This window comes from Amycolatopsis nivea, assembly GCF_004522235.1.
GTDB lineage: Bacteria > Actinomycetota > Actinomycetes > Mycobacteriales > Pseudonocardiaceae > Amycolatopsis > Amycolatopsis nivea.
In genome coordinates this window covers 23,477-138,819 of sequence record NZ_SDLT01000019.1, presented here as the reverse complement: position 1 = coordinate 138,819, position 115,343 = coordinate 23,477, and the positions used below count along the sequence as shown (strand labels likewise).

At 70.5% G+C, this 115,343-nt stretch carries 71 protein-coding genes (1 of these 71 cut by a window edge); 43 read left to right on the top strand and 28 right to left on the bottom strand.

Annotation, left to right across the window (positions count from 1 at the left end; translation table 11 throughout):
• Positions 1-1,388 carry the 3' portion of a CocE/NonD family hydrolase gene (locus tag EIZ44_RS22760; protein ID WP_134731089.1) on the top strand. It extends 643 nt beyond the left edge of the window, so 1,388 of the gene's 2,031 nt are visible here — the last part of the coding sequence; the start codon falls outside the window, past its left edge; the stop codon is at positions 1,386-1,388.
• 4 nt (positions 1,389-1,392) lie between these two features.
• Here EIZ44_RS22760 and EIZ44_RS22755 read toward each other — a convergent pair whose 3' ends face one another.
• On the bottom strand, positions 1,393-3,777 hold the full coding sequence (locus tag EIZ44_RS22755; RefSeq protein ID WP_134731087.1) for a molybdopterin oxidoreductase family protein: 2,385 nt from the start codon (positions 3,775-3,777) through the stop codon (positions 1,393-1,395).
• 107 nt (positions 3,778-3,884) lie between these two features.
• On the opposite strand from EIZ44_RS22755, the gene EIZ44_RS22750 reads away from it, so the two are divergent.
• The 4 genes from EIZ44_RS22750 (at position 3,885) to EIZ44_RS22740 (ending at position 6,796) form a co-directional block, all read left to right on the top strand.
• Complete coding sequence (locus EIZ44_RS22750) at positions 3,885-4,334, top strand: hypothetical protein (RefSeq protein WP_134731086.1); 450 nt, start codon at positions 3,885-3,887, stop codon at positions 4,332-4,334.
• An 82-nt stretch (positions 4,335-4,416) separates the two neighbouring features.
• The gene (locus EIZ44_RS44820; protein ID WP_167754245.1) at positions 4,417-4,593 is read left to right on the top strand and encodes a hypothetical protein; all 177 of its coding nucleotides are present in this window, start codon (positions 4,417-4,419) and stop codon (positions 4,591-4,593) included.
• 59 nt (positions 4,594-4,652) lie between these two features.
• Positions 4,653-5,585: a glycosyltransferase gene (locus EIZ44_RS22745; RefSeq protein ID WP_134731084.1), complete on the top strand. Its 933-nt coding sequence runs from the start codon at positions 4,653-4,655 to the stop codon at positions 5,583-5,585.
• Positions 5,585-6,796, top strand: coding sequence for a glycosyltransferase (locus EIZ44_RS22740; protein ID WP_134731082.1), 1,212 nt, complete (start codon positions 5,585-5,587; stop codon positions 6,794-6,796). The genes EIZ44_RS22745 and EIZ44_RS22740 overlap by 1 nt, the downstream gene beginning before the upstream one ends.
• A 62-nt stretch (positions 6,797-6,858) precedes the next feature.
• On the opposite strand, the gene EIZ44_RS22735 is transcribed toward EIZ44_RS22740, so the two are convergent.
• The 3 genes from EIZ44_RS22735 to EIZ44_RS22725 are packed head-to-tail and all read right to left on the bottom strand — an operon-like array spanning position 6,859 to position 9,472.
• On the bottom strand, positions 6,859-7,749 hold the full coding sequence (locus EIZ44_RS22735; protein ID WP_134731080.1) for a glycosyltransferase family 2 protein: 891 nt from the start codon (positions 7,747-7,749) through the stop codon (positions 6,859-6,861).
• A 2-nt stretch (positions 7,750-7,751) separates the two neighbouring features.
• Positions 7,752-8,606, bottom strand: coding sequence for a glycosyltransferase family 2 protein (locus tag EIZ44_RS22730; RefSeq protein ID WP_134731078.1), 855 nt, complete (start codon positions 8,604-8,606; stop codon positions 7,752-7,754).
• The gene (locus EIZ44_RS22725) at positions 8,603-9,472 is read right to left on the bottom strand and encodes a polysaccharide pyruvyl transferase family protein (RefSeq protein ID WP_134731076.1); all 870 of its coding nucleotides are present in this window, start codon (positions 9,470-9,472) and stop codon (positions 8,603-8,605) included. Before EIZ44_RS22725 ends, EIZ44_RS22730 begins: the two co-directional genes overlap by 4 nt.
• A gap of 62 nt (positions 9,473-9,534) precedes the next feature.
• On the opposite strand from EIZ44_RS22725, the gene EIZ44_RS22720 reads away from it, so the two are divergent.
• The 8 genes from EIZ44_RS22720 to EIZ44_RS22685 all read left to right on the top strand — a co-directional run bounded on the left by EIZ44_RS22720 (position 9,535) and on the right by EIZ44_RS22685 (position 17,722).
• Entirely contained in the window at positions 9,535-10,479 is a 945-nt protein-coding gene (locus tag EIZ44_RS22720) for an NAD-dependent epimerase/dehydratase family protein (RefSeq protein ID WP_134731074.1), read from the top strand.
• Between the two features lie 132 nt (positions 10,480-10,611).
• Complete coding sequence (locus EIZ44_RS22715; RefSeq protein ID WP_134731072.1) at positions 10,612-12,246, top strand: carbamoyltransferase family protein; 1,635 nt, start codon at positions 10,612-10,614, stop codon at positions 12,244-12,246.
• Between the two features lie 20 nt (positions 12,247-12,266).
• Complete coding sequence (locus EIZ44_RS22710) at positions 12,267-12,827, top strand: D-sedoheptulose-7-phosphate isomerase (protein ID WP_134662331.1); 561 nt, start codon at positions 12,267-12,269, stop codon at positions 12,825-12,827.
• On the top strand, positions 12,824-14,191 hold the full coding sequence (locus EIZ44_RS22705) for a PfkB family carbohydrate kinase (RefSeq protein WP_134731070.1): 1,368 nt from the start codon (positions 12,824-12,826) through the stop codon (positions 14,189-14,191). Before EIZ44_RS22710 ends, EIZ44_RS22705 begins: the two co-directional genes overlap by 4 nt.
• A gap of 17 nt (positions 14,192-14,208) precedes the next feature.
• Positions 14,209-14,895 carry an SDR family oxidoreductase gene (locus EIZ44_RS22700; protein WP_134731068.1) on the top strand — a complete coding sequence of 229 codons (687 nt, stop codon included), beginning with the start codon at positions 14,209-14,211 and terminating at the stop codon, positions 14,893-14,895.
• Complete coding sequence (locus tag EIZ44_RS22695; protein ID WP_134731066.1) at positions 14,892-15,830, top strand: glycosyltransferase family 9 protein; 939 nt, start codon at positions 14,892-14,894, stop codon at positions 15,828-15,830. The genes EIZ44_RS22700 and EIZ44_RS22695 overlap by 4 nt, the downstream gene beginning before the upstream one ends.
• Positions 15,823-17,259, top strand: a complete 1,437-nt coding sequence (locus tag EIZ44_RS22690; RefSeq protein WP_134731064.1) for a UDP-glucose dehydrogenase family protein — start codon at positions 15,823-15,825, stop codon at positions 17,257-17,259. The genes EIZ44_RS22695 and EIZ44_RS22690 overlap by 8 nt, the downstream gene beginning before the upstream one ends.
• Positions 17,183-17,722 (top strand): flavodoxin family protein, encoded by a 540-nt coding sequence (locus EIZ44_RS22685; protein WP_240691381.1) that lies wholly within the window; start codon positions 17,183-17,185, stop codon positions 17,720-17,722. The genes EIZ44_RS22690 and EIZ44_RS22685 overlap by 77 nt, the downstream gene beginning before the upstream one ends.
• 76 nt (positions 17,723-17,798) lie before the next feature.
• Here EIZ44_RS22685 and EIZ44_RS22680 read toward each other — a convergent pair whose 3' ends face one another.
• From EIZ44_RS22680 to EIZ44_RS22670, 3 genes are all read right to left on the bottom strand, one after another.
• Entirely contained in the window at positions 17,799-18,848 is a 1,050-nt protein-coding gene (locus tag EIZ44_RS22680; protein WP_134731060.1) for an NAD-dependent epimerase/dehydratase family protein, read from the bottom strand.
• 202 nt (positions 18,849-19,050) lie between these two features.
• Positions 19,051-20,127, bottom strand: coding sequence for an FUSC family protein (locus EIZ44_RS22675; protein WP_134731058.1), 1,077 nt, complete (start codon positions 20,125-20,127; stop codon positions 19,051-19,053).
• Positions 20,124-21,494, bottom strand: a complete 1,371-nt coding sequence (locus tag EIZ44_RS22670; protein ID WP_134731056.1) for an aldehyde dehydrogenase family protein — start codon at positions 21,492-21,494, stop codon at positions 20,124-20,126. The genes EIZ44_RS22675 and EIZ44_RS22670 overlap by 4 nt, the downstream gene beginning before the upstream one ends.
• 96 nt (positions 21,495-21,590) lie before the next feature.
• Here EIZ44_RS22670 and EIZ44_RS22665 point away from each other — a divergent pair, with 96 nt between their 5' ends.
• The 3 genes from EIZ44_RS22665 to EIZ44_RS22655 are packed head-to-tail and all read left to right on the top strand — an operon-like array spanning position 21,591 to position 24,895.
• A complete protein-coding gene (locus tag EIZ44_RS22665) occupies positions 21,591-23,051 on the top strand; it encodes an HAD-IIIA family hydrolase (protein WP_134731054.1) in 1,461 nt (486 codons plus the stop codon).
• Positions 23,048-24,049, top strand: a complete 1,002-nt coding sequence (locus EIZ44_RS22660) for a glycosyltransferase family 9 protein (protein WP_134731052.1) — start codon at positions 23,048-23,050, stop codon at positions 24,047-24,049. Before EIZ44_RS22665 ends, EIZ44_RS22660 begins: the two co-directional genes overlap by 4 nt.
• A 21-nt stretch (positions 24,050-24,070) precedes the next feature.
• Positions 24,071-24,895 carry an SDR family oxidoreductase gene (locus tag EIZ44_RS22655; RefSeq protein WP_134731050.1) on the top strand — a complete coding sequence of 275 codons (825 nt, stop codon included), beginning with the start codon at positions 24,071-24,073 and terminating at the stop codon, positions 24,893-24,895.
• Here EIZ44_RS22655 and EIZ44_RS22650 read toward each other — a convergent pair.
• The 3 genes from EIZ44_RS22650 to EIZ44_RS22640 form a co-directional block, all read right to left on the bottom strand.
• Positions 24,892-25,302, bottom strand: a complete 411-nt coding sequence (locus tag EIZ44_RS22650) for a DUF4383 domain-containing protein (protein ID WP_134731048.1) — start codon at positions 25,300-25,302, stop codon at positions 24,892-24,894. The genes EIZ44_RS22655 and EIZ44_RS22650 overlap by 4 nt on opposite strands.
• 32 nt (positions 25,303-25,334) lie before the next feature.
• Entirely contained in the window at positions 25,335-25,706 is a 372-nt protein-coding gene (locus tag EIZ44_RS22645; RefSeq protein ID WP_338081087.1) for a hypothetical protein, read from the bottom strand.
• Between the two features lie 61 nt (positions 25,707-25,767).
• Positions 25,768-26,124: a hypothetical protein gene (locus EIZ44_RS22640; RefSeq protein WP_134731046.1), complete on the bottom strand. Its 357-nt coding sequence runs from the start codon at positions 26,122-26,124 to the stop codon at positions 25,768-25,770.
• A gap of 72 nt (positions 26,125-26,196) precedes the next feature.
• Between EIZ44_RS22640 and EIZ44_RS22635 the strand changes: the two genes are divergently transcribed.
• Entirely contained in the window at positions 26,197-26,673 is a 477-nt protein-coding gene (locus tag EIZ44_RS22635; RefSeq protein ID WP_167754243.1) for a DUF2267 domain-containing protein, read from the top strand.
• Positions 26,674-26,750: 77 nt separating this feature from the next.
• Here EIZ44_RS22635 and EIZ44_RS22630 read toward each other — a convergent pair whose 3' ends face one another.
• Positions 26,751-27,122, bottom strand: a complete 372-nt coding sequence (locus EIZ44_RS22630) for an ArsR/SmtB family transcription factor (RefSeq protein ID WP_037813111.1) — start codon at positions 27,120-27,122, stop codon at positions 26,751-26,753.
• 113 nt (positions 27,123-27,235) lie between these two features.
• On the opposite strand from EIZ44_RS22630, the gene EIZ44_RS22625 reads away from it, so the two are divergent.
• From EIZ44_RS22625 to EIZ44_RS22605, 5 genes are all read left to right on the top strand, one after another.
• A complete protein-coding gene (locus EIZ44_RS22625; protein WP_240691379.1) occupies positions 27,236-28,444 on the top strand; it encodes a cation diffusion facilitator family transporter in 1,209 nt (402 codons plus the stop codon).
• Positions 28,445-28,549: 105 nt separating this feature from the next.
• A complete protein-coding gene (locus tag EIZ44_RS22620; RefSeq protein WP_134731042.1) occupies positions 28,550-29,452 on the top strand; it encodes an ABC transporter ATP-binding protein in 903 nt (300 codons plus the stop codon).
• A gap of 10 nt (positions 29,453-29,462) precedes the next feature.
• Entirely contained in the window at positions 29,463-30,197 is a 735-nt protein-coding gene (locus tag EIZ44_RS22615; RefSeq protein ID WP_134662319.1) for an ABC transporter permease, read from the top strand.
• 3 nt (positions 30,198-30,200) lie between these two features.
• Complete coding sequence (locus tag EIZ44_RS22610) at positions 30,201-31,457, top strand: sensor histidine kinase (protein ID WP_134731040.1); 1,257 nt, start codon at positions 30,201-30,203, stop codon at positions 31,455-31,457.
• Entirely contained in the window at positions 31,454-32,077 is a 624-nt protein-coding gene (locus EIZ44_RS22605) for a response regulator (protein WP_134731038.1), read from the top strand. Before EIZ44_RS22610 ends, EIZ44_RS22605 begins: the two co-directional genes overlap by 4 nt.
• A 2-nt stretch (positions 32,078-32,079) precedes the next feature.
• On the opposite strand, the gene EIZ44_RS22600 is transcribed toward EIZ44_RS22605, so the two are convergent.
• The gene (locus EIZ44_RS22600; protein WP_037813099.1) at positions 32,080-32,553 is read right to left on the bottom strand and encodes a GNAT family N-acetyltransferase; all 474 of its coding nucleotides are present in this window, start codon (positions 32,551-32,553) and stop codon (positions 32,080-32,082) included.
• A 57-nt stretch (positions 32,554-32,610) separates the two neighbouring features.
• Positions 32,611-34,221, bottom strand: a complete 1,611-nt coding sequence (locus EIZ44_RS22595) for an amidohydrolase (RefSeq protein WP_205673270.1) — start codon at positions 34,219-34,221, stop codon at positions 32,611-32,613.
• Between the two features lie 247 nt (positions 34,222-34,468).
• Between EIZ44_RS22595 and EIZ44_RS22590 the strand changes: the two genes are divergently transcribed.
• The 3 genes from EIZ44_RS22590 (at position 34,469) to EIZ44_RS22580 (ending at position 37,273) form a co-directional block, all read left to right on the top strand.
• Positions 34,469-35,377 (top strand): hypothetical protein, encoded by a 909-nt coding sequence (locus EIZ44_RS22590; RefSeq protein ID WP_134731034.1) that lies wholly within the window; start codon positions 34,469-34,471, stop codon positions 35,375-35,377.
• 114 nt (positions 35,378-35,491) lie between these two features.
• The gene (locus tag EIZ44_RS22585) at positions 35,492-36,391 is read left to right on the top strand and encodes an MBL fold metallo-hydrolase (RefSeq protein ID WP_037813090.1); all 900 of its coding nucleotides are present in this window, start codon (positions 35,492-35,494) and stop codon (positions 36,389-36,391) included.
• A 75-nt stretch (positions 36,392-36,466) separates the two neighbouring features.
• Positions 36,467-37,273: a M15 family metallopeptidase gene (locus EIZ44_RS22580; RefSeq protein ID WP_134731032.1), complete on the top strand. Its 807-nt coding sequence runs from the start codon at positions 36,467-36,469 to the stop codon at positions 37,271-37,273.
• Here EIZ44_RS22580 and EIZ44_RS22575 read toward each other — a convergent pair.
• From EIZ44_RS22575 to EIZ44_RS22560, 4 genes are all read right to left on the bottom strand, one after another.
• A complete protein-coding gene (locus EIZ44_RS22575; RefSeq protein ID WP_134731030.1) occupies positions 37,270-39,054 on the bottom strand; it encodes a serine/threonine-protein kinase in 1,785 nt (594 codons plus the stop codon). The genes EIZ44_RS22580 and EIZ44_RS22575 overlap by 4 nt on opposite strands.
• Before the next feature lie 53 nt (positions 39,055-39,107).
• Positions 39,108-41,033, bottom strand: a complete 1,926-nt coding sequence (locus tag EIZ44_RS22570; protein WP_439098615.1) for an amino acid permease — start codon at positions 41,031-41,033, stop codon at positions 39,108-39,110.
• Positions 41,034-41,266: 233 nt separating this feature from the next.
• Positions 41,267-42,166, bottom strand: coding sequence for an aminoglycoside phosphotransferase family protein (locus tag EIZ44_RS22565; protein WP_134731028.1), 900 nt, complete (start codon positions 42,164-42,166; stop codon positions 41,267-41,269).
• A gap of 171 nt (positions 42,167-42,337) precedes the next feature.
• Positions 42,338-43,249: a LysR family transcriptional regulator gene (locus EIZ44_RS22560; protein WP_134731026.1), complete on the bottom strand. Its 912-nt coding sequence runs from the start codon at positions 43,247-43,249 to the stop codon at positions 42,338-42,340.
• A 106-nt stretch (positions 43,250-43,355) separates the two neighbouring features.
• Between EIZ44_RS22560 and EIZ44_RS22555 the strand changes: the two genes are divergently transcribed.
• Complete coding sequence (locus EIZ44_RS22555; protein ID WP_134731024.1) at positions 43,356-44,351, top strand: amidohydrolase family protein; 996 nt, start codon at positions 43,356-43,358, stop codon at positions 44,349-44,351.
• A 19-nt stretch (positions 44,352-44,370) separates the two neighbouring features.
• On the opposite strand, the gene EIZ44_RS22550 is transcribed toward EIZ44_RS22555, so the two are convergent.
• The 3 genes from EIZ44_RS22550 to EIZ44_RS22540 all read right to left on the bottom strand — a co-directional run bounded on the left by EIZ44_RS22550 (position 44,371) and on the right by EIZ44_RS22540 (position 49,781).
• On the bottom strand, positions 44,371-46,635 hold the full coding sequence (locus EIZ44_RS22550; protein ID WP_134731022.1) for a protein kinase domain-containing protein: 2,265 nt from the start codon (positions 46,633-46,635) through the stop codon (positions 44,371-44,373).
• Between the two features lie 81 nt (positions 46,636-46,716).
• On the bottom strand, positions 46,717-47,757 hold the full coding sequence (locus EIZ44_RS22545; protein WP_134731020.1) for an ArsR/SmtB family transcription factor: 1,041 nt from the start codon (positions 47,755-47,757) through the stop codon (positions 46,717-46,719).
• Between the two features lie 611 nt (positions 47,758-48,368).
• Positions 48,369-49,781, bottom strand: coding sequence for an FAD-dependent monooxygenase (locus EIZ44_RS22540; protein ID WP_134731018.1), 1,413 nt, complete (start codon positions 49,779-49,781; stop codon positions 48,369-48,371).
• 526 nt (positions 49,782-50,307) lie between these two features.
• On the opposite strand from EIZ44_RS22540, the gene EIZ44_RS22535 reads away from it, so the two are divergent.
• The 6 genes from EIZ44_RS22535 (at position 50,308) to EIZ44_RS22510 (ending at position 88,574) form a co-directional block, all read left to right on the top strand.
• Positions 50,308-51,528 (top strand): MFS transporter, encoded by a 1,221-nt coding sequence (locus tag EIZ44_RS22535; protein ID WP_134731016.1) that lies wholly within the window; start codon positions 50,308-50,310, stop codon positions 51,526-51,528.
• A gap of 979 nt (positions 51,529-52,507) precedes the next feature.
• A complete protein-coding gene (locus EIZ44_RS22530) occupies positions 52,508-53,752 on the top strand; it encodes a serine hydrolase domain-containing protein (RefSeq protein ID WP_240691378.1) in 1,245 nt (414 codons plus the stop codon).
• A gap of 77 nt (positions 53,753-53,829) precedes the next feature.
• Entirely contained in the window at positions 53,830-71,373 is a 17,544-nt protein-coding gene (locus EIZ44_RS22525) for a non-ribosomal peptide synthetase (protein WP_134731012.1), read from the top strand.
• 9 nt (positions 71,374-71,382) lie between these two features.
• Complete coding sequence (locus tag EIZ44_RS22520; RefSeq protein WP_134731010.1) at positions 71,383-86,181, top strand: non-ribosomal peptide synthase/polyketide synthase; 14,799 nt, start codon at positions 71,383-71,385, stop codon at positions 86,179-86,181.
• A 932-nt stretch (positions 86,182-87,113) separates the two neighbouring features.
• Positions 87,114-88,355: an MFS transporter gene (locus tag EIZ44_RS22515; protein WP_037813069.1), complete on the top strand. Its 1,242-nt coding sequence runs from the start codon at positions 87,114-87,116 to the stop codon at positions 88,353-88,355.
• 21 nt (positions 88,356-88,376) lie between these two features.
• Positions 88,377-88,574 (top strand): MbtH family protein, encoded by a 198-nt coding sequence (locus EIZ44_RS22510; RefSeq protein ID WP_037813453.1) that lies wholly within the window; start codon positions 88,377-88,379, stop codon positions 88,572-88,574.
• Positions 88,575-88,785: 211 nt separating this feature from the next.
• Here the strand turns inward: EIZ44_RS22510 and EIZ44_RS22505 are convergent, their stop codons facing one another.
• On the bottom strand, positions 88,786-89,856 hold the full coding sequence (locus tag EIZ44_RS22505) for a S1 family peptidase (RefSeq protein ID WP_037813067.1): 1,071 nt from the start codon (positions 89,854-89,856) through the stop codon (positions 88,786-88,788).
• A 443-nt stretch (positions 89,857-90,299) separates the two neighbouring features.
• Here EIZ44_RS22505 and EIZ44_RS22500 point away from each other — a divergent pair, with 443 nt between their 5' ends.
• A complete protein-coding gene (locus EIZ44_RS22500; protein WP_037813451.1) occupies positions 90,300-90,995 on the top strand; it encodes a S1 family peptidase in 696 nt (231 codons plus the stop codon).
• 38 nt (positions 90,996-91,033) lie between these two features.
• Complete coding sequence (locus EIZ44_RS22495) at positions 91,034-91,570, top strand: snapalysin family zinc-dependent metalloprotease (RefSeq protein WP_037813066.1); 537 nt, start codon at positions 91,034-91,036, stop codon at positions 91,568-91,570.
• 140 nt (positions 91,571-91,710) lie between these two features.
• On the opposite strand, the gene EIZ44_RS22490 is transcribed toward EIZ44_RS22495, so the two are convergent.
• The 6 genes from EIZ44_RS22490 to EIZ44_RS22465 all read right to left on the bottom strand — a co-directional run bounded on the left by EIZ44_RS22490 (position 91,711) and on the right by EIZ44_RS22465 (position 98,085).
• A complete protein-coding gene (locus EIZ44_RS22490; protein ID WP_037813064.1) occupies positions 91,711-93,105 on the bottom strand; it encodes a family 2B encapsulin nanocompartment shell protein in 1,395 nt (464 codons plus the stop codon).
• A gap of 5 nt (positions 93,106-93,110) precedes the next feature.
• Positions 93,111-94,526: a family 2B encapsulin nanocompartment shell protein gene (locus tag EIZ44_RS22485; RefSeq protein ID WP_037813062.1), complete on the bottom strand. Its 1,416-nt coding sequence runs from the start codon at positions 94,524-94,526 to the stop codon at positions 93,111-93,113.
• 49 nt (positions 94,527-94,575) lie between these two features.
• Positions 94,576-95,673, bottom strand: a complete 1,098-nt coding sequence (locus EIZ44_RS22480) for a family 2 encapsulin nanocompartment cargo protein terpene cyclase (protein WP_051728961.1) — start codon at positions 95,671-95,673, stop codon at positions 94,576-94,578.
• Positions 95,674-95,683: 10 nt separating this feature from the next.
• A complete protein-coding gene (locus tag EIZ44_RS22475; protein ID WP_037813061.1) occupies positions 95,684-96,535 on the bottom strand; it encodes a geranyl diphosphate 2-C-methyltransferase in 852 nt (283 codons plus the stop codon).
• Positions 96,536-96,925: 390 nt separating this feature from the next.
• Positions 96,926-97,255, bottom strand: coding sequence for a DMT family transporter (locus tag EIZ44_RS22470; protein ID WP_308196555.1), 330 nt, complete (start codon positions 97,253-97,255; stop codon positions 96,926-96,928).
• Positions 97,252-98,085, bottom strand: a complete 834-nt coding sequence (locus tag EIZ44_RS22465; RefSeq protein ID WP_134731008.1) for an aldo/keto reductase — start codon at positions 98,083-98,085, stop codon at positions 97,252-97,254. Before EIZ44_RS22465 ends, EIZ44_RS22470 begins: the two co-directional genes overlap by 4 nt.
• 41 nt (positions 98,086-98,126) lie before the next feature.
• Here EIZ44_RS22465 and EIZ44_RS22460 point away from each other — a divergent pair, with 41 nt between their 5' ends.
• The 5 genes from EIZ44_RS22460 to EIZ44_RS22440 all read left to right on the top strand — a co-directional run bounded on the left by EIZ44_RS22460 (position 98,127) and on the right by EIZ44_RS22440 (position 101,867).
• On the top strand, positions 98,127-98,747 hold the full coding sequence (locus EIZ44_RS22460) for a TetR/AcrR family transcriptional regulator (protein ID WP_134731006.1): 621 nt from the start codon (positions 98,127-98,129) through the stop codon (positions 98,745-98,747).
• Positions 98,748-98,929: 182 nt separating this feature from the next.
• Positions 98,930-99,313: a hypothetical protein gene (locus EIZ44_RS22455; protein ID WP_134731004.1), complete on the top strand. Its 384-nt coding sequence runs from the start codon at positions 98,930-98,932 to the stop codon at positions 99,311-99,313.
• Between the two features lie 47 nt (positions 99,314-99,360).
• Positions 99,361-99,585, top strand: coding sequence for a hypothetical protein (locus tag EIZ44_RS22450; protein WP_134731002.1), 225 nt, complete (start codon positions 99,361-99,363; stop codon positions 99,583-99,585).
• A 14-nt stretch (positions 99,586-99,599) separates the two neighbouring features.
• Positions 99,600-99,929 carry a hypothetical protein gene (locus EIZ44_RS22445; protein ID WP_134731000.1) on the top strand — a complete coding sequence of 110 codons (330 nt, stop codon included), beginning with the start codon at positions 99,600-99,602 and terminating at the stop codon, positions 99,927-99,929.
• A 123-nt stretch (positions 99,930-100,052) separates the two neighbouring features.
• On the top strand, positions 100,053-101,867 hold the full coding sequence (locus tag EIZ44_RS22440; protein ID WP_134730998.1) for a non-ribosomal peptide synthetase: 1,815 nt from the start codon (positions 100,053-100,055) through the stop codon (positions 101,865-101,867).
• A 348-nt stretch (positions 101,868-102,215) separates the two neighbouring features.
• Here EIZ44_RS22440 and EIZ44_RS22435 read toward each other — a convergent pair whose 3' ends face one another.
• On the bottom strand, positions 102,216-105,320 hold the full coding sequence (locus EIZ44_RS22435) for a non-ribosomal peptide synthetase (protein ID WP_134730996.1): 3,105 nt from the start codon (positions 105,318-105,320) through the stop codon (positions 102,216-102,218).
• 152 nt (positions 105,321-105,472) lie between these two features.
• Here EIZ44_RS22435 and EIZ44_RS22430 point away from each other — a divergent pair, with 152 nt between their 5' ends.
• The 4 genes from EIZ44_RS22430 to EIZ44_RS45615 all read left to right on the top strand — a co-directional run bounded on the left by EIZ44_RS22430 (position 105,473) and on the right by EIZ44_RS45615 (position 115,234).
• Positions 105,473-105,682, top strand: a complete 210-nt coding sequence (locus tag EIZ44_RS22430) for an MbtH family protein (protein ID WP_134730994.1) — start codon at positions 105,473-105,475, stop codon at positions 105,680-105,682.
• A gap of 49 nt (positions 105,683-105,731) precedes the next feature.
• Entirely contained in the window at positions 105,732-111,998 is a 6,267-nt protein-coding gene (locus EIZ44_RS22425; RefSeq protein WP_134730992.1) for a non-ribosomal peptide synthetase, read from the top strand.
• A 103-nt stretch (positions 111,999-112,101) separates the two neighbouring features.
• Positions 112,102-114,996 (top strand): non-ribosomal peptide synthetase, encoded by a 2,895-nt coding sequence (locus tag EIZ44_RS45170; protein WP_134730990.1) that lies wholly within the window; start codon positions 112,102-112,104, stop codon positions 114,994-114,996.
• 22 nt (positions 114,997-115,018) lie between these two features.
• Positions 115,019-115,234: a response regulator transcription factor gene (locus EIZ44_RS45615; protein ID WP_009077456.1), complete on the top strand. Its 216-nt coding sequence runs from the start codon at positions 115,019-115,021 to the stop codon at positions 115,232-115,234.
• The last annotated feature ends 109 nt before the right edge of the window (positions 115,235-115,343 follow it).

Here is a 115,343-nt window from a genome sequence, read left to right as displayed (position 1 = left end):
TGCGGCATCAGCGCCGCGACAGCTACTGGCGGCACGCTTCGGTTTCCGAGGACTACTCCGGGGTGCAGTGCCCGGTGCTCGCGTCCAGCGGCTGGGCCGACGGCTATTCCAACGCGGTCACCCGGCTGCTGGCGCATCTCGACGTGCCGTGCCGCGGGCTGATCGGGCCGTGGTCGCACAAGTACCCGCACCTCGGCGAACCCGGCCCCGCGATCGGTTACCTGCAGGAAGTCCTGCGCTGGTGGGACCACTGGCTGAAGGACGTCGACAACGGCGTCATGGACGGCCCGGTCCTGCGCACGTGGATGCAGGAGAGCGTGCCGCCGTCGACGTCCTATGAGGACCGTCCCGGACGCTGGGTCGGGGAGGCGGAATGGCCTTCGCCGCACGTCCGGCCGACGGAGTACGCCCTCGCGCCGCATCGGCTCGCTCAACCCGGCGAGTCGGTGGCCGAGGAGTCGCTGAGTGTCGCGTCGCCGTTGTCGGTGGGGCAGTTCGCCGGGAAATGGGCGTCGTACAGCGCGCCGCCGGATCTGCCGTACGACCAGCGCGAGGAGGACGGCGGTTCGCTCGTGTTCGACACGGACGTGCTTGTCGAGCGGTGCGAAATCCTTGGTGCGCCTCGGGTACGGCTGCGGGTCTCGGCGGACCAGCCCGTGGCGATGGTGGCCGCGCGGCTGTCGGACGTCGCGCCGGACGGCCGGGCGACGCGGGTGACGTACGGCCTGCTGAACCTCACGCACCGGGACGGCCACGAGGAACCGGAACCGCTTGCGCCGGGCGAAGAGTACACAGTGGACTTTGAACTGAACGGGGTGGCGCAAGCGTTTCCGGCCGGGCACCGGATCCGGCTCGCACTGTCCACTTCGTACTGGCCGCTCGCGTGGCCGCCGCCGAAACCGGTGACGCTCACCGTGCGGACCGGCGCGAGCGCGCTGACCCTGCCGGTGCGGCCGACCGGCGAACCGGACGAGGTCGCCCCGGACGAGTTCGGCGAGCCGGAAGGAACGCCGCCGTTGCCGACCACGCAGGTGAGCCGTCCGGAGCAGAAGTGGACGGTGTCGCGGGACCTGGTCGACTACCGCTCCGCGCTGGACGTGGTGAAGAACTCCGGCACGATCCGGTACGACGACATCGATCTGGAGATCACCCGTGATGTGCATGAGTGTTACTCGTGGGTGGCGGACGATTTCTGTTCTCCGGTGGCGGAGACGTCGTGGACGGTGACGTTCGAGCGGGGGGAGTGGCTGGTGCGGACGGAGACGTATACGCGGGTGAGTTGCACGCCGGAGGAGTTCGTGATCGACGCGCAGCTGGACGGGTACGAGGGGGATCGGCGGTTGGTGTCGCGGAATTGGCATCGCCGGGTGCCGCGGGATCTGCTGTGAGCGGCTAGTCGACGAGCTGTTCGGACACCGCCCGGTTGCCGAGCGCGATGGTTTCCCTCGGGGTCTCGTCGGAGATCTTGCGCAGCGCCGCGGCGGCTGTCTTGAACAGCGGCTGCTTCGACACCGGATCCCACGCCGTGATGGTCAGTTCGTTGGCCGCACGGACGCCGTCCGCGCCGGTCGGGTCGGCGGTGTCCCAGTAGCCGTAGTGGAAGGGCAGGAACAGCACTCCGCCGCGGATCCCGCACGGGCGCGCTTTGGCACGGACGCGGCCGCGCGGGGTGCGGATCTCGAGCAGGTCGCCCTCGGTGATTCCGGCGCGTTCGGCGTCCTGGCGGGACAGTTCGGCCCAGACTTCCGGGGCGGCGGTCTCCAGTTGCGGTGCGCGGCCGGTCTTCGTGCGCGTGTGGAAGTGGTACAGCGTCCGCCCGGTGATCAGCGCGAACGGGTAGTCGGTGCTCGGCGGTTCCTCCGGTACCAGGTACTCGGCGGGCTTGAGCATGGCTTTGCCGTCCGGGTTGTACTCCCGGTATTCCTCCGGGCTGATCGGCTCGCCGGTGTGCAGGTCTTTGCCGTATTCCTCGCAGTAGTCGGGATCGGCGAAGAATTTGCCGTCCGCGTAAAGGCGTTCGGTGCCGTCCGGATGGGCTTCGTCGACCGGCCACTGGACGCCGCTGACCAAGCGGAGCTTCTCGTAGGACAGTCCACTGTAGTCACAGGGTCGCCCGGCGGACGCCTTTTGCCAAGCCGCGTAGGCAGATTCCGAGTCGTGCCAGGGCGGGAAGACCGCGCCGTCGCGGTCGCGCAGGTTCATCCGGCGGGCGTAGTCGAGGAAGACGTCGAGGTCTGGGCGTGCTTGTCCGGGCGGGTTGACTGCTTTTTCGGACAGATGCACGGTGCGGTCGGCGTTCGTGAAGGTCCCGGTTTTCTCGCCCCATATCGCCGCGGGCAGCACCACGTCGGCGAATTCCGTGGTTTCCGTGCGGAACGCGTCCTGCACGACGAGGAAAAGGCTGTCCTGGCCCAGGATCTTCCGGACCCGCGCGAGTTCGGGCAGCGACACTGCGGGGTTGGTCGCGGAGATCCACCAGAACCGCAGGTCGCCGCTCTCGGCGAGGTCGAGCATCTTCATCAGGTGGGTCGGCGGGCCGTCGTGCGGGATCTGCTCCATCGGCACGTTCCACAGTTCGGCCAGCTGAGCGATGTGCGCGTCGTTGTTCCAGTTCCGGAACCCGGTGAGATCGCCGTTGGCGCCGCATTCGCGGGTGTTCTCCGCGCTCGGCTGGCCGTTCATCTGCAAGACGCCGCAGCCTGGTTTGCCCAGCATTCCGCGCAGCAGCACCAGGTTGTTCACCTGCACCGCGGCAGCGGTCGCCTGGTTCGATTGGTAAAACCCTTGCAGCACAGTGCACAGCAACCGGTCAGTCGTCCCGACCAGTCTCGCCGCGGAACGGATTTCATCGGCAGGCACCCCGCAGATCGACGCGGCGCGCTCGGGCGGATAGTCGCGGACGACCTTGAGGAGATCGTCGTAACCGACGGTGTGCTTGCCGATCCACGCCTCGTCGCACCAGCCGTGCAGGATGACCTCGTGCAGGATTCCGTTCATCAGCGCGACATTCGTCCCGGGCAGCGGAGCCAGATGCAGCTCGGCGGCTTCCGCGACCGGCGTCTGCCGCGGGTCGACGCACAGCAGCCGCGGTGGTCGCGGACCGGCGAGCCGGTCGAGGATGCGGGACCACAGCACCGGTTGCGTCGCGGCGACGTTGTGTCCGAACAGGGCGATGACATCGGCGTGGTCGATGTCGGTGTAGGAGGACGGCTGGCCATCGCAGCCGAAGCTTTCCTTCAGCGATTCGCCCGCGGTCGCGGTGCACAACCGGGTGTTGCCATCGAGGTGGTTCGTGCCGAGCGCGCCGCGGGCGATCGCGGCCAGCGTGTAGTACTCCTCGGCGAAAAGCTGTCCGCTGGTGTAGAAGCCGAGCGAGGTGGGGCCTTCGGTGTCGAGCAGTGCGCGGCTGCGCTGGACGATCCGGTCCATCGCTTCGTCCCACGTGGATTCGCGGAGCACCCCGTTGTCGCGCACCAGCGGAGTAAGCAGCCGGTCCGGTGCGTTGTTGGCCTGCCAGCCGAAGAGGTCCTTGGGGTCGAGCCGGCCGTGGTTGACGCGGTCGTCGGCCCGGCCGCGGACGCCGGCGATCCGGCCGTCCTTCACCGCGATGTCGAGACCGTCGCCGTTGGAATGCAGGACCGCGGCGGTGCGGACCCAGCGGTCGACGTCGCCCGGCTCGAGCCCGTCGGCGAGGTGGCAGTCGACCCGCACCGGCCAGTCCTCGCCCGGACCGTACGGCGTGCGCGTGCCCCATGGTTCGGCGATTCCGTCCCGCACCCTGTCTCCCTCTCTCGCCCGACCCGCGCGGGTACCCCGGAAGGCGGCGGCCAAACCCCCGGGTTTCGCGCGCGTCCCCTCGGGTACGCGACCGGGAGGAGGCGCTGATGACTGAACGGATGCTCGTAGTCCTGGACGAAGCCGCGAAGGCCGAGGTCCCGCCCGGCTGGGGGCAGGCGGCACCCGACCACCGGATTGTGCCCTGTCCTCCGGGCCGGGCTTCCGTGCTGCTCAGAGAGGCCGCTGGCGCCAAACCGCTGGCCGATGTGCTGGCGGGCGGCCAGCTAGTGCCGGTCGCGTTGCGGCTGGCGGAACGGTACCCGGAGGCGGTGCGGTCGGTCCTGCTTGTCGGGCCGGACCCGGAGGGCGACGGCCGCGAGTCCCGCGACTGGTTCGCCGCGCACGGCACGCACGTCGCCTCGGCCCGCGAGGCCGGGGTCGAGGTCGAGGTGCTCCCGCACGGCCCGGCCGGCGCTCCGCTGACCGAACCGCGGGTGGCCGCGGCGGTGACGGCGACGCTGGACCGGCTCCCCGCGGTGCGCCGCCCGGACTGGTGACCTGTGGGTGCCCGGCGACGCGCCGAGCCAGGCCTGGCGCGGCAACCACGGACGGCTGGTTCAAGACAGTGCTGGAGGCGGCATGACTGACGAACGTCACCGGGAACCGGAACAAGAGGCGGCGAACCCGCGCCGCACCGAGGTCGACGAGGAGAAGGTGCCCCGGCGGCCGGAGCCGGAGAGCCCGCTGGAGGACGAGGAGGGCCGCTCGAAGCGCGGCCATCCCCAGCTGGGCGACAATTTCCGCGGCGAGAGCTGACCGGGGTACCCCGCGCATCCCTCGTTTAACGTCGAATCCGCGCGGATAAGCCAGGGCGCATGAGGATCTTGCTCTGGCACGTCCACGGGTCGTGGACCGACGCGTTCGTCCGCGGGCGGCACGAGTACTTCGTCCCCGCGAGCCCCGAGGGCGCGCCGTGGGGGCTGGGCCTGGCGGGGCGGGACTGGCCGCAGGTGACCGAGGTCCCGGTCGACCGGCTCGCGGACGCCCGGCCGGACGTGGTCGTGCTCCAGCGGCCGGAGGAAGCCGCGTTCGTCCGGCCGCAGCTGGGCTCGCGGGTGCCGATGGTGTACGTCGAGCACAACGCGCCACGGCACGGCGCGGCGGTGTCCCGGCATCCGATGGCGGGTCAGGACGAGGTACCGATCGTGCACGTCACCTCGTACAACGCGCTCATGTGGGACAACGGGATCGCGCCGGTGGTCGTCATCCCGCACGGCATCCCGGACCCGGGCGAGCGCTACACCGGCGAGCTGCCCGCGGGCGCGGCGATGATCAACGAACCGCGCCGCCGCGCCCGGGTGACCGGGGCCGATCTGCTGCCCGCGTTCCGCGAAATCGCGCCGGTGAACGTGTTCGGCATGGGCACCGACGGGCTGCCCGGCGGACAGGGCGACGTGCGTCCGCCGCGGCTGCACGACGAGCTCGCCCGGCACCGCGTGTATCTGCACACGGCGCGCTGGACGTCGCTCGGCCTGTCGATGCTGGAAGCGATGCACCTGGGCATGCCGATCGTCGCGGTCGCCTCCACCGAAGCCCCGGCGGCGGTGCCCCCGGACGCCGGGGTGTGTTCCGCCGACATCGAGGTGCTCGCGCGGAGGTTCCGCGAACTCGTGCACGAACCCGATTTCGCCGTGCTGGCCGGGAAAGCGGCCCGCGAGCACGCGCTGGCGCACTTCGGTCTCGACGCGTTCCTGGCGCGCTGGGACCGCCTGCTCACCGAAACCGCCCCCGCTGCGGAAGGAGTCTGATGAGGATCTCGATGGTGTCCGAACACGCCAGTCCGCTCGCCGCGCTGGGGGAGGCGGACGCGGGCGGGCAGAACGTCCATGTGGCGGGGCTTTCCGCGGCGCTCGTGCGCGGCGGTCACGAGGTGACTGTCTACACGCGACGCGACGACCCGGACGCGCCCGCCGCGGTGGAGACCCCGGCCGGTTACCGCGTGGTGCACGTACCGGCCGGTCCGGCGCGCCGGTTGCCGAAAGACGAACTTTTGCCGCACATGGGGGAATTCGGCAGCTGGCTGCGCGATCGGTGGACGGAGGAGCCGCCGGACGTGGCACACGCGCACTTCTGGATGTCCGGGGTGGCCACGGTGCTCGCCGCGCGCGAGGCCAAGGTGCCGACAGTGCAGACGTTTCACGCGCTGGGCGTGGTGAAGCGGCGGCACCAGGGCGACGCCGACACGAGCCCGCCGGACCGGATGCGGCTGGAGCGGATGGTCGGCAAACAGGTCGACCGGATCGTCGCGACCTGCTCGGACGAGGTGTTCGAACTGGCGCGGCAAGGGGTTCCGCGGCAGCGGATTTCGGTGGTGCCGTGCGGGGTCGACCTGGACCGGTTCGGGGTCGGCGGCCCGGTGGTGCCGCGGACCGCGCCGAAGCGGCTGGTCTCGGTCGGGAGGCTGGTGCCGCGCAAGGGGTTCGACCTGGCGATCGCCGCGTTGCCGCGGGTGCCGGAGACCGAGCTGGTGATCGCGGGCGGACCGGCGTCCGGGGCGCTTGCCCGCGACCCGGAGGCACGGCGGCTGCGGCGGCTGGCGGAGCGGCTCGGGGTGGCTGACCGGGTGCAGCTGGCAGGTCAGGTGAGCCGCGCTGAGATGCCAGCCCTGCTGCGTTCGGCGGACGCGGTGCTGTGCACGCCTTGGTACGAGCCGTTCGGGATCGTCCCGCTGGAAGCGATGGCGTGCGGGGTGCCGGTGGTGGCCGCCGCGGTCGGCGGTCTGACGGACACCGTGGTGGACGGGATCACCGGACGCTTGGTGCCGCCGCGCGACCCGACCCGGCTGGCGGCTCGGTTGCGGGCGTTGCTGGACGAGCCCGCAGAACTGGAGGCGCTGGGCACCGCGGGACAGGAGCGGGTCCGGGCGCGGTATTCGTGGGACCGGATCGCCGCGGAAACCGTGCGCGCGTACGAAAAAGCCATGCCGGTCAGCGAGTCCGACTGGGCCGCCGTGCGTTGACCACTGTCCGTGAAGGACTCCTTGAGGGAACCTGATTCCCTCAAGGAGCCCTTCACGGACGGTTAACCGGTGTATCGGCGCGCGGCTGAGTTGCGTTGTGGCGCTTCCAGCAATCGCAAGCCGTGCTCGACTTCGGCCGGGACCACGGCGCGCTCGCGGAGCACCCAGGGGAGGCCGCGCAGGCACTCCGCCACCGCGGCGACCGTCGTCCGGTCCCGGGGCGCGGAAGCCAGCACCGCGGCTCCCCGGCGGAACACCGAACGCCACGGGCGGCGCAACAGCAACGTCCACAAGGTGTTCCGGATCCCCAGCCCCCGCCGCCGGCGCGGATCGCGCAGCTTCGACGGGGCGTGGTGGATCACGACGTCCTCCCGCCAGCACATCCGCCAGCCGAGCGCGGCGAGGTCGAGCGCGAGCAGTTCCTCCTCGCCGCCGAGCCACAGCCGCGGCGAGAAGCCGCCGACGTCGCGGAAGGCGCGCACCCGGAACATCGTCAGCCCGGCCATCACCCCGAGCAGCGCCGGGCCGGGCAGCCACTCCGGGCCGGGCACCAGCGAAAACCGCAGTTCCGGCGTGATCGGGTCCTCCCGCAGATCCGGTTCGACCAGGCAGCGCCCGGTCACCGAACCGAGCCCGGGATGCGCGTCCAGCACCTCGGCGGCGCGGGCGAGCGAGCCGGGCTGCCAGGTGGTGTCGTCGTCGCAGAACGCCACGTACGGCGTCGTCACCTCGCGGACGGCGATGTTGCGGCCGACCGCGCCGAGATTCCGGTCGAGCTTGATCAGGCGCAGTTCGGGGAAGTCGCGAGTGACAAGGTCGGCGGTGCCGTCGGTCGACGCGTTGTCCACGACCAGGATCGGTGGCCGCTCCGGCAGCGTGACCAGGTGCTGGAGGGTTTCGCGCAGTTGTTCGCGGCGGTTGTGGGTGATCACGACGACGGACGTGCGGTTCATGGTTATCCTTCCGTCAGCCGGGCTTGGTGTTCGATGGCGGCGGGCAGGACGCGGCGGCGGGCCAGTGCGGGCGGGAGCCGGAGCGCCGCGGCGGCGAGTGCGGAGAGCAGTCCCGGTTCTCGCCGCGCGCGGGCGAGCAACCGCCGGAGTTGGGTGGCGCAGACGTGGGCCGGTCGTCGTTGCCAGCCGATGAGCAGTTGGTTTCGGGCCTCGGCACGCTGTCGCCAGCCCGGAGACGGGCGTGCTGGCGACGGATGATGGTGCGCCACCACGTCTTCCGCGTAGCAGAGCTGCCAACCGGCCGCGGCGAGGTCATAGGACAGCAACTGTTCCTCCGCGCCGAAATGCAGCATCGGGCTGAACCCGCCGACCTGCAGGAAAGCTGACCGCCGGACGATCGCGGAGCAGGCCAGGAACCCGAGCACGAGCGGGCCGGGTGCGTCCGCCGGAGTTCCCAGCGGGCTGTGCGCGAGGGCCGGGGTGATGGGGTCCTCGCGTTCTTCCGGGCCGACCAAGGTGCGTCCGGTGAGGAGGCCGAGCCGGGGATGGGTGGCGAAGAGCTTTTCGGCCCGGAGGAGTGCGTCGGGAGCCCACCAGGAGTCGTCGTCGCTGAAGGCGACATACGGCGTCCGGGCGGCGATGACGCCCTGGTTGCGCGCCGCGGCTCCGTGATTGTGCGGGCTTCGGATCACCCGCACCTGCTCGAAGGAAGCGGCGACGTCAGCCGTGTGATCCGTCGAGCCGTTGTCCAGGACGATCACCGGCGGCGGTGGGTCCAATGTGGACAGCTGGGCGAGGGTGCGCGTCAGTTCTTCGGCGCGGTTGCGGGTGGCCACGACGACGGTCGTCCGGCTCACGGTATTTCCTTGAGCTCGCCGACGAGTTCGGCCAGCGGTCCGGGAAACGGGTGTTCCGCGGCGGCGCGGGCGCGTGCTTCGGCGGAGCAGCACCACTCGAACCACTCGTCGAGGTCGGCGCGGGTGGCGTCCGCGGGCAGGACGGCGGGCCAGCGCAGCGCGTGTGCTTGGGCGGTCACTTTGCCGCCGTGCGCGACGGGATCGACGGCGAGCACCGGGACACCGGCCTTCAAACCGAGGGCGAGGCCGTGCAGCCGGGTGCTGACCAGGACGTCCAATCGGGACACTGTGCTCACGAACTGGTCCGGCGTCGCGCAGTGCCGCCAGTTGTCAGTGGCGAGGCGGGTGTCGAGCGGGACGCGGCCGCAGTCGAGGTCGCGCAGCCATTCGGCGAGGATCGCGTGCACTGCGTCGTGCCGCCGGTCCGCGCCGTATTCGGGCTGGTCCGGTGCGAGCACCACGCCGACCACCGGCGGTGAGTCGAGCCGGGCGGCCAGCGAGAGGTCGGCGGCGCAGGCGTCGCCGTCGTCGCGGGCGAGGACCACGTCGAACCCGGCGACCGCGGGGTCCGCCGGATCGGGCACGGACACGCCGATCGCCAGCCGACGGCACCGCGGGTAACGGCGGTGGAGGTCCTGGAGTTGCGTGCCGCGCAACGGGCCGCAGGCGAAGACGACGTGGGTGAACGCGTCCGGCGCGGCGTCGGCCAGGTGCGGGCCCTCGGGGCGGAACGCGGGGCTCCACACGGTCAGGTGGTCGACCCCTGCTCGGGTCAGGACGTCGCTCACCGCCCGTAAGCTCAGCACGTCTCCCGCGGTGGCCTCGCCGTGCCGGAAACTCGCCCAGCCGGTCAGGAGTACTCGCATGCCCGGCGGTTACCCGTGAGTCGCCAGGGTTAACGCGGCGCTGCACGGGTATCCGGCGCGGCATGGTTTTCTCCCACGCGGTAGTCACCGGCGGAGCCGGATTCGTAGGCGCGCGGCTGTGCGCGAAACTGCTCGAAGAAGGCGCGAGAGTGACCGCGGTGGACAATCTCGCCACGGCCCGTCCCGGCGCGCTCGACGCGGTCGCCCGACATCCGCGGTTCCGGCTGCTGGAGCACGACGTGACCAGGCCGATCCCGGTTCCCGGGGCCGTCGACGTCGTGTTCCACCTGGCCTCCCCGGCGTCGCCCCGGGACTACCTGCGACTGCCGCTCGAGACGTTGCGCGCGGGTTCGGCAGGCACCGAGAACGCCCTCGCCGCGGCGCGCGGGGCGCGGTTCGTTCTCGCGTCGACCAGCGAGGTGTACGGCGATCCGCTGGAGCATCCGCAGTGCGAAACCTATTGGGGCAACGTGAATCCGATCGGCCCGCGCAGCGTCTACGACGAAGCCAAGCGTTATGCCGAAGCGCTGACCAGTGCGATGCGGCGCACTGCCGACGCGAACACGGGGATCGCGCGCATCTTCAACACCTACGGCCCCGGCATGCGCGCGGACGACGGGCGGATGGTGCCGTCGTTCATCACCAAGGCGCTCGCGGGCGAACCGCTCACCGTCGAAGGCAGCGGACGGCAGACGCGGTCGTTGTGCTTTGTGGACGATACCGTCGACGGGCTGCTCGCGCTGGCGCGGTCGGATCATTCCGGACCGGTGAACATCGGCAACCCGCACGAGCTTTCGGTACGGGAGATCGCGGAGCGGGTCCTTGCGATCACCCGGTCGTCTTCGCGGATCGTGCACGTCGACGCGGCGGTGGACGATCCGCGGCGGCGGTGCCCGGACATTTCGCTCGCGCGCCGGGTGCTCGGCTGGGAACCGCGAGTCGTTGCGGGGGAAGGGTTGCGGCGAACCTTCGAATGGTTCTCCCGGAGGCAAGCCGCCGCCGCGTAACCGGGTGCGTCGCTTCGCGGAGTAGCGACGTCCTGGGCTTTTCCGGCTGATTCGTTTATCCCCGACTTCGCCGGGTAGTGCTCCCGGGACGGCGGGCCACCGGGTCCGCCCCGCCGGAGAAGGGGTGAACGGGTGCGCTTCCTGGGAATCAACGCGGTGTTCCACGATCCCGCCGCCGCGCTCGTCGTCGACGGCCGGATCGTCGCGGCGGCCGAGGAGGAGCGGTTCAGCCGGCGCAAGCACGGCAAGCAGGCGGTGCCGTTCTCGGCGTGGGAACAGCCGGGCCAGGCTGCCCGCTGGTGCCTGGAACGGGCCGGGCTCACCGCGGCGGACCTCGACGCGGTCGGGTTCTCCTACGATCCGGACCTGGTCGAACCCGGTCTCGCCGGACACGACCCCAGCGGCGAGGAACTGCGTACCGAATTCGCCCGCCGCGCCCCGAAATTCCTTGCCAGCGAACTTCCCGGACTCGACCAGAAGAAGGTCCGGTTCGTCCGGCACCACGTCGCGCACGCCGCTTCGGCGGCACTCGCCGGACCGCCGGGCGATTCGGCGGTTTTGGTCGCGGACGGACGCGGCGAAAGCACGTCATATCTGGCTGGCGAGTATCGCGACGGACGGTTCAAAGAGCTTGCCGCGCAAAAGCTTCCGCATTCGCTCGGCCTGTTCTACGAAGACCTCACCGAGCACTTGGGATTCGCGCGGTCGAGCGACGAATACAAAGTGATGGCACTGGCGTCCTATGGTGGACCGGTCCATCTTGACTATCTCCGCGAGTGCGTTTACGTAACCGGGGACGGGGGATTTCGCACGGAATTGATCGACTGGTCCGCCCTCGCGCCGCGCTGTTCTCCTGGCGACGAACTGACGCGTCGGCACGCGGATCTCGCGTCCAGCGTCCAGCAGGTGCTGGAGGAAGTGCTGCTCGACCTCGCTCGCTGGCTGCACGACCGGACCGGGCAGCGGACCTTGACCCTGGCCGGTGGCATCGCGCTCAACTGCGTGGCCAACACCCGCCTGCACGCGGAAAGCCCCTTCGAGTCGATCTGGATCCAGCCCGCCGCCGGGGACGCGGGAACCGCGCTCGGCGCGGCACTTCAGCTGGCGGCCGACGCGGGGGAGCGGATCGAACCGATGTCCGGCGCCGCGCTCGGTCGCGAATGGACGGACGACGAGCTGGAAGCCATTCTGCAGAAGGCGAAACTGGATTACGAACGTCCGGACGACGTCTCGGACGCGGTGGCGGAGGCATTGGCGGACGACCAGATCGTGGCCTGGTTCCAAGGCCGCGCCGAATTCGGCCCGCGTGCGCTCGGGCGCCGGTCGCTGCTCGCGCACCCCGGCCGCGCCGGGAATCTGGAGCGGCTCAACGACGTGAAGGGCCGCGAGCAGTTCCGTCCGGTCGCCCCGATGGTGCTCGCCGACCGCGCGGAGGAGATCTTCTCGCGCGGCCCGTTCCCCAGTCCCTACATGCTTTTCGTGCACGACGTTGCCGAAGCGTGGCGCGAACGGCTGCCCGCGGTGACCCATGTGGACGGTACCGCCCGGGTGCAGACCGTCGACCCGGCCGACGATCCGCGCACCGCGCGAATGCTTTCCGGATTCGCGGACCGGACCGGTCTTCCGGTCGTCGTCAATACGAGCCTGAACACCGCGGGGCGGCCGATGGTCGATTCCCCGCGCGACGCGTTGGAGTGTTTCGGTTCGGCTCCGGTGGATGTTCTGGCGTTGGGACCGTTCCTGGTCCGGCGTCACCGGAGCCGCTGACTTTTCGAGGAGACGCCGTCATGGCAGACCACTTCGCCGACTTGTGTTCGGCCGCGCAACGATTGCGCTTCGCGACCCCGCGCATTGCCGAGTGGGGCGCATATCTGGCCAGTGTTTTCGAGAACGGCGGGCGGTTGCTCGCGTGCGGCAACGGCGGGAGCGCCGCCGAAGCCCAGCACTTGACCGGCGAGCTGGTGGGCCGGTTTCGACGCGAGCGCCGTCCGCTGTCGGCGATCGCGCTGCACGCCGACACCTCGGCGCTGACCGCGATCGGCAACGATTACGACGAGGCCGAACTGTTCGCCCGCCAGGTCCGCGCACACGGACGGCCCGGCGACGTGCTCGTCTGCCTGTCGACCAGCGGCAGCAGCCAAAACGTCGTCGCGGCGGCGAAGGCGGCGCACGAGCTGGGTGTGACCACCTGGGCGTTCACCGGACCGGCTCCGAATCCGCTCGCCGCGCTGTGCGACGACGCGGTGGCGGTCGACGCGCCGAGCGTGGCCACCGTGCAGGAACTGCATCTGGCGTTGGTGCACGCGCTGTGCGAAGCCCTGGACGACGCGCTCGGGGTGCCCGCGTGAAGCCGCTGGTGGTGGTCGGCGACGTGTTCCTCGACGTCGATGCCGAGGGCGTCGCCGAGCGGCTGTGCCCGGACGCGCCGGTCCCGGTCGTCGACGTGACCAGCCGGTGGCTGCGCGCCGGCGGAGCGGGTCTCGCCGCGCTGCTGGCGGCCCGGTCGGCTGCCGAGGTGGTCCTCGTGACCGCGCTCGGCGACGATCGTTCCGCCCGCACGCTCGCCGGTCTGCTCGAACCGGAGGTGACGTTGGTGCCGGTCCCGCTAGAGGGCAGCACCGTGTCGAAGACCCGGATCCGCGCGGCCGGACAATCGTTGGTGCGCTTGGATTCCGGCGAAGGAACCGCGTCCGCCGACGTTCTGCCGGATCGGGCGGAGCGCGCGTTGCGCAGTGCCGGGGCGATCCTGGTGGCCGACTACGGCCGGGGCATCACGCGGAACCCGCGGCTGCGAGAGGTGCTGACCGAACTGGCGGCCGAAATTCCGGTGGTGTGGGACCCGCATCCGCGCGGTGCCGAGCCGGTGCCGGGAACACGACTGGTCACGCCGAACGCCAGCGAGGCCACCACGGTGGTGCCGGACGCGCTCGAGTTGCCGGGTCTGCTGCGGGAACGCTGGCACGCCGACGCGGTCGCGGTGACGATCGGTTCGCGGGGCGCGTTGGTGGACGACGGCAGGTCGGTGCGGCGGATTTCGGTGCCGGACGGTGCGAAGGTCAGCGGCAGCGCGACGGATACCTGCGGCGCGGGCGACCGGTTCGCCGCGGCTGTGGCGGCCGGATTGCTCGACGGTGCTTCGGTTACGGAGGCAGTGCGCGTCGCGGTCGAGGCGGCAGCTCGGTTTGTCGCCGCGGGCGGGGCCAGCGCACTGTCCGTCGAGGAAGGCCGGATGTCCATTGAGGACGCTCCGGATTTCTCGGCGGGAAATGCCTCTGCGGTAGCGGAACGAGTCCGCGCGGGTGGCGGGCGGCTCGTCGCGACCGGCGGCTGTTTCGATCTCCTGCACCCCGGGCACGTCAGCCTGCTCCGTCAGGCGCGCGCTCTCGGCGACGCACTCGTGGTGTGCGTGAATTCGGACAGTTCCGTGCGCCGGCTGAAAGGCCCGGGCCGTCCGCTGCTGTCCGCGCAGGACCGGGCCCGCCTGCTGACCGCACTGTCCGTTGTGGACGCGGTGGCGGTCTTCGACGAATCGTCCCCGGTGGCGATCCTGGAACGGCTGCGGCCGGACGTGTGGGTGAAGGGCGGCGATTACGCCGAGGCGGAGCTGCCCGAACGGGCGGTGGTCGAGCGGTACGGCGGCGAGGTCGCGCTGGTGCCGACCCTGCCCGGCTATTCGACGACGAGGCTGGTCGCCGCCGCGGCCGGCCGGTGAATCTTCGAGGGAGTCTGATGCGTTCTCTTGGCAATGTCCTGATCACCGGCGGCGCGTCCGGCCTCGGTGCCGCGACGGTCGAAGCGGTCCGCGCGGAAGGCGGCACCCCGTGGGTGCTCGACCGCGCCCGGCCCGCCGACGGGGTGGACTACGTGCAGGTCGATCTCGCGGACTCCGCGGCGGCCGAGGAAGCCGTGCGCGAGGTCGCCGAACGGGCGGGCGGACTCGACGGGGTGGTGACCGCCGCGGGGATCGACGCGTGCGGTCCGCTCGGCGAGGTCCCGGCGAAGGACTGGGAGCGGGTCGTGCACGTGAACCTCCTCGGCACGGTCGCCGTGGTGCGGGCCGCGCTGCCGTATTTGGAGCAGTCCCACGGCCGGATCGTCACCGTGTCCTCGACGCTCGGCATCAAGGCAGTCAGCGACGCGACCGCTTACTGCGCCTCGAAATTCGGCGTCGTCGGTTTCACTCGGGCGCTGGCCGCGGAGCTGGCGGGCCGGGTCGGCGTGACGCTGCTCGTGCCGGGCGGGATGTGGACCCGCTTCTTCGACGACCGGACGGAGCAGTACCGGCCGCCCGCGGACGCGAAGCTGAACCGGCCGGGACACGTCGCCGGGACGGTGGTGTTCGCCCTCGGCCAGCCGCCGGACGCGGAGGTGCGGGAGCTGGTCGTGTGCGCTTCCGAGGAAGGTTCCTGGCCATGAGCGTGCTGGCTCTGCGCGCCCTCGGCATCGGCGACCTGCTCACCGCGGTACCGGCACTGCGCGGGCTGCGGCAGGCGTACCCGGAAGACCGCCTCGTGCTGGCCGCGCCGGAATGGCTGCGCGACCTGGTCGCACTCGTCGACGCCGTGGACGAACTGCTCCCCACGCCCGGCCTCGGCGCCCTGCGCTGGCCGGGCCCGCCGCCGCGGCTGGCGGTGAACCTGCACGGCAACGGCCCGGAGAGCATCCGCGACCTGATGGCCGTGCTGCCGGACGCGCTGCTCACCCACCGGCACCCGGCGGTCCCGGAGATCCCGGGCCTGGACTGGACGCCGGGCATCCACGAGGTCGACCGCTGGTGCCGGCTGATCGAGTACGGCCAATGCCCGGCCGACCGCCGGGACCTGCGGATTTCCCCGCCGCCCGGGCCGAGTCCCGCGCCGGGGGCGGTCGTCGTGCACCCGGGCGCGGCGTTTCCCGCCCGGCGCTGGCCGCCGGAGAGGTTCGCCGAGGTGGCGCGCGACCTGGCCGGGGCCGGGCACCGCGTGGTGCTCACCGGCGCGGCGGCCGAACGCGAGCTGGCGGAGGAAGTCGCCGCCCGAGCCGGACTGGGTCCGGAAGCGGTGCTCGCCGGAGCGACCGGGCTGGCCGAGCTGGCCGCGCTCGTGGCGGAAGCGGCGCTGGTGGTGTGCGGGGACACCGGCGTCGGCCACCTCGCGACCGCTTTCGGCACGCCGTCCGTCCTGCTCTTCGGCCCGACGCCGCCGCGGTGCTGGGGCCCGCCGCCGGACGCGCCGCAGCACGTCGTGCTGTGGGTGGGCGACGTCGGCGACCCGCACGGCACCGAACCGGACGCCGGATTGCTGCTGCTGAGCACGGATCGCGTGCTGGCGGCCGCTCAGTCGGTGCTGCGCCAAGGGGTGTCGCATGGCTGAGCGGATCGGCGTCCTCGGCGCGGGCTACGTCGGGCTGACGACGGAGGCCTGCTTCGCCGCGATGGGGCATCAAGTGTCCGCTGTGGACATTGACGAGACGAAGGTTTCCCGGCTGCGGGCCGGAGAAGTCGACCTCGCCGAACCGGGGCTGACCGAGCTGGTCGCCGAAGGACTGAGGGAAGGCACGCTCGTCTTCTCCGGAGATTTCGCCGCGGTCGCCGGGTCGACGGTGGTGTTCCTGTGCCTGCCGACCCCGCCTGGCGATGACGGCACCCCGGATTTGCGTGCGCTCCGCAGTGCGCTCGGCGACCTCGGGCGAGTGCTCGCGCCGGGCACGATCGTGGTGACGAAATCGACCGTGCCGGTCGGGACCGCGCAGCTCGTCCCGGAGTATCTCGGCCGCGCCGACCTTCCCGTGGTCAGCAATCCCGAGTTCCTGCGCGAAGGCCATGTGGTGCACGACTTCCGGTGCCCGGACCGGGTGGTCGTCGGTGCCGACCCGCCGGATTCGCCTGTCGCGGAACGGGTTGCGCAGTTGTACGCGCCGACCGAAGCCAGGGTCGTGCGGACGAGCAGCGCGAGCGCCGAGCTGGCCAAGTACGCCAGCAACGGATTCCTCGCGGTGAAGGCGTCGTACGCGAACACGCTGGCCGAACTGTGCGAACAGTGCGGCGCGGACGTCCGTGACGTGGCCGCGGTGATGGGCCTCGACCCGCGGATCGGCCCGCATTTCCTGGCCCCCGGCCCCGGCTGGGGCGGATCGTGCCTGCCGAAGGACGCCAGCGCGCTGTTGCGGGCGGCGGATTCGGCAGGTGTCGAGTTCGGGCTGCTTCGCGACGCGGTGCGGGTGAACACCCGGCAGCGCACGCGCATGGTCCGCGCGATCCGGACGGCGGCGACCGGGCGTCCGGACGGTTCACTGGACGGCGTCCGGATCGGCGTGCTGGGGCTGGCGTTCAAGGCGGGCACCGGCGACGTGCGCGATTCCCCGGCGGTCGCGGTCGCGGCCGAACTGGTCCGGCAAGGCGCCGAGGTCACCGCGTACGACCCGGCTGTCCAGTCCGAAATGGACGGAGGGACCGTCGTGGACGATCCCTATCTGGTCGCGAAAGACGCGGCCGCGCTGGCCGTTCTCACCGAATGGCCGGAGTTCCGCGACCTCGACTGGCCCCGGCTCGCCGAAGCGGCCGACCGGCCGGTCGTGGTCGACACCCGCAATGTGCTCGATCCCGACGTGCTCGCCGAGGCCGGGTTCGCCCGGATCGGCGTCGGCACCCCAGTGGAGGTTCCTGATGCGTGTTCTCGCCCTAGGCTGCACCCTCAAGCGCTCGCCGGACCGCTCCAGCAGCGACCTGATCGCCCGGCAGCTGCTCGACCTGTTCGCGGAACGGGGAGTGACCGGCGAACTGGTCCGGGTGGCCGACCATGACATGCGCCCCGGCATCGAGGCGGACATGGGCGACGGCGACGAATGGCCGGAAATCCGGCGCAAGGTCGCGGCCGCGGACATCGTGCTGATCTCGACGCCGACCTGGGTCGGGCACATGTCCAGCATCGCGCAGCGCGTGGTGGAACGGCTGAACGCCGAACAGTCCGAGACCGACGACGAGGGCCGGCCGGGGATGTTCGGCAAGGTCGGGGTCGTCGCGGTGGTCGGCAACGAGGACGGGGCGCACAAGATCACCGCGGATCTTTTCCAGTCGCTCAACGACATCGGCTTCACCATCCCTGCCCAGGGCGGCACGTACTGGAACGGGGAGGCGATGAAGGGCGGCGATTACCAGGACCTGGACGAGACGCCGGAAGCGGTCGCCTCGACGAACGCGACGCTGGTCCGCAACGCGGTGCATTTGGCTGAGTTGCTGGGGAAGCAGCAGTACCCAGCTTCGTGACGCTGGAGGTACGTGAGGGGAACCCTGACGGAATCAGATTCCGTGAGGGTTCCCCTCACGTACGGGCGCCCGCGACTCAGGGCCGCTGCCCGACGCCCGTTGCGATCTCGTGCCCCCGATGCTCGTCCGGAGCCAGCGGCGGAGTACCCCCGCCCTGCCCGCGGCGTAACCCGTGCAGGAACTCGCTTACGGTCTCCTCGGCCGACCACTCCGGCTGCCATTCCAGTTCGGACCGCGCCCGCGACGTGTCCATCACCGGCAGCCGCAGCACCGTGTCGAAGAGGCCGGGCGTCGCGGGCACCAGATGCATCCGCCAAGCCGCCGCGAGCGCGGGCTTGACCAGCCCGGCCGGGACCGGTACCCGCCGCGCGCGCAGCAGCCCGGCCAGCAGCCGCGGGTCGACCACCGGATCGGTCGCGATGTTGAACGCACCCGACACCGGCCGCAGCACACAGCGCCGGATGGCGTCGGCGAGGTCGTCCGCGTGCACGACCTGGAACCGCAGCCCCGGGATGTCCGGCACGATCGGCACCAGACCGGGCCGGAGCAGGCTGCCGGGCACGAACGGCCCGGCGAACAACCGCCGCTGCTCGGTCGACGCGGTGCGCTGAAAGACGAACCCGGGCCGGACGCGGACCACCCGGATCTCCGGATGGGCGCGTTCGAAGGAGTCCAGAAGCCTTTCCACGTACGCCTTTTCGCGCGGATAGGCCGCGCCCGGCCAGCCGTGCGTCGGGTAGTCCTCGCTGACCGGGCGATCGTCGGCGGCGGGGGAGTAGGCCCCGACCGAGGACGCCACGACCAGCGTCGACACCCCGGCTGCCGCGGCGGCCTCGAACAGCCGGAGCGAGCCGCGGACGTTCGTCTCCCAGGTGAGGTCCGGGCGGTGGGTCGGCTGGAAGAGCCATGCCAGGTGGACGACTGTGTCGGCGTCGCGGAGCACGGGTGCCAGGTCGTCGTGCGCCACGTCGACGCCGACGTACTCCGTCTTGGGCGGCGGAATGCCCGCCGGACGCCGTTCGAGGCCGGTGATCGCCTCGACATCCGGGTCGGCTGCCAGGGCGCGCACTGTCGCGGTGCCGATGTTGCCGGTCGCGCCGGTCACTGCGATCCGCCGGGAGGTCATCGGGGCCGGGTACCCGCAGCGGGCCGGGTCAATCAATGCTGGTCCAGCTGCCGCAAGCGCTTCAGATCCGTCTTGCGCCCAGGGACCGCGGTGTCCCGCACCGCCGCGGCGAGTTCCAGCAGCAAATCGGCGAGCGCGTCGCGGGCTTTCGGCCACGGGTAGACGAACGGTTCCCGTCGGGGAGGTCATCGGGCCGAGCCAATCAATGCTGGTCGAGCTGCCGCAGCAACCGGCGGACCGGCAGTGCCATCGCCCCGAGCCCGAGCGTCGCAGTCACCCCGTCGTCTGACGAGACGAGGCGGTCCTCGACCTGGCAGACCAGCGACCGGCAGCGTTCCAGATCCGTCTTGCGCCCGGGGACCGCGGTATCCCGCACCGCCGCAGCGAGTTCGAGCAGCAAATCGGCGAGCGCGTCACGCGCTTTCGGCCACGGATAGACGAACGGCTCCCGCCCCTCCGCCGTCGTGCGCACCGCTTCGACCAGCTGCTCGACCGGCGGCCACAACGCTCCCAGCGTCCGCAGCGATGCCTCGTGCTGCGTGCCGGAATGCCGGCTTCGCTTGCGCAGGTTGAGGAACCGGCCTTCCCGGGTGAGCCCGGACGCGTCCTCGGCCGCCCGCGCCAGACTGCGCACGTCGCTGACCTGGCCGAGCCAGTTGTCCAGGTCTTCCGGCAGCTCGTCGGCCCGCACCAGTTCGGCGGTGTTTTCCAGCAGATCGGCGAGTGCGGAAGCGAGCCGGTCAGCGGCCGCGGCGACGCGTTCGCCGTACAGTGGCGGGAAAATCACCACGTTGACCACCAGCCCGATCGCGGCGCCGAGGGCGGTCTCCAGCAGCCGGTCGCCGAGCAGTTCCGAGCTTCGCGCGGTCCCGTAGGTGACCAGCAGCATCCCGGTCACCCCGACCCACACGCCGGACGCGCCGAACCGCCGCCACGAACCCACCAGCAAACCGACGAAGACGACGATAGCCAGCGTCACCGTCTGTTGCGGCACCACTTGCGCGACCCCGGCGGCGAGCAGCACCCCGAGCGTCACCGAGCCGACTTGCTGCGCCCAGCCGAGCAGGCTCCGGTAAACGGTCGCTTCCACCAGGAAAATCGCCGCGTAGGGCGCGAGGAACGGCTGGGAAAGGCCGATCACCTCCGTGGCCAGCAGCCACGCAGCCACCGCGGCGACGGTCGCCTTGGCGGCCTGCAACGCAGTACGCCGTTCGCTGCCGGGCACGCGGATCGCACGGGCCGCCCAGCCCAGCGGCGTGCGGTCGAGTTTGGGCGTCACGCGCGTACGGGCGCGCCCAGGTGGACGAGCTTCGTCTGCGTCATCTCGTCGAGCAGTTCGGGCCCGTAGCCATAGCCGGAACCACTGCCGCGGCGCGGATGGGCCGCCCCGCCGGGAGCGCCGCCGAAAACGGCGTTGATCTTGACCGTTCCGACAGCCAGTTCGCGCCACGCGTGCTGCGCGTGTTCCATCGACGCGGTGAGCACGGTGGCGGCGAGCCCGTAATCGTCGTTCGCGGCCTCGGCCAGCCCATGTTCGAAAGAATCCACCACGCACACCGGCGCGACGGGACCGAAGGTTTCCTCCCGCAGCACCCGCATCTGGCTGGTGCATCCGGTGAGCACGGTTGCCGGGTAATGCGCGCCCGGCCCGGCCGGGACCTGGCCGCCGGTACGGATTTCGGTGCCCAGCGATACGGCGTTCTCCACGTGGGAATGCACGTGATCGCGGTGCCGGGTGTCCACCAGCGGGGCGAGCGTTTGCCCTCGGGCGATCTCCACGAGCGCTTCGGTGAACTTCTCGGCTATCGCGCGGTGCACGTAAATCCGTTCCACCGCAACGCAAATCTGCCCGGAATTCGCGAACGCGCCGAGCGCGGCCTGCTCGGCGGCCCACCGCGGGTCGACGTCCTCGTCCACCACGAGCGGGTCGTTGCCGCCGTTCTCCAGCAGCGCTTTCGCTCCGGTCGCGGCCGCGCTCGCCGCGATCGACCGGCCGGTGGCGGTGCTGCCGACGTGCGCGAGAACGTCCACATCGCTCCGCGCGGCCAGCACCGCGCCGATCCGGCCGTCGCCGTGGACGGTCTGCAGCACGCCTTCGGGCAAGACCCCGGCAAGGACCTCGCCGAACAGCGCTCCGGTGTGCGGACACCGTTCGCTCGGCTTGTGCACCACAGTGTTCCCGGTGACCACGGCCGCCCCGATGAGCCCGCACGACACGGCGACCGGGTCGTTCCACGGGGTCAGCGCGACTACCACGCCACGCGGCTCCGGGACCATCAGATCGGTGGCAGCGAAGTCCCCGAGCAGGCTGCGGCCGCGATGCACCGGACCCAGCTCGGCGTACTGGTCGAGGGTGCCCGCCCCGGCGAGCACCCCCTCCTTGGCTTCCTCGAGCAGACGGCCGGTCTCGCGTCGGTTGAGCTCGGCCAGGTCGTCGGCGTGCGCGCGCAGGCGTTCGGCGGCGGCACGCAGGGCGGCGCCGCGCTCGGCGGCCGGGGTCCGGTCCCAGCCCGGCTGCGCCCGGTGCGCGAGGCCGAGCGCGGCGTCGAGTTCGTCCGGGCTGGCCATCGGGACCGCGCCGACCGGGCTCCCGTCGGCCGGGTCGGTGATCGCGAGCGTGGCGGCCCGGTCGTCGAGCGTGGTCATCGCACCTCCTGAAAGTCGGTCGCGCTGCGGGTACCCCGGCGCACGCGCTGTCATACGTTCCGTTTGCCTGCCCGGAGGCGGGGTAAACCGCCGCGGGTGAACACTTTCCCGGACTACGCCGTGGTGATCCCGACGACCGGCCGCCTCGCGCTGCGGACCCTGCTGGACACGCTCGGCGCCGCGGAAGGCCCCGGCCCGGCCGAGGTGATCGTGGTCGACGACCGTCCACAAGGGACCGATCTGGAGGTTCCCGAGGGCGTCCGGGTGCTGCGTTCGCACGGCCGGGGCCCGGCTGCCGCGCGGAACGCCGGCTGGCGCGCGGCGAAGTCGGACTGGATCGCCTTCGTGGACGACGACGTGGTCCTCGCCGCAGACTGGCCCGCCCAGCTGGCCGCCGACCTCGCCCGGCTGCCGCCGGAAACCGCCGCGTCGCAGGCCAGGATCGTGGTGCCGCTGCCGGACGACCGGAAACCCACCGACGACGAACGCGGCACCGCCGGGCTGGAAACGGCGCGCTGGATCACCGCGGACATGGCTTACCGCCGGTCGGCGCTGATCGAGGCCGGCGGTTTCGACGAGCGGTTCCCGCGTGCGTTCCGGGAAGACTCCGACCTGGCCGTGCGCGTCGTGCTCAAGGGACACCGCATCGAGCGCGGCGGGCGCGTCACGACCCATCCAGCGCGCCGTTCGGGATTCTTCGCCAGCGTGAAAGCCCAGCGAGGCAACGCGGACAACGCGCGAATGCGGTACAAACACGGTGTCCTGTGGCGGCAGCGAACCGGCGCTGGCAGCGGAATGCTGGGGCGGCACGCGCTGACCGTCGCCACCGCAGTCGCCGCGCTCGCGCCCCGGAAGCGTCGCCTAGCCCTGGCAGCCTGGGCCGGGCTGACCGGTGCGTTCGCCGCACAACGCATCCGTTCCGGGCCAGCCACGCCCGGCGAGATCGCACGCATGCTCGTGACGAGCGTGCTCATCCCGCCCGCCGCCTGCTATCACCGGCTGCGCGGCGAGATTGCCGCCCGCCGTTCGCTTTCGCCGCAGGCAGTGCTGTTCGACCGCGACGACACGTTGATCCACGACATCCCGTATCTCTCCGATCCGGAACAGGTCCGGCCGGTCGACGGCGCGGTGAGCCTCGTTCGGGAACTCCGGCGGAAAGGCGTCCGGGTCGGCGTGGTGAGCAATCAGTCCGGAGTCGCGAAAGGACTGATCGAACCGGTTCAGCTGACCGCGGTGAACGCCCGCGTGGACGAGTTGTTCGGCGAGTTCGGCACCTGGCAGGTCTGCCCGCACGACGCCGACGATGGCTGCGGCTGCCGCAAACCGTCCCCGGAACTCGTCCGGCGCGCGGCGAAAGAGCTTTCGGTCGACCCGGCGCGGTGCGTCGTCATCGGCGACACCGGCGCGGACGTCGAAGCCGGGCTCGCCGCCGGAGCGCGCGCCGTGCTGGTGCCGACCGCCCGCACCCTGCCCGCCGAGATCGACCGCGCCCGGCAAGACGCCCTGGTGGCGCGAGACCTCGCGGACGCACTGCGCCAGACCGGAGTCCTCGCGTGAAGCGCGTTTTGGTGGCCCGGCAGGACAATCTCGGCGACGTCCTGCTGGCCGGTCCGGCGATCCGGGCGATCGCCGCGCAGGCCGAGCACGTCACGCTGCTCGCCGGACCGCACGGTGCCGCGGCCGGGGAACTGCTGCCCGGCGTCGACGAGGTGCAGGTCTTCAGCGCGCCGTGGATCGACCCCGAACCGCCGCCGCTGACCCGCCCGTCCGTCGACGCCCTCGCCGAACAGCTGACCGGTTTCGACGCGGCGTTCGTACTCACCTCGTTCCACCAGTCGCCGTTGCCGCTCGCGCTGGTGCTCCGCCTGGCCGGGGTGCCGTGGATCGGTGCGATCTGCGACGACTACCCGGGCAGCCTCCTCGACCTGCGCCACCGCGTACCGGGCGATCCGCCGGAAGCGCTGCGGATGCTGTCGCTGGCCCAAGCCGCCGGGTGCTCGCTGCCTCCAGACGACGACGGCCGGCTCGCGATCCGCGGTCCGCTGCCGGATGTTTCCGCGCTGACCGGGATCGGCGACTACGTCGTGGTGCACCCGACGGCCTCGGTCCCGGCGCGCAGCCCTTCTCCAGTCCATAGTGGACGGATCGTGGACGCGCTCGCCGAAGCGGGACATCGCGTTGTCGTCACTGGCGCAAAGCCGGAGGGAATGACCGCCGACGTCGACCTGAGCGGTCGCACGACTCTGCTCGAACTGGCCGCTGTACTCGCCGGAGCCGAGGCAGTCGTCGCCCCGAATACCGGCCCGGCGCATCTGGCGGCAGCGGTCGGAACCCCGGTGGTGTCGCTGTTCGCGCCGGTGGTGCCCGCCGCGCGCTGGGCTCCGTTCGGGGTCCCGGCGGCGTTGCTCGGCGACCAGCACGCGCCGTGCCGGGGAAGCCGCGCCCGCATCTGCCCGGTCGCCGGGCACCCGTGCCTGGACGGCATCGACCCGGCGGAAGTCGTGGCCGCGGTGGAGGAATTGGCCAAGCGGCCGAGCCGCCGGGTAACCGCTTGAACCGCAAGGGAAGGAGAGAACATGGTGGACCCAGCACCGTTGCCCGAGGAGGCGGACGGGCCGCGCGCGGCGGTCGTGGCCGGCGCGGATTCCGGCATCGGCCGGGCGGTGGCCGTCGCGCTCGCCGGCGGGGGAGTGGACGTCGGAATCACCTGGCACGCCGACCAAACCGGGGCGCAGGAGACCGCCGCCGAAGCACGGGAGCAGGGCGTGTCCGCACACGTGCGGCAGCTCGACCTCACCGACCTGCCGACCGCGGCGAGCGCCGTCGACGACCTCGCTGACGAACTCGGCGGCGTCGACGTGCTGGTCAACTGCTCCGGGACCGGCAGCAGCGAACTCGCGATGGACATGGATTTCGACACCTGGCGCGGCGTCGTGGACGTCGACCTCCACGGCGTTTTCGTGTGCTCGCAACGCGCCGCGCGCCACATGATCGACGCCGGGCGCGGCGGCCGGATCATCACGATCACCAGCGTTCACGAGCACGTGCCCCGCGTCGGCGCCGCACCGTATTGCGCGGCGAAAGCCGGTGCGGGCGCGCTGACCCAGGTGCTCGCGCTCGAACTCGCCGAGTACGGGATCACGGTCAATTCCGTTGCCCCCGGCGAAATCTCCACCCCGATGACCGGTCAGACCGACGTCGACCCGCGCGATCAGGAGCGTCCGGGAATTCCCTTGGGCCGCCCCGGGCACGCCCGCGAAGTCGCCGCGGCGGTGGCTTTCCTGGCCACCCCCGCGGCGGGGTACATCACGGGCGCTTCATTGGTGGTCGACGGCGGGCTGATGCGCATGGGCGCGCAGGCCGGAACGGCGTTCCCGGACCACAGCTGGCGGCGCCCCTAAGCCCGTTCGCGGCTGCCGCTGAGCGCGACGGCCAAGGCGACGAGCGCGGTCAGCCCGTGCAGCCAGTTGTCCGCCCAGTTGAGATTCACCGGGTCGTCGCGTGCGGTGCTGAAGGCCGTCGCCAGTATCCCGTACGCGGTGAGGCCGGTGAACGCCACGAACAGCACCCAGCAGTACGCGACGGCTCCGGAAAGCTTGCGTGCGGCCAAAATCCCGAGCAAACCGAGTGCGGTGTGGACGATGTTCAGGACCGTGCTGGAACTGAACAGCCAGACCGCGCGCGTGGTGTCGTGCCCGGCGTGCGCGGTTTCCGGCACGAAGAACCCGGCGATGCCGAGGACCAGGTAGACCAGCCCGAGCACGGCGACGACCGGCCGCGCCCAGGAACGGGTGGTGACCGTCGGCATGGGGGCTCCTTTCCGCGGCCGGTCGCGCCCGGTCACTCCTCGCGGAGCGACTTCGCGACGGAACCGCCTGCCTCGTCCGCCTGTTCGGCCGGATCCGGATCCGCACGGCGCTGCGGGAGGTCCTCGTCCGGGGCCGCGGCCATGGCCGCTTCCGCACGGGCGAGCGTCTCGTCGTCGGGCGGGTTCGGCACCGGCTGGACGTCCGGGCGTTCCTCGGCGAGCCGGTTCCCGAGCGGTTCGCCTTCGCGCGCCTCGGCGGGCGTCGTGGCCTGCCGGGTCGCCGGGCTCCAGCGCTCCGGCGGTTCGACCCCGGCCTCCAACGGGTCGACCCGCAGTTCGTCCTCGTCGAGGGACTCGGACTGGTCGAGCGTTTCGGGCTCGGCCGGATCGCTGTCGGGCATCATGCTCCCTCCTCGCTGCGGCGCTTTCCGTCCGGGTACCCGCGCGGGACGGGGCAAAACGGCGTCAGGCGGCGGCGAGATCGCGGATCGCGGTCTGTGCTTTCTGGATTTCCTGCCCGACCAGGAGCGCGGTGAAGCGGGCGACCGAGATGCTGTGCGCCGCCGAGACGACCGCGTCGCAGGCTTCCTGCGCGTCGTCCGAATGGTGCCGCACGCGCCCGGCGAGCAAGGATTCCTCGAGCTGGCCGCCCAGGTCGGGGAGGAGTTCGGAGAGGTCGTCGGCGAGCAGGCTCAGCAGGCCGAGCGTGCGGTACAGCTCCGCGGGGGATTCGTAGCCGCCGGCACCGGCTTCGCGACGGAGCCGGCGCAGCGCGGTCTGCGCCTGCTCGGCCGGTGCGGGAGACGTCGCTGAATGGTCCATGAACCGCTGATACCCGGTGGTCGCGCCGCTAACCGGACGATTGCGGGCGGCTGCCCCGGGTATCCGGGAACGATGAACGAGATCGTCGAACTCATCCGGAGGCGGGCGTGCCTCGCCGAGTCCCGCGACGCCGAACGGGTCGCGCACGCCGTGCTGCGGACGCTGTCCGAGCGGATCTCGCCGGAAGCGGCGGCCAGCCTGGCGGTGCAACTGCCGCCCGGACTGGCCGACGACCTGCGCCCGGGCGGCGGCTCCGGGGAACGCTACGAACTGGAGGACTTCGTCGGACGGATCGCGCGCCGGGCGGACCTGACGGATCCGGAGGCCGTGCACCGGGCCGGCGTGGTGCTGGACGTGCTGGGTCGCGAGACGGTGCAGGTGGCGGAGGAGGTCTGGGACGTGCTGCCGGAACCGTTGCGGCACCTGGTCGGCGCTCAGGCCCAATCCAGGAACTTAGGCGGCCTCAGTCCCGCTCACCGTCCACAAGAGACGCCACCGCCGCCGAAATGCCCGATTCATTCTCATCTGCCCGTGTCGTGCGGGCCGTGAGGGCCACCCTGAGGGAATCTGATTCCCTCAGGGTGGCCCTCACGGCCCGGCATTGGCGCTCAGGCCGCCTGAGCGCTTCAGGCGTTCCGCATCCGAGGCCGGTGCGGCTGGGCGTCGCCGCCGGGGATGTCGCGGTCCATATGGTCGGCGTGGTGCAGCGCCTGCGCCAGCAGCCCGCGCACGTGCTCGTCCGCGGCGGAGTAGTACACGAACGTCCCCTCGCGGCGGCCCTTCACCAGCCCCGCGAGCCGCAGCTTGGCCAGATGCTGGCTGACCGCGGTCGGCGCGGCCCCGGCCAGTTCGGCGAGGCAGGCCACCGACGATTCCCCCTGCAGCAGCGCCCACAGCACCTTGATCCGCGTCGGGTCGGAGAGCAGGCGGAAGCTTTCCGCGGCCAGGTGGACCTGCTCGTCGGAGGGCATGTCGAAGTCCGGCAGGGAGGAGTGCATGCCCCGATGCTACCGTTCCTTCTCGGTTATCTGCGCATCTGCGCAGGTATGCTGACAGTGGGCCGGGGCGTTCGCCCGGTCGTGGGACATTGCGGAACATCCGGGAGCGGGCGATGGCAGAGCTGGGACACGGTTCCGAGACCGCGGCGGGCGGCGGCCACGCGCACGAGCCGGAATCCCGCCAGGACAGCCCTGGTCACGGGCATGGGCACGACCCCGCGCATGGCCATGGCGTTTCCGGCCCTGGTCACGAGCCCGCGCACGGCCATGGCGACGGTCACGGTCACGAGTCCGCGCACGGCCACGGGCACGGCCACTCGCCTGCGCACGGCCACGGCCACGGCCATGGTCATCACGAGCCAGCGACCTGGCGGCACCGCGTCAAACACCTCCTCACCCCGCACAGCCACGACAGCGCCGACCGCCTCGACACCGCCCTCGAAACCAGCCAGCGCGGCATCCGGGCGCTGATCTGGTCGTTCGCCGCCCTGTTCGGCACCGCCGTCATCCAGCTGGCCCTGGTCGCGGTCACCGGTTCGGTAGCCCTCCTCGGCGACACCATCCACAACTTCGCCGACGCCCTCACCGCCCTGCCGCTGGGCATCGCCTTCGCCCTCGGCCGCCGCGCCGCGACCCGCCGCTACACCTACGGCCTCGGCCGCGCCGAAGACCTCGCCGGAGTCGTCGTGGTGCTGATCATCGCCGGATCCGCCGCGCTGGCCGCCTACGAAGCGATCGACCGGCTGCTGCACCCGCACCCCGTGCAGCAGCTCTGGGTGCTCGCCGCCGCCGGAGTGGTGGGCTTCGCCGGGAACGAGCTCGTCGCCCGGTACCGCATCACCGTCGGCCGCGAAATCGGCTCCGCCGCCTTGGTCGCCGACGGCCTGCACGCCCGCACCGACGGCTTCACCTCGCTGGCCGTGGTGCTGGGCGCAGTCGGAGTGGCCCTCGGTTTCCCGGCGGCCGACCCGGTGATCGGGTTGCTGATCACCGTCGCGATCCTGTTCGTCCTGCGCGACGCGGCCAAGGAAGTCTTCCGGCGGCTGATGGACGCCGTCGACCCGGCGACCGTCGAACTGGCCGAAGCGACAGCCGCGGCGGTGCCCGGAGTGGAGGGCGTGCGGGAGGTCCGGATGCGCTGGATCGGCCACAGCCTGCGCGCCGAACTCGCCGTCCAGGTCGGCAACACTCTCACCGTCGAGCAGGCGCACGAACTGGCGCACAGCCTGGAACACCGGCTCATCGCCGCGGTTCCCCGCCTGACCGCGGCGGCGGTGCACGTCGAACCGGCGATCGGGGCGGAGTCCGTGCACCTCGGTTGATCGCGCATCGACCGATCGGCTGATCCGCCGCTCCGCCGGGACCGGCCGGAAACTCTGGCCGCGCAGTCGATTCGCCGCACCGGTGCCACCCGGCACGGTGGACGCATGGCAATCATCGAGGTGGAAAGCCTCGTCAAGCGGTACGGCGGGCAGACCGTGGTCGACGGCGTCAGTTTCACCGTCGAACCGGGCGAGATTTTCGGCATTCTCGGCCCGAACGGGGCAGGCAAGACCACGACCGTCGAGTGCGTCGAAGGGCTGCGCAGGCCGGACGGCGGGACGATCCGGGTCTGCGGCCTCGACCCGCAGCGCGACGACGCCGAACTGCGCCAGGTCCTCGGCGGGCAGCTCCAGGAAAGCGAACTGCCGGACAAACTGAAGGTCGGCGAGGCGCTCCAGCTGTACAGCTCGTTCTACCGCGACCCGGCCGACTGGCGGGAACTCGCCGGAATCCTCACCCTCGAGACCAAACTCGGCACTCAGTTCCGCCGCTTGTCCGGCGGCCAGAAACAACGGCTGTCGATCGCGCTCGCGCTGCTCGGCAATCCCCAGGTCGCGGTGCTGGACGAACTCACCACCGGCCTCGATCCCCAGGCCCGCCGCGACGTCTGGGGCCTGGTCGAACGCATCCGCGCGCGTGGCGTGACGATCCTGCTGGTCACGCACTTCATGGAGGAAGCCGAGCGGCTGTGCGACCGGCTGGCGGTCATCGACGCTGGTCAGGTCGTCGCGGTCGACAGTCCAGCCGGGCTGGTGGCACGCGTCGACGACCAGCAGCGGCTCCGGTTTCGCGCTGCCGCGCCCTTCGACGACGCCGTGCTCACCAGGCTGCCGGAGGTCACCGCCGTCGAGCGCGCCGGCAGCCAGATCGTCGTCACCGGACGGGGAAACCTGCTGCTCGCGGTGACGTCCGCGCTGGCCCGCCGCCAGATCGCCGGCCTGCGCATGGACCAGACCACGCTGGACGACGCGTTCGTCGCGCTCACCGGCCGTTCCATCGAATCCTGAGGAGACCCCGGTGCCCGCCTTGTCCCGGCTCGCCGCCACCGAAACGAAACTGTTCTTCCGCGAGCCGATCGTCGTGTTCTTCGCGCTCGCGTTCTCGCCGGTCCTGTTCGGCGTTCTCGGCCTGATCCCGGCTTTGCGCGACCCCGGACCGGACGGAGTCCGGATGATCAGCCGGTACCTGCCGATCGTCGTCGCGATGGGGGTCGCGCTGTTCTCGCTCAGCGGCCTGTCCCAGCTGTTCGCCTCCTATCGCGAGAAGGGCGTGCTGCGGCGGATGCGGCTCACCCCGGTGAAACCGACTGTCCTGCTCGGTGCGCAACTGCTGATGGCTGTGGTGCTGTCGGCGGCGTCCACGCTGGTCATCCTCTTAACTGGATGGCTGGCCTTCGGTATCGACCTCCCTCGGCAGCTGCCCGGGTACCTGCTCAGTTTCGCCCTGCTGGCACTGGCGCTGTTCGCGATCGGATTGCTGGTCGCGGCGCTCGCCCGGTCCGCGAAGAGCGCCAGCGCGGTCGGTTCCCTGGTGTTCTTCCCGCTCGTGTTCTTCGCCGGGCTCTGGCTGCCGCGCGCCGACATGAACGACGTGCTGCGGACGATCAGCGACCTGACGCCGCTCGGCGCGGGCGTACAAGCGTTGCAGGACACGGCTTCCGGGAATTTGCCGCAGCTGCTGCACCTCGGTGTCATGCTAGGGTGGCTTGTCGTGGCCGGGGGCTTGGCCGCGCGCTATTTCCGCTGGGAGTGACTGGTGGGCATCGAGGGGGAGCTGCGCGAAGAGTTCGACCGCTGGGAACGCGCACAGACGGCGACCTTCACCGTGCTGCCGTACGTCCTTCTCGCGGTGAGCGTGAGCATTACTTTTCTACAGCTGCCCGCGGATCTTCCGATGGTACTGGGTCTTTCCGCCGCTGCCGCCCTGTGGCTGCTGTGGTTTCACACTCTCCATCCACCCGCATTGCGGGCCGGATATTACGCGGGCCTGCTGGCGATCACGGCGGGCTTGGCAGCTCTCGCGCCGTGGTACGGCCTGTTCGCCTTTGTCGGCTACCCGCAAGCATTCCAGTACCTGACCGGACGCTGGCGATACGCCGGCGCTGCGGCCACCGCGGTGGTCTCGGCAATGGCCTTCCTGGGCGGAATCGCCAAGATCGACGCGGAAAACCTCTGGTGGGTGTGGCTCGGCGTGAGCGTGCTTTCGATCGCGCTGGCGGGAGCGGTGTTTTATTTCGTGGACATGGCCTACCAGCGGAACGAATTGCAGAAACAGGCGCTCGCGGAACTGCACGAGGCAAACCGGAAACTGGAAGCCGCCTTGGCCGAGAACGCCGGACTGCACGCGCGATTGCTGGTCCAGGCTCGCGAGGCCGGAGTCCTGGACGAACGGCAGCGGATGGCGCGGGAAATCCACGACACCCTCGCCCAGGGCCTGGCCGGAATCCTGACGCAGCTGCAAGCCGCCGAACAAACCGCCGCCGAACCGGAAGCGCTGGGCCGCCACGTGGCGAACGCGACGAACCTGGCGAGGGAAAGCCTGGTCGAGGCGCGCCGGACGGTGCACTCCGTCGAACCGTCGGTGCTCGCCGAAGCCCGGCTTCCGGAGGCGATCGGCGAGGTGACCAGGAACTGGTCGGCGGCCAACAGCGTCGACGCCGTGCTCACCACCACCGGCGACGCCCGCCCCATGCACACCGACGTCGAAGTGGCTTTGCTGCGGACCGCGCAGGAAGCGCTGTCGAACGTCGCGAAGCACGCGCGGGCGAAGCGGGTCGGCCTGACCTTGTCGTACATGCCGGACCTGGTAACCCTCGACGTCCGCGACGACGGCGTCGGCTTCGAACCGAATGCCAAGCGCGCCAACGGTTCCACGAACGGCGGCTTCGGACTGTCCGGAATGCGGCAGCGGGTGCAACGCCTCGCGGGACGCCTCGACATCGAATCGGAACCCGGCCTCGGCACGGCGATCTCGGCGACCGTGCCCGCCATTCCGGCCGGAGGTGCGCGGTGATTTCGCTGCTGATCGTCGACGATCACCCGGTGGTGCGCGACGGCCTGCGCGGCATGTTCGGTGCCGACCCGCGGTTCGAGGTAGTCGGCGAGGCCGCAGACGGAGCCACCGCGATCACGGCGGGCGAGCAGCTTCGCCCGGACGTGATCCTCATGGACCTGCGAATGCCGGGAACCGGCGGCGTCACCGCGATCAAGGAACTGGCGAAACGCGGTGTCCCCGCACGAATCCTGGTGCTGACGACGTACGACACCGACAGCGACGTCCTCCCGGCGATCGAAGCGGGAGCCACCGGGTATCTGCTGAAGGAAGCACCCCGGGAGGAGCTCTTCCGCGCGGTCGAAGCCGCGGCGCAAGGCCAAGCGGTGCTCTCTCCGACGGTCGCGACGCGCCTGATGGGGCAGCTGCGGCAACCAGCGGCGGATCTGTTGTCGGAACGCGAAATCGAGGTCCTGCAGCTGATCGCGAAGGGTGCGTCGAACCGTCGGGCGGCCGAGCAGTTGTTCATCAGTCAGGCGACGGTGAAGACGCACCTGCTGCACGTGTACGCGAAACTCGGCGTCAATGATCGTGCGGCGGCGGTGGCTGCGGGGTTCGCGCAGGGGTATTTGACGTTGTAGGGCTAAATGGGTGCGTGCAAGGTGAGTTCGAACGGGGCGAATCCACGACCACGGTAGAAGCTGATAGCGGATTCGTTGGCCGCGTATGCGGTGACGCTGGCTTGATTCGCGCCGGATTTCCTGGCCCACGCGAAGAATTCTTCCGTCAAGGCCCTCGCGACACCGGTTTCGCGGTGCGCGGGGTCGACGCGCAGGCTCTCCAGGACGCCGACCACCGCGTCCGGCCGGAGCGGGTCGGGGCGGCGGATGCGGCCGATCAGGTGGCCGATCGCGGAGCCTGCGGCGGAGTACGCCAGCAGGCACAGGGAATCGTTGCGGCGCACCAGGTCCGCGAAGTAAGCAGCGCCTTCGCGGCGCGGCCACGCGACATCCAGGTACGGATCCCGCCGCCCGCCGTCCTCGGCGAACAGGCCGGTTGCCGAGGCGACGAGCTGCGGCACGGATTCGGGCGTGGCGCGGACGACGACAGCGTTCATGAAGAAAACGCTAACCGGTTCGATTAATCTTGCAAATATCGAATTTTCGGCGATAAATCAGGCCGACCAGACCCGCTCCCCGCCGACCCACGTTTCCCGTACCCGCACCCGGTCCAACGCCTCCGGGTCGGCCGCGAACGGATCCTCCGCGAGCACCGCGAAATCGGCCAGGAATCCCGGCGCGAGCTGTCCCTTGGTCGCCTCCTCGCCGGACGCATAGGCCGACCCAGTCGTGTAAATCCCGAGCGCGGCCTCCACGCTGATCCGCTGCGAAGGCCCGAACACCTCGCCGTTCGGGGCCAGCCGCGTGACGCAGCTGCGCAGTGCGTACAGCGGCGGGAACGGCCCGCACGGATGGTCGGACGAACCGGCCACGGCGACCCCGGCGTCGAGCATCGAGCGGTGGGCGAACATGCGCTCGACGCGTTCCGCCCCGTAGTACTTGGTCAGCTTGTCCCCGTGCGCGGCGGCGTAGTTCGCGAACGGCACCGCGACCATGCCGTGGTCGCGCATGCGCTTCAGGATCTCGTCGTCAATGATGGAACAGTGCTCGATGCGGTGCCGCGGATCCTCGCGCGGGTTCGCGGCTTGGGCCTGGTCGACGGCGTCGAGGACCCGGCGGATCGCGCGGTCGCCGTTGGCGTGCACGCAGACTCGCCAGCCGGCGTCGTGCACGTGGCGCACGGTGTCGGCCAGTTCGGCGGCGCTGACGCGCTCCAATCCGTAGCTGTCGGTGCCTTCGATGGGCTGTTCGACCAGGCAGGTTCCGCCGTTGACAGCACCGTCGGCGAAGGTCTTGACGCCGCCGAGGCGCAGCCGGGTTTCCGGGGTGAGCGGGGCGTCGGGGAGGGCGCGGAAGTAGTCGAAGTGGTCGTAGGCGGCCAGCGCGTTGACCCGGAGGGTGAGCTGGTCCTGGTCGGCCAGGTGGCGCAGGACCTGCCATTCGGTGCGACCGACCAGCGCATCGCCGACCGAGGTGATGCCCGCGGCGTGCAGCGCTGCGGCGTGCCGGGTGAAGGCGGCGGCCAGGACCTCGGTGGACGGGTCCTGCACGATCGTGGGGCGCGGGGTGAAAGCGGGAAACGCCAGGTCGTAGAGGGCTTGGTCGTGGATGACGCCGTCGAGGCGGCCGGCGGCGTCGCGGCCGAGGTGACCGCCGGGCGGGGGTTCGCTCGCGTCGGTGAGGCCGGCGAGGGCGAGGCCGGGGGAGTTGACGACGCCGGCGTGCAGGGTCACGTGCACGACCAGCACCGGGTGGTCCGGGCAGGCTTCGTCCAGGTCGGCGCGGGTGAGTTCGCGGCCGCCGTTGCTGCGGAACGAGTCGTAGCCGCAGCCGATGACCCATTCGCCGGGCGGCGTCGCGGCGGCTTGGTCGCGCAGGGCCGCGGTGAGGTCGGCGGTCGAGCTGATCCGGGACGGCGAGAGGTCGACCTGCAGGGACTGCGCGGCGACGACGGTCGGGTGCTGGTGGGCGTCGTTGAAGCCGGGGATGACGGTGGCGTCGCCGAAATCGTGCAGCTGCGCGCCCGGGAACTCGCCGCGCAGGTCGGCGACGGCGCCGTGCGCGACGATCCGTTCGCCGCGCATCGCGAAGGCAGGCGGTTCGGCGCCGGTCATGGTCACGATGCGCCGGGCGGTGACGATCTGCACGGATTCCGGTGCGGACACGAGGTTCCCTCCAGGGTCGACGGCTGACCGCGCGGCATCGTGTCCACAAAGGACGGTGTGGCTCCGGTGCCGCACCGCCGATTCTAGGGGCGCGGCGGGCCAGGGCGCATGGTCGAAGCTGGTTGCGGCATTCGGGTGATCTGGGTCCCACCCGGGCGAACTCCGGAATGAGAACCGGCTCCGCGGCGGTGTATACGCTGGAAGCACCGGGCGCCTGGCCCGGCTCCCGCGGCGGCAGGAGGCTCGCATGTCCGGCATCGGCGGTGCGCGGGCCGCGCTCAGTGCCGCGGCCGAGCCGTGGGAGATCCAGGTCGGCCGCGACCTCGCCGACCGGCTCGACACCAAACCGCCTTCCCGCTGGTCCCGGCCGGGCGCGGCGGCGGAGGACCTCGCGGACCTGGTCGGCCCGGGCGAAGTGGTCCTGGCCCCGTCGGCGACGCGGCCGTCGGGCGACGGCGTGGTGTGGACGCCGGAACAGGCGCTGGGCGCGGGCGCGCGCGGGGTGGCGCTGTGGGTCGACGATCTGCCGTACCCGCGCATCGTCGGCGCGATCCCGTACCCGGAGCTGATCGCGGTCGAGCACGCGATGGCGGGGAAGCACGCGTGCCTGGTGCTAACCGGTGTCCGCACGACACTGGTTTTCCGCTACCGCTCGTGGGCGTGGCCCGCGGTCGCCGACCTCCTGACCCACGTCCGCTCGCGCGCGCACCGCCCCGGCGCGCCGGAACCGGCGCACGCGGGCCCGCCCGCCCTCGGCTGGGAGCGGCTCCCGGCGTCGCCGTTGGTGGCACTCGGACATCCCCGGCATACGCGCTACCTCGGCGCGGAACCGGAACTCCCGCAACGCTGGCTGTGGCAGCAATCCCGGCCGGCGGCGTTCGTCGTCCTGACGCGCCAGGAGCTGGTGGTGGTCCGCCATGTGCTGGGCCGGCGGCCGCTGACGCACGGCGTCCAGCTGCTGGCGGTGGCGCGGAACCGGATCACCGGCCTCGGCACGGGGGGCGACCGGTTGCGGATCGCCGCGTCGGGGAGCCGGTACGAGGCGGACCTCGGCGCCGAACTGGCGGAAGAAGCCCGGTCGCGGTTCGAGCCCATGCTGCACGCGGACGGTCAGCGGCACGTGGTGCGGAAGGCGTCGAAGGCTCCGCAGGCCTGATCGCCGCGGAACCGGATCCTGGGCGAGAGCACCTTTTTCCGGCGGGTTGTCACAAACCGGGCGGCCGTCCGGTCTTAGCCGACGATCTGGCTGTGCGACTCCCGAGGAGAACCCATGAGCTTGGCCCCTTCCGCCCGTCTCGACGAGGCGGTCCCTTCGCGGTACGCGCTGAAGGTCGGCGACATCGAAGTGCTGGTGATCAGCGACGGCGTGCTGCCGATCACCGCCGAAACGCTGGCCACCAACGCCGACCGGGCCGATCTGGCCGCGTGGCTGCGCGAAATGTTCCTGCCGCCGGAGATGATCGACTGGCCGCTGAACGTCGCCGTCGTGCGCAGCGGCGGCCGGACGGTGCTGATCGATTCCGGTCTCGGCACCGAATTCCCGGGCTTCCCGCGCGCCGGGCAGCTGGCGATGCGGCTCGTCGCGGCCGGGATCGACCCGTCGTCGGTGACCGACGTCGTGCTCACCCACCTGCACATGGACCACATCGGCGGGCTGCTCGTCGAGGGCCTGCGCGGCCGGCTGCGCGAGGATCTGCAGGTCCACCTCGCGTCGGCGGAGGCGGAATTCTGGCAGGCGCCCGATTTCTCGCGGACGGTCATGCCGGAGCCGATCCCGGAGGTGCTGCGCACGACGGCCACGCGGTTCCTCGACGTGTACCGCGGCCAGCTGCGGCCGTTCGAAACCGAGCACGAGGTGGCGCCGGGCGTGCGGATCTGCCGCACCGGCGGGCACACTCCCGGCCACAGCATCGTCCGGCTGGAATCCCGCGGCGAACGGCTGACGTTCGCCGGCGACGCGGTCTTCCAGCCCGGGTTCGACAATCCGGACTGGTACAACGGGTTCGAGCACGACCCCGAGGAGTCGGCCCGGGTCCGGGTCCGGCTTTTGACGGAGCTGGCCGCCAGCGGCGAGCAGCTGGTGGCGACGCACCTGCCGTTCCCGTCCGTCTGCCACGTGGCGGTCGCGGGCAACGCGTTCCGTTTCGTGCCGGCGGTGTGGGACTACTGAGCCGGTCTTCCCCGGGTGCGGTTTCGCTCCGCATCCGGGGGACTTCGGCGCGATCTTGTGGTAAGCAATCCGGCTATGCGCGGAAAGATGATGCGCGGCCTGGCAGTCGCCGCGATGAGCCTGTTGACCTGTCTCGTCGCCGCACCGCCGGCGCCGGCCGCACCGGAGCCCAAGGCACCGCACGAATTCGTCGCCCTGCGCGACGTCGATCCGACCATCGTGCAGGAGATCCGGTACATCACGCCGCACAACTTCACCGGCGCGCCGGTCGACGGGTACCGGCAGCCGATGTGCATCCTGACCCGGGACGCCGCCGTCGCCCTGCACAAGGCGCAGCTGTCGTTCCTGCGCCAGGGCTACACGCTCAAGGTCTACGACTGCTACCGCCCGCAGCGCGCGGTCGACAACTTCGTGCGCTGGGCCGAGGACCTGTCCGACCTGCGGATGAAGGACGAGTTCTACCCGCGCGTGGAGAAGGACCGGCTCTTCGCGGACGGCTACATCGCGGCGAAATCCGGCCACAGCCGGGGAAGCACGGTCGACCTGACGCTCGTCCGGCTCCCCGCGTTCCCGACCCGGCCGTACCGCCCCGGCGAGCCGCTGACCCCGTGCTACGGCCCGAAAGCCGAGCGATTCCCGGACAACTCGATCGACATGGGCACCGGCTTCGACTGCTTCGACACCCTCGCGCACACCCTCGACCCGCGGATCGTCGGGAAACAACGGGACAACCGGATGCTCCTGCTGCACGGACTGGAGCGGGCCGGGTTCAAGAACCTGCCCGAGGAATGGTGGCACTACACGTTCCAGCCGGAGACGTTCCCGGACACCTACTTCGACTTCCCGATCTCGCGGCGTTCGCTGAGCGGCCGTCCGTTCTAGGGCAGGCGGGTCGCGACGACCGCGGCGACAGATTTCGCTGTGTCGCAGATGGCGGTGAGGTTTCCTTTGCTGGCTTCGTCGGTCATCTCGACGAGTACGACTTCGTCTCGTTGTTCGGGAGTGCCTTCGAGCGGCGGGAGGGTCGGCGAGTAGGTGCGGTGGACGAGGGTGACGTCGCAGGTGTCGCCTTCGCTCTCATGCGGATCGACGTACGCGAGGTGTCCGCCGACGGTCGTGCGCGTCTGGCCGTCCGGCGGATCCTCGGCCAGCGGCCACTGGCGGTCGTAGTACAGGTCGACCGACTTCGCGTCGTGTCCCCACGAGCAGGCCCAGTTCGCGAAATGCCGGTCGACCGGGTAGTCCGGACCGACGGTCCGGCGGAGCGTGGCGTCGTCCACCAACGTGCAGGCGTCCGTCCGCGCCAGCGAACCCGGCTGGAACGGCTGGGCCCGGCGGGCGATCGGGCCGCGGGCGACGCGCGCGTAGGCGTCCCCGACGACGGCGTCCGCCATCGCGCACAGTTGCGGTGCGGCCGCGCCGTCGGAGCGGACCGAACTCACCGTGACGACCGAGAGGTCCGGCAGTGTGAAGGAGCGACGGCATTTCCCGGCGTCGGGATTCGGCCGCCGGATCTCGCCGAGCTTCCCCCGGACCGGCGGCACCTGCGGGTACTGCTCCGGTTCGGACAGTTCCAGGCTGGTCACGATCGTGCCGCTGCGGTCGGGCAGGCTCGTGTTCAGGTCGCAGCGCGCGAACGTGCCGAGGTTCGGTTCGAGGAACACTTTGCCGTACTGGCTCAGCGAATTCACCGACAGCAGCGAGCACGGATCCGCGGTGTGCGGGTCGCCTAACAGGTCTTGCGCCGGCGGCGCGGCGGTCGCGTTCGCGGGCGGGGCGTCGTCGCGGGTGAAGATCAGAAACCCGGCCGCCAGAAGGACAACCGCGCCAAGCGCCGCGCCGATGATCACGGGACGCCGGGATTTCTTCGCCGCTCGCGGCACTGGCGCACCGCGCAGGAAGGTCTCGACCTCGACCGCGGTCGGGCGTTTTTCCGGCTGACGGCTGAGCATTGCCTGCAACGCGGGCCCGAGCACACGAGCGTTGCGCAGCGGCTCAGGAGTTCCTTCCGCGGCCCGGCGCAGTTGTGCGAACGGCCCGTTTTCCCCGCTGCCCCAAGGAGAATCGCCCTCGACAGCTGCGAACAGCGTCGCCCCGAGCGAGAAGACGTCCGACGCGGCGGTGGCCGCTTCGCCGTTCGCGACCTCCGGCGCGAGGTACCCGGCGGTGCCGCCGACGCGGGCGCTGTCGGTGAGCGTGACCTCGTGCCCGCGGGAGATGCCGAGGTCGGCGAGTTTGGCGGTGCCGTCGTCGGCGACCAGGACGTTGCCCGGCGTGAGGTCGCGGTGCACCATGCCGCGCGCGTGCATCGCGGCGAGCGCGGACGCGATCTGCACACCGATCGCCGCGGCCCGTTCGGGAGCGAGGACGCCGTCGGTGTGCACGATCTCGGCCAAGCTGCGCGCCGGGAGGTACTCCATGACGAGCCAGCGGTCGGTGCCGTCGGAAACGGAGTCGTACACCGCGACGATGTTCGGATGCTGCAGCGCCGCGCCGAGCCGGGCCTCGCGGCGGATCTGCGGTTCGTCGCCGTCGAGGGAACGCTTGAGCGCGACCGTCCGGCGCAGTTCGAGGTCGCTCGCCCGCCAGACGACACCCATCCCGCCGGCCCCGAGGCGTTCCTCGAGCCGGTAGCGTCCGGCGATCACCTGCGGCGCAGTCACCGCGACAGCCTAAGCCGCGCGTTCCCGGGTTGTCCTCCGGCCGCCCGGAGTCCTCAGTTCTCCTTCGCGGCGCTCTTGCGCAGTTGCCTGCGCACCAGCGGCCAGAACGCGGCGATCACGGCCAGCGACACGATGCTGGTCCACACCTGGGTGCGGGCGGAGTCGTCGGTCAGCAGCATGACCACGATGATCGCCACGACGCCGACGACGGTCAGGATGCCGAGCCACGGGTGCAGCCACATCTTGAGCTTCAGCCCGGCGCGTTCCTCCGGCGTCATGTTGTGCCGCATCCGCATCTGGGTGAACGCGATGAACGAGTACACGAACAGCGCGACCAGTCCGGCGGAGTTCATGATGAAGTCGAAGATGCCCGAGTCGGGCGCGACGAAGTTGACGAAGACCGCGATGTACCCGCCGATCGTGCAAGCCGCCACCGCGACGACCGGCACGCCGGACTTGCTCTTCTTCGCCACCGCGCGCGGGGCCAGCCGTTTCTCGGCGAGCGCGGAGAACATGCGTCCGGCGGAATAGAGCCCGGAATTGAGCACCGAACACGCGGCGGTGAGCACGACCGCGTTCATCACCAGACCGGCGCCGGGCAGCCCGAACAGCGTGAAGGCGTGCGCGAACGGCCCCTCCTGTTTGGGATTCGGCAGCTGGTTCCACGGGACGATGGTGACGATCAGCAGCACGCCGCCGACGAAGAACAGCAGGATCCGCCAGATCACCGTGACGACCGCCTGCCGCACGCCCTTGGCCGGATCCTCGGACTCGGCCGCCGCCATCACCGCGATCTCGGTGCCGAAGTAGGAGAAAATCACGATCGCGACGCCGCTGAGCACCGGCCACCAGCCGTTCGGCGCGAACCCGCCGTGCTGCCAGAGGTTCGGGATCGAGAAGCTCGCCTTCGGCCAGAGCCCGAACGCGAACAGCGCGCCGACCGCGAGGAACACGATGATCGCGGCGACCTTGATGCTCGCCAGCCAGTACTCGACCTCGCCGAACGACCGCGCGGACACCAGGTTCGTGGTGGTGAAGAACAGCAGCAGCACCACCGAGAACACCCACTGCGGCACGTCCGGGAACCACCCGCCGAGCACCGACCCGCCGACGACCGCCTCGAACGCGATCACGCCGATCCAGTAGTACCAGTAGAGCCACCCGACGAGATATCCCGCCCACTCGCCGAGCCCCACCCGGGCGTACTCCATGAACGACCCGATCGCGGGCCGCGCGGCGGCCATCTCGCCGAGCATCCGCATCGCGAGGAAGACGAGCAGCCCGCCGATGAGATAGGAGACGACGGCGGCGGGCCCGACGGCGCGGACCACGTTGCCGGAGCCGACGAAGAGACTGGCCCCGATGATCCCGCCGAGGGCGATCATGGTGATGTGCCGGGAGCGCAGCTTTTTGGGGTCGCTGGCGGAGGTTGCTGCTTTGCCCGGGGTGGTGTCGTGCGGGGTTGCTTCGGGGGTGTGCGCGGGCGGTTCGGCTGTGCCTGGGGTGGCGTGGGCTGTGTGCACGGGGGTGGCGGCTTCGCCTGAGATCGCCTCGCCTGCGGCCGCCTTGCCCGGTGCGGCTTCGGCTGGGGTCGCGGTGCGGTCGGTTGCTTCGCCCGGTGCCGTCGCGTGTGCGGTCGCGCCTCCTGCGCTCGACTCGGCCTGGGTCGCCGTGCGGTTGGTTGCCTCGGCCGGTGCCGCCGGGTCTGCGCCTGATCCGGCCGGGGGCGTCGTACGCGAGGTGGCTTCGGCTGGGGTCGCCGTGCGGTCGGTTGCCTCGCCCGGTGCCGTCGCGTGTGCGGTCGCGCCTCCTGCGCCCGACTCGGCCGGGGACGTCGTGCGCGAGGTGGCTTCGGCCGGAGTCGCCGTGCGCTCGGCAGCCTCCGCCGGGACCGCATTCCCCGCCGCTGCCTCGCCCGAGGCCGCCTCGCCGTGGCTCTCCGGGTTGCCTTGGCCCTCTTCGGTGATCCGATCAGCCATCGATCGATCTTCCTCTCGTCCAGCCGTGCCGTCCCGCGGCGCCGCCCCGCCGACAACGATGTCGGAACCGGCCGCGGAGCCGGGCCTCGCTGACGCGGGACAGTCTGCGGCCGCCGGGTCCGTCGAGGCTAGGTGCGACAGGGGGCGGATGCCGGGCGAGAAAGTTGTCGATCATCCGAATGGAGCAACAGCGCGTGCCGGATTTGTCGGATATCGGCGAGCTGGGTGCGGAATCAGGCTCGCTTGAGGTCCGCCAGCGTCGCCGTGATCTGGTACTTCGCGCTCGCGGCCACACGGGGATTCGTTGCCGCATAAGCGGTGTACGCGTTGAGTCCGGTGCTCAACGCGTATCCGCGCCCGCGCGTCCAGCTGTCCTCGTCGAGGCCCGACTCCGCGCGAAAGATCTCCCGAGCCGAAGGCGGGAGGAGTGTCCATGCGATCAGCGCGTCGCAAGCCGGATCGCCGACGCCTAGTCCGCCGAAGTCGAGGACGGCGCTGATCTGTCCGTCCGCCAGCAGGAGATTGCCCGGGTGCAGGTCGCCGTGCACCCACACCGGCGGGTGCGGCCACGGCGGTGCGGCGAGCGCGGCGTCCCAGACCGCGGTCAGTGCGGCGCGGTCGAAGACGTCGGCGGTCCCGGCGATCGCGGCGCGCGTCTCGGCGTCCCGGCGGGCGAGCGGTGCGCCGATGAACCCGTTGTGCGGTCCGGCGGCGAGCGAGGGATCGGCGGGGATCCGGTGGAGCGCCGCGACGAACCGCGCCAGTTCGGTCGCGATCCGGGCCGGGCAGGCGAGCCCGCCGATGTCCGGGGGCGAGCCCGGCAGCCAGCGGGACACCGACCAGTGCCACGGATAGCCTTCGCCCGGCGTCCCGAGCGCGACCGGCTCGGGAATCGCCAGCGGCAGGTGCGGCGCGAGCCGGGGGAGCCACCGGGATTCCTTCTCCGGCTGCCCCGCCGCCCACTCGCCGCGCGGCAGGCGCACGGACAACTCGTCCCCGAGCCGGTAGAGGACGTTGTCCGAACCGGCCGGTTCGAGCCGCGACAGCGGGAGGGCGGCCAGTTCGGGCAGTTGCGCAATCAGGAGGCGCTTGACCAAGGTTTCGTCGGCGGAGTGCGTTGCGGGCAAAGGCAAGTCTCTCGGTCAGGCGCCCGGCGCGGCCCGGGACGTTCGCCTCGATCGAACCACGCCGTCCGGCGTCCGTCCACTGGATTTCGCACCCGAGACGTCGGGAAAGTCTTGCCCCTCAAGGGTTTCCCTCGGCGCACGCGGAGCCGCATCGCGCGCCTGAGGCAACCGGCTGTCTCACGGATCCGCCCGGCCCGGAAGCCCCGGCCGGAGCGCCGACGGCTGACGGCAGGTGTTGACGAAAGCGGCCACCGCCGGTGCCGGTTCGGTGCTGCGGTGCAACAAGTGGAAGTCGGTCGCGCGGCCGGGTTCGGCCAACGGCCGGTACACGACTTCCGGAACCGCGGCCCGTTCCACGCCCGCCGGGACCACCGCGATGCCCACCTTCGCGGCGATCAGTGCCAGCACGCTCAGCGTGCTGTCGGCGCGAAAACGGGATGGCGGGTCCGCCTCGCGCCGACGCGGCCACGGCGGCGCGAGGTCGCCGTCGCCGATGATGTACTCGATGTGTTCCTCCCCGGCGAGCTGCTCGACGGTCAGCGTCCGGTGCCGGGCGAGGCGGTGCCCCGCGGGCAGCGCGACCAGAAACGACACCGAGCTGGCCGGAGCCGAGGCCAGCCGGGGTTCGCCGGGCGGAGCCGGGAGCGCGCTGAAACCGACGTCCAGTTCGCCGGCGAGGATCGCGGTGCGCTGAACCTGCGGCCCCGCCTCCCGCAGCTCGATCCGGACCAGCGGGCGTGCCTCGTGGAACTCGCGGATCAGACCGGCCAGGAGGCCGCCGAACACCACGGCGCCCGCCACGCCGATCCGGACGCTCCCGGTCTCGCCGCGCAGGGCGGACCGCGCCGCGTCCTGTGCGCGTCCGGCCTGGGCGAGCACCTGCCGCGCTTCGATCAGGAACGCCTGGCCGGCCGGGGTGAGCCGGGGCCGCCGTCCGGTGCGCTCGAACAACGGCCCGCCGAGTTCGTGCTCCAGGTCCCGGATCTGCATGCTCAGCGTGGGCTGGACGACGTGCAGCGTGCGCGCGGCCGCGCTGAACCCGCCCTCCTCGGCCACCGCGACGAAATAGCGCAGGTGCCGCAGTTCCATCCCGTCTCCTATCAGCCGGACTGATCAGTGAATCAGAAACAAGTGTTTGAGCTTATCGCTCGCTCGGGGCCATCGTGGAGGGACAGACCGACGAACAGGGGCAGCGATGCGGATTGTCACGCTCGAAGAACACTGGACCGACCCGGCGGTGACCGCCGCCGGCATGCCGAATCTGCTGAACCACGTGCCCGGCTACGCCGCGGCGTTCGACCCCGACACCGGGATGCCCTACCCGCGGCATCCCGAACTCCTGGCGGACCTGGGCGCCGCCCGGATCGCCGACATGGACCGGCACGGCATCACCACGCAGGTTCTCTCGCTGGTCAACACTTTCCTTCCGGCGGACGTCGCACCGGAATTGACCGCCGCGGCCAATGACACCATGGCCGAAGCGGTCGCGGCGTTTCCCGGCCGGTTCGCCGCGTTCGCCACCCTGCCGACGGCCGTCCCCGCCGCCGCGGCGGACGAATTGCGCCGGTGCGTCGGTGAACTGGGCTTCGTCGGCACGATGATCATGGGGCGCACCGACGACGAATTCCTGGACGAGCCGCGCTTCGATCCCATTCTGCGCGCCGCCAGCGACCTGTCCGTGCCGATCTACCTGCACCCGGCCCCGCCGCCGGTGGCGGTCAGCGAGGCCAGCTACGCCGGAGGGCTCTCGCCCGCGGTGTCGGCGGCGCTCCGGCTCCCCGCGTGGGGGTGGCATCAGGAAACCGCCGCGCACTTCCTGCACCTGGTGCTGACCGGGGTCCTCGACCGTTATCCGGGGCTGCAGTTCATCCTCGGCCACTGGGGCGAATTCGTCCCGTTCTACCTCGACCGGCTGGACGAGAGCATGCCCCGGCGGATGACCAAGCTCGACCGGACCTTCCGCGAGTACTTCCGGGACAACGTGTTCATCACCCCGAGCGGCATGTTCAGCCAGGCCCAGCTCCGGTACTGCGCGGACACAGTCGGCGCCGACCGGATCCTCCATTCCGTCGATTTCCCGATGCTCGGCAACGAGGGCACCGTGTCGTTCCTGACCGAATCGCATCTTTCCCATGAGGATCAGGAAAAGATCGCCCACGGAAATGCCGACGCGCTGCTCGGTCTCGGCTGATTCCTTTCGCGGCCGAGGGTCAGTGCGGCTGGGAGAGGTCTCCCGGACGGAAGGCCTCCGCGGTAGTGCTCACCGGCGCGTCGAGTTCGGTTTTGTGCTCGCGCGGATAGACCCAGCGCAGTGTCGCCGTCGACCCGGGGCCGGAGAAACCTATCTCGTAGAAGATCATTCCGTCGCTTTGATAGCCGGAAATCGAGTAGTGGTCGCCTTCGTCCTTGCGGTAGGTCACCCGGCCGGACTGTGCTTCCGTCTCGGCGGCCGCGTCGGCCAGCGCGGCGGCGACAGTGCGGCCGCCTGAGTTGGTGCCCCAGACGGTCATGGTCGCGTGGAGTGGCTTGTTGGCGAACGTCATTCCGTCGCCGTTTTCCGGGCTGTACGGCGTCGCGGTATATCCCTGGGGAACGCGTGTGGTGAAGCCGAACCGGGGGTTGGTGTAGGTGGTGCTGGCCGCCGGGGCGGACGAAGACGGCGTCGAGGGCGCCGGGGAAGTCGCTCCGATGCCCAGCATTGCCAGGAATTTCGGTTGCAGCAGGTCGCTGATCTCGGAATAGGGGAGGACGACCGTTTCTTTCCCGGCCGCCATGACGCATCCCAGTTCGTACCACACCATTTCGAACTGGACCCCGGTCTTGGTGAATCCGATCGGCGTCGCGGGCACGTGCCCGCGGCCGGGAACCCGGTCCGCCGCGTCGACGGTGGTTTTCCGGCCTTCGTCGTAGCCGACGGTCGGCTCCCGGCAGAAACCGGACTGGGTGTGCGGGTCGATGCGGTCGGTCAGCGTTTTCATCCCGGCCGCGGTCAGCGCTTCGGGCCGGAACATGTCCTGAGGGCCGAGCGGGTTCCCGGTGGCGAGGTCGACGTTCACGGTTTCCGGGAAACGCCAGGTCGTGTGGGAGAGGACATTCGAATCGAGACCGTGGTCGTAGCGAACGGAAAGCAGGCTCGGCGTCTGCAGCAGGATCTGCGCGGTCGTGTGCGCCGCGGGCGTGTCCCCGGTGTCGGTGAACTGCTGCCGCCAGTCCGGATTGGCGCGTGCGTCGCGGATGGCCTTCAGCCGTTTGTCGATCGGGGCGCGCAAAGCGTCGTTGACGCGTTTCCGCACCGCGGCGTCCGGTCCGCCGGACACCTGCGGATACTGGAGGTCGTAGGTGATCGGGAGCGCTTGGTCGCGGCCGGAATCGGTCTGCATCGCGACGGTGAGCGCCGCGGGCGCGGGCGGGTCGTCCTGGCGGTTGAAGACCAGGATTCCGCCGGTGACCAGTGCGCTGACGACCACCAGCACCGCGACGACCTTGCCGACGATCACCGCGGTCGCCCCGGCTCCGGTGCCCGTGGCGGTCGGCACCCCGGCTCCGGCCGCGACCGCCCCGGCGCCCGCTCCGATCGGCGCGGCGGCGGTGCCCGCGGTGGCCAGGAGGGCCAGCGGGGTGAGCGCGGTCAGGGCGGCGGACGCGGCGGCCAGGCGCTTCCAGCCGCGCTTCTCCCAGTTCTTTCCGTAGGCCTTGCGGGCGACGGTTTCCAATTCGGACACGAAAGCGTCCGCTGTGGACGGTCGCCACGCCGGGTCCTTGGCCATGCCGCGCGCGATCAGCGGACGGAGTTTCTCGGGTACCGCGTCCAGCGGCACCGGCGCCATCTGGTGCAGCGAGCGCAGTTCGTCCGTGGTGGTCGCCTCGAACGGCTGGTGTCCGGTGATGCATTGGTAGAACACGCAAGTGGCGGCGTACACGTCGGTGGCGGGCTGGCCCGGTTGTCCGGCCCACTGCTCGGGTGCCATGTACGACGGCGACCCGGCGGTCAGTCCATTGTGTCCGTCCAAAGTGGCCAGTCCAAAGTCGACCAGTTTCGACTGGCCTTCTTGCGACACCAGCACGTTTCCCGGTTTGTAGTCGCGGTGGACGACCCCGGCGGCGTGCGCGTCGGCGAGTCCGAGCAGTGAGCCCTTGAGCATGGCCAGCGCGGATTCCGGTTCGAGGACGTTCTCCGTCGCCAGAAGCGCGCGCAGGGACACGCCGGGCACGGCCTCCATCACCAGCGCGGCGCCCTGCGGTGTTTCGACGAAGTCGAACAACCGCACGACGTGCGGGCTGCGGACGCCGGACAGCAACCACGCCTCGCGCCGGAACCCGGCCGCGATGTCCGGGTCGGCGAGATACTCCGCGAGGAGGTATTTGATCGCCACCATCCGGCCGGATTCCTGGTGCTTGGCCAGCACGACGCGGCCGAAGCCGCCCACGCCGAGCACGTCGACCTCAGTGAACCCGGGCACCCGCCAGTCGCTCATCCGCGCCGCTTCCCCTCTCCGCGAGGCTGGTCGCGGTCGGCGAGATCGTACTCCGGAGATGTGGCATCCGGAGTGGAGTTGTCACATTTGTGCCTCGGTCGTGGGATCCGATCCTGGACGCGCCTCGGGGTGCTGATGCGTCGGCGAGCAGGGGCTCAGGAGGCGGATTCCTTGCTCGGTGGTGCGGTAGCGGACCGTGCGGCCGGACCGCTGCCTGGTGACCAGCCCGTTGTCGCGCAGGACCCGGAGGTGCTGCGAAACCGCGCTCGGCGACACGTGCAAGGCTTCGGCGAGGTCGGTGGTCGTGGCGGGGGAGCGCAGCGCCTCCAGGAGTTCGGCGCGACGCCGGCCCAGAAGGCGGACCGCGTGCCCGGCGGGACGGCGCTCGTCGGCTGTCCACAGTGCACCGCTGCCTCGCGCCGGGTAGCGGATCGTGGTCTGGGTGGTGGTGTGCAGTTTGATCATCACCCACGGCGGCCCGAGCACGACGGGGGAGAGGACCAGCCCGCCGGCAGGGCGTCCGGGCGAAGGACGGTTGTCGCCGTCGAGGACGAGGCGGCCGTCGTGCCAGTTCAGTCTGGCGTGCAGGTCGGTGAACAGACGGCCCGCGCCGCCGTCGGCCCACTGTTTGGCGCGGTAGGCGATGTCGGCGTCGAGGACCGCGCGCAACCGGCCCCAGTGCGGTGCGATCAGGCGGTCGTGCGCCTGACGCAGTTCGGCAGCGATGGCGCGCAACCCAGCCGCAGGGTCGTCGGCGAGCGCCTGCGCCGGGCCCGACAGGCGATCGCCGAAGACGCCATGCAGACTTCGCCGGACCTCGCCCGGGGTGGTCCGGCATATCGCGGCGAGCGCCTCGTCGATCGTGCTAGCCGCGCGCGCCGGGGCGGGCAGGAGGAACTGCGGCCAACTGGCCCGGCCGGTGACCAGCAACGGCCAGGTCCGCCGGAGGTCCAGCGGCCGCGCGGCGAGCTCTGCCGTCGCCCAGCGGGCCCAGCGTTCGTGCCGCGTCCGGCCCCAGCACCCGGCGAGGGTCTGCAGGCCGGAGACAGTTTCGGACAGCGGCGAGACGGCGAGCCTGGTGCCCGCGAGGTCGCCGGTGCTCAGATCGAGGGTGAGCGGCACGTCGCGATTATGCGGCAGAGGGCGGGTTGTCCGGGGGACCGGCGGGCGGGGTTTGGCCTTCGCTGGTCCAGGGGCTGCGCTTGGGGGCGGGCGGCTGAGGTCTTGTCTTCGCTGGTTCGGGGGGGGGTCTGTGGGTGAGGTGGTTGTGGTCTTGCCTTCGCCGGTCCAGGCGTGGTCTTTCATCGTGTGAGGTTGAGGTCGTGCCTTCGCTGGTCCAGCGGGTGCGTTTTACGGCGGGCGGATGAGGTCTTGCGTTCGCTGGTCCGGGGTGGTTTTTCTGTGGGCGGGGTGGTTTCGGTGTCGCCTCCGCCGATTCAGGCGTGGTCTTGCATCGTGCGAGGCTGCAGCCTTGCCTTCCCTGGCCAGGGCTGGTTTCAGCGGGTGTGGCGGTTAAGGAATCGCCTTTGCTGGTCCGGGTGGCTTTCGGCGGCCAGGTCGTTGAGGTCTCGCCTTCGCCGGTCTGAGGGCTGCTCGTTCAGCGGGCGGGGTGGTTGAGGGCGTGCGGCTTCTCATCGGTCCGAGCGGGGCGCGGCAGCGCGGTCGCGAAGGAGCGAGCTTGCCGAACCAACGGGTGGGAAGCCCGGTTCCCGCTGGCTCCGGCGACGCCCCCGTTATGCAGCACTCCGGCCGAACCAGCGGGCGAGCTGGTGGTTCAGCTCCTGCTGGTCCTCGCCGATCCAGGCGATGTAGCCGTCGGGGCGGAGCAGGACGGCCGGGGCGTCCAGGGCGGCGGCGGGGTCGGCGAGGAGGTCGACCCGGTCTGTCCAGCCGTCGACGGTCAGTCGTTCGGTGCGGTCCAGCACCAGTGCGCGGCCCTGGTGGAGGCGGTCGTAGAGGCGGCCTTGCTTGAGGTCGAGGTCGGGGAGACGGTGGCCGAGCAGGTCGGGGCCTTTGCCGAAGTCGTAGCGGAGGTCGATCGCGGTGATTTTCCCGATCAGGCGGCGGTTGACCTCATCGATGTCCATCAGTTCGGCGAGCAGCTTGCGCACGGCCCGCGGTCCTGCTTCGGCGGACGACAGTTCCATCTGGGCGCGGGTGTTGTCGAGGACGTCTGCGGCGACCGGATGGCGTTCGGCCTGGTAGGTGTCGAGCAGGGAGTCGGGGGCCGAGCCGCGGATCTGCGCGGCGAGCTTCCAGCCGAGGTTGAACGCGTCCTGCACGCCCAGGTTGAGGCCTTGTCCGCCGGTGGGCGGGTGGATGTGCGCGGCGTCGCCTGCCAGCAGCACCCGGCCGACGCGGTATCGGTCGGCCAGCCGGGTGGCGTCACCGAAGCGGGACAGCCAGCGCGGGGAGTGCACGCCGAAATCGGTGCCGGCGAGGGCGCGCAGTTGTTCTTGGAAGTCTTCGAGAACGGGCGGTTCGGAGCTGAGCCCGGCGGCAGGTACCACGACGCGGTAGACGCCTTCCTCGACCGGCCCCAGCATGAACCGCTTGTTGGCCTGCCGGACCTCGGCCACCTTGGCGGCGATCTCCTCCGGCGGCGCGGACGCGGGCATCTCGCCCATCAGGGTTTCGGTCCGCGAGGGTTCGCCCGGGAAGCCGACGCCGAGCAGTTTGCGCACGGTGCTGCGCGCGCCGTCGCAGCCGACGAGGTACTTCGCTCGCAGCTGTTCGCCGTCAGCCAGTTCGACGGTCACTCCGTCCTCGTCCTGCTCGAACCCGGCGATCGCGCAGCCGTGCCGGACCTCCGCGCCCAGTTCGATGGCGTGTTCCTCGAGCTCCCGGACGACGACCGGTTGGGGGATGCCCAGCAGATACGCGGTGTCGAGGTCCGCGGGCGGGGGTGCGGGGATGCCAGCGAAAATGCCGCCGACCGGACGTTGCCGTCCGTGCGGCAGGAGCCGCTCCAGCAGCCCGCGCATCGCGAGTTGCTCGAGGCTGCGGATGTGCAGGCTGACGATCCGGGCCAGCGGGACCGGCTCGGTTTCCTTCTCCAGCACGAGAACCCGCACGCCGTGCAACCGCAGCTCGGCGGCGAGCGTCGCGCCGGTGGGACCGCAGCCGGCGATGATTGCGTCGATCATGAAGCATCCGTTCGTTCAGGTGACGTGCGGTTCGGTGCGATGGGAACAGTCGCCGGTCGGTCAGTTGCGCGGCGCTCTGCTGATGCCCGTTGAGCTGGGATGCACGCGGCCGTGGCCCGCTTGGCCCGTGGCCGCGTAGCCGCAGTTCGCTCAGCGGGGCCTTGGCTGGCGCGCGCCTTGCCGCAGTTTGCGCGGTTGGCAGCGGCGCGTCTGATGGGAGAGAGCCTGGCTGGGGTCCGCTCGATCAGTGCGTGGCTGACTGCGGTGCGTCCAACCGCCGCCCGTTCAACCGCGGCGATCGCGACAACCGCGCATCCCGGCATCGCGACCCCACGACGGCAGGCACGCCCAGGTAAGGACGCGTCGGGCTGAGTCGGGATTCGCGCAGGACTTGGCATCGGCCGCGCCAGTCTGCGGCACCCCGGATCTTGCGGCAAGCGAAATACGAAGAGGTTCCAGCCATCGTCGATGTAGCTCCAGTCTACATGATGGCGAACACATGTTCGACTCAGGAACCCTCCCGAACATGAAGCACAGCGACCCCAAAGCCAAGCTCCCCGCCGCGTACTGGCGGTTGTGGTGGGCCTCTGCGGTGGACAACGTGGGGGACGGGATCTTCTCCGCGGCGGTCCCGCTGCTGACGGTCACGCTCACGCGCGATCCGGTGCAGGTCTCGGTCGTCTCGGCCGCGACCTACCTTCCCTGGCTGCTGCTCTCCTTGCCCGCGGGGGCGCTCGTGGATCGGCGCGACCGAGTCAGTCTCCTCTGGCGGTCGCAGGCGCTTCAAGCGGTGATCGTCGCGGTGGTCGCCGTGCTGATCGGGCTGGGGCGGATCGACATCGCGGGGCTCGCGGCCATGGGGTTCGGGCTCAGTGCGTGCGAGGTCGTGTTCGCCAACGCGTCGCTCGCAGTGCTGCCGGACCTGGTGTCCGAGGCGCAGTTGCACCGGGCGAACGGCAGTCAGTACGCGGTCGCCAACGCGGGGCAGTTGTTCGTCGGGCCGCCGATCGGGAGTCTGCTGTTCGCGGGGGCGGAGGCGTTGCCGTTCGGCCTGGACGCGGTGTCGTTCGCGGGGTCTGCCGCGTTGTTGGCGACTTTGCCTCGCCGTCCGGCGCCGCGCGAGGTGCAGCCACCGGTCCGGGTCGCGGTGGTGGAGGGGGTGCGGTGGCTCGGGCGGCACCGGTTGCTGCGGACGTTGGCCGGGCTGCTGGCGGTGAACACGTTCTGCTACCAGCTTGGCAATGTGACGGTCGTGCTGCTCGCGACCCAGACTTTGCACGTCAGCGAGCGCGGTTACGGCGTGCTGCTCGCGGGGGCCGCGGCGGGCAGTGTGCTCGGCGGGATGGTCAACGCGCGGGTCGTGGCGAAAATCGGGGCGCTGCAAGCGTTGTTGACCGCGTTGATCGCCAACATCGTGATCTTCGTGCTCATCGGAGCCAGTCCGAATGCGGTCGTTCTCGGGGCTTTGCTGGGTTTCAACGGGTTTGCGACGACGCTCTGGAGCGTGGTCACGGTCAGCCTGCGCCAGCAGGCGGTGCCGCAGGAACTGCGCGGGCGCGTGCACAGCGTCTACCGGATGCTGGGCTGGGGTTTGATGCCGCTGGGATCGCTGGTCGGCGGACTGGTCGCGGACGTGCTCGGCATCCGGGCGGCGTATCCGGTGGCCGGTGCGGTGCGGGGGATCGCGCTGGCCGTGGCGCTGCCGGTGCTTCTATCGGCGATGCGCGGCGGGAAGCCAGCGGAGTGAGGGCACGTCTGTCCTGAGTGGACAGTGGGTGATAGTCAATTCGTGGGCAATCGGCCCGATGGTTCCCTTTTACCGATCTGTGCGGTCGGAAATGCTGCGGAATATGCATCTTATTGACAGCTTGCCGACAGTTGGAAGCGGGTTCCGCTGTTCGGTTATTGGTCGCGGAGAAGGTGCAACGTTTCCGGCGGCGGGGGCGACTGTGCGGGCGGAGGTGCTCATGCCGGAATCGACTGTGGCGGTCTCATGGCGGAACGACGGGAAGTGCGGCGAGTTACCCGGGAGTAAGGGCTACTGCCGTCGCGCGCCATTCGTGTGGTCGTGCGGGGAGGGCGGTGAATTCCGCGCGGAGGGGAGTCGGCGGAATTTTCCGGTGATCGGGTGAGGTTTAGCGGAGCGAATCGCCGATTCTTCCTGATCGACTTGTCCCGCTAGCTGTTCGGAAGCGTTTAAGGAGAGGCGGAAGGTGATCGTTTTCCGGGACGCGGCTGAACTCCCGCTCGCGGCGGTGATGTTGCTGCGGTCGGGGCAACGGCAGCGTCCGTTGGCACTACTTCGGCGGTTTCGATCATTGTCGAGGCGGCCGGGATAATGACGGGTTTACGCTGGTCGGAGCAGTCGGAAACGGTTCCGGGTGCGGTCGGGACGTCGGCCGAATGCGAAGGCGGACCGTCCGCTTATCTGTGTGTCGCCCTGAGGTGTGAGTCCGTTGTTCATATTTTAGAATGCTCTCGGCAATGTGTGACGCTGGGTGCGAACCGGCGTATGCCGCAGTCCTTCGTTTGGCGGTTGCTGGAGCGCAACCGCGCTAGGCAGGGTATGGATTCCGGCGCGGGTCCGGTCTTGAAGACGGCCGCGCTCTGCTGGGGCTAGTGCCGCGCGGGCGGGGGGCAATTCCCCGGGCGGCTCCTACGAGTATTCGAAAGGCTTGGTCATGCACTCCCGGAAAGAAAGATTCGCTGTCCCGAGACCGCGGCCGGTGCCCGGCGCCGGCGATGCGGGCCGGCTGGCCGCAGTGCTCCCGCGGCTGGCCGCCCGGCATCGGGTGCGGGGAGCGCAGGTCGCGGTGTGGTCCGGCGGCGAGACGGTCATGGTCCAGACCGGTTCGGCGGGCGGCGGCAGGCCGATGCGGGCGGACTCGCGGGTGCCGATCGGCTCGATCACCAAGGTGGCGACCGCGACCCTGGCGATGATGCTCGTCTCCGACGGCGATCTCGAGCTGGACCAGCCGGTAGGCGAGATTCTCGGCGACCCCTCGCTGTCCGCCGAGCTGACCTTGCGCAGGCTGCTGAGCCACACCAGCGGGCTGCCCTCGGACCCGGCCGACGCGGGCGGGTCCTGCCGGAAGGAGGTGCGGGCCGCGGAGTTCGTCTGCGAGCCCGGCGCCGCGTTCTCCTATTCCAACCTCGGCTACGCGCTCGTCGGCCTGCTGATCGAAGAGGTCACCGGGATGGGCTGGCGCGAGGCGGTCGAGTCGATTCTGTTGCGGCCGTTGGAGATCGAGCCGGTCTACGTCGACAGCCCGGGCGTCGCGACCGGGCACGCGCGCGACGGCGAGCGTCCGCTCGAACAGGTGCTGCCGCCGATGCTGGACCCGGCGGGCGCGCTCGCGCTGAGCGCCCGCGACCTGGTCGCGCTCGGGCGGGTCCACCTCGGCAAACCGGGATTGCTCGACGTCGTCACCGCGAGCGACCTGCACCGGCCGGTGCCCGTCGCGGAACCGTTCGGCCTCGCCGACGGCTGGGGACTGGGGCTGGCCTGTTTCGGCGATGAGGAGTTCCGCTGGCTCGGCCACGACGGCACGGCCGACGGCACCTCGTGCCACCTGCGGATCGACCAGGCCGGGGCCTGCGTGCTCGCGCTGACTGCCAACGGCGCGGGCGGCACCGACCTCTGGCACGACCTGGCCGCGGAACTGCCGGACCTCGGCCTTCCGCCATATCGCCTCCAGGGCGCGGAATCCTGCCCGATTCCGCTGCCGAACGGCGATTTCGGCACTTATCGCAACGGAGCCCTCGGATACACGATCCGGCCGACCGCCGACGGCGGCGCGTGCCTCGACGTGGACGGCGACGTCTTCCCCGAACTGACCCGGTACGCCGACGGCAGCTTCACCGTCCGCGACCCGGCGACCGGCCGCGCCACCCCGTGCGGACGGTTCCGCGGCGACCCCGGCGCGGCAACCGCCGTCGAAATCGGCGGCCGGCTCGCGCGGCGGTGCTGAGGCCGCCCTCCTGACTCCTCGTCCCCCACCCGCGCCAGGCGGGATCCCTTGGTGTGCCCGGAAGGTAGCGAACGACGATGACCGCCCAAGACAAATCAGCCGAACCGGATCCGGCTGCTGCTCTGCCTGCGTTGTTCGCTGCTCAGGTGCGGCGGGCTCCGGATGCACTCGCTGTCGAAAGTGCGGAGACCCGCCTGACCTACGCCGAGTTGGCCGGTGAGGCAGGCAAGCTCGCCGCCTACCTGCTGCGGCTCGGGTTGCGTACGGAGGACCGGGTCGGGGTGTTGGCGGAGCGGTCGGCCGGGCTGGTCGTCGCGGAGTTGGCGGTGGTCATCGCGGGCGGGGCGTATGTTCCGCTCGATCGGCGGGCGCCGGACGGGCGGTTGCGGACGCTGCTGGGCGAGGCCGGGGTCACGGTGCTGCTGACTGACGACCCGGTCCGGGCGGCGGAGGTCCACAGTGGACAAATCGTCGTGCTCGGGCGGGCGTTGCCGGAGGCGGAATTCCCCTCCGTGGCACTGCATCCGGACAATCTGGCGTATCTGATGCATACTTCCGGCTCGACTGGAACGCCCAAGGGGGTCGCGGTCCGGCATCGGGATGTTGCGGCGCTCGCGGCGGACCGGAGATTCGCTCGGGACGCGCATCGGCGGGTGTTGCTGCACTCGCCTGCGGCCTTCGACGCCTCCACGTATGAGATGTGGGTCCCGCTCTTGAACGGCGGGACCGTGGTGGTCGCGCCGCCTGGTGACCTCGACGTCGAGAGCCTCCGCGAAGTTCTGTCCCGGTTCGAGGTCGGTGCGATCTGGTTGACCGCGGGCCTTTTCCGGGTCGTCGCGCAGGAAGCGCCGGACTGTTTCCAGCGTGTGCGAGAGGTCTGGACCGGCGGCGACGTCGTCCCGCCCGGAGCGGTGCGGCGGGTGTTGCGGGCCTGCCCCGGCGTCACGGTCGTCGACGGGTACGGTCCGACCGAGACCACCACCTTCATGACGGCCCACGCGGTCGAGTCGGCGGACGTCACGGCGATTCCGATCGGCCGCCCGCTGGACGGCGTGCGCGCGTATGTCCTGGACGACGCGTTGAATCCGGTCCCGACCGGCGACCTGTACCTGGCCGGCGCGGGGCTGGCGCGCGGCTACTGGGCGCGTCCCGGGGCGACGGCGGAGAAGTTCGTCGCCGATCCCGTGGTGCTGGGCGAGCGGATGTACCGTACTGGCGACGTGGTCCGCCGGAACGACCGGGGCGAGCTGGAATTTCTCGGCCGTACCGACGATCAGGTCAAGATCCGCGGGTTCCGGGTGGAACTCGGTGAGATCGAATCCGTGCTTGCCGCGGACGACACGGTCGCGGAGGCCGTGGTCGTCGCGCGGCAGGACGGATCGGGCATCAAGCGGCTGGTCGGCTACGTCGTGTTGGTGCCGGGCGCGCTGCGGAAGGATTTGAAAGCCGTTGTCGCGGCGGTGTTGCCGAGTTATCAGGTGCCGTCGGCGATTGTCGTGTTGGACGAGCTTCCGTTGAGTGCCAATGGAAAGGTCGATCGGAGAGCGCTGCCTGCGCCGTCGGCGGAGCCGGAAGGTGCCGAGCCAGGGACGGATACTGAACGCGCCGTTGCCGAGGTCGTCACGGAAGTGCTGGGCCTGGACCGGATCGGTGTCGAGGACGATTTCTTCGCCTTGGGCGGCGACTCGATCCTGGCCGTGCAGGCCTTGTCCCGCCTGCGCCGGAGGTTCGGCGCGGACCTCTCGGCGCGGGCGCTCTTCGACGCGCCCACCGTGGCACAGCTCGCCCGACTGCTGGAAAGTGGTCCGCGAGCCGAGCAGGCGATTCCGGTGGCGTCGCCGAGGGAACTGCTTCCGCTGTCTCCGGCGCAGCGGCGGTTGTGGCTCCTCGACGAGATGACCTGCGGCAGCACCGAGTACAACACCGGCGTCGGGATCCGCCTGTCCGGCCCGCTCGACCTCGACAAGCTGCACGGGGCGCTGGCCTCGCTGTGCGCGCGGCACGAATCGCTGCGAACGACCTTCGATTCCATTGAGGGACAAGGAAAACAGCGGATAGCGCCAACCGGGGAACTACCCTTGAGGATAGCGGATTCCACCCCGGACGACGAGACACTGAAGGCTGAACTGCGCGCACCGTTCGACCTCCGGACGGGTCCGCTGACTCGATCCGTCCTGTTCCCGCTCGCCCCGGACGAGCACCTGCTTCTCCTGTGCCAGCACCACATCGTGACGGACGGCCGGTCGATCGCCGTGCTCACCGGCGAACTCCTCGACCTGTACGGCGGCGCGTCCCTGCCCCCGCTTCCGCTCGGCTACCAGGACTACGCCCAGTGGCGGCTGGCGTCCGAACGTCTCGACCAGCTCGGCTACTGGCGCGAAGCACTCGACGGCCTCGAACCTCTCACACTGCCGACCGACCGCCCCCGGCCCCCGCAGCGCACCACCGAAGGCGCGGTGCACCGGCACGACCTGCTCGCCGAGTTGGTCCGCGCCATCGCGGAAGCGGGCCGCACACAGGGTGCCACGCTGTTCATGACCCTGACTGCGGCCGTCCAGGTCGTCCTGGCTGCGTATAGCGGGCAACGGGACATCGCGGTCGGCACCGCAGTGTCCGGACGCGAGCGGGCGGAACTTGAGCAGCTGACCGGGTTCTTCGTCAATACCCTCGTGCTGCGGTCCTCAGTGGACAGTGCGCAGCCGTTCGATGATTTCCTGACCGAGTTCCGCGAAACCGTGCTGGCCGCTTTCGCACACGGTGACGTCCCGTTCGACCGCGTCGTGGAGGAAGCCCAACCGGAGCGCGACCCGTCGCGGACGCCGTTGGTGCAGGCTGTCGTAGTGCTGCAACGCCCGTTGGTGGAAGAGCGTACGGTCGCCGGGTTGCAGGTGAGCGAGTATGCCCTGCCACGACCCTCGGCACGCTTCGATCTCGTGGTCGAGTTCTGGCCGCAACCCGACGGCCTGCGCGTCACCGTCGAATACGCCACCGCGCTCTTCGACGCCGCCACCATCGAACGGCTCACGCAGAGCCTGGAAGTCCTGCTCGCTGGCATCGCCACCGACCCGGCGCGGCCGATAGCCGACCTTCCGCTGCTCACCGCCGACGACCGTCGGTTCCTGCTCCCGGCACCCGCCGAAAGCACGCCCGTCGAAACGGTGCCGGAGCGGTTCGACCGATGCGCGGAACGACAACCCGACCAGACCGCGGTCGTGAGCGGCGACATCCGGCTGACCTACGCAGAACTACAGTCCCGGGCAAACGGTCTCGCCCAGCGCCTGATCCGGCAAGGCGTCCGCCCGGAGGAGCGGGTCGGCGTGCTGATGGACCGCTCGGCCGACCTCGTCGTGGCCGTGCTCGCGATCCTCAAGGCAGGCGCGGCCTATCTCCCGCTGGACCTGCGCGCCCCGGCCGATCGCCTGCGCTGCGTCCTTGACGGAGTGTCGCTGGTGCTCACCGACCACACCTGGCACGACACCGCGGCAACCGTCCACAAAGGAACGTCCTTGGTCGTGGCGGATGTGGACGGACCAGCCCCGGAAATCACGCTGAGCCCCCAAAATCTGGCCTACGTCGAGTACACCTCAGGCTCCACCGGCGTCCCCAAGGGCGTCGCAGTACGCCATGCGGACGTCACGGCGCTCGCGACCGATCCGCGCTTCGCCAGTCACGAGCGCGTCCTGCTGCATTCCCCGCTCGCCTTCGACGCCTCGACCTACGAGCTGTGGGTGCCGCTGCTCAACGGCGGCACAGTGATCGTCGCGCCGCCCGGTGACCTGGACGCCGACGCGATCCAGCAGCTGGTCGCGCAGCACGACATCACCGCACTCTGGCTGACCGCGGGCCTGTTCCGGCTCTTCGCCGAGGAGACGCCCGAGTGCTTCGCCGGACTCCGCGAGGTCTGGACCGGCGGCGACGTCGTGCCCCCGCCCGCCGTGCGAAGGGTCCTCGACCGCTGCCCGGGGACCGCGGTCGTGGACGGCTACGGTCCGACCGAGACCACCACCTTCGCCACCTCGTTCCGGATGTCGGCCGAGGTCCCGGATGTGATCCCGATCGGAACGCCGCTGCGGGACGTCCGGATCCACGTCGTCGACGACCGGTTCCGCCTGCTGCCGCGCGGCGCGGCCGGCGAGGTCTGCATCGCTGGTGCTGGGCTCGCGCGCGGGTACTTCGGGCAGCCGGGGCTGACCGCGGAGCGGTTCGTCGCCGACCCGTTCGGCGAGCCCGGGTCCAGGATGTACCGGACCGGCGACCTGGGCCGATGGCGCACCGACGGGACGCTCGAGTTCCTCGGCCGCGTGGACGACCAGGTCAAGATCCGCGGCTTCCGGGTCGAACCGGCCGAGATCGAACGCGCCCTGGCCGCCGAAGAAGGGGTGGCGCAGGCGTTCGTGACGATCCGGGCGACCGGCGGACGCAAGCAACTGGTCGGCTACGTGGTCCCGGCGAACATCGACACCGAAGCACTCCGCCGGGCCGTCGCGCGCACGCTGCCGGACTACATGGTGCCGTCAGTGCTCGTCCCGTTGGCCGAGCTGCCGCTCACCGCCAATGGCAAGGTCGACCGTCGTGCGCTGCCGGAGCCGCAGGTCGCCAGCGAGCGGACAGTGGCCCCGCGCACCGAACGGGAGGCCGTGCTCGCCGGGATCTGGGCGGACGTGCTCGGCCTCGACCGCGTCGGCGTGGACGACAACTTCTTCGCTCTCGGCGGCGATTCGATCCTGAGCATCCAGGTGAGTTCCCGGGCCCGGCAAGCGGGGCTCAGCGTGACCACCGCGGACCTGTTCCGCCACCAGACCATCGCCGCGCTCGCCCCGACGGTCAGCGAAGCCGCGGCGATCCCGGCGCGCGGCCCGGAAAGCGGCGACGTCGTCCTCACCCCGATCCAGCACTGGTTCTTCGGCCTGGACGCGGATCGCTTCGACCAGACGATCGCCGTCGAACTGCCCGCCGACGTCGACTTGACCGCGCTGATCCGCGCGCTGGCGGCGTTGTCCGAACGGCACGACGCGCTGCGGATGCGGTTCAGCCACGACCGCGAGGCCTGGCACCAGCACAACGCCCCGGTCGGCGAAGGGCACACGCTGCTGCGCTGGTCGCTGACCGGCGAACCGCGGACGCTGCACCTGGCCGCGCACCACCTGGTGGTCGACGGCGTGTCGTGGCGGTTGCTGCTCGAAGACCTCGACCGCGCTTACCAGCAGGCCGTGCGCGAGGAACCGATCGACCTCGGTCCGCGGACGACGTCCTACCGCGAGTGGGCGAGCAGGCTGGCCGAGCACGCGGCAGCGGGCGGCTTCGACGACGAACTCGCGCACTGGTGGGAGCTGCCCACGCCGGCCCCGCTCCCGGTCGACGGCACGGCGGAGAACACCTTCGGCCGCGCCCGCGTCGTCACCGCCCGGCTCACCGCCGACGAGACGCGCGCGCTGCTGCGCGAGGTGCCGCAGGCGTACCGGACACAGGTCAACGACGTGCTGCTGGCCGCGCTGGGCCGGGTGCTGGGGGACTGGACCGGGCACCGGCCGGTGATCGACCTCGAAGGGCACGGCCGCGAGGAGCTGTTCGACGGGGTCGACCTGTCGCGGACGGTCGGCTGGTTCACCAGCATCTTCCCGGTGGCGCTGGACGTTCCGGACGGCTGGGGCGCGGCGCTCAAGGCGGTCAAGGAGCAGCTGCGCGCGGTGCCGCGCCGGGGGATCGGCTACGGCGCGCTGCGGTATCTCGCCGGGTCCGCGCCGGTGATCGAGCCGCAGGTGAGCTTCAACTATCTCGGCCAGTTCGACCTGCCCGGCGGCCTGACCCTGCACCGGGAACTCGCGCTGGACGTCTCGCCGGACACCGTCCGTCCGCACCTGCTGGAGGTGGTCGGTCGCGTCGAGGGCGGAGAGCTGGAGCTGGCCTGGCATTACGCCGAAGGCGTCCACGAGGAATCCACTGTGGACCGGCTGGCGACGGCGATGGCCGAAGCGCTGCGCGAGATTATCCGGCACTGCGCGGAGCCGGAAGCAGGCGGCCGGACGCCGTCGGACTTCCCGCTGGCCGCAATAGAGCAATCCACAGTAGACGCATTGGTCGGCGACGGCCGGGACGTCGAGGACATTTACCCGCTGACTCCGATGCAGGCCGGGATGGTGTTCCACGACCTCGCCCAGTCCGGCGACCGCGTCTACTTTGAACAGGTTTCGTTCACTGTGGACGATGTGCCCGATCCGCAACGGCTCGGCGAGGCTTGGCGACGGATGGTCGAGCGGACCCCGATACTGCGCAGCCGGATCGTGTGGGACGGCGTGCCCCAGCCGCTGCAGATCGTGCACCGTAAGGTCGAACTGCCAGTGTCCTATCTGGACTGGTCCACTGTGGATGCCGAGGAAGCGCTGAAGCGGCTTCTGGCACAGGATCTTGCGGAGGGATTCGATCTCGCCCAAGCCCCGCTGGCCCGGCTGGTGATCGCGAAGGAATCTGCCACCCGGGTGCGGGTGCTCTGGACCTTCCACCACGTCCTCCTCGACGGCTGGAGCGTCTTCGGCATGCTCTCCGACATCGTCGCCCTGCTGCGCGGTGAAGAACCGCCCGTCCGGCCGCCCTTCCGCGACTACGCGGCCTGGCTCGCCGCGCAGGACGACGAGCGCGCCGAGGCGCACTGGCGAGCCGAACTCGCCGGGGTCGCACCGACTCCGTTGCCGCTCGAACGCCCCGCCGCCCGCACGCACACGTCGAGTTCGACCGGCCGGATCCCGGTGGAACTGGACGACGAGACGTCCGCCGCGGTGTACGCCTTCGCGCGGCGGAACCGGCTGACGGTCAACACGGTCGTCCAAGGTGCGTGGGCCGCGTTGCTGGCACGCTACAGCGGCGAAGCCAAGGTGTGCTTCGGCGCGACGGTGTCCGGCCGTCCAGCGGAATTGCCCGGCGCGGACGACATCCCCGGCATCTTCATCAATACGCTGCCAGTGCGCGTCCGGCTCGACGGCACCTGCGCGGTCACGGACTGGCTGCGCGATCTCCAAGCGGCACAAGCGGAATCGCGCCGCTTCGGGCACGTCGGCCTGACGAAACTGCAAGCGTGGAGCGGCGGCGGGAGCCTGTTCGACAGCATCGTCGTCTTCGAGAACTACCCGATCGACGAGGTCTCCGAACTGCGCGACGTCCGTGCGGCCGAACGGACCAGCTACCCGCTGGGCGTCGTCGCCTACCCCGGACGGAAGCTGTCGCTCATTCTCACGCACGACCCGGAGCGGATCGGCGACTCGGCGGCGGCGAGGCTCGCGGCGCACCTCGAAGCACTGGTCCGGGGCATGGTCGCGGCCCCGCACGAGCCGGTGTCCCGGGTGCCGATGCTCTCCGAGACCGAGATCAACCACCTGCTCGCCGAGCGGAACGAGACGGCCCGCCCGCTCCCGGCCAAGGCGGTGCCCGAGCTCTTCGAGGCCCAGGTCCGGCGGAGTCCGGACGCCCTCGCGCTTGTAACGGACGACGAGCAGATCACCTACCGCGAACTCGACGTCCGCGCGAACCGCCTGGCCCACCGGCTGATCGCCGCCGGAGTGCGGGCCGAGGACCGGGTTGCCGTCCTGATGAACCGCTCGCCGGAACTCGTCGTCGCGGAACTGGCGATCGTCAAGGCCGGTGGCGCTTACCTGCCGTTGGACCTGCGCGCCCCGGCCGACCGGCTGCGCCTGCTCCTGCACGAGGCCGAGGCAACCGTCCTCCTGGCCGACGCGGCTTGGCTGGAGACCGCCGAAGACGTCCACACCGGCACTGTCCTCACCGGCGACAGCAGCGCCCCCGCCACTCCGCCGGACGTCCGGGTCGACCCCGAACAACTCGCCTACGTCATCTACACGTCCGGTTCGACCGGCCGCCCGAAGGGCGTTTCGGCGCGGCATTGCGACGTCGTGGCGCTCACGCTCGACCAGCGCTTCGCCCGCCACGACCGGATTCTGCTGCACTCGCAACAGGCCTTCGACGCCGCGACCTACGAGCTGTGGGTGCCGCTGCTCAACGGCGGCACGGTCGTGCTGGCCCCGCCGGGAGACGTGGACGTCGAGACGCTCGGCCGCTCGCTCACCACGCACGGCGTGACCGGCGCGTTCCTCACCACCGGCCTGTTCCGCCTGGTCGCGCAGGAATCGCCGGAGGTCTTCGCGGGCGTGCGCGAAGTCTGGACCGGCGGCGACGCCGTCCCCGCGGCCGCGCTGCGCCGGGTCCAGGCGGCCTGCCCGGACACCCTGGTCGCCGACGTCTACGGCCCCACCGAGACCACGACGTTCGCGACCGTGCACCCGCTGCCCGGCGAGGTCCCGGACGTCGTCCCGATCGGCGGACCGCTCGACCACACCCGCGTGTACGTCCTCGACGACGACCTCCGGCTCGTCCCGCCCGGCGCGCCCGGCGAACTGCACATCGCCGACGCGGGCCTGGCGCGCGGTTACCTCGGGCGGTCTGGGCTGACCGCGGACCGGTTCGTCGCGGATCCGTTCGGCCCGCCGGGGGAGCGGATGTACCGCACCGGCGACCTCGTCCGCTGGAACGACGAAGGCGCGCTCGAGTTCGTCGGCCGGGCCGACGAGCAGGTCAAGATCCGCGGGTTCCGGGTCGAACCGAGCGAAATCGAGGCCGCGCTCGGCGAGCATCCCGGCGTCGAACAGGCCGCCGTGCTGGCCCGCGAGGACGGCGGCGTGAAGCGGCTGGTCGCCTACATCGTCGGCAAGACCGACGGTCTGGCGGAATTCCTCGGCCGGACGCTGCCGGACTATATGGTGCCCGCCGCGTTCGTGCGGCTGGAGCGGTTCCCGGTGAACGTCAACGGGAAGCTCGACCGGCAGGCGCTGCCCACTCCCGAATTCGGCGCGCGGGACCACGTCGCGCCGAGGACCGAGCGCGAACGCGCCATCGCCGAGATCTGGGCCGACGTGCTCAGCGTCGACCGCGTCGGCGCGACCGACGACTTCTTCGAGCTCGGCGGCGATTCGATCCTCAGCATGCAGGTCGTCTCCCGCGCCCGCCGGGCCGGACTGGAGCTGCAGCCCGGCGATCTGTTCGCCCACCGGACCCCGGCCGCGCTCGCCGCGGCGGCCCGCACCGCGACGACGGTGGCCGAGCACGGCCCGGTCCACGGCCCGGTGCCGCTCACGCCGATCCAGCGCTGGTTCTTCGCGACGCAAACCGCCGAACCGGACCACTTCCACCAGTTCGTCCACTTGGGAACGCTCGATCCGGACGCGGCGCGCGCGGCCGTCGAGGCGCTGCTTGCCCACCACGACGCGCTCCGGATGCGCTTCGCCCGCGGCGAAACGCACTGGCTTCAGGAGAACGGCCCGGTCGGGGCCGAGGCACCGCTGGTCCGGTTCGAGCAGGACCGGCTGTCCGTGCACCATCTCGTGGTCGACGGCGTCTCGTGGCGCGTGCTCATCGAGGACTTCGAGCGCGCCTACGACCAGGTGCGGGAAGGCAAACCGATCGACCTCGGCCCGCGCACGACGTCCTTCCGCGACTGGGCGATCCGCCTCTCGGAGCACGCTGCCGCAGGCGGGTTCGACGACGAACTCGGCTACTGGCGCGGCGTTTCCGGCCGGACTACGGTGCCGGTCGACGGCCGAGGCGACGCGACCAACGCTTCCCTGCGCTCCGTGACCGTCCGGCTGTCGGCGGCGGAGACCGGGGCGCTGCTGCGAGACGTCCCGAAGGCGTATCGCACGCAGGTCAACGACGTGCTGCTCACCGCCCTCGGCCGCGTCTTGCGCGACTGGACCGGCGGGACCGCGGTGGTCGACCTGGAAGGCCACGGCCGCGAGGACCTGTTCGACGACGTCGACCTGTCCCGGACGGTCGGCTGGTTCACCACGGTCTTCCCCGTGGCGCTGGACGTGCCGGACGACTGGGGCAAGGCGCTCAAGTCCGTCAAGGAACAGTTGCGCGCGGTGCCGCGCCGGGGGATCGGTTACGGTGCACTGCGCTACCTGACCGGCACCGCGCCGGAAATCGACCCGCAGGTGAGCTTCAACTACCTCGGCCAGTTCGGCTCCGGCCGTCTCGAATCCGACGAAAGTCCGCGCTCGGCTCGCGCGCACCTGCTCGACGTCGTCGGCCGTGTCGAATCCGATGAACTGGAATTGACCTGGTACTACGCCGAAGGCATCCACGAAGAATCCACTGTGGACACGCTCGCCGCCGCGATGACGAGCGCGCTGCGTGAAATCATCCGGCACTGCGCCGAGCCGGGCGCGGGCGGCCGGACGCCGTCGGACTTCCCGCTCGCCGCCCTCGACCAATCCACTGTGGACGAGCTGGTCGGCGACGGCCGCGAGATCGAGGACGTCTACCCGCTGACACCCATGCAGTCCGGGATGGTGTTCCACGCGCTGTCCCAGCCCGGCGAGCGGGTCTACTTCCAGCAGGTCGGGTTTGTGCTGGATGGCGTCGAGGACCTGGCCGCGCTGGAACGGGCGTGGCGGCGGGTGGTCGACCGGACGCCGGTGCTGCGGACGCGGATCGCCTGGGAGGGCGTGCCCGAACCGGTCCAGGTCGTCCAGCGGCAGGTCCCGGTCCCGATCGTGCGGCACGATTGGCGCGGCCGCACTCCGGACGAACGCGACCAGGCGTGGCAGGACCTGCTGGCCGCCGACCGGGCGCAAGGTCTCGATTTCACCGAAATGCCGTTGCTGCGACTGGCTTTCGCGCGGTTGTCGGACGCCGAATTCCGCGTGCTGTGGACGTTCCATCACGTCCTGCTCGACGGCTGGAGCGTCTTCGGCGTGCTGTCCGACGTCTTCGCCGCGTACTCCGGTGCGGAGCTGCCCGAGCGACCGCCGTTCCGCGACTACGTCGCCTGGCTGGATCGCCAGGACGACGCGGCCGCCGAGGAACACTGGCGGCGCGAACTCGGCAGCCTCGTCGCTCCCGCCAGGCTGCCCTACGACCGGGCTCCCGCGCAGGCGCACACGAGCCGGTCGTCGGAATGGCTGCGCGTGCCGGTCGAAAACTCGGGACGGCTGCGTGACTTCGCGCGCCGGGCCGGTCTCACGCTCAACACCGTTTTGCAGGGCGCGTGGGCGCTGGTGCTGGCGAGGCTCAGCGGCGAGCGCGACGTCTGCTTCGGCACCACGGTTTCCGGGCGTCCGGTCGACCTTCCCGGCGCGGACGACATCACCGGCATCTTCATCAACACCCTGCCCGTGCGGACCACCGTGACCGGGGCTGACGTGACCGAGTGGCTGGCTGAGTTGCAGGCCGCGCAAGTCGAATCCCGTCGTTACAGCCACCTTCCGCTGACGAAGCTGCAGGCGTGGAGTGGGTGCGGCGGAAGCCTTTTCGACAGCATCGTGGTGTTCGAGAACTACCCCATCGACAAGGCTTCGACGCCCGGGCTGCGGCTGCGCGACGTCGACGCGGCCGAGACGACGAACTATCCGATCAGCATCGTCGCGTCGCCGGGGGAGCAGCTGACCCTCGACATCGGCTACGACCCAGACCTGTTCGACCCCGAGACCGCCGAGCGGATCACCCGGCAACTCCTCGCCGTTCTCGACGCCTTCAGCGCGGGCCCGGGATCGCTGGAAGACATCGAACTGCTCACGACGGCCGAACGGCAGCAAGTGCTCCACGACTGGAACGACACTGCCCAGCCGCTCCCGGACGACGACCTGTCCGAATTGTTCGCCGAGCAGGTCCGGCAAGCGCCGGAAGCGGTCGCGGTGGCGGGCGACGGGATCCGCCTGACGTACGCGGAGCTCGACCGGCAATCCGACCGCCTCGCCCGCTACCTGGTTTCGCTGGGTGCGGGTCCGGAAACGCTCGTCGGCGTGCTGATGGACCGTTCGCCCGGGCTGATCGTCGCCGAGCTGGCGATCGTCAAAGCCGGTGCGGCCTACCTGCCGCTCGACACCCGCGCGCCCGAACCCCGGCTCAAAACCCTCTTGTCCGGCGTGAAGATCCTGGTCACCGACGACAAATGGCGTGATACCGCAGCTAAGGTCCACAGTGGACCCACGGCCGTGCCCGGCGAGCACAGCGCGGCGGTAAAGCTCCCGAAGGCGGACCCGGCGAACCTGGCGTACGTCATGTACACCTCGGGGTCGACCGGAAAGCCGAAGGGCGTCGCGCCCACTCGCCGCGACATCGTGGCGCTGGCGGCCGACCGGCGTTTCGCCGGGCACCGCCGGGTGTTGCTGCACGCGTCGCAGGCTTTCGACGCTTCGACGTACGAACTCTGGGTGCCGCTGCTCAACGGCGGGACGGTCGTCGTCGCCCCGCCCGGCGACCTCGATCTGGACACCATCGGCCGCCTGTTCGCCGAGCACCGGGTCGACGCTGCCTTCCTCGCCACCGGCCTGTTCCGGCTCGCGGCCCGGGAAACGCCGGAGATCTTCCGCGGCCTGAAGGAGGTCTGGGCCGGTGGCGACGCGGTCCCGTCGGCTGCCGTGCGGCGCGTGCGGGAAACCTGCCCGGACACGACCGTCGTGGACGTCTACGGCCCGACCGAGACCACGACGTTCGCTCTGGCGCATCCGGTCCTCGGTCCGGTGCCGGACGTGGTGCCGATCGGGAAACCGCTGGACAACACCCGCGCCTACGTCCTCGGCCTGGACCTGCGGCCGGTGCCGCCGGGCGCGCTCGGCGAACTCCACCTCGCCGGCGCGGGCCTGGCGCGCGGCTACTACGGCGCTCCCGGCCTGACCGCCGAACGGTTCCTGCCCGACCCGTTCGGGCCGCCGGGGGAGCGGATGTACCGCACTGGCGACCTTGTCCGCTGGACCGCGCGGGGCGAACTGGACTTCGCCGGCCGCGTGGACGAGCAGGTCAAGATCCGCGGCTTCCGGATCGAACCCGGCGAGGTCGAGGCCGCGCTCGCCGCGCACCCCGGCATCTCGCAGGCCGCCGTGCTGGCTCGCGAGGACCACGGCGTCAAGCGGCTCGTCGCTTATTACACCGGCGAAGCGGACGAGCTGCCCGCGTTCCTCGGCCGGACCTTGCCGGACTATATGGTCCCGGCCGCGTTCGTCCGGCTGGACCGTTTTCCCTTGAACCACAACGGAAAACTCGACCGGAACGCCCTGCCTGCCCCGGACTTCGCCGCGACCGGCGCCCGCACCGCCCCGGCGACTGAGGCCGAACGGGTCCTGGCCGGGATCTGGTCGGAGGTGCTTGGCGTCGAGGACGTCGGGGCCGAGACGAACTTCTTCGAACTCGGCGGCGATTCGATTCTCAGCATCCAGGTCGTCTCCCGGGCGCGCCGCGCCGGGCTGATCCTGTTGCCGCACAAGGTGTTCCGGCACCCGACGCTGGCCGCGCTCGCCGCGCACGCCGGAGGCGACCGCGGGCCGAAGGCCGAGCAAGGACCGGTCGTCGGCGAAGCGCCGCTCACGCCGATCCAGCGCTGGTACTTCGAGACCCAGCCGGAGCGGTTCGACCAGCGGGTCGTCCTGGAATTCGCCGAGGACGTCGACGAGCCCGCGCTGCGCCGGGCGCTCGCCACGGTCTGGGCGCACCACGACGCCCTGCGCCTGCGGTTCGGCCAAACTCAGCACAGCGACCCGCCCGGCCCGGCGGACCTGCTCGTCGGCGAGCCCGTCTTCGATTTCCGACACGGCCCGCTGCTGAATACTGTCCTCGACGGACGACGGCTGCTGCTGGCCGCGCACCACCTGGTCATCGACGGCGTGTCGTGGCGGATCCTCTTGGAGGACCTGGAAACCGCCTACCGAGGCGATGACCTGGAACCGAAGACGACGTCGTTCCTTGCCTGGGCCCGACGGCTCGCCGAACACGCCGAGGCAGGCGGTTTCGACGACGAACTCGCCCACTGGCAAGCCCTTCCGCCAGTCACGCCGGGCGAGCCGGGCATCATCGCCGACACCCGCGAGGTCACCGTCCGCCTCACCGCCGAGGAGACCCGGGCGCTGCTGCAGGACGTCCCCGAGGTCTACCGGACGCAGGTCAACGACGTGCTGCTGACCGCGCTGGGCCGCGTCCTCAGGGACTGGACCGGCGAAATCCCGGTGATCGACCTGGAGGGCCACGGCCGCGAAGACCTGTTCGAGGGGGTCGACCTGTCCCGGACGGTCGGCTGGTTCACCAGCATGTTCCCGGTCGCGCTGGACGTCCCGGACGAATGGGGTCTCGCGCTGAAGTCGGTCAAGGAACAGCTGCGCGCGATCCCGCGGCGAGGCATCGGTTACGGCGCACTGCGCTACCTGACCGGCACGGCCCCGGCGATCGACCCGCAGGTGAGCTTCAACTACCTCGGCCAGTTCAGCGCGGCCGAAGGCGGGCTGTTCCGCGTCGGCAGCCTGGACGCCGACGTCGACCCGGAAGCACCTCGCACCCACATGCTCGACGTCGTCGGCCGGGTCGAAGCAGGCGTGCTGGAACTGACCTGGTCGCACGCCACCGCCGGGGACGCCGTCGAAACCCTGGCCGAGCAGATGCTGACGGCACTGCGGGAAATCATCGTGCACTGCGCCGAGCCGGACGCGGGCGGACGCACCCCTTCCGACTTCCCGCTCGCCGCGCTCGATCAAGCGGGAGTGGACCAGCTCGTCGCAGGCCAGACGGTCGAGGACATCTATCCGCTGACGCCGATGCAGGGCGGAATGGTCTTCCACGGACTGTCCCAGACCGCGCAGGGCATGTACTTCGAGCAGGCGACCTTCGTCCTCGAAGGTGTCACCGATCCGCAGCGGCTCGGCGCGGCGTGGCAGCAGGTCGTCGACCGCACGCCGGTCCTGCGGACGTCGTTCGTCTGGACCGGCGTGGACGAGCCGGTCCAGGTCGTGCACCGCGAAGCCGAACTGCCAGTCCGGCACCTCGACTGGACCGAGCTGGACACCCACGACGCGGAGCTGGCGCGGCTGCTCGCCGAAGACCGGGCCGAGGGCCTGGACCTGGCCGTCGCGCCGCTGGCCCGCATCGCGCTCGCCCGGCTGTCCGGCACGGAAGTCCTGGTGCTGTGGACGTTCCACCACGTCCTCCTCGACGGCTGGAGCGTCTTCCAGGTGCTCTCGGACGTCTGCACCGCCTACGCCGGACAGCCGCTGCCGTCCCGTCCGCCGTTCCGCGACTACCTCGCCTGGCTGGGCGAGCACGACCAGGCCGCGTCCGAAGAGTTCTGGCGCACCGCGCTCGCCGGGATCGAAGGCCCGACGCAGCTGCCGACCGACCGGACCCCGCCGTCCGGCCACGCCCCGTGCTCGGCCGAGTGGCTGCCCGTGCACCTGGACCGCGCCGCCACCGCCCGGCTGGACGCGTTCGTCAAACGCCACGGCCTCACGCACAACGTCGTGCTGCAGGGAGCGTGGGCGCTGCTGCTGTCGGTCTACAGTGGACAGAACGACGTCGTGTTCGGGGCGACCTCCTCCGGCCGTCCGGCCGAAGTGCCCGGGGTGGACGACATTCCGGGCATCTTCATCAACACCCTGCCGGTGCGGGTCGCGGTGGACCGGAGTGTTTCCGTCGCGGAGTGGCTCGCCCGGCTGCAGACGGCGCAGGCCGAAGCACGCGGGCACGGGCACGTCCCGCTGGCGCGCGTCCAGGGCTGGGCGGGCCTGCCCGGCGGGGTGAACCTGTGCGACAGCCTCGTGGTGTTCGAGAACTACCCGATCACCGGTGCGGCGGCGGGACACGGCCTGACCGTGCGCGACCTGTCCGCGCGGGAGACGACGAACTTCCCGATCACCGTCGTCGCCTCGCCCGGTTCGGAGCTGACGGTGGACGTCGGCTACGACCCGGCGCTCTTCGACCCCGCGACGGTGACCAGCTTGGCGGCGCGGCTGCTGGAAATCCTCAGCGGCCTGACCGCGGACGGCGACCGGACGCTCGGCTCTGTCCCGATCATGACCGCGGCCGAAACCCAGCTCCTCGCCGAACGAGCGGCGACCTGCGGCGCACCAGAACCCCGGTCGCTGCCGGATTTGTTCGCCGAGCAGGTCCGGCTCCGGCCGAACGCGCTCGCGGCCGTCCTCGACGGCGAACCGGTCACGTATGCCGAGCTGAACCGGCGGGCCAACCGTCTCGCGAACCGGCTGGCCGGGCTCGGGCTGCGGCCAGAAGAACCGGTCGGGCTCGCCGTGGACCACGCGGACGCGGTGATCGCCGAATTGGCCGTGGTCAAGGCGGGCGGCGCGTACCTGCCGATCGACGCGCGCGCTCCGCTCGAGCGGCAACGGATGCTGCTCGACGGCGTCCGGTTCATCGTTGCCGCGGAAGAACATCCTCTCGGCCAGACCGTGCTGCTGTCCTCTGTGGACGATGAGCCGGACAGCGACCCGGAGCTTGGCACTGACCCGGATCAGGCGGCCTGCGTGATGTACACGTCCGGCTCCTCCGGGGTGCCGAAGGGCGTGGTGGTGCGCCACCGCGACATCGCGGCGCTGGCCGCCGACCACCGGTTCCGCGGCGGCGCGCACGAACGGATCCTGCTGCACTCGCCGCTCGCGTTCGACGCCTCGACCTACGAGCTGTGGGTGCCGCTGCTCACCGGCGGCTGGGTCGTCACCAGCCCGGACACCGGCCTCGACGCGCCGCTGCTGCGCGGGCTCGTCCGCGAGCACGGCCTGACCTCGGTCTGGGTCACCGCGGGGCTGTTCCGGATCCTCGCCCAGGAAACGCCGGAATGCTTCGCCGGCCTGCGCGAGGTCTGGACCGGCGGCGACGTCGTCCCGGCCGAAGCGGTGCGGCGGGTGCTGGCCGCGTGTCCCGGGCTGCGGGTCGTCGACGGCTACGGCCCGACCGAGACGACCGTGTTCGCCACCGCCTATCCGATGGACGCGCCGCCGCCGGACCGGATCCCGATCGGCCGTCCGCTCGACGGCGCCCGCGTCCGGGTGCTCGACGCGGACCTGCGCCCGGTGCCGCCCGGCGTGCCCGGCGAACTGTGCCTGGCCGGCGCGGGTCTGGCCCGGGGCTACCGGGACCGGCCGGGGCTGACCGCGGACCGGTTCGTCGCCGACCCGGAAGGCCCGCCGGGGGAGCGGATGTACCGCACCGGCGACGTCGTCCGCTGGCGGCCCGACGGCGCCCTGGAGTTCCTCGGCCGCCGCGACGACCAGGTCAAGCTGCGCGGGTTCCGGGTCGAACCGGGCGAGGTCGAGGCCGCGCTGGCCCGGCATCCGGACGTCGCGCAGGCCGCGGTGCTCGTCCGGGAGCACCAGCCGGGCGCGAAGCGGCTGGTCGCGTACGTCGTGTCGGCGGCCGGAGAAGAAGCGCTCCGGGAATTCCTGGCCCGGTCGCTGCCGGACTACCTGGTGCCGTCAGTGTTCGTCGCGCTCGACCGGCTTCCGGTGAGCGCCAACGGAAAACTCGACCGGCGTGCGCTGCCCGCCCCCCAGGCGGCCGAAACCGGGCACGTCGAACCGGCGACCGAGACCGAGCGCGCGCTCGCCGGGATCTGGGCCGAGGTGCTCGGCGCGGACCGCGTCGGCACGCAGGACAATTTCTTCTCCCTCGGCGGGGATTCGCTGCGCAGCCTGCAGATTTCCGCCCAAGCCAGCGCGCTCTTCGACGTCCGGCTCACCCCGGCCGACGTGATGGCCGCGCGCACTGTCGCGGCGCTGGCCGAAACCGTCGAAGACCTCGTGCTGAGCGAGCTGGAACGGCTTGCCGCAGAACTGGAATCGTGAGGACTCCCCATGACCTCGTCCCGTGAGGACCGCATCGCGGCGCTGCCCGCTCACCTGCAGGAAGCGCTGCGCCGCCGGATGGCCGGAGCGGCCGGCCGCGCACCGGAGATCCCGGCGGCCGCCGACCGTTCCGGCCCGGTGCCCCTGTCGTCCGCGCAACGCAGGCTGTGGTTCTTCAGCCAGCTCCGCCCGGACGATCCCGAATACAACAGCGCGTTCGCCCTGCGCCTGACCGGTGAGCTGGACGTCGAGGCGTTGGCGACGGCGTTGCGGCTGCTGGTCGCCCGGCACGAACCGCTGCGCACGACTTTCGAGGAGGTCGACGGCGAACCCCGGCAGCTCATTCAGCCGCCGTACGAGGTGGCGCTGCCCGTGGTGGATGCCGCGCCGGAAGACCTCGATGCTGTTCTGAAAGCGGAGTACTCGCGACCCTTCGATCTCTCGCACGGACCGTTGCTGCGCGCGGTGCTCGTGCGGCTTGGGCTGGCGGAGCACGTGCTGCTGGTGTGCGTGCACCACATCGCCACGGACGGCGCGTCGATGGGCGTGCTGACCGAAGAACTCGGCCTCCTCTACCGCGACGGCGAGCGCGCGGACCTGCCGCCGCAGCCGTTGCAGTACGCGGATTTCGCGCTGTGGCAGCACAATCGCCCGACCCGCGCGGCGGGGCTGGAGCACTGGACCCGGCAGCTGACCGGCGTGACCCCGCTCGACCTGCCGACGGACCGGCCGCGTCCGGCTGCTCACAGCACCGCGGGTGCGGTACGCGAGTTCGCCGTCCCGTCCGATGTGGCGGGCGGGCTCGCGGAACTGGCGCGCACCTCGGAAACCACGCTGTTCACCGTGCTGTTCGCGGCCTGCCAGGCGCTCTTCGCGCGCTACACCGGCCAGGAGGACATCGCGCTCGGCACCGTCGTTTCCGGCCGGGACCGCCCGGAGTTGGAGCGGGTGGTCGGGTTCTTCGTCAACACCGTCGTGCTGCGGTCCGAAGTGGACCGGTCAGCTTCCTTCGCCGACCACCTGGCCGCGGCACGGCAGACCGTCCTCGACGCCTTCGCCCACGACGACGTCCCGTTCGAGGAAGTGGTCGACGCAGTGCACGCGGGCCGGGACCCCGGCCGCAACCCGTTGTTCGACGTCATGGTGCTGCTCCACCCCGCGGCCGGGACCGGGCCGGTGTTCCCGGACCTGGCCGCCGAACCGGCCGGGGTGGGGCGGGATTCGGCCAACTTCGACCTCACCGTCGAGTTCGAGGAATCCGGGGGCCGCCTCGCCGGGCTCGTGGAATACAGCACCGAACTGTTCGAGGTCGGGACGGTCGACCGGCTGATCGCGCACCTGCTGCGGCTGCTGGCCGGGATCGCCGCCGACCCGGGCCGCCGGATCGCCGACCTGCCGCTGACCACCGAGACCGAAGAAGCCCAGCTGCTCGGCTGGCGCGGCCCGGTGCTCGACGTCCCGGACGGCACGATCGTCGACCTCCTCGACCACCAGGCGAAGACGCAGCCGACCGCGACCGCGCTGGTCTGCGGCGACGTCCGGCTGAGCTTCGCCGAACTCGCCGCGCGCAGCGACGTCCTCGCCGCCGAACTCGCCGGCCGGGGCGCGGGGCCGGACCAGGTGGTCGCCGTGCTGCTCCCGCGCTCCGCCAACGCGATCATCGCGCTGTTCGCCGTGCTCAAAGCCGGGGCGGTGCACCAGTCGATCGATCCCGGGCTGCCCGCCGAGCGGATCGAGACGCTGCTGGTCGACACCCGGCCGGTGGTGGTGCTGGACCGCATCGGCGGCTTCACCGACGGCCCGCGCCCGGCCGCGCCGAAGCCGGCGGACGCCGCCTACGTGATCCACACGTCCGGTTCGACCGGCACGCCGAAGGGCGTCGTGGTCGAGCACGCGGCTTTGGCGAACCTGCTGGCCAACCACCGGGCCGCGTTCGGCCGCGAACGATTGCGCGTGGCACTCACCGCGTCGCTGTCGTTCGACACGTCGTGGGAAGGGCCGCTGCTGCTGGCCGACGGCCACGAACTGCACCTGATCAGCGACGAAACCCGCCTCGACCCGGCCGCTCTCGTCCGCTACGTCCGCGAGGAGCGCATCGGCTTCCTCGACGTGACCCCGTCCTACCTGCGGCAACTGCTGCCCGCCGGACTGCTCGACGGCGACCAGCGGCCGCGGTTCCTGATGGTCGGCGGCGAGGCCATCGGCGAGAGCCTGTGGCACGAACTCGCCGGATCCGGGGTGGCTGCCGGGAACTACTACGGCCCAACCGAGTCCACTGTGGACGCGACATGGGCACTGGTGACCGGGGGCCGGCCGTCGATCGGCCGTCCGCTGGGGAATGTCGGCGCGTACGTGCTGGACGAACAGCTCCGGCTCGTCCCTGCCGGGGTTCCGGGCGAACTCTGCCTCGCCGGCGCCCAGCTCGCGCGCGGTTACCTCGGCCGGCCGGGCTTGACCGCGGATCGGTTCGTGCCGAATCCCTTCGGCGCGCCCGGAACCCGCCTCTACCGGACCGGCGACCGCGCCCGCTGGACTGCCGACGGCCGGCTGGAGCACCTCGGCCGGACCGACGACCAGGTCAAAGTCCGCGGTTTCCGGATCGAGCCCGGCGAAGTCGAGACCGCACTGCGCGCTCAGCCGAAAGTGCTCGATGCCGCCGTCGACGCGCGGGACGGCAGGCTCGTCGCGTACCTCGTCGGCGATGCCGAGCCCGGCGAGCTTCGCGCCGCGCTGACTCAGACGTTGCCCGCGCACCTGGTGCCGTCGGCGTTCGTTCACCTCGACCTGCTTCCGCTGACCCGGCACGGCAAACTGGACCGCCGGGTGCTCCCGGAACCGGAGATTTCCGCTTCAGCGCAGTACATCGCGCCGCGCGACGACCGTGAACGGCTCGTGACCGACGTCTGGGCCGAAGTGCTCGGCCTGGAGCGAGTCGGTGTCGAAGACGATTTCTTCGCGCTCGGCGGCGATTCGCTGCTCGGCATCCGCGTGGTCGCGCAATTGCGCGCTGAACTGGGTGCGGACGTGCCCGCCCGGCTGGTCTTCACCGCCCCGACCCCGGCGCTGCTGGCCGCCCACCTGCCCGCCGCGTCCGCGCCGCAGGAAGCGATCCCGCTGATCCCGCGTGGCGAGGGCCCGTTCGAAGCCCCGCTTTCCTTTGCTCAGCAACGACTCTGGTTCCTGGACGAATTCGACCCCGGCAGCACCGAGTACGTCTCGCCAACCGCGCTGCGGCTGCGCGGCGACCTGGACGTGCAAGCGTTGAACCAGTCGCTCACCGCGCTGGTGGCCCGGCACGAATCCCTGCGCACGACCTTCGCGACAGTCGACGGCCAGGGCAAGCAGATCGTCCACCCGCCGTACGCGGTCGATCTCCAGGCGGTCGACGGCGATCTCGACACCGCACTGGCGGCCGCGACCGGCCCGGTCGACCTGCACACCGGCCCGCTGCTGCGCGCCGCGCTCACCCGGCTCGGCCCCGACGACCACGTCCTGACCCTGGTGCTGCACCACATCGTCACCGACGGCTGGTCGTCGGGCGTGCTCCTGAGCGAACTCGCCGCCTTCTACTCCGCGTTCACCCGCGGCGACGAGCCCGAGCTGCCACCGCTGCCCGTGCAGTACGCCGATTACGCGGTCTGGCAACGAAACCGCACCGACTTCGACGGCCAGCTCAGCTACTGGCGGCACCGGCTCGCCGGGCTGGAGCCGCTGGACCTGCCGACCGACCGGCCCCGCCCGGCGGTCCGCACGAAGAACGGCGCGCTGCACGAGTTCAGCGTCCCGGTCGGCACCACCGCACGGCTCGCCGAGCTGTCCCGGCAGCAGGGCAGCACGCTCTTCATGACTCTGCTCGCCGCCTGCCAGCTGCTGTTCGCGCGCTGGTCCGGACAGGACGACATCGCGGTCGGCACCGTCGTGTCCGGCCGGGAACGCACCGAGCTGGAAGGCCTGATCGGCTTCTTCGCCAACACCCTCGTCTTGCGGTCCACAGTGGACTTGAACCGCGGTTTCGCCGAGTTCCTCGGCGAAGTCCGCGACACCGTGCTCGACGCCTTCGCGCACCAGGACGTCCCGTTCGACCGCGTCGTGGACGACGTCCAGCCCGAACGCGACCCCAGCCGCACCCCGTTGTGCCAGGTCATGGTCGTGCTGCACAACACCCCGGACGCCCGGCCCGCGCTGCCCGGCCTAGCCGTCGAGGAGGTCGCGCCGCCGATCGTGACCGCGGGCTTCGACCTGGCGATCCACTTCCAGCAGACCGCCGGGCGGCTCGACGCGGTCGTCAACTACAACACCGACCTGTTCGACGCGGCGACCGTCCAGCGGCTGAGCGGCTGGCTGCGGATCCTGCTGGCCGGAATCGCGGCGACCCCCGCGCAACCGCTCGGCCGTCTGCCGTGGATCACCGCCGCCGAGCGCGACCGCGTCCTGCGCGACTGGAACCCGGGCGCCGTCGCGCCCCCGGAGCCGACGCTGCACCGGCTGTTCGCCGCGCAAGCCGCGCGCACGCCGCACGCCGTAGCGGTGACCTGCGAAGGCGTGGAGCTGACCTACCGCGAGCTGGACCGGCGAGCGAACCGCCTGGCGCATCGGCTCATCGGCGAGGGAGCCGGACCGGAACGCCTGGTGGCGCTTCGGCTGCCGCGGTCGGCGGACCTGGTCGTCGCGATCCTCGCCGTGCTGAAGTCCGGCGCGGGATACCTGCCCATCGATCCGGACTACCCGCCCGCGCGGATCGAGGCGATGCTTGCCGACGCGCAGCCGGTGTGCGTCGTGGACACGGTCGCCGCGGACGACCAGCCGGACACCGATCCCGGCGTGCGGGTCCGCCCGGAGAACACGGCGTACGTCATCTACACCTCCGGCTCCACCGGCGTGCCCAAGGGCGTGCTCGTCCCGCACACGAACGTGACCCGGCTGTTCTCCTCGACCGACCACTGGTTCGGCTTCGGCGACCAGGACGTCTGGACGCTCTTCCACTCCTACGCCTTCGATTTCTCGGTCTGGGAACTCTGGGGAGCCCTGCTGCACGGCGGGCGCCTCGTGGTGGTCCCGTCCGAGACGGTCCGGTCGCCGGAGGAATTCCTGGCGCTGCTGGCCGAACAGCAGGTGACCGTGCTCAACCAGACGCCGTCGGCGTTCTACCGGCTCGGCTCGCTGCCGTCCGCGCCGTTGAGCCTGCGGTACGTGATTTTCGGCGGCGAGGCCCTGGATCCGGTGCGCCTGGAGGAATGGCGACGGCGGTATCCGGACGGGCCGCAGCTGGTGAACATGTACGGCATCACCGAGACCACCGTGCACGTCACGTACCGGCTGCTCGACGACCGCGCGACTGTCGGCGTGCCGATTCCGGACCTGCGCGCTTACGTCTTGGACGCCTGCCTCGAACCGGTTCCGCCCGGCGTCACCGGCGAGCTGTACGTCGCGGGCGCGGGCCTGGCGCGCGGCTACCTGAACCGGCCGGGGCTCACCGCGTCCCGCTTCGTCGCCGACCCGTTCGGCGAGCCGGGCACCCGGATGTACCGCACCGGCGACCTGCTGTGCTGGACCCCGGACGGCGAACTCGCCTACCGGGGCCGGGCGGATCACCAGGTCAAGATCCGCGGGTTCCGGATCGAACTGGGCGAGGTCGAGGCGGCGTTGTCGGCGCATCCGGACGTGACCGGCGCGGTGGCTGTCGCGCACGGGACCGGCGATGCCCGGCGGCTGGTCGCGTACCTGACCGGGACCGTGCCGGGAACCACGGTGCTGCGTGAATTCCTCGCCCGGTCGCTGCCCGCGCACATGATCCCGGCGGTGTTCGTCGCGCTGGACGAGCTGCCGCTCAACGCGAACGGGAAGCTCGATCACCGTGCGCTGCCCGCTCCTGGGGCGCGGGTCGAAAACCGTTACGTGGCCCCGCGTACCGAGGTCGAGACTGTCCTCGCCGAGGTCTGGTCAGCTGTGCTCGGGGTGGCCCAGGTCGGCGTCGAGGACAACTTCTTCGGTCTCGGCGGCGACTCGATCCTCAGCATCCAGGTCGTGTCCCGTGCTCGTCAGGCCGGGCTGACGATGTCGTCGAAGGATCTCTTCCAGCACCAGACAATCGCCGAACTGGGCCGCGTCGTCACCACCGGCGGACCGGTCGCTCCGGCACCGGAGCAGGCTGGACCCGCACCACTCGGCCCGATCCAGTCGTGGCTCTTCGCCCATCTGGACGAGCCATGGCGGCTGACCATGTCCGTCCACCTTGTACTGTCCTCAGTAGACGTTCCGAGGCTGACCGCCGCGATCGCTGAAGTCACTGCTCGTCATGCTGCGTTGCGGATGCGGTTCTCCGAAGTGGACGGAAGCTGGCAGCAAGAACCGGCTGCCACGGAACCGGCGGACATCCTGCGGCACGCCGATCTGTCCGAAGTAGACGACGTCGAGGCCGCGATGAATGCGGAGGCAGAGCGCGCACAGACCTCTTTGGACCTTGTCCACGGCCCGGTGTGGCGCGTGGTCCTGTTCACCTTCCGCGACCGCTCTCCGCAACTGTTCCTTACCGCGCACCACCTCGTCATGGACGGCGTGTCCTGGCGCGTCCTGCTGGGCGACCTCGAACACGCCTACCAAGGCGAACCGCTGGAACCGGCGGGCAGCTCGTTCACCCACTGGGCGAGGACGCTCGCCGACCACGTCCGCACCGGCGGGCTCGACGGCGAGGCCGAGTACTGGGGGAACGTGCTGCGCGGCGTCGAGACCGGACTCCCGGTCGACCGCTCCGGCCGCAACACCGCGGAGTCGGCGCGCTCGGTGTCGGTTTCCCTGGGCCGGGCCGAGACTTCCGCCCTGCTGCAAGACGTGCCCGGCGCATACCGGACCGAGGTCAACGACGTCCTGCTCAGCGCCCTCTCCCGCGTGCTGGCGCGCTGGACCGGCCGGTCGCAGGTGGTGCTCGAGATGGAAGGCCACGGCCGGGAAGACCTCGCCGCGCCGCTCGATCTGTCCTGGACAATCGGCTGGTTCACCGCGCAGTACCCGGTCGCGCTGACCGTGCCGGGCGAGGGCTGGGACGCGATCCTCAAGTCGGTCAAGGAACAACTGCGCGCCATCCCGAACAAGGGCGTCGGTTATGAGGCACTGCGCTACCTGACCGAGTCGCCGCTGCGGAACGACCCGACACCGCAGATCTCCTTCAACTACCACGGCCGCTGGGACGTCGGAACCGCTGATGACGGGCTCTACCGAGGCCGCGGGGAAAGCCTCGGCCGCGGCTCCGCGCCGGACAGCATCCGCCCGTACCTGCTGGACGTCGTCGGCGTGGTCGAATCCGGCGAACTGCACCTGACCTGGGAATACTCTGCCGAAGTGCACGAGGAGGCGACCGTCCGCGGCCTGGCCGAGGGGACCGTCGAAGCGCTGCGGGAAATTATCGCGCACTGCGCCGGAGCGGGCGGCCGCACGCCGTCGGACTTTCCGCTCGCCCGGCTCGACCAGGCGACGGTGGACCGGCTGGCCGGCGACGGCCGCGAGGTCGAGGACATCTACCCGCTGACCGCGCTGCAGGCGGGCATGGTCTTCCACCGCCTGGTCGACACCGGGTCGAACGCGTACTTCGACCAGTTCCGGCTGCGGCTGCGCGGTGTCCGCGACCCGCGTGCGCTGGCCGAGGCGTGGCAGCGCGTGGTGGACCGGACTCCGATCCTGCGCAGCAGCACGGCGTGGGACGGCGTCGCCGAGCCGGTGCAGCGCGTCCATCGCGGAGTCCGGGTGCCGGTCGGCCAGCACGACTGGCGCGGCCTTCCTCCCGAAGACCAGCAGGCTGAGCTGGCGAAACTGCTCGAAGCCGATCTGGCCGCCGGGATGGATCTGACGACCCCGCCGTTGATGCGCCTGGAGATCGCCCGGGTCGCGGACGACGAGGTGCAGTTGCTCTGGACCTCGCACCACGTCCTGCTGGACGGCTGGAGCACCGCCCAGGTCTTCGGCGAGGTGTGCGAGCAGTACACGGCGATTGTCCAAGGCACGCCAGCGAAACTGACCCCGCGGCGGCCGTTCCGCGACTACCTCGCCTGGCTCGCCGGACAGGACCGGGCCGCGGCGGAGGAGCACTGGCGCGACGTGCTCGACGGTTTCGCCGCGCCGACGCCGCTTCCGTACGACCGCCGTCCCACCGAGGCGCACCGAGCGGAATCCGGAGCGACGGTGCTGGTCGAGCTGTCCGAGGGGGAGTCCGCGGCACTGCGCGAGATGGCGAAAACCGCCGCGCTGACGGTGAACTCGGTCGTGCAGGGAGCGTGGGCGCTGCTGCTCGCGCGCTACAGCGGCGAGCAGGACGTCTTGTTCGGCACCACGGTTTCCGGGCGGCCGCCTGAGCTGCCCGGCGTCGAAGCGATGATCGGGATGTTCATCAACACTGTTCCGACGCGAGTGGAAGTCCGCAATGGACAGTCGGCCGCCGAATGGCTGCGCGCGATCCAGGCCGAGCAGGCGGACGCGCGCCGGTACGACTTCCTGGCACTCTCCCAGCTGCAGACCTTCACCGGGGTACCGGCGGGCGCGGCGTTGTTCGACAGTGTGGTGGTCTTCGAGAACTACCCGATCGAAGACAGCGGTCAGGACGGCGTCCGCGTGCTGGACGTCGAATCGCTGGACACCACGAGCTATCCGCTGAACCTCACCGCCTACCTCCACGACCGGCTCGGGCTCGAACTTTCCTACGACCCGAAGCTGTTCGACGCTTCGACGGCGCACCGGCTCGCTGGACACCTCGCCCAGCTGGTGCGCGCGATCGCCGCCGCCCCGGAGCGGCGCGTCGGCTCGCTCTCGCCGCTCAGCGCCGACGAGCGCGACCAGGTGCTGGCTCTGGGACACGGCGACACCGCCGACCTTCCTGCGGAGACGGTCCTGGACGTGTTCGACGCGACCGTCGCGCGGATGCCGCACGAGACCGCGCTGGTCTTCCACGACACCGACCTGGACTACGCGGAGGTCGACGCCCGCGCCACGCGGCTGTCGGAGGAACTGATCGAGCGGGGTGCCGGACCGGAGCGCGTGGTGGCTGTCATGCTGCCGCGGTCGGCCGAAGCCGTCATCGCGGTCCTGGCGATTTTCAAGGCAGGCGCGGTGTATTTGCCGATCGACGCGGACCTGCCGGAGGAACGCGTCCGCTTCCTGCTCGACGACGCGCGCCCAGTGGTCGTCCTGGGCAGGCCCGACGAGAGCTACGCGTCGCCAGCGCCGCTCTCGAAGCGGCCGGACGCGGACACCGCCGCCTACGTCATCTACACCTCCGGCTCGACCGGCAAGCCGAAGGGCGTCGTCGTTGAGCACCGCGCGCTGGTGAACCTGCTGGTCGCGCACCGCGCCGTTTTCCTCGACCGCGGGCGGGAGCGGGCGGCGCTCACCGCGTCGCTGGCCTTCGACGCGTCGTGGGAGCCGCTGCTGGCGATGTTCGACGGCCACGAGCTGCACGTGCTGGACGACGACACCCGGCTCGACCCGGTCGCCCTGGTCCGGGCCGTCCGCGCGCACGGGCTCAACCTGCTCGACCTCACCCCGGCCTACCTCCAGCAGCTGCTGGACGCCGGGCTGGCGACCGGCGAAGTCCGGCCCTGCACGGTGATCACCGGCGGCGAGGCGGCCACCGAAACGCTGTGGCGGCAGCTGGCCGCCGCGGACGTCACCGGGCACAACTACTACGGGCCCACGGAAGCGACCGTCGACTCGATCCACGCGCCGGTGACCGGCGACCAGCCGCTGATCGGCCGTCCGCTGGCCAACTTCCGCGCGTACGTCCTCGGCGACACCGGCGAACCCGTGCCGCCCGGCCTGCCCGGCGAGCTGTTCCTCGCCGGACCGCAGCTCGCGCGCGGCTACCTCGGCCGGCCGGGCCTGACCGCGGACCGGTTTGTCGCGGACCCGTTCGGCCCGCCGGGGGAGCGGATGTACCGCACCGGCGACCAGGTCCGCTGGACCGCCGACGGCTCGCTCGACTACCTCGGCCGCGTCGACGACCAGGTCAAAATCCGCGGGTTCCGCGTCGAACCGGGCGAGATCGAGACGGTCCTGCGACGGCATCCGGCGATCGCCGACGTCACCGTCATCGCCCGCGAAGGCCGCCTCGTCGCTTACGTGGTGGGCGAAGCGCAGGGCTTGCGCGAATGGACGCGCGAACGGCTGCCGGAGCACCTGGTCCCGTCGGCGTTCGTGCCGCTGGACGCGCTCCCGCTCAACCGGAACGGCAAGCTTGACCGGCATGCGCTGCCCGCCCCCGGCCGTACCGGAACCGCCGAGTACGTCGCGCCGCGCACCGCTGCGGAACAGCGGCTCGCCGCGATCTGGGCCGACGTCCTCGGAATCGACCGCGTGGGCGCCGACGACAGTTTCTTCGAACTGGGCGGCGATTCGATCCTCAGCATGCGGATCACGTCGCGGGTGCGTGCGGAGTTCGGGGTCGAGGTGTCGCCGCGGATGCTGTTCTCCGCGCCGACGCTCAGCCAGTTCGCCGCCGAACTCCCTGCCGAGCAGGCTGCCGCGGAGGCGATTCCGGTGGTCGCGCGGGACGGTGCGCTGCCGTTGTCGTTCGCTCAGCAACGCCTGTGGTTCCTGGACGAATTCGAACCAGGCGGTCTGGAATACATTTCTCCCACCGCTTTGCGCTTGCGCGGCGAACTCGATATCGACGCCTTGCGAAAGGCGCTGAACACGGTTGTCGCCCGGCACGAATCTCTTCGCACCACCTTCGACGCTATCGACGGCCACGCCGTGCAGATTGTCCACGAGCCCGCACCGATCGATCTTCCGATTTCGGCCTTTGATGAGGAAACCTTGGTGCGCGAAGCACTCCGGCCGTTCGACCTGCGCACCGGACCGCTGCTGCGCACCCGGTTGTTCCGGGAGGAATCCGGCGATCACGTCCTGCTGCTGGTGCTGCACCACATCGTCACCGACGGCTGGTCTGCCGGAATCCTGGCCGCCGAACTGGAGACCTGCTACTCCGCCTACCTCCGTGACGAGGAGCCACAGCTGCCCGAGTTGCCGGTACAGTACGCGGATTTCGCTGCCTGGCAACGGGATTTCCTCGACAGTCCCGACCTGGACGAGCAGCTGGACCACTGGCGCGACCGCCTCGCCGGGCTCGCCCCGCTCGAACTGCCCACCGACCGGCCGCGCCCCGCGGTCCGCAGGAACGAAGGGGAGTGGTTCGGCTTCGACATCCCCGCCGAGGTCGCCGCGAACCTGCGCGAACTCGCCGGCGCACAGCACGGCACCCTGTTCATGACGCTCGTCGCGGCCTTCCAGGTCGTGCTGGCGCGGTGGTGCGGACAGGAGGACGTCGCGGTCGGCACGGTGACCGCCGGACGCGAGCGGGCCGAACTCGAACGGCTGATCGGGTTCTTCGTCAACACACTGGTCTTGCGGTCCACAGTGGACTCGGGCGGGTCGTTCCGGGAGTTCCTCGGCAGCGTCCGCGACACGGTGCTCGACGCGTTCGCCCACCAGGACGTGCCGTTCGAACGAGTGGTGGACGCGGCCCAGCCGGTCCGCGACCCGAGCCGGACCCCGCTGTTCCAGGCGATGGTCGTGCTGCAGAACACCGGCGACCGGCCGGGCGGCGGCGCGCTGGTGGCCGAGGAGGTCGCCCTGCCCGCGACGACCGCGACCTTCGACCTGCTCGTGCAATTCGAGGAGGACGGCGGGTCGCTGCACGCCGCGATCAACTACGCCACCGGCCTGTTCGACGCCACGACGATCGAGCGGCTCGCCGACCGGTTGCTGACCGCGCTGACCGTTCTCGCCGCGCTGCCGGACCAGCCGATGTCCGGCTTGCCGCTGCTGCCGCGAGCCGAGCTGGACCAGCTGCGGGCCTGGAACGACACCGCCGTGGCCGTCCCGCCGGCGTCGGTGGCGCAACTGTTCGAAGCCCAAGTCGTGCGGACGCCCGACGCGCCGGCTTTGCTCTCTGCTGCCGGAGAAATCACCTTCGCCGAGCTGAACGCGCGGGCGAACCAGCTGGCGAGGCTGCTCGTCGACCGGGGTGCCGCGCCGGAACGGATCGTCGCCGTCCGGCTGCCGCGCTCGACCGCGCTCATCCTCGCGGAACTGGCGGTGGCGAAGACCGGGGCCGCGTTCCTGCCGGTCGACCCGGGCTATCCCGCCGAGCGCATCGAGTTCATGCTGCGCGACGCCGACCCGGTCTTCGTCGTGGACAGCGAACTCGACGCCGGGCAGTACGCGGACACGAACCTCGATGTCCCCGTCGACCCCGATCAACCGGCGTATGTCATCTACACGTCGGGATCGACCGGGCGGCCCAAGGGCGTCGTTGTCCCGAACAAGGGCCTGGCGTCCTTCGCCGCCGCCGAGATCGAGCATTTCCGGATCCGGCCGGGCGACTGGGTGCTGGCGTTCAACTCGCCCAGCTTCGACGCGTCGGTCTCGGAACTCTGCATGACCCTGCCCGCCGGCGCCGCGCTCGTCGTGCCGCCGGAGGGCCCGCTGCTCGGCACGCAACTGGCCGAAGTGCTGGCGGGATACCGGGTCACGCATGCGCAGTTCCCGCCCGTCGCGCTGGCGACCGTGCCCGAGGCGGCGCTGCCGGACCTGCGGACCATCGTCGTCGGCGGGGATGTCTGCCCCGCTGAGCTGGTCTCTCGCTGGGCACCCGGGCGGCGGATGATCAACGCCTACGGGCCGACCGAGACCACCGTCGTGACCTCGTGGAGCGAACCGCTGTCTCCGGGCGGGACGTTGCCGATCGGCAAACCGATCCGAAACACGGAAGTGCACGTGCTGGACGCGGGCTTGCGCGAGGTCCCTATTGGGTCGGCGGGCGAGCTGTACGTCCGCAGCATCGGCCTGGCGCGCGGCTACCTGTCCCGGCCCGGCCTGACCGCCGACCGGTTCGTCGCCGATCCGTACGGCCCGCCCGGCTCGCGGATGTACCGCACCGGCGACGTGGTCCGGCTGACCGCGTCGGGCGACCTGGAGTTCGCCGGGCGGGTGGACGACCAGGTCAAGATCCGCGGCTTCCGGGTGGAACTCGGCGAAATCGAGTCCGCCTTGCGACGGCACCCGGCGGTGCACGAGGCCGTCGTCGTGGCTCGGGAAGCTCAAGGGCACAAGCGTTTGGTCGCCTATGTGGTGGGCGAAACCGCTGACCTGCGCTCCTTCCTGGGCGAGACTCTGCCGGACTACCTCATCCCGTCGGTGTTCGTGCCGCTCGACTCGGTCCCCGTGAGCCCCAACGGGAAAATCGACCGCGCTGCCCTGCCCGCGCCGGACTTGTCGGCCTTGCAGACCGCCGAGTACGTCGCCCCGAGCACCGATTCGGAAGAACTGCTGGCGAACGTGTGGGCCGAGGTGCTGGGGATTCCGCAGGTCGGGACCGCGGACAACTTCTTCGAACTCGGCGGTGATTCGTTGCTGAGCATCCAAGTCGTGCACCGCGCCCGGCAGGCTGGGCTGGCGATGCGCTCGAAGGACCTGTTCACGCATCAAACGGTGGCCGAACTGGCCCGGGTGGTCCAGCCCGCCGATGCGGCCGAGGACGATCGCGAGGCCGTGGTCGGGGCTGTTCCGCTGACCCCGATCCAGCGGTGGTTCCTGGATGCTTCGCCGGTCAACCCCGCGCACTTCAACCAGTCCGTGCTGATCGAGCTGAACGGCCCGGTCGACGAGGAAGTGCTGCGCCAGGCTGTCGATGCGCTGGTAGCTCACCACGATGCGCTGCGGTTGCGTTTCGAGCGAACCGCCGAGGGCTGGCTCCAGCACAACGACCCAGTCAACTCCGGCTCCGTCCTGCGCCGAGTGTCCACTGTGGACCTGGAACGGGCCGCCGACGACGCGCAGGCGAGCTTCGACCTGGCCCAGCCTCCGCACCTGCGTGCTCTCCTGTCGGATTCCGGCGAGAACCCGTGCCTCTTCCTGGTCGCACACCACCTGGTGGTCGACGCGGTCTCGTGGGGGATCCTGCTGGAGGATCTGGAACGGGCATACCGGCAGATCGAAGCCGGGGAAAAGCCCGATCTGGGCGCGAAGACGACGTCCTTCCGGGACTGGGCACACCGCCTGCGCGAGTTCGCGGAATCCGGCGCGCTGGACGCCGAACGCCCGCACTGGGCCCGCGACCTGCCCGGCTGCGAGATCCCCGTCGACCGGGTGGGCGCGGCTCCGGAACCGCAGGAATCGGTGTCGATCCGCGTCGGCGAACGTGACACCGATGCTTTGCTGCACCTCGCGCCCGGTGCCTATCGAACGCGGATCAACGATGTCCTGCTGACCGCTCTGGCCTGGACGCTCACCCGCTGGACCGGCGACCCGGCGGTAGCGATCGACCTGGAAGGCCATGGCCGGGAAGAGATCCTGGACGACGTCGACCTGACCCGGACGGTCGGCTGGTTCACGACCGTATTCCCGGTCGCCCTGACAGTGGACCCGGCCGCGACCTGGCGAACCCAGGTCAAGTCCGTCCGGCGCCAGCTGCGCGCCGTGCCAGGAAATGGCTTCGGGCATGGGGTCTTACGGTGCTTCCGCTTCCCCGACCTGGGCCGGAGCACGCCGCGGGTCGCCTTCAACTACCTGGGCCAAGGCGAGAACACCGCCCCGGGCGACGGACTGTTCCGCCGCTCGCTCCCGCCGCTCGGCCGAGACCAGGACCCGGCGAACCGGTCGCCGCACGCACTGGAAGTCGTCGGCGGGGTGCGGGAGGGGCAGTTGGAGTTTTCCTGGTACTACCAGCCGGACCAGCATGCGCGCGAGACGGTGACCGGAGTGGCGGCGGGTTTCGCGGAGGCGTTGCGGGCTATTGCGGCGGATTGCCGGGGTGATGAGGCATGAGCGGGTTGCCGGGCAGGGGTTGTTGCCGCGCGGATTCCTCAGGTGTGTTGGGGGCTGTTGCGGCGGATTGCCGGGGTGATGAGGCATGAGCGGGTTGCCGGGCCGGGATTGTTGCCGCGGGGATTCCGCAGGTGTGTTGCGGGCTGTCGCGGCGGGGTTGCCGGGGTGGTGGGTCGTGAGCGGATGCCCGGACAGGGGCTATCGCCGGGCCGGTTTCGCAGGTGTGGTGCGCACTGGTTGCCGGGCCCGGCGCGGCCTTGCCCGCGAGGGCTGTCGCCGGGCCGGTTCCGTGGGTGTGGTGTGCGCTGATCGGCGGGGCATGAGCGGCCTCGTCCGCGAGGGCTGTCGCCGGGCCGGTTTCGCGGGTGTGGTGCGCGCTGATCGGCGGGACATGAGCGGCCTTGCCCACGAGGGCAGTTGCCGCGCCAGTTCCGCGGGTGCGGTGCGGGCTGTTGCGGCGGATTGCCGGGTCTTGCGGCATGGGCGGCTCTCCGGAGGAGGGCCGCTGCCAGGCCGGTCCCGCGGGCGTTTTGCTGACTGTCGCGGCAGGTCGCCGGGGCAGTGTGGGGTGAGCGGGTGTCCGGGCAGGGGACGTCGCTGCGCGGATTCCGCGGGATGGTGCGCGGCGTCCGGTTCGGTGGGTGTCTTGCGGGCCATTGCGGCGGATTGCCGGGGGTGGTGGGTCGTGAGCGGGTCTGCAGGCAGGCACCCTTGCCGAGCCGGTTCCGTGGGTGTGGTGCGCGCTAATCGCCGGGGCACGAGCGGGCTTGTCCCCGAGGACTGTTGCGAGGCTCGGTCTGCCGTGCCCGCTGATTGTCGGAGGGCCGAGGGATGAGCCGGATAGCCGGGCAAGACGGCTGGCCGCGGCGGGAGTCCTCCGTTGCAGGGGGCGCGAGTGCGGTTCGTCTCCTGGGAGCTTCGGGAGGCGGAGCATGAGCGGGATCGCGGGCAATCGCGACTATCGGCTTCTCTGGACCGGCCAGGTCGTCTCCGAGGCCGGGTTCAGCACGACCACCATCGCATTTCCGCTGCTGGTGCTCGCGCTCACCGGGTCGGCGGCGCAGTCGGGGCTGGTGCTCGGGGCGGTCGCGATCAGTCAGCTGGTGGCCGGGTTGCCTGCGGGGGCGTTGGTGGATCGGTGGCCTCGCAAGCGGATCATGCTCGGGTGCGAAGCGGCGCAGGCGGTCGCGGCGGGCGGGCTGGTGCTCGCGTTGTACTGGGGCGTCGCTGAGGTCTGGATGCTTGTCGCGGTGGCCGTCGTGATGGGGTTGAGCCGGGCGTTGTTCGAGCCGGCGGAGGAAGCCAGTTTGCCGCGGCTGGTGGTGGAGGAGCAGGTTCCTTCGGCGGTCGCGATGAACGCTGCGCGGACTAGTGCTGGGCAGTTGTCCGGGACTGCGCTTGGCGGGTTTCTCTTCGCGGTGGGGCGGGCGGTGCCGTTTCTCTTCGACGTGGTCGCGCATGTCTTTGCGTTTGTGTCGTTGTTGTTCGTGCGGTTGCCTCGGGGACCCGAGCGGGCTGAGGACGCTCCGGCCAGGCATCTGGGGCGAGAGATCGTCGAGGGGCTTCGGTGGGTGTGGACTCGGCCGCCGTTGCGGGCGACGGTGTTGTGCGTGGTCAGTTTGAATCTGTTCTTTTCCGCTTATTATTTGGTAATTATTGTGCTGGCCAATGAGCGGGGGGTGCCGTCGGGGGAGATTGGCGTGATGGCGGCGATGTTGGGGGCTGGGGGGATCCTCGGGTCGTTGGCCGCGCCTTATCTGCATCGGTGGGTTAGTGCTTACGGGTTGGTCATCGGGGTGTTTTGGGCGTTGACCGTGCTGACGCCGCTTGCTGTGTTCGTCCATAATGGATATGTGATGGGGGCGTTGTTCGCGGCTGTTGCGTTTTTGCCTCCTGCGGCTAATACTGCTATTGCTACTTATCAGTTGCTGTCCACTCCGGACGGGTTGCGCGGGCGGCTCGGGGGAGTTCTCGGGGTGACTGGCGGGTTGGCTGCTGCTGCCGGGCCTGCGTTGGGCGGGTGGTTGGTGGAGGCGTTGCCTGCGGTGGCTGCGGTGTTGACTTGTACTGGGTCTATTGCGGTGGTCACTTTGGTGACGACGTTCAGCCGGACTTTGCGCGGGTTGCCTGCTGCGCCTCGGGTTCGTGAGCTTGAAGAGTCTTCTGGTCAGTGAATGTCAGGAAAGGACGATGTGATGGATGACGAGGGTGTGTTTCAGGTTTTGGTTAACGACGAGGAGCAGTATTCGTTGTGGCCTGCGGACAAGGAGGTTCCGGCTGGGTGGCGGGGGGATGGGATGAGGGGGAGCCGGGAGGAGTGCATGCGGCATGTGGACGAGGTGTGGACGGATATGCGGCCTCGTTCGCTTCGGGAGAGGATGGCGGCTGAGTAATCTCGGGCGGCTCGTCGCCTGGCGGCGACATTGCGTCCTCGGTGGGGCCCACCACCCCTCAGCCTGAGTGTGTTTTTGGCTGTGTATCGGGGTTGCGGGGCTGTGGGTGCCTTGATTCGTTGGGTGCATCGGTGCGGGTATGTGAGGGGAACCCTGAGGGAATCAGATTCCTTCAGGGTTCCCCTCACGTACGTGAAACTGGGCGGTAGCCTTACGGCAGAACCAATCCGTAGGCGCTCAGTGCTGCGGGGACTGGCTGGAAGAAGGTTTCTCCGCCGGAGTTGCAGTCTCCGCTGCCGCCTGAGGTGAGGCCCAGTGCGGTGGCTCCGTCGAACAGCGAGCCGCCGCTGTCGCCGGGTTCTGCGCAGACTGTCGTGTCGATCAGGCCGCTCACGCTGCCTTCCTGGTAGTTCACCGTGGCATCGAGCGCCGTGACCTGGCCGTCGTGTACGCCGGTGGTCGAGCCGCTTCGGGTTACGGTTTCGCCTACGGTCGCGTCGCCTGCTGCGGTGATTTGCTGGCCGGTGTTCACGGCGCTGGGGGCGTCCACGCCGGCGTCGTAGGTGGCGTACGAGTAGTCGGTGCCGGGGAAGTTCGCGGCGGACGTGGTGGCGATGTGCTGCGAGTTGCCCTGGTCGGCCCACCAGTCGTTGGTGGCCACGCCGCAGTGTCCGGCGGTCAGGATGGCGGCCTGGCCGCTCGAGGTGTGCACGTTGAAGCCGAGCGAGCAGCGCAGGCCCTGGCCCCAGATCGCGTCCCCGCCGCTGATCAGCGGGCGCAGGGTGCCCTTCGTCTGCGCGAAACGGGCCTTGTCGCCGAAGCGGTGGACGGCGTTGGTCACCTGGGAGAGCTTGGCTCCGGTGACCGTCGAATCGGCGGTGACGAGCACCTGTCCGGTCCGCGGGTCGACACGCCACGCGGTTCCGGGGACGCTCGCTGTGCGGGCCAATTCCGCGGTGACGGCTTTCAGTTGGGACGCACGGTATTTCACGAACTTCGGCGTCGCGCCCGCCGCGCGGACCTGGTCGGCGGCGGCCTGGTCGGTGACGGTGACTGTCAGCCGCGAACTGGCCTGGTCGTAGAACGAGCCGACGGTGCGGTCGCCGAGCGATTTCACGAGGCTGGCGGACATGGCGGTCGCGGCTCTCGCGTTCAGCGGGGCCGCCGAGGGCTGGGCGGTCGCGACGCCCGAGGCGGCGAAAACTGATCCAGCGGCCAGAACCGCCGCGGCGAAGGCGATACCGCCGCGTCCGCCGTGTCTTTGACTGAGTGCTGGGATCATGCACATCTCCGTTTCTTGCGAATAGGACGATGGCGCACTGCGGTCAGCGAATGCGTGCGCAATTCGCAGTTTAGGGACGCTTGGCAATCTCTTATACCCACGAAAGTCGCGAATCCCGTTCGGCTTTGCTGGTCAGTGAGTCGCGGCGTCCGCTCAACGGAACTTGCCGCATCCGAACCATTAGCGGCTCGTTGAACAGCGCGGACACCGAACCGGAACAGCTTATTCCGCGTTCGGTTCATGCCGGTAATCGAGGTTCGTGCCGCCGCGCACGGTTCGAGGTCCGGTCGTATCCCTCCTTTCGACGGTGTTCGGACTCCGGCGGCCCTGGGACTCTGTGGTTTCCGTCGCGGGCCCGGCGCCCGCGAAGTCGTCCCCGGCCGTATCCCGGCCGAACTCCACTCCCGCGATCGGCGGGATTGGCTGCTATGGAAGGGAAAGCGATGCGGAAAATTTTGCTGACGATGATGGGCGCGGCCGCCCTCTTGTTCGGAGTGGCCGCACCGGCGGCCGCGGCGCAGCCAGCCATCATCGGAGGCAGCGACGCCACCGAAACCTACTCGTTCATGGTGTCCCTGGACAACGGCTGCGGCGGAAGCCTCGTCGCGCCCCAGTGGATCATCACCGCGCACCACTGCGGCCAGGCCTCGCAGGCGCGGATCGGTTCCACCGACATCAACTCCGGCGAAGTCGGCCAGATCGACAACGTGATCACCAATCCGGGCACCGATCTCACGATGATGCACCTGAGCCAGCCCGCCCAGTCCGCACCGGTCGCGATGGCGCAGAGCAACCCGTCGCCGGGCACGGGCGCGCGGCTGCTCGGCTGGGGCTGCACGAGCTGGCCCAACTGCCAGACGCCGCAAACCCTGCAGCAGATCGACCTTCAGGTCCTCGACAGCAGCGCCTGCGCCGAAGGCGGCGGCGGTTCGGGCGACGTCTGCATCTCCGGCGACTACTCGCATTCGGCCTGCCACGGCGATTCGGGCGGCCCGGCGATCGTCGGCACGACCGGGAACTGGACGCTGGTAGGCGAAACCCACGGCCCTGGCGACAACGGCGGCGAATGCGCCACCAGCACCCTCTACACCGGCATCGCCCAGTACATGTCGTGGATACAGCAGCAGATCGGAAGCTGACCCCTGTCCAGTAAACCCTTGTGCGGAGAGGAAAAACCATGACCCTGCACCGCTTTGGCCGGCTGGCCGCCGGCGCGGCCGCCGCCTTGGTGCTGCCGCTGACCGGAGCCGGCACGGCGTCGGCCGCGCCGCTGGACGCGGTCGAACTGTACTACGACGCCAGCGGCCTGCCCGACTACCAGGCCGAGGCCACCCAGGCCGCGGCGAACTGGAACAACTCCGTGCACAACGTGCACCTCAACAGCGGCGGCGCCGCGACCATCATCATGCACGAAACCACCGGCGGCGGTTCCTACACCCAGACCGACGGCCACGGCAACGGCGACATCTACATCGACACGCAGCAGGTCGCCGAGGGCAACGACCCGACCAGGATCATCGCCCACGAAATCGGCCACAACCTCGGCCTGCCCGACCACTACGAGGGCCCCTGCTCGGAACTGATGTCCGGCCACGGCCCGGGGATCACGTGCAAGAACGCGATGCCCGACGCCCAGGAGTCGGCCCAGGTGGACGCGAACTTCGCGAACGGCTTCGCGACGGTTCGGTTGCCGGACAAGCACATTTACCGCTGACCCGGCGCGCGTTTGCGGCGGCTCAGGCGACGAGCACGGATCACCGTCACGCCCGAGTCCGCTTGCCAGATAAGCACATTTACCGCTGACACACCGATGCTCGCCGGAAGCACCCCGCTTCCGGCGAGCATCGGCACACCTCAGCCGCGCGCCACCTCCACGTCGTCGAGAATCCCCAGCGCGTCCGGCACCAGAACCGCGACGGAGTGATACGCACTGACCAAATAGGACGACACCGCGCGGTCGTTGATGCCCATGAACCGCACATTCAACCCCGGCCGGTATTCGTCGGCGAGATTTTTCGGCCGCAATCCGATGACGCCCGCGTCGTCTTCCCCGGTGCGCATTGCGAGCACCGACGTGGTGCCTGCCTCGGTGACCGGGATTTTGTCGCACGGCAGGATCGGGACCCCGCGCCACGCGGTGACGCGTTTTCCGTCCACCACGACCGGCTCCGGGTAAATGCCCGCCCTCGTGCATTCGCGCCCGATCGCCGCGATCGCCCGCGGATGTGCGAGGAACAAGCGCGTTTTGCGGCGCCGGCAGAGCAGTTCGTCCAGATCGCCCGGCGTCGGCGGACCGGTGCGCGTGGTGATCCGGGATTTGAGATCGGCATTGTGCAGCAGGCCGAAATCCGGGTTGTTGACCAGTTCGTGTTCCTGCCGTTCCCGCAGCGCCTCGACGGTGAGCCGCAATTGCTGCTCGAACTGGTTCATCGGGTCGTTGTACAGATCGGTGACGCGGTTGTGCACCCGCAGGACCGTCTGCGCCACCGCGAGGTCGTACTCGCGCGGCGAGGGCTCGTAGTCGACGTACGTCCCGGCCAGAACCGGTTCGCCGTCGTGACCCGCGGACAGGTCGATGTTCGCCTCGCCCTTGCGGTTCTGCGGTTTCCGCGGCTGGGACACGGCCTGCGCGACGTGCGCGCGCAGGGAGTCGAGCCTGCCGTTGAGCCGGGCGTACGAGCCGGCGGGCAGCGCCAGCGCGACCACCCTCGTGGCGGCGCGGGCGGTGAACCCCCAGGTGGCGTCGTCCCCGGAGAGGAGTTCGCCGCCGAAGTGGTCGCCGTCGGTCGCGGTGCCGAGGTGGGTTTCCGCGCCGTACTGCCCCTCGCCGTGCCGGGTGACCTTGCCGTGCACGACGAGGACGAGCTGGTCCAGCGGCTGCCCGGCGGTGACGAGCGTGCTGCCCGCCTCGTATTCGCGCTGTTCGAACGCGTCGGCCAGCGCGCCGAGAGCGGTTTCGTCGGCGAAGCCGCGCAGCAGCTCGATCTCGGTGAGCTCGAGCGGGACGACCTGCACCTGCGCGCCGGTCTGGAAGAAACTCACCTTGCCGTCGCCGACGGTGCAGGTGAGCCGCCGGTTGACCCGGTAGCTGCCGCCGGGCACCTCGACCCACGGCAGCTGCGACAGCAGCCACCGCGTGGTGATCGAGCGCATCTGCGGCAGCGACTTGGTGGTCGTGGCGAGGGTGCGGGCCGCCTTGACGCCGAGGGAGAGCTGCTCCTGTCGGTCCGTTTGTTCCGTGACGGGCACCGCGCTCAGCCCTCCCGGCCGATTTCGGCGGCTTCCAGCACGGCGAGCGCGTCGGGCACGAGGACGGCGGCGGAATAGTAGGCCGAGACCAGGTAGGACAGGATGGCCTGCTCGTTGATGCCCATGAACCGCACGTTGAGGCCCGGCTGGTACTCGTCGGGCAGCCCGGTCTGGTGCAGCCCGACGACGCCCTGGGACTGTTCGCCGGTCCGCATCAGCAGCACCGAGCTGGTGCGGGTCTCGGTGACCGGGATCTTGTTGCACGGCAGGATCGGCACGCCGCGCCACGCGGGCACCTGGTGGCCGCCTAGGTCGACCGAACCGGGGTAGATCCCGGCCTTGCTGCATTCCCGCCCGAACGCGGCGATCGTCTTCGGGTGCGCGAGGAAGAACCCCGGGTCCTTCCACACCAGCGACAGCAGCTCGTCGAAATCGTCCGGCGTCGGCGGGCCGGTGCGGGTGGGCACGCGCTGGTCGAAGTCGGCGTTGTTCAGCAGGCCGAAATCGGGGTTGTTGACGAGTTCGTGCTCCTGCCGCTCCCGCAGCGCCTCGACGGTGAGCCGCAACTGCTGCTCGGTCTGGTTCATCGGTTCGCTGTAGAGGTCGGCGACCCGGCTGTGGACCCGCAGCACGGTCTGCGCCACGCTCAGCTCGTACTCGCGCGGGGAGGTGTCGTAGTCGACGAACGTCCCCGGCAGCTGCGGTTCGCCGTCGTGGCCGGCGGCGAGGGCGATCTCGGCCTCGCCGTGTTCGTTGCGGGCTGTGCCGCCGCCCGCGACGAAGGCGTCGAGGTGCGCGCGCAGCGGGTCCGAGCGGTTCAGCACGCCTTCGAATTCCTGACGCGACAACGTCAGCACGGTCGCGGAGGTGACCGCCTTCGCCGTGTACTCCCAGATCCCGTCCGAGGTGGTGAGCACGTTCTCGCCGAAGTAGTCGCCGTCCACGAGCGTGCCCAGCACGGTCTGGTCGCCGTAGGCGCCGACGCCCGCCTTCGTGATCTTGCCGTGCGCGACGAGGAACACCTGGTCGGCGCGGCTGCCGAATTCGGCCAGCACGTCGCCCGGCTGGTATTCGCGCTGCTCGAACCGGCCGGCGAGCTCGGCCAGCGCCTCCTCGTCCTCGAATCCGCGCAGCGGCGCGAGCTCCCCGAGCTCCGGCGGGATGACCCGGACCTCGGAGCCGCTGGTCACGAACGTGACCCGGCCGTCGCCGACGGTGTAGGACAGCCGCCGGTTGACGCGGTACGTGCCCGCGGACACCTCGACCCACGGCAGCACCTTCAGCAGCCACCGCGTGCTGATGCCCTGCATCTGCGGCACGGACTTCGTCGTCGTGGCCAGCTGCCGCGCCGCCGCGCGGCCTAGGCTCAAGGGTTCCTGGTCCTCCACGTCCGCGGAGTCGACCGGGTCGGTGACAGTCACAGCGAAACCACCTTGTCTGGGTTGCGAAGCCTGGGATCAGGGATGCGGGTCAGGATCGGTAGCGAGGATTCGTGGCGTGCCATTCGAAGCCGCCGCCCATCCAGTCCCGGACGCCGGCGAGGAAGCGCTGCAGTTCCGGCGACGGGACCGAGAGCAGGGCACGGTGCCCCTCCTCGAACTCGCGCACCATCCGGTTGTGCAGCGCGACCGTGGTCTCGACCGCCTCGGAGACCGAACAGCCCCGGTCGGCGGCGATCTGCAGCACCATGTTGCAGACCGGGTTCTCGTCGGCCGCGTCCTTGGCCACCGAATGGAGGTCGTTGACCAGGACCGTCGCGGTGCCCGCGCGCATCATCGCCTCCCGCACGCGCGGGTCGTAGTAGAACGGCGCGGGCAGTTCGTACCCGCCGACCGCGTCGACGAGCGTCATCGACGTGTAGAAGCTGTCGTGCTGGCGGGCCGCCAGGTACTCCCAGGCCGGCGGATAGCGGCCGGTGTGGCGCCACGCGGCGTAGGCGTCCCAGCTGACGAACATCGCGAAGGTCGAGTAGCAGACCCGCTGGACCAGCACCGGCGAACCGTGCCTGCCGAGATGGTCGACCGCGGAGCGGAACCCGACCCGGATCGGATCGGCCCGCAGCGCCTCCTCCAGCGGCTCGGAGAACTCGCCCGCGGGCGCGACCGGGTCCATCGCGGCCATGACGAGCGCCAGCCGCGGCGGGAGCTCGGTCGGCGAGGCGCCGAGGGAGCTGTCGTCGGCGTAGTAGTCGTCGGCCGCCCACCACACCGCGTTGAGCTGCGCGGCGATCAGCAGCCGGTCGGGGTCGGAGGTATCCGGGTGGGCGAGCATCACCAGCCTGCCGAACGTGGCCTGCGCGATCTGGTCCAGCCCCTCGCCCTCGAACCCGCAGTCCCGCGCCCACGCGACGAGCCGCCGGTCCACCTCCTCGGCGAGCGGCTCGTCGACCCGGCGCACGACCGGGCAGTACAGCGGCGACGCGCTGCCGTCGCCCCATTCCCGCTCCGCGTAGGCCGGATCGGTCCCGCGCGGCGGCGCGAACTGGGCCGCGATCCGCGCCGCCGAGGTCCCCAGCCCGGCCGGGCCAGCCAGCGCGGGGTGGGGCCGGACCGCTGCGATTCCGGACATGTCGGCCCGCTCAGACGCGGTCGGCGGCGATGAGCAGGTAGTGGAAGCTGCCCTCGCGGTAGGCGGTCAGGAACGGCCCCTCGATGCCGGTCGCGACGGACGACTGCTCGCGCAGCTCCCAATACGGGATGGTCGCCTCGGTCAGGTCCACGACGTTGATCGGGACGAACCCGTTGGCGGCGAGCGCTTTGAAATAGTCGCCGCGCGCGTGGATATTGCAGATGTAATGCTGGTCGATCTGGCTCACCGCGCGCGAACGCCCGCCGGTCAGGTCGTTGTAGCACCCGGTGATGGTCACGAATCGCCCGCCGGGCGCGAGCTGGCGCGCGTGTTCGGCGAACAGCTCGTGCAGATCGACGTACATCGTGCTTTCGTTGTTCCAGATCCCGGCGAAATCGCCGCTTTCGAATCCGGTGTCGAGCATGTTCCGGAGATGGAATCGCACCGAATCGTCGATTTCCCGCAGCCGGGCCTGTTCATTGGCGAAATCGACCTGCTGCTCGGAAATGGAGATGCCGTCCACCCGGCAGCCGAACCGCTGGTGCGCCTGCACGCTCGTGCCGCCGCGTCCGCAGCCGGCGTCGAGCAACCGGGCGGTGGGATCGATGTCTCCCAGGTGCTGCAACAGAAACTGCGACTGCGCGGTCTCCAGCCGGTGCATCTCGGCGATGATCGCCTTGTCCCGTTTTTCCCCGCGTCCGTCCAGGACGGACGGATCGTAGTCGCCGATGCCGTAGTGGTGGTGGTAAAGCCCGTCGACGTCGCCGAGGCGCAGGTTGACCGGATCCTTTTCGGCGTTCCAGTAGTCGGCGACCGACTGCTGATACGCGGTGCGGGCAACCGGACGGGCAACAGACGTCATCATGTACTCCCTTTTGGACCGCAATTTCCGGCCGTCACGCGGCGAACTGTGCCGGCGCGCTTCGTCTCGGCGCGAGGCGCTCGGCTTTTCTCCCTCTGCGTCCGAGGCTAGCGAGGATTCTTTTCCCCGGACAAGACGATTCGCGGGAATTCACTCGCGGGCTGGCGGGAGCGGTCCGGCGTGCCTCTTCTGGCCTAGGAAACCGCTCCTGCGGGGTGTTCGCACGCCGGTCGCCGGGCCTCGTTCGATGCCGCCGCGGACACGGGCGGATGACGGATGGCGACAGCCTGTGGACGATGCCGGCAGACGGGTGACGCCCGATGGGCCTAAGCGGTTCCGGGCCGCGGAACTCCGGGGCCGGGCCGGTCGTGTGCGGGACCGGCCCGGCTGTCACGCGGTCCGGGAGGTCAACTGGAGCAGGACGACCCCGCCGACGATCAGGGCGAGCGCGAGGATCCGCGCCGCGCTGACCGGTTCGCGGAGCCAGAAAATGCCGACGACCGCGGTGCCGACCGCGCCGATCCCGACGAACACCGCGTACGCCGTCCCGACCGGGACCGTCTTCATGCCGACGTTCAGCACGTACAGCACGAGGACGGTGAGCACCCCGCAGACGAGCGTCGGGACGAGTTTGGTGAAGCCGTCGGTCAGGCGGATGCTGTGCGCCCAGGCGATTTCGAGCAGCCCGGCCGCGAAAACGGCGATCCAGCCCATCGTCATGCCTCGTCGAGCGCGGCGCGGACAGCGGACGGCAGGGCGAGTTCCTGCGCGGCGACGAGGTCGGCGAGGTGGGCGGGGTCGCTCGTGCCAGGGATGACGGCGACGTTGGGCGCGAGGTCCAGGAGCCAGGCGAGGGCGAGCGTCGCCGCCGAAACGCCGAGCTGCCGGGCGGTCTTGGCCACCGGCGAGCCCTCTCCGGCCAATGCTCCGTTCCCGAGCGGACGGAACGCCAGATACGGGATCCCGGCGGCCGTGGTCGCGTCGAGGACGTCCCGGCCGCCGGCGTGTCCGACGTGGTACTCGTTCTCGACGGACGCGATCGGCGTGACCGCGTGCGCCTGGTCCAGCAAATCGAGGGTGACGTTCGAGACGCCGACGTGTCCGAGCAGTCCTTCGTCGCGCAGTTCGGCGAGCGCCCCGACGGTGTCCGCCCACGGGACGGTGCTGTCGGGCATGAACCTGGCGTGCACCAACGGAAGCCGTTCGACGCCCAGTTGCGCGAGGTTGTCCCGGACGGCCGCTTTGACCGCTTCCGGCGCGGCGTCGGCGACGAACCCGCCGTCCGGACTGCGGCGCGCGCCGACCTTGGTGGCGATGAGCAGGTCCTCCGGATAGGGCCGCAGCGCCTCGGCGAGCAGGCGGTTCGCGACTTCGGGCCCGTAGTAGCCGGACGTGTCGATCAGCCGGATCCCCGCGTCGACGGCAGCGCGGACGGCGGCCTTGGCGCGCTCGGGATCGGCCGGTTCGCCCATGGCTTTCGGCCCCGCGAGCTGCATGGTCCCGTAGCCGATCCGGCGCACGGTGCGGCCGGCGAGCGTGAACGAGTGCATGAAGCTGCCCCCAATCAGTTATGTGGACACTGTGTCCACTTATGACTGTACTCGATCCGGACACGCTGTCCAGATACAGTGACGGGGTGAACAGCAAGCCAGTGACCGAACGGGCGGACGCCGCGGCGAACCGGCAGCGGATCCTCGCCGCGGCCGAGGAGCTGTTCGCCACGAGAGGCCCGGACATCACGATGGGCGACCTGGCCGCGGCGGCCGGAGTCGGACGCGGGACGCTCTACCGGCGCTACGACAGCGTCGCCGCGGTGGCGGTCGCGTTGCTCGATGAGCACGAGCGGCGACTGCAGGAAGCGATGCTGTCCGGACCGCCGCCGCTCGGACCGGGCGCCGCGCCGCGGGAACGACTGGTGGCGTTTTACGACGCGATGATCGATTTGCTGGAGCGGCATTTGCCGCTGGCACTGGGCGCGGAGACCGGCGCGCGGCGGTATCAGACCGGGGCGTACGGGTTCTGGCGGGTTTTCGTGGCGGCGCAGGTTCGCGAGGCCGGGTTGAAGGACGAGGCGCTGCCGGACGTGCTGCTGGCTCCGCTGGCGCCCGATCTGTACCAGAATCAACGGCACGAGCGCGGAATGTCGGTAGCGGCGGTGAAGAAGGCGGTGCGTCGGCTGGCTTGTGTGCTGCCGGAGGGGCCCGTGTCATGAGTTCCGTGAAGGACTCCTTGAGGGAACCAGATTCCCTCAAGGAGTCCTTCACGGACCGCGAACCCCGCATCGGCCGGGTCGCTTCGGTCTGGGTGGCCACGTCTCTGGCGGGCTGTTCGTGCCCGCCGGGAAGATGACGGCTGAGCGGGCCGAAACCGGCGGAAGCGGAGTAAATTCGCCGGATGAACGGTGGCTCACCGATGCGGATCAGCTGGATCGCCCTCACCGTGGTCAGCGCGGGGATCCTCGCGTTCGGGATCGTGGTCGCCATCGCGCCGCCCGCCGGGGACGCGCTGCTCTACCGCACCGACGCGCTCGCCACCGCCGGGCTCGGGTTGTTCGGCGGCCTGATCGCGATGTTCCCGTTCCGCGCCGGAGAACGGTGGGCGTGGTTCGCGTTGTGGTTTTACCCGGTGTTCTGGCTGGCGCATCTGGTGTTCCGGCTGCCGCCGGGGACGGACCACGTGCACCAGGTGGTCTTCGTGGTGCTATCGCTGGCGGGATTGCTCCTGCCGGCGCGGTCGTTCTTCCGGGCTCCGGCCGAGGGGCAGCACGCGCGCCGGTAATCCGCGATCGGCGTACGGCGGCGGGTCCGCCGTGTCATCATTCCCGCGTGTCCACGAGAAAGCCCGCTGCGGCAAGGGATTCCGGCCCGGGAAAAGCTGCGGCGAGCGGTCGGGTCGTCGCTCTGCGTGCCGGGTGGTGCTGGCTCGCGGTGGTGGTGCTCGGCGCGGGGGCTGCGGTGGGGTTCGTCAGCTCGAGCTCGGTGGCGGCCGCGGCGGGCTTGCTTTTCGGGGTTCTGCTCGCCGCGCTCGCGACGTCGGCGGTTTCCTGCTGACCGGCTTCTACCTCGTGTCCGTCGGGGTGACGGCGGTCGGTTACGTCGCGGCGACCGGCGATCGATACCGCGCGATCGCGGTGTCCTCCGAATGCCATCGCGTCAAGGGCGGCACTGCCTGCACCGCGCGGGTCGACCGGCCGGACGGCACGCTGCTGGTCGATGACCTGTCGGTGAAGTCGCGGATGAAGACCGGCGAGAAGGTCGACGTCGTCGAGGACCGGGCGGGCATCGTCGCGCCGCATCGGGCGGACGTGCTCGACCCGGACGCGTTGCCGGTCGACCTGGCGCTGCTGGCGGCGTCGGCGGCGCTGCTGGCCGGATTGTTCGGCTGGAGCGCGTGACTCGGGGTCCGGCGGCCGCTGAAACGCTGACCCTGCGGGGATTTCTGCGCGTTCGTCTCTGGCCCGCGCGCCGGCTGCTGGTCATGCTCCAGTCGGAACCGTTCGACGCGGGAGGACGCCTTCATGACCCTGCAGCCTGAACGCGGCGCGGACGTGCCGCTGCCCGACCTGTGCGTGCACGAGCTGTTCGCCCGGCACGCCGCAGCGGCACCGGAGGCCGCGGCCGTGGTGTACGGCGACGAGCGGCTCGGCTACGGCGAGCTGGACCGGTGCGCCAACCGGTTCGCGCATCTGTTGCGAGCGCGGGGAATCCGTCCGGAGACGCCGGTCGCGCTGTGCCTGGAGCGCGGGACGACGCTGCTGGTCGCGATGCTCGGCATCCTCAAGGCGGGCGGCTATTACGTCCCGCTTGACCCGGGCTATCCGCCTGAGCGGCTCGCGTTCATGCTCGGCGACTCCGGCGCGACGGTCGCGGTGACCGAACGGGCGCTCGCGGACCGCGTCCAGGCCGCGCCGACAGTCGTCCTCGCTGACGAAGCGGACCTCAGCGGCTGGCCGGACACTACGCCGGACGCGAATGTCGTGCCGGACAACCTGATCTACCAGATGTACACCTCCGGCTCCACCGGTCTGCCGAAGGGCGTCCAGGTGACCCACCGCGGGGTCGTCCGGCTGGTGCACGGCTCCGGGTTCGCCGATTTCGGTGCGGGAGAAGTGTTCCTGCTGCTCACGTCGTTGTGCTTCGACGTCTCGACGTTCGAGCTATGGGGCGCGCTCGCCACCGGCGCGACGCTGGCGGTGCTGCCGCCGGGCGTGCCGACCGCGGCGTCGATCGAGGAGGCGGTGTGCCGGTTCGGGGTCACCACGGTGTGGCTCAGCTCCGGCCTGTTCGGGCACGTGGTGGACGACCGGGTCACCGCATTGGCCGGGGTGCGGCACGTCATCGCCGGCGGCGACGTCGTGCCGCCGGTGCAGGCGCGGCGGGTGATCGAAGAACTCGGGGCCGAGATGAGCAACGGCTATGGGCCGACCGAGTGCACGACTTTCGCTTGCGCGCACCGCGGGATGACGGTCGCCGACACCGCCGGGCCGATTCCCATCGGCAAGCCGATCGCGAACACGCACGCGTACGTCACCGATCCCGACGGCGTGCCGGTCGAGCCCGGTACGCGTGGCGAGTTGCTGCTTGGCGGCCCCGGGGTCGCGCGCGGCTATTTCCGTCGCCCCGCGCTGACGGCGGAACGGTTCGTGCCCGACCCGGCTGGCGGCGGTGGACGGCTTTACCGCACGGGCGACGAGGTCGCGCTCCGGCCGGACGGGACGTTCGCCTTCTTCGGACGGCTGGACCAGCAGGCCAAGATCCGGGGTTTCCGGGTGGAACCAGGCGAGGTGGAAGCGGCGCTGACGGCACATCCGCTGGTGCGGTCGGCCGTGGTGGTGCCGCACGAACGCGACGGCGACCGAGTCCTGGCAGCGCACGTGGTGGCCTCGCGCCCCGCGGCGGCCGAGCTGCGGGAGTTCCTGCTCGCCCGGTTGCCCGCGCATTTGGTGCCGTCGTTGTGGTCCTGGCTCGACGAGCTGCCGATCACGCCCAACGGCAAGGTGGACCGCGCGGCGTTGCCGGAGCCGTCTGCGCCGGTGACGGAGTTCGTCGCGCCGCGCACGCCAGTCGAGGAAGCCGTCGCGGAGGTGTGGCGGGAGCTGCTGGACCTCGAACGGGTCGGCGTGCACGACGATTTCTTCGCCGATTTGGGCGGGCATTCGCTGCTGGCGACGCGGGTGGTCGCGTTGCTGGGGGAGCGGTTCCCGGTGGAGTTGCCGGTGCGCACGGTGTTCGAGGCGTCGACGGTGGAGCTGTTGGCGGCTGAGGTGCATCAGGCGGTGGCGGAGTATGTGGCGGCTCTGTCCGATGTGGAGGTTCAGCGCGCGCTGGGGTGAGCTCGGTCATGGCTCCTGGAGATGAGGACCGGGCTGATGCTCTTGATTTCCTCGAGGAGGTGTGTCGCGCCGCGCCGCGCCGCACCTCCTCGTCCTTGCTGTGCGTGAGCGCATTTCGGCGGCCGCGTCGCGATCGCGGGGAGTTGACTTCCAAAACCTCGCTGATCGCCGGGTAGGTCCAGGTGGTCTGGATTGGTCGTCGCGGTAGCCGGCAGACTGAGGTCGAGGGCGTCGAATCGCCGGAGCAAGGCTTCTGCGGCCGCGTAGGTGACCGCGGTGTCTTTGTTGTCCAGCACAAGGTTCACCAGCGCGGGTGGCTCTCCGGCACCCGCCGCGGAGCAATGGATTTCAGGTCTGCTCGATGACCACAGCCAGTTCGGCGACCGTCCGAGCGGCGAACAGGTCCCGCAGCGAGACGCGGACGCCCAGCTTCTTCCGGATCCGCGCGAGCACCCGGGTGGCCAGCAGGGAATGCCCGCCGATGCGGAAGAAATCGTCGTGGACGCTGATTTCCTCCACCCGCAGCACTTCCCGCCAGATGTCGGCGAGCGCGTGCTCGGTCGCGGAAGACGGCTCGGCGATCGGCTCCGCTCGGACCGCGTCGCCGGCCGACGGGTCCGGCAGCGCGGCGCGGTCCACCTTCTTGCTCGGCGTCAGCGGCAGCGCGGCCATCGCGACCCACTGCGCCGGCACGAGATAGTCCGGCAGTTGTGACCGCAGGCTCGCCCGCAGCGCGGCGAAATCCGGCTCGCCGGAAGCCGCGACGACATAGGCGACCAAGGTCCGCTCCGGCAGATCTTTCACCACGACAGCGGCCGCGCGCACCGCGGGATGGGCGTCGAGGGCGGCTTCGATCTCGCCGAGTTCGATCCGGAACCCGCGGATCTTCACCTGCCGGTCGAGCCTGCCGAGGAACTCGATGGTCCCGTCCGAGCGGAAGCGGGCGAGGTCGCCGGTGCGGTACAGCCGGGCGCCGGTCGAGTACGGGTCCGGCACGAACTTGTCCGCGGTCAGCGCGGGACGGCGCAGGTAGCCGCGCGCCACGCGCAGGCCGCCGAGGTGCAGTTCGCCGGGGACGCCGACCGGAGCCGGGCGTCCGGCGGGGTCGAGCACGTACGCGCCGGTCGCGGCGACCGGGCGGCCGATTGGCAGGGTCGGCGCGTCGAGATCGGCGTCGTCGGCCCATTGCAGCGTGCTCGAGATCGTTGCCTCGGTCGGGCCGTAGCAGGCCACGAAGCGCCCGGGCAACTGCAGTTCGCGCCAGCGCCGGGCGTCTTCGGTGGTGACGACGTCCGCGCCGACGTTCACCATGTTCAGGCACGCGACCCGCGGATCGCGCGGCGTGAGCACGCCGAGCAGTTCGCGGTAGTAGGCCGGGGTGAGGTTGACGCTGGTGATCCGGTGCCTGCCGAGCTGGTCGGCGAGTTCCTCCGGCTCCCAGAACAGCGGGTCGCTCAGCACCACCGACGCGCCGGCCAGCAGCGGGCCGCCGATCTGCTCCAGAGAACCGTCGAAGGCCAGCGACGCGAGCGAGAGCACCCGGTCGGCCGCGGTGATTCCATATTCGCGGGCGATGACCTGGGCGTGTTCGGCGTAGGAGCCGTGCTGGATCTGGACGCCTTTCGGCCGTCCGGTCGAGCCGGAAGTGTAGATGACGTATGCGAGATGGTCCGGTTCGACTGTCCAATAAGGACTGTCCGAAGAGGAATCCGCGGTTTGATCGAGGGAGACGACGGGGCAGCCGGTGTCGGCGAACAGCCCGGCATAGCGGTCCTCGGTGACGACTGCGGCGGTGCGGGCGTCCTCGACGAGATAGGCGAGCCGGTCGGGCGGGTTGGCCGGATCGAACGGGACATACGCCGCGCCGGATTTCAGCACGCCGACCAGCGCGACTACCGCGTCGACGCTCCGTTCGAGGCAGACGCCGACGGTCGATTCCGGGCCGAGCCCGCTCGCGCGCAGGTGCCGGGCGAGCCGGTTGGCAGCGGCGTCGAGCTCAGCGTAGGTGAGTTCCCGGCCGGCGCAGTGGACGGCGAGGCGGTCCGGGGTTTCGGCTGCTCGCTGGGCGAACAGGTCGGGGAAACAGCCCGGTGCCACCGCGTAGCCCGGGGTCCAGGCCCATTCGGACAGCAGGGCGAGTTCCGCGGCCGGGGTCAGGTTCAGTTCGCTCAGCCGCTGTGCCGGACGGTCGGCGATGCTCTCCAGCAGGCACTGGAAGCGGGCGGCCAGCCGGTGCGCGGTGGCGGGCTCGAACAGGGCGGTCGGGTAGGTGAGAGTGCCGGTCAGCGAGCCGTCCGGACGGTGCTCGAATTGCAGTCCGAGGTCGAACGACGCGGCCGTCCAGTCCACATCGGACTCCTCGACGGCCAGCCCGGGCAGCCGGAACCGCTGCTCCGGCACCTCGTGCAGGCCGAAGAACGCCTGGACCAGGGGGTTGCGGGAGAGATCGCGGTCCGGTTCGAACTCGCCGACGAGCCAGTCGAAGGGGACGTCCTGGTTGCCGAAGGCGTCCAGCGCGGTCCCGGCGACCTGGTCGAGGAACGTCGTGAACGCCGGGTCGCCGCCGAGATCGGCCCGCAACACGAGGGTGTTGACGAAGAATCCGGCCAGCCCCTCGACCTCGGCTGGCGCGCGCCCGGCGACCGGGCAGCCGACGGCGATGTCCGTGCCGCCGGTGTGCCGGGCGAGAAAGACCTGGTAGGCGGCCAGCAGGACCATGAACGGCGTCGCCCGGCGGGACCGGCCGAGCGCGGTGAGCCGTTCCGCGAGCGCGGCGGGGACCTCGACCCGGACCGCCGCGCCTGCCGGGTCCCACACCGGTCCGCGCGGACGGTCCGCCGGGAGCTCCAGCGGGGTCAGCCCGGCGAGCCGTTCGCGCCAGTAGGCGAGCTGACCCGCGAGCCGGGTTTCGGCGTCTTCCCGTTGCCAGAGCGCGAAATCGGCGTACTGGACGGGCAGGGCGGGCAACTCGGGCAGGGTGCCGGCGTGGAACGCGCGGTAAAGCTCGGCGAGTTCGGCGGCGAGGACATCCCAGGACGCGCCGTCGAAGGCGATGTGGTGCACGACGATCAGCAGAACGTGCTCGCGCGCGTCGAGGCGGAGCAGCCGGGCCCGCAGCGGCAGGTCGGTCGCGAGGTCGAAGGGCACTGCCAGCTCAGCCGCGACCACGGTGTCCAGCTCGCTTTCCGTGACGCCCTCGATCGGCAGCGGTACCGGCTGCGGCTTGCCGACCACCTGGACCGGCACTCCTTCGCGGCTGCGGTACCGCGTCCGCAGCACCTCGTGGCGGGCGACGAACGCGTCGAGCGAACAGCTCAGCGCGGCGACGTCCAGCTTGCCGCGGACTCGCAGCGTCAGCGGGAGGAGGTACTCGGTCCCGCCGGGCCGCAACGCGTCGAGGAACCACAGTCTTTCCTGCGAGAAGGACAGCGGCAGGTCGCCGGGCATGGTCATGGCGCCAGGGTGGCGGTTCCCGTCCGGCGGGTCCAGAGGCGGGACGGTGCGCTCGTTGCTGCGCGTTCTTCTCTGCCGCCCCGCCGCCCGCGCGGGAAGGCTCGGCTCGCGACGGGACGGGTGTGCCCGGCGCGAGGACGAGGAGGACCCGGATGAGCGAGGACGAACGCACCTACGGCGTCGTGCTGAACGACGAGGAGCAGTACTCGATCTGGCTGGTCGGCCGCGACCTGCCGGCGGGCTGGCGGTACGAGGGGAAGCGCGGGCCCAAGCAGGAGTGCCTCGACCACATCGACCAGGTGTGGACGGACATGCGGCCGAAAAGCCTGCGGGAGCGGATGCGGGCGGACGCTCCGGCCTAGCCGCCGCCGTTCGCCGACCAGCCCCGTCGATCGACCCGCAGGGGGAGCGATGACCACCGAACAGTCCCGGCGCGACGAGCTGCTGGAGCGCTACCTGGCCGCGGCCCCGGACCCGGGCTCGGTCCCGGTCCCGGTCCGCACGGCTCCCGCGCTCCGGGCCGATCGCAGCCGTCCGCTGCCGCTTTCCCCGGCCCAGCAACGGGTCTGGGTGCTGGACCGGCTCCATCCCGGCGGCACCGAGTACGTGGTGACCGCGGCGTGGCGGCTGCGCGGCCCCCTCGACGTCGAGCGCCTGCGGACGTGCTGGCGGACGATCGTGGAGCGCCACGAAATCCTGCGCACCACCTACGTCGAACGCGATGGCGTGCCGGAACAAGTCGTGGGGGAACCCGGGGTCGATCTGACCGTGCAGGACGTCCCGGCGGAGGACGTCGAGGCGGTCACCCGGGAAGCGGCCTCGGTGCCGTTCGATCTGGCTCGGGACCGGCCGTTGCGGGTTCGGGTGCTTCGGCAGTCCGCGACTGGGCACGTTCTGCTGCTCGTCGTGCACCACATCGCGTACGACGGGTGGTCGACGTCCGTCGTCGCGCGGGAACTCGAGGCGCTGTACCGCGGGGAGATTTTGCCGCAGCTGCCGGTCCAGTATGCCGATTTCGCTTCCTGGCAACGGGAGCAGGCGGCCAGTCAGCGAGTGACCGAGCAAGTCGAGTTCTGGCGTCGACGGCTCGACGGGGTTGTGCCGCTCACCCTCCCGACGGATCGCCCGCGCCCGCCCGTGCACGATCCGCGCGGTGACATTCTGCGATTCACCGTGGACGCCGAACTCGGGTCCGCCGTCGCCGCGCTCGGCCGGGCGCATCGGGCGACCACGTTTATGGTGCTGCTGGCCGCGTATCAGATTCTGCTGAGCCGGTATTCGGGACAGGCAGATGTCACTGTCGGCACGCCGGTCGCCGGGCGTACGCGGGCCGAGGCGCAGGATTTGGTCGGTCTGTTCCTGAATACCCTGGTGCTGCGGGCCACTGTGGACGGTTCGGTGTCGTTCGCGGATTTCCTCGACGGCGTTCGTCAGGACACGCTCGATGCGTATTCCCATCAGGACGCGCCGTTTGAACGGCTCGCCGACGAGCTGGTGCCGGACCGCGATCTGTCCCGCAATCCGCTTTTCCAAGCCATGCTCGTGTTGCAGAACACCGCCGACGCCGGATTCGAGGCAGTCGGACTGCGCGGCGAGCAAGTTCATTCTCCCTGGCACAGCGCGAAATTCGACCTGACGCTGGAAGTGACTGAGCGGCCGGACGGTGTCTTGGACGCCGTGCTGGAGTATCCGGTCGCGCTGTTCGATCGGTCCACTGTGGAGCGGATTGGCGGGCATTTCACCGAATTGCTGCGCGGTATCGTCGCGAATCCTGGTGCACTGTTGGCGGACCTGCCTTGCCTGAGCGCAGCCGAGAAGGCCGAATTGGGTGGGTGGAACGAAACAGACGTTCCCTTTGCGGGTGGGACGTTGCTGTCGCTCATTGCCGAGGGTGTTGCTGCCGGTGAAGTCGCGGTGGTCGCCGATGGTCGCGAAGTGTCCTATGTGGAGCTGGACGAGTTGTCGAATCAGGCGGCGCATTGGCTTCGCGCGCGTGGGGTGGGTGCTGAGTCGGTAGTCGGGGTTCGGCTGGAGCGCGGCTTGGAGATGGTGGTCGCGCTGGTCGGGATTCTCAAGGCCGGGGCGGCGTATGTGCCGCTGGATCCGGATTATCCCGAGGACCGGTTGCGGTTCATGATCGAGGATTCCGGCGCGGAGGTGGTCATTGAGCCGGGCGACCTCACTGCTCTCGACAAACCCCGGAACCCGGTGAATGTCATTGTGCGGCCGGAAAACGCGGCGTATGTGATCTATACTTCGGGGTCGACGGGGCGGCCCAAAGGTGTGGTGATCGAGCATCGCGGGATCGTCAACCGACTGCGGTGGATGCAGGACGAATACGGCCTGACACCCCAAGATCGGGTGCTGCAGAAGACTCCGTTCGGTTTCGATGTGTCCGTGTGGGAGTTCTTCTGGACGTTGTCCGTCGGCGCGACGCTCGTGATGGCCCGTCCCGGAGGTCACCGCGATCCGGCTTATCTCGCCGAGGTCATGAGTGAAGGGATCACGACCGCCCACTTCGTGCCGTCGATGCTGCGGGCGTTCCTGTCCGGCCCGGTGCCGTCGCTGCGCCGGGTGCTGTGCAGCGGCGAGGCGCTCCCGGACGACCTGGCGGAGCGGTTCCATCAGCTGATCGACGCCGAGCTGCACAATCTCTACGGGCCGACCGAAGCTTCGGTCGATGTGACGGCGACGCGATGCCTCCCGGGGGAGCCCGTCACGATCGGCCGCGCGATCGCGAACACCCGGGTCTACGTGGTGGACGCCGAGTTGCGCGAGGTGCCGGTCGGCGTGCCCGGCGAGCTGGTCATCGCCGGGGTGCAGCTGGCGCGCGGGTACCTGAACCGGCCGTCGCTGGCCGCCGAGAAATTCGTCCCGGACCCGTTCGCGCGGCAGCCCGGCGAACGGCTGTACCGCACCGGCGACCTCGCCCGGCGGCTGCCCGACGGACGGATCGAGTACCGGGGGCGGCTCGACCACCAGGTCAAGATCCACGGAAACCGGATCGAACTCGGCGAGGTCGAGGCGACCCTGCTGACCCATCCCGACCTGCGCGCGGCGGCGGCCGCGGTGCACGACGACCGGCTGGTCGGCTACTTCGTCGCCGAGCCCGGACGCACTCCCGACCCGGCCGAATTGCGTGCTTATCTGGCGCGCACGCTGCCGGAACCGATGCTGCCGTCGGTATGGCTCGCGCTAGACGCGTTGCCGCTGACCGCCAGCGGCAAAATCGATCGCAACGCCTTGCCCGCCCCGGACGGAGCGCGCACGAGCCACGGTTACATCGCGCCGCGTACTCCGGCGGAGGCAGCGGTAGCCCGCGCGTTCGCGGCGGCGACTGGCGTCGACCGGGTCGGTGCGGAGGACAGCTTCTTCGCGCTGGGCGGCGATTCTCTGCGGGCGATCCGCGCCGTGGGACTGCTGAACGCGGAGGGAATCGAGGCGAGCGTTGCGGACCTCTTCCGGCGACAGCGGGTGGCCGACTTCGCCGCGGGGCTCGGCGGTCCAGCGGCCGCGATCGAGGCGGTCGAGCCGTTCACGCAGCTTGCCGCCGGTCAGCGCGAGGCGTTGCCAGCCGACGTGACCGACGCCTATCCACTGTCGCTCGCGCAGGCAGGCATGGTGCACGAGATGCTCGCCGGGGCCGACCGCGGGCTCTATCTGAACCAGCTCGGGTACCCGGTGCACGAGGAGTTCCGTCTAGACGCCTTGCAACAGGCAGCGGACCGGCTCGTCGCGCGGCACGAGATCCTGCGTACCTCGATCGACTTCGCCGCGGTTCCGCCGCTGCAGCGGGTGCACGAGACCGCCGTCCTGGACGTGACTTGCGACGATCTGCGCGCGTTGCCCGCCGAGGAGCAGGCCGCGCGGATACGGGAGCACCGGGCGCGCGGGTTCGATCTGCTCAGCCCTTCGCTGCTGCGTCTGCACGTCCACTGGCTCGCCGAGCGCGAATGGCGGCTGTCGTTCAGCTATGTACACGCGATTCTCGACGGCTGGAGCCAGAATTCGCTGGTCGCTGAGTTGCTCGAGGACTATCGGACCCGCGCGGCGGAGCCGGTCGCACCGCCGCCGGTCCGGTTCGCGGATACGGTCGCCCGGGAACGGGAGTCGCTGGAGTCCGCTGTGGACCGCGAATTCTGGGCAGGCCGGCTGCGCGCGGCTGAGCGGTTCGCTGTGCCGTCGGGCTGGGCGGGCGAGGACGACGGGATTTACCGCACGGTGCGGGTGCCGTTCGACGACCTGACGCCTCGGTTGCGTGCGGTGGCTTCGTCGGCCGGGGTGCCGCTGAAGAGCTTGCTGCTGGCCGCGCATCTCACTGTGCTGCGAACGATTTCCGGGCACGACCGGCCGTTTCATACCGGCGTGGTGACCAACAGCAGGCTCGAGCGCGCGGGCGGCGATCAGGCTCGCGGGATGTTCCTGAACACCGTGCCGTTCGCGGTGCCGGCGGACGCGCGCGACTGGCCGGAGCTGGCTCGCGCGGTGTTCGCGGAAGAGACCGCGATGTGGCCGCACCGGCATTTCCCGCTGCCCGCGATGCAGGCCGCGTGGGGCGGGCAGGTGCCGCTCGTCGACGTTTTCTTCAACCACACAGACATGCACGTCCTCACGGACGCGCTGGTCGACCTGGCCGAGGTCGCCGACAGCACGCCCAACGAGTTCGGCCTGTCCGTCTCGACCGTGCCCGGTGCGTTTGTGCTGGAGGCATTCACTTTCCGGGTCGCCGTTGCGCATCTGGAGTTTCTCGCTCGGCTTTATCGGCATGTGCTGGAACGGATCGTTGCTGCGCCGACCTCCGAGCCACGCCGGTCTGGGCTGCCTGCGGCGGATCGGGCTGCGCTGCTGCGGAATCCATCGCGGACCGAGCCCGCTGGTCGGATGCTGCCGGAGCTGTTCGAGGCCACCGCGGTGGCGCACCCGGATGCTTTGGCGCTGCGGTGCGGCGACGTGACGCTCACTTATCAAGAATTGTCGGTGCGGGTCGCTAAGCTTGCGCGGTATCTGAAGGAACAAGGAGTTCGGCGCGGAGCGCTGGTCGGGGTGCTGCTCGACCGGGGTCCGGACCTGCTCGTCGCGTTGCTCGCCGTGCACCGGGCGGGAGGCGCGTACCTGCCGGTCGATCCGCGCTATCCGGCGAAGCGGGTTGGTTACGTACTGGCCGATTCAGGAGTGGAGGTGGTGCTCAGCGAAGAGTCGCTGACGGGGTTGCTGGAAGGGACCGGCTGTTCGGTAGTGCTGCTCGACCGCGACGCGGCGGCGATCGCGGCGTGCCCGGCGTGCCCGGCGGATGTTCCCGCGCCACGGCCCGAGGGCAGCGAACTCGCCTACGTCATCTACACGTCCGGCTCCACCGGGCAGCCCAAGGGCGTCCAGATCGGGCACGGCGCGCTGGCGAACTTCCTGCTGTCGATGCGGGAACGGCCCGGTCTCGCGCCGGGTGCGTCGGTGCTCGCGTTGACCACGGTTTCGTTCGACATCTCGGCGCTGGAGCTGTACCTGCCGCTGCTGGTCGGCGGGCAGGTGATCGTCGCGACCGCCGAGGAGTGCATCGATCCGCAGCGGCAGGCCGCGTTGATCGAGCGGACCGCGCCGTCGGTCGTGCAGGCGACGCCGTCGGGCTTGCGGCTGCTGGTCGATGCGGGCTGGACTCCGCCTGCTGAGCTGACCGTGTTCGCCGGCGGCGAGAAGCTGCCGGACGACCTGGCACGACGGCTCACCGCGGGCGGGGCGCGGCTGTGGGATCTCTACGGCCCGACCGAAACGACGATCTGGTCCACCGTCGCCGAACTGGACGGGGACAGCGTCGTCTCGTGGGAACCCGTCGCGAACACGGACGTCTACCTGCTCGGCGACGACCTCGAACCGGTGCCGCTCGGAGTGGTCGGCGAAGTGTGGATCGGCGGCGACGGCCTGGCCCGCGGCTACGCCGGTCGCCCCGGCCTGACCGCGGAACGGTTCGCACCGGATCCGCACGGACTCCACCCGGGCGGACGGCTCTACCGCACCGGCGACCTAGCGCGTCGACGGCCGGACGGATCGGTGGAGATCCTCGGCCGCGCCGACGACCAGGTAAAGGTCCGCGGCCACCGAGTCGAACCGGGCGAGGTCGAGGCCGTGCTGCGGGCCGACCCGCGGATCCGCGATGCCGCCGTGCAGCCGACCCCCTCCGCCGATGGCTGGGAACTGACCGCCTACGTCGTAGCTGAGGTCGCACTGTCCATTGCGGACGTCCGAAAAGGACTCTCCGGCGTGCTGCCGGATTACCTGGTGCCCAGCGGCTTCGTACTGCTGCCGGAACTACCGCGCACTCCGGCCGGGAAACTGGACCGAGCCGCATTGCCCGCTCCGGAACCGGCGGTGCGCGAACGCCCGCACGTCGCTCCGCGCGGACCGGTGGAGGAGCTGGTCGCCGGTGTGTGGTCGGAGGTGCTAGGCACGGACGGGATCGGCGTGCAGGACGATTTCTTCGACCTGGGCGGACATTCCGTGGCCGCAACCCGGATCTCAGTCCGGCTGCGCGCGGCCCTGGACGCCGACGTCCCGGTGCGGGCTCTCTTCAACCATCCGACTATCGAATCCCTCGCCGCTGCGGTGGCCGGTTATCCGCGGCTTGCTCAGCAACCGGCTGCTCGGGTGACGATCCGTCCGCGTGCGGCGGTGAGTGAGGACGTATGAACGGGCGGTGCGGGCTCTGGCGGATGGCTGGTTGTCGGCGCTTCGCTCAGCAACCGGCGGCTCGGGCGACGATCCGTCCACGTGCGGCGGTGAATGAGGACGTATGAGCGAGACATTGCTGGACATGGTGGCCGAGGGTGTCGCTGCCGGTGAAGTCGCGGTGGTCGCCGACGGCCGGGAAGTGTCCTATGTGGAGCTGGATGAGCTGTCGAATCAGGCGGCGCATTGGCTGCGGGCGCGTGGGGTGGGGCCGGAGTCGGTGGTCGGGGTTCGGCTGGAGCGCAGCGTCGAGATGGTGGTCGCGCTAATCGGCATTCTCAAGGCAGGAGCAGCCTATCTGCCCCTGGACCCGGACTATCCCGAGGACCGGCTGCGGTTCATGATCGAGGATTCGGGTGCCGAGATCGTCGTCGAGCCGGGTGATCTCACCGGGCTCGGCGAATCCCGGGAGCCGGTGGAGGTCGTAGTCCGGCCGGAGAACGCGGCGTACGTCATCTACACATCGGGGTCGACCGGCAAGCCCAAGGGCGTGGTGATCGAGCATCGCGGGATCGTCAACCGCCTGCGGTGGATGCAGGACGAATACGGCCTGACGCCCCAAGACCGTGTGCTGCAGAAGACGCCATTCGGTTTCGACGTGTCGGTGTGGGAGTTCTTCTGGACGCTCTCCGTCGGCGCGACGCTCGTCATGGCCCGTCCGGGAGGGCACCGCGATCCGGAGTATCTCGCGGACGTTCTCGTCGCGGAACGGATCACCACAGCACACTTCGTGCCGTCGATGCTGCGCGCGTTCCTGGCCGGATCGGTCCCGGAACTGCCGGTGCGGCGAGTGTTGTGCAGCGGCGAGGCGCTCCCGGACGAGCTGGCGGAGCGGTTCCACCGGCTGGTCGGCGCAGAGCTGCATAATCTCTACGGGCCCACAGAGGCGTCAGTGGACGTCACAGCGACGCGGTGCCTGCCGGGCGAGACGGTCACCATTGGTCACCCGATCGCGAACACTCGCGTCCACCTGCTCGACGGAGAGTTGACCATCGCGGGGGTGCAACTGGCGCGCGGCTACCTGAACCGTCCGGCGTTGACGGCGGAGAAGTTCGTGCCCAATCCGTTCGCGGAGACCCCGGGGGAGCGGCTGTACCGCACCGGCGACCGCGCGCGGCGGCGGGCGGACGGGGCGTTCGAGTATCTGGGCCGGTTCGACCATCAGGTCAAGATTCACGGCAACCGGATCGAGCTTGGCGAGGTCGAGGCTGCGCTGCATGCGCATCCGATGATTGCTGCTGCAGTGGCTGCGGTGCACGAGGATCGGCTTGTCGCTTATTGCGTTTACCGTGCTGGAACGGCACTGTCGACGTCTGAGTTGCGGGCGCATCTGGCTCGTACTCTGCCGGAGTCGATGCTTCCGGCGGTGTGGACGTCGCTGGCCGCGCTCCCGCTCACGCCGAGCGGCAAGATCGACCGCAACGCGCTGCCTGCGCCGGACGGCACTCGTCCGGCGTTGGCGGTCGTCTATGTCGAGCCCCGGAATGAGACGGAGGCGGCGATTGCCGAGATTTGGGCGGACGTGCTCGGGGTGAGTCCGGTCGGTATCCATGATCCGTTTCTCGAGCTTGGCGGTCGTTCGCTGGCTGCTACCCGGATCTGTGCGCGGGTCTCGCGCAGCACGGGGCGGCGGTTGTCTGTCGCGGATCTGTTCACTGCGCCGACGGTCGCGGAGCTGGCGGAATTGGTCGCGGGGGCACCGTCCATTGCGGAAGTCCATAGTGGACCGAGTGAGATTTCGGCGGCGCAGCAACGGATGTGGTTTTTGGATCAACTGTCCGGGCCGTCCGTGATGTACACTATGTACGAGGCTTACCGGTGCACTGGAGAGCTGGACGTCGAGGCATTGCGGCGCGCGTTGGCGCAAGTGGTCCAGCGACACGAGACCTTGCGGACGACGTTCCGGAGCCGTCGCGGCGAACCGGAGTTGGTGGTGTCCGCTGAGGGCGAGATTCCGTTGACGGTGGTGGACGGTTCGGCGGAGGAGGTCGTCGACGCGGAGCTTCGCCAGCCGTTCGACCTGGCGCGCGGGCCGTTGCTGCGGTGCACGGTGGTCCGCGGCGAGGAAGGACGGTTCACGCTGCTCGCGGTGATCCACCACATCATCGCCGACGACACTTCGATGGAGATCTTCTGGCGCGACCTCGCCGAATGCTACGCAGGGCGGGCGTCCGCGCTGCCGGAGCTGGCCCCGGTTCATGCCGCGCTGGACCAGACGGGTCTCGAATACTGGAAGTCGGCGTTGGCAGGTGCGCCGCCGGCGATCGAACTTCCGGACAGCCTCCCGCGACCGGCTCGGCAAGCGCAGCTGGAAGGCACCGTCGAGTTTTCCGTGCCACAGCACATCATCAGCGCGCTCGAAACCGTGGCCACGGAGGCAGGTGCGACGGGGTTCATGGCGTTGCTCGCCGCGTTCGTCCTCGACTTGCGCCGGGTGACGGGGCGGGACGACCTCGTCGTCGGCACCTTCGCGGGCAACCGGCCGTCGGTCGAGGCGGAAGACGTGATCGGGCTGTTCGTGAACACGCTTGCCTTGCGGGTACGGGTTCCCGGCGATCCGGCGTATCCGGAGGTGCTCGCCGCGGTGCGGGAGGCGGTGGTCGGCGGGTTCCGGCATCAGGACGTGCCGTTCGACCAGGTCGTGGCAGCGCTGCGTCCGCCGCGCGACCTGAGCCGGAATCCGGTGGCGCAGGTGGCGTTCCAGTCGCTCGGCTCGCTCGCGGACCGGCTCCGGCTCGACGGGATCCGCGCCGAGCCGTGGCGGGCCGGACAGGGCGGGAATCCGTTCGACGTGCTGGTGACGGTCCGCGAGCATCCCGACGGCTTGGCCGGGACGCTGCATTACGACCGGGCCCTGTTCACCGAAGCCGCGGCGAAGACGATGGCCGACCGGTTCGTCCAGGTCGTGCACACGGTCGCGACAGCCCCGGGCACGCGCGGTTCGGAGCTGCCGGGGTGAGCGGATCTCCTACACTGGACGGGTGGACGGCGAGGCGGCGTACCGGCCGCAGCTCGGCGAACGCGAGCTGCGGGTGCTGCGGCTCGTCGCCGAGGGGTACAGCAACAGCGAGATCGCGGCCGAGCTCGGCTGGTCGGAACACACGGTGAAGAACGCGCTGTACGACCTGATGGCCCGGCTGGGAGTACGAAACCGCGCCCATGCGGCGGCTTACGCGGTGCGGAACGGGCTGATTTAGGACCGCGTTGGGACGACTCGGCGCGGCGCGGGGTTGCTTGGCAGGGGGACGAGGGGATTGGCTCGTCCGTGCTGCCGTGCTGCCGTGCTGCCGTGCTGCCGTGCTGCCG

What these genes read in the sequence shown, in the direction of transcription:
- EIZ44_RS22750 (WP_134731086.1), top strand. Translation starts at nt 3,885, where the DNA reads ATGACTGAACGGATGCTCGTAGTCCTGGACGAAGCCGCGAAGGCCGAG.
- EIZ44_RS44820 (WP_167754245.1), top strand. Translation starts at nt 4,417, where the DNA reads ATGACTGACGAACGTCACCGGGAACCGGAACAAGAGGCGGCGAACCCG.
- EIZ44_RS22745 (WP_134731084.1), top strand. Translation starts at nt 4,653, where the DNA reads ATGAGGATCTTGCTCTGGCACGTCCACGGGTCGTGGACCGACGCGTTC.
- EIZ44_RS22740 (WP_134731082.1), top strand. Translation starts at nt 5,585, where the DNA reads ATGAGGATCTCGATGGTGTCCGAACACGCCAGTCCGCTCGCCGCGCTG.
- EIZ44_RS22735 (WP_134731080.1), bottom strand. Translation starts at nt 7,749, where the DNA reads ATGAACCGCACGTCCGTCGTCGTGATCACCCACAACCGCCGCGAACAA.
- EIZ44_RS22725 (WP_134731076.1), bottom strand. Translation starts at nt 9,472, where the DNA reads ATGCGAGTACTCCTGACCGGCTGGGCGAGTTTCCGGCACGGCGAGGCC.
- EIZ44_RS22720 (WP_134731074.1), top strand. Translation starts at nt 9,535, where the DNA reads ATGGTTTTCTCCCACGCGGTAGTCACCGGCGGAGCCGGATTCGTAGGC.
- EIZ44_RS22710 (WP_134662331.1), top strand. Translation starts at nt 12,267, where the DNA reads ATGGCAGACCACTTCGCCGACTTGTGTTCGGCCGCGCAACGATTGCGC.
- EIZ44_RS22700 (WP_134731068.1), top strand. Translation starts at nt 14,209, where the DNA reads ATGCGTTCTCTTGGCAATGTCCTGATCACCGGCGGCGCGTCCGGCCTC.
- EIZ44_RS22695 (WP_134731066.1), top strand. Translation starts at nt 14,892, where the DNA reads ATGAGCGTGCTGGCTCTGCGCGCCCTCGGCATCGGCGACCTGCTCACC.
- EIZ44_RS22690 (WP_134731064.1), top strand. Translation starts at nt 15,823, where the DNA reads ATGGCTGAGCGGATCGGCGTCCTCGGCGCGGGCTACGTCGGGCTGACG.
- EIZ44_RS22680 (WP_134731060.1), bottom strand. Translation starts at nt 18,848, where the DNA reads ATGACCTCCCGGCGGATCGCAGTGACCGGCGCGACCGGCAACATCGGC.
- EIZ44_RS22670 (WP_134731056.1), bottom strand. Translation starts at nt 21,494, where the DNA reads ATGACCACGCTCGACGACCGGGCCGCCACGCTCGCGATCACCGACCCG.
- EIZ44_RS22655 (WP_134731050.1), top strand. Translation starts at nt 24,071, where the DNA reads ATGGTGGACCCAGCACCGTTGCCCGAGGAGGCGGACGGGCCGCGCGCG.
- EIZ44_RS22650 (WP_134731048.1), bottom strand. Translation starts at nt 25,302, where the DNA reads ATGCCGACGGTCACCACCCGTTCCTGGGCGCGGCCGGTCGTCGCCGTG.
- EIZ44_RS22645 (WP_338081087.1), bottom strand. Translation starts at nt 25,706, where the DNA reads ATGATGCCCGACAGCGATCCGGCCGAGCCCGAAACGCTCGACCAGTCC.
- EIZ44_RS22640 (WP_134731046.1), bottom strand. Translation starts at nt 26,124, where the DNA reads ATGGACCATTCAGCGACGTCTCCCGCACCGGCCGAGCAGGCGCAGACC.
- EIZ44_RS22635 (WP_167754243.1), top strand. Translation starts at nt 26,197, where the DNA reads ATGAACGAGATCGTCGAACTCATCCGGAGGCGGGCGTGCCTCGCCGAG.
- EIZ44_RS22630 (WP_037813111.1), bottom strand. Translation starts at nt 27,122, where the DNA reads ATGCACTCCTCCCTGCCGGACTTCGACATGCCCTCCGACGAGCAGGTC.
- EIZ44_RS22625 (WP_240691379.1), top strand. Translation starts at nt 27,236, where the DNA reads ATGGCAGAGCTGGGACACGGTTCCGAGACCGCGGCGGGCGGCGGCCAC.
- EIZ44_RS22620 (WP_134731042.1), top strand. Translation starts at nt 28,550, where the DNA reads ATGGCAATCATCGAGGTGGAAAGCCTCGTCAAGCGGTACGGCGGGCAG.
- EIZ44_RS22600 (WP_037813099.1), bottom strand. Translation starts at nt 32,553, where the DNA reads ATGAACGCTGTCGTCGTCCGCGCCACGCCCGAATCCGTGCCGCAGCTC.
- EIZ44_RS22590 (WP_134731034.1), top strand. Translation starts at nt 34,469, where the DNA reads ATGTCCGGCATCGGCGGTGCGCGGGCCGCGCTCAGTGCCGCGGCCGAG.
- EIZ44_RS22585 (WP_037813090.1), top strand. Translation starts at nt 35,492, where the DNA reads ATGAGCTTGGCCCCTTCCGCCCGTCTCGACGAGGCGGTCCCTTCGCGG.
- EIZ44_RS22580 (WP_134731032.1), top strand. Translation starts at nt 36,467, where the DNA reads ATGCGCGGAAAGATGATGCGCGGCCTGGCAGTCGCCGCGATGAGCCTG.
- EIZ44_RS22570 (WP_439098615.1), bottom strand. Translation starts at nt 41,033, where the DNA reads ATGGCTGATCGGATCACCGAAGAGGGCCAAGGCAACCCGGAGAGCCAC.
- EIZ44_RS22560 (WP_134731026.1), bottom strand. Translation starts at nt 43,249, where the DNA reads ATGGAACTGCGGCACCTGCGCTATTTCGTCGCGGTGGCCGAGGAGGGC.
- EIZ44_RS22555 (WP_134731024.1), top strand. Translation starts at nt 43,356, where the DNA reads ATGCGGATTGTCACGCTCGAAGAACACTGGACCGACCCGGCGGTGACC.
- EIZ44_RS22550 (WP_134731022.1), bottom strand. Translation starts at nt 46,635, where the DNA reads ATGAGCGACTGGCGGGTGCCCGGGTTCACTGAGGTCGACGTGCTCGGC.
- EIZ44_RS22540 (WP_134731018.1), bottom strand. Translation starts at nt 49,781, where the DNA reads ATGATCGACGCAATCATCGCCGGCTGCGGTCCCACCGGCGCGACGCTC.
- EIZ44_RS22535 (WP_134731016.1), top strand. Translation starts at nt 50,308, where the DNA reads ATGAAGCACAGCGACCCCAAAGCCAAGCTCCCCGCCGCGTACTGGCGG.
- EIZ44_RS22525 (WP_134731012.1), top strand. Translation starts at nt 53,830, where the DNA reads ATGACCGCCCAAGACAAATCAGCCGAACCGGATCCGGCTGCTGCTCTG.
- EIZ44_RS22520 (WP_134731010.1), top strand. Translation starts at nt 71,383, where the DNA reads ATGACCTCGTCCCGTGAGGACCGCATCGCGGCGCTGCCCGCTCACCTG.
- EIZ44_RS22515 (WP_037813069.1), top strand. Translation starts at nt 87,114, where the DNA reads ATGAGCGGGATCGCGGGCAATCGCGACTATCGGCTTCTCTGGACCGGC.
- EIZ44_RS22510 (WP_037813453.1), top strand. Translation starts at nt 88,377, where the DNA reads ATGGATGACGAGGGTGTGTTTCAGGTTTTGGTTAACGACGAGGAGCAG.
- EIZ44_RS22505 (WP_037813067.1), bottom strand. Translation starts at nt 89,856, where the DNA reads ATGATCCCAGCACTCAGTCAAAGACACGGCGGACGCGGCGGTATCGCC.
- EIZ44_RS22500 (WP_037813451.1), top strand. Translation starts at nt 90,300, where the DNA reads ATGCGGAAAATTTTGCTGACGATGATGGGCGCGGCCGCCCTCTTGTTC.
- EIZ44_RS22495 (WP_037813066.1), top strand. Translation starts at nt 91,034, where the DNA reads ATGACCCTGCACCGCTTTGGCCGGCTGGCCGCCGGCGCGGCCGCCGCC.
- EIZ44_RS22480 (WP_051728961.1), bottom strand. Translation starts at nt 95,673, where the DNA reads ATGTCCGGAATCGCAGCGGTCCGGCCCCACCCCGCGCTGGCTGGCCCG.
- EIZ44_RS22475 (WP_037813061.1), bottom strand. Translation starts at nt 96,535, where the DNA reads ATGACGTCTGTTGCCCGTCCGGTTGCCCGCACCGCGTATCAGCAGTCG.
- EIZ44_RS22470 (WP_308196555.1), bottom strand. Translation starts at nt 97,255, where the DNA reads ATGACGATGGGCTGGATCGCCGTTTTCGCGGCCGGGCTGCTCGAAATC.
- EIZ44_RS22465 (WP_134731008.1), bottom strand. Translation starts at nt 98,085, where the DNA reads ATGCACTCGTTCACGCTCGCCGGCCGCACCGTGCGCCGGATCGGCTAC.
- EIZ44_RS22460 (WP_134731006.1), top strand. Translation starts at nt 98,127, where the DNA reads ATGACTGTACTCGATCCGGACACGCTGTCCAGATACAGTGACGGGGTG.
- EIZ44_RS22455 (WP_134731004.1), top strand. Translation starts at nt 98,930, where the DNA reads ATGAACGGTGGCTCACCGATGCGGATCAGCTGGATCGCCCTCACCGTG.
- EIZ44_RS22440 (WP_134730998.1), top strand. Translation starts at nt 100,053, where the DNA reads ATGACCCTGCAGCCTGAACGCGGCGCGGACGTGCCGCTGCCCGACCTG.
- EIZ44_RS22435 (WP_134730996.1), bottom strand. Translation starts at nt 105,320, where the DNA reads ATGACCATGCCCGGCGACCTGCCGCTGTCCTTCTCGCAGGAAAGACTG.
- EIZ44_RS22430 (WP_134730994.1), top strand. Translation starts at nt 105,473, where the DNA reads ATGAGCGAGGACGAACGCACCTACGGCGTCGTGCTGAACGACGAGGAG.
- EIZ44_RS22425 (WP_134730992.1), top strand. Translation starts at nt 105,732, where the DNA reads ATGACCACCGAACAGTCCCGGCGCGACGAGCTGCTGGAGCGCTACCTG.
- EIZ44_RS45170 (WP_134730990.1), top strand. Translation starts at nt 112,102, where the DNA reads ATGAGCGAGACATTGCTGGACATGGTGGCCGAGGGTGTCGCTGCCGGT.